We start from the raw sequence: 115,343 nt of genomic DNA, 5'->3' as shown, positions 1-115,343 counted from the left end.
CAAGTCAGGTGCCGTGGTCGCGCAGTTCATGCGTGACCTGAGCCGCTCGAGTGCGCTGGTCGGTCTGGAGCTCAAGCGCATCAGGAGCCTGCCAGGCGGCGATGAATTCCTGCTGGGGGCGCGCGTTTCGGCGTTCTGGTCGTGAATGCTGCGCAGGTGCTCGGCTGGCTGGCCATGGCCGAGAGCTCCAGCCGCTTCAGGCAGCTGGCGCCAGTGCTGGTGGCCTTGGCGTTGTTCGGCCTGGGCTGTGCCATACGTCTGCCTGCAGCGCTGCAACAGCAGGCGCAGGAGGAGGCCCGGCACGCCGAGTTGCACGAACAACATTCAGCCGGCGCGGTGCAGCTGGCCGAGTTGGAGCAACTCCACGCGTCGGTAACCATCGCCGAGCAACGCTTGCGCGAGGCGCACTGGCACCTGGCGGCCGGTGAGGGCATGAGTGACCTTCTCGAACGTCTGGCGGCTTCGGGGCACGCGCATGGCTTGCTGATCGAGCGCTTCGACGTTCATGAAGACGAACAGCAGGCCGGTTTCCGCCAGGTGCCGCTGGAGCTACAGGTGGTGGGGCGATACGCGGCATTGCGCCAGTGGCTGGGTGACTGGTTGGGCCAGGCGCGTGTTTTGCGTAGTGGTGACCTGCAACTGGCTCCAGCAGATGGCAAGCCTGGGCTGCTGCGCCTGCAGTTGCGGGTTGATGCCTATCAGGCGCTGGCGCCTGTGTCGCAGCCTGCGATGCTTGCGCGCATGCCTGCCAGGAGTGGGACGGCAGCGCCCGCAGTCGACCCGTTTGCGTCTGGAGCGACGCGCTTGGCGGGCGACGGGTTGGCCGGCGTGCCTTTGGCGCAACTGGAGATGGTCGGCAGCCTGTCACGTGGAGCGGAACACGAAGCACTGCTGATGGCGGCGGGCAGGCTCTATCGCGTACGCCCTGGGGACCGGGTCGGGCGTGACCAGGGGGTGGTGGCGAGAGTTGATCAATCCCAGGTCGAAGTACGCGAACGGCTGTTCATGGCAGGGGGGTGGCATGAACGCACGGCGTTCATCACGCTGGCAAAGCACCTGGGCAAGGAGGCCCCGGATGACGATGAAAAGATTGATGAAATGGATGCTGGCAGCCCTGCTGCCGTTCCCGCTGGCGTCGGCAATGCCTTATCAGGGTGAACCACTGTCGCTGAACTTCCAGGATGTGGAAGTGCGCTCGGTGCTGCAGGTGCTGGCTGACTATGCCGGTGTCAACCTGGTTGCCAGCGATGCCGTGCAGGGTAGCGTCACCTTGCGCCTTGAGGATGTTCCATGGGACCAGGCGCTGGATCTGGTGCTGCGCAGCAAGGGCTTGGCCCGGCGACAGGAGGGCAATGTGCTGTTGGTGGCGCCCGCGGCGGAGTTTGCCGCGCAGTCTGTCGATGCCCATGTGGGCCAGGCGCTGGATGCACAGTTGCAGCCGTTGCGTCGGGAGCTGTTACCCATTCATCACGCCAAGGCCGCCGAGCTGGCAGAGCTGCTGCTGGCGAGCCTGGCGGATGACGGCATCCTCACAGGTCGGGGCAGCCTCGGTGTCGATGAGCGCACCAATACGCTGGTGGTGCACCAGCCGGCAGACCGCCTTGCCGAACTGAGGCAACTGGTGGCGCAGCTGGATGTGCCGGTGCGTCAGGTGGCGATCGAGGCACGTATCGTCGAGGCCAACGTCGATTACGAGAAAAGCCTGGGGGTGCGCTGGGGTGGGCCGCTGTATGTCGAGAGCCCGCGCCCGGGCAAGGATCTGTTCGTCGATCTCGGGGTGGAGCGGGTGGGCGGCAGCATCGGCCTGGGCCTGCTGCGTGGCGATGTGCTGCTCGACCTGGAACTCAGTGCCATGGAAAAGAGCGGCAACGGCGAAATCATCTCGCAGCCCAAGGTGGTCACGGCCGACAAGGAAACGGCCAGGATCCTCAAAGGTACCGAGGTGCCGTACCAGGAAACCAGCAAGAGCGGCGCCACCTCGGTAGCGTTCCGCGAAGCCTCGTTGTCGCTGGAAGTGACCCCGCAGATCACCCCGGACAACAAGGTGATCATGACCGTCAGGGTGACCAAGGACGAGCCGGATTACGTCAATGCCTTGAACAACGTACCGCCGATCCGCAAGAACGAGGTCAATGCCAAGGTTCGCGTGACGGACGGAGAAACGATCGTGATCGGTGGCGTGTACTCGACTTCGCAAAACAATGTGGTCGACAAGGTGCCATTTTTCGGCGATCTGCCGTATGTTGGGCGGCTGTTTCGACGCGATGCATTACAAGAGAAAAAATCCGAGCTGCTGGTCTTCCTGACTCCGCGTATCATGAGTGACCAGGCGATTGCTGTGAGTCGTTGATTCTGTGCGAAATTTGATACTTGTGGGGCCCATGGGAGCTGGTAAAAGCACCATCGGACGCCTATTGGCCAAAGAGCTGCGCCTGCTGTTCAAGGATTCCGACAAGGAAATCGAACTGCGATGCGGCGCCAACATCCCGTGGATTTTCGACAAGGAAGGCGAGCCGGGTTTCCGTGACCGCGAGCAGGCGATGATCGCCGAGCTGTGCGCACTCGACGGCGTGGTCCTGGCGACCGGCGGTGGCGCGGTAATGCGTGAAGCCAACCGCAAGGCCCTGCACCAGGGTGGCCGGGTGATCTATCTGCATGCTTCGGTCGAACAGCAGGTTGGTCGCACCGCGCGTGATCGCAATCGCCCCCTGTTGCGCACCGCCAATCCCGAGGCGACCTTGCGCGCCCTGCTGGAAGCCCGCGACCCGCTCTACCGCGAGATCGCCGACCTGGTGGTAGAAACCGACGAGCGGCCGCCACGCATGGTGGTGATCGATATTCTCGAGCGCTTGCAGCAGTTGCCGCCCCGTTAGCCCGGGACTATTCTCGGCCACCAGCGCCGAGGCGAGGTTCAACGTAACCGCGTAGGTGCCCGAGCGGCGCCGCGCACAAGTACATTGTGGGGATACATGCAGACACTAAAGGTCGACCTGGGCGAGCGTAGCTACCCGATCTACATTGGCGAAGGCCTGCTGGACCAGCCTGAGTTGCTGGCGCCGCACATTGCCGGGCGGCAGGTTGCCATTGTTTCCAACGAGACCGTCGCGCCCCTGTATCTCGAACGCCTGAGCAAGACCCTGGGGGCCTATTCGGTGCTGCCAGTGGTATTGCCCGATGGCGAAGCCCACAAGAACTGGGAAACCCTGCAGCTGATCTTCGATGGCCTGTTGACTGCACGGCACGACCGCCGCACCACCGTGGTTGCCCTGGGTGGCGGCGTGATCGGTGACATGGCCGGCTTCGCTGCCGCCTGCTACCAGCGCGGCGTCGACTTCATCCAGGTGCCGACCACTTTGCTGTCCCAGGTCGACTCCTCGGTCGGCGGCAAGACCGGCATCAACCACCCGTTGGGCAAGAACATGGTCGGTGCCTTCTACCAGCCCAATGCGGTGCTGATCGACACCACCAGCCTCAAGACCCTGCCGTCGCGCGAGCTGTCCGCAGGCCTGGCCGAAGTGATCAAGTACGGACTGATCTGCGACAAACCGTTCCTCGCCTGGCTCGAGGACAATATGCAGGCACTGCGTGCCCTCGACCCGGTGGCGCTGACCGAAGCCATCCGCCGCTCCTGCGCGGCCAAGGCCGCGGTGGTGGGTGCCGACGAGCGCGAGTCTGGCGTGCGCGCCACGCTGAACCTGGGGCACACCTTCGGGCATGCTATCGAGACCCACATGGGTTACGGCGTGTGGCTGCACGGCGAAGCCGTGGCGGCGGGCACGGTGATGGCTCTGGAGATGTCCATGCGCCTTGGCTGGATCGACCAGGCCGAGCGCGATCGCGGAATCCGCCTGTTGCAGGACGCAGGCTTGCCGGTGGTGCCACCACAGGAGATGACCCCGGCGCATTTCATGGAGCACATGGCGGTCGACAAGAAAGTGCTCGACGGCCGACTGCGTCTGGTGCTGCTGCGCCAGATGGGCGAGGCCGTGGTGACCGACGACTATCCGAAAGAGATTCTACAGGCCACGTTGTCGGCGGATTACCGCGCGATCGTGGCCCAGCTTTGAGGTTGTGACAGCGCAATGACCAGTTTGCATGCCGATGAGGCCTTTCTCGACCATTACCAGTTGAGCCATGATCCGTTCGCGCCCCGCGTGCCCGGCTTCAAGTTCTTCCCGGCCCAGCGCAAACCCGTGCTCGGCCAGCTGCATCACCTGGCGCGCTACAGCCAGCTGATGCTGGTTGTCACCGGCCCGCTGGGCAGTGGCAAGACCCTGCTGCGCCAGGCCCTGGTGGCCAGTACCAACAAGCAGGCGGTGCAGAGCGTGGTGGTGTCCGCCCGTGGCGCCAGCGATGCCGCCAGCGTACTCGGCCAGGTTGCACAGAACCTGGATGTGGCCGAGGCCGAAATGCAGGCGATCCTGGCCAAGGTGGTGCAACTGGCACTGACCGGCCAGGAAGTGTATTTGCTGGTGGACGATGCGGAACAACTCGACGAGTCGGCACTCCAAGCGTTGCTGGAATTGGCGGCGGGTGTACCGGAAGGGCGCCCGCACGTGTTCCTGTTCGGTGAGCCGTCGCTGATTGCCGGGCTGGACGAGATCAATATCGAGGAAGAACGCTTCCACATCATCGAACTCGCCCCCTACAGTGAAGAAGAAACCCGCGAGTACCTGGAGCAGCGCCTGGAAGGTGCTGGCCGGGGCATCGAGGTGTTCAGTCGTGAACAGATCGTCGATATCCATGAAAACTCCGACGGCTGGCCTGGCAACATCAACCAGGTCGCCCGTGACACTTTGATCGAAGCCATGATCGCCAGCCGCTCGACGGCCAAGCGACCATCCATGGGGTTCAAGATGCCTAAAAAACATGTGCTCGCGCTGTCCGCTGTGGTTGTGGTCGCCGTTGCGGCCGCGGTGTTGATGCCGAAGAAAGGTGACAAGGCGCCTGCCGAAGCGCCGGCCGCCCAGGCCCAGCTACCGCTAGGCGAGGGCCAGGCCAATGGTGGCAATCCCGCCATCGAGTTCTCGGGTTCGTCCCAGCCGATGCCGCTGCCGCTGGTTGGCCAGTCGCAGCCGGTGATGCGCGAGCCACTGGCCCAGGCCGCGGGCATGGGCGAGGGTGAAGAGGGCAGCCCGGCCGGTGATACCGCCCTGCAGCCAGGCAACCCACCGCCAACCGTGACCACCATCGCGCCGCCGCAAGGTGTGCCAGCGGGCCCGGCACCGGTACCTGCCCAGCCAGTAGCCGCGGCGCCAGCCCAGCCAGTACAGCCGCCACCGCAGCCGGTTGCGCCTACGCCAAAACCTGTCGCAACCCAACCTGCCAAGCCGGTTGCGCCTGCCAAGCCTGCACCAGCACCGACCCAGGTCGCCGTGGCCAAGCCGGCCGCCAAGCCTGTCGAGAAGCCGGCAGCCGGTGGCAGCGGCAACAGCGGCTGGTACGCCGGGCAGAAACCGGGCAATTACGTGGTGCAGATCCTGGGTACCAGCTCCGAGGCTTCGGCTCAGGCGTTCGTGAAGGCTCAAGGTGGCGACTATCGCTACTTCAAGAAAAACCTGCAGGGCAAGCCGCTGTACGTAGTCACTTACGGCAACTTCGCCAACCGCGACGCAGCGGTTGCGGCAATCAAGAACTTGCCAGCGAAGGTCCAGGCTGGTAAACCTTGGCCACGTACCGTCGCCAGCGTCCAACAAGAGCTGGCCTCGGCCCGCTGATACCTTCCGGGCGGCACCACCCCGCCGCCCAGTTGCTGAGCGATTACTGACTTTCGACTAGCCTGCTGCGTTGTCACGCGGCAGGCTTTTCTGTCCCAGACTGCCGGCCACAAGCCTTACTTGCAGTCATGGCTGAAACGCTTCAGACTCGAGCCAAGCCGCTATCACGGCGCATGGCGCAAAAACATTCAAAATTGCGACATAAATTTTCAATGGTGAGACATGAAAATTTGTGAGCATCGCTGTCGCTGTGCAACAATGGTTTTCCATGGCCACCGCAAAAAAGCTGGCGTTTGATCGGCGTGGATGGTAAGTGGTTGTTAAAAAAGAGATTTACCTCCGTTGAGAGGTGAACCTGGTGAGAATGTGTCTATGAAAACAGGTCTGTACCATCCCGAAGAATTCAAGGACAACTGTGGTTTTGGCCTGATCGCCCATATGACGGGCGAACCGAGCCACCACCTTCTGCAAACCGCCATGCAGGCACTGACCTGCATGACCCACCGAGGCGGTATCAACGCCGACGGCAAGACCGGTGACGGTTGCGGTCTGCTCATGCAGAAGCCCGATCAATTCCTGCGTGCCGTGGCCCAGGAGCACTTCGCCGTCGAACTGCCCAAGCAGTACGCCGTCGGCATGGTGTTCTTCAACCAGGACCCGGTCAAAGCGGAAGCCGCCCGCGCCAACATGGACCGCGAAATCCTCGCTGCTGGCCTGAAACTGGTCGGCTGGCGCAAGGTGCCGATCGATACCAGCGTGCTCGGCCGCCTGGCCCTTGAGCGCCTGCCACAGATCGAGCAGGTGTTCATCGGCGGTGAAGGCCTGAGCGACCAGGAATTCGCCATCAAGCTGTTCAGTGCCCGTCGCCGTTCGTCCGTGGCCAACGCCCACGACGCCGACCACTACATCTGCAGCTTCTCGCACAAGACCATCATCTACAAAGGCCTGATGATGCCGCGCGATCTCGCGGCCTTCTACCCGGACCTGGGTGACGAGCGCCTGCAAACCGCGATCTGCGTGTTCCACCAGCGCTTCTCCACCAACACCCTGCCGAAATGGCCGCTGGCGCAGCCGTTCCGCTTCCTCGCCCACAACGGCGAGATCAACACCATCACCGGTAACCGCAACTGGGCCATGGCCCGTCGCACCAAATTCGCCAACGACCTGATCCCCGACCTCGAAGAGCTCGGCCCGCTGGTCAACCGCGTCGGCTCCGACTCCTCTAGCATGGACAACATGCTGGAGCTGATGGTCACTGGCGGCATCGACCTGTTCCGTGGCGTGCGCATGCTGGTACCGCCAGCCTGGCAGAACGTCGAGACCATGGACGCCGACCTGCGTGCCTTCTACGAATACAACTCCATGCACATGGAGCCGTGGGATGGCCCGGCCGGTATCGTCATGACCGAAGGCCGCCATGCGGTGTGCCTGCTCGACCGTAACGGCCTGCGCCCGGCGCGCTGGGTGACCACCAAGAACGGCTACATCACCCTGGCGTCGGAAATCGGCGTATGGGACTACAAGCCCGAGGACGTCATCGCCAAGGGCCGCGTTGGCCCAGGCCAGATCTTCGCCGTGGACACCGAAACCGGCCAGATCCTCGACACCGACGCCATCGACAACCGCCTGAAGTCGCGCCACCCGTACAAGCGCTGGCTGCGTCAGCACGCCACGCGCATCCAGGCGACACTGACCGATGACCAGGGCGTGGCCAGCTACGACGCCGACCAGCTCAAGCAGTACATGAAGATGTTCCAGGTCACCTTCGAAGAGCGTGACCAGGTGCTGCGCCCGCTCGGCGAGCAGGGCCAGGAAGCAGTCGGCTCGATGGGTGACGACACGCCGATGGCCGTTCTGTCGCAGCGCGTGCGTTCGCCGTACGACTTCTTCCGTCAGCAGTTCGCCCAGGTGACCAACCCGCCGATCGACCCGCTGCGCGAAGCGATCGTCATGTCCCTGGAAATCTGCCTGGGCGCCGAACGCAACATCTTCCAGGAATCCCCCGAGCACGCTTCGCGTGTAATCCTGAGCTCGCCGGTCATCTCGCCCGCCAAGTGGCGTTCGCTGATGAACCTGGAGCGCGAAGGTTTCGACCGCCAGCTGATCGACCTCAACTATGAAGAGAGCGTCGGCCTGGAAGCGGCCATCCGCAACATCGCCGACCAGGCTGAAGAAGCCGTGCGCGCTGGCAAGACCCAGCTGGTGCTGAGCGACCGCTACATTGCACCTGGCAAGCTGCCGGTGCACGCCTCGCTGGCCGTTGGTGCGGTACACCACCGCCTGACCGAACAGGGCCTGCGTTGCGACAGCAACATCCTGGTGGAAACCGCTACCGCCCGCGACCCGCACCACTTCGCCGTGCTGCTGGGCTTCGGTGCCTCGGCCGTTTACCCGTACCTGGCCTATGAAGTGCTGGCTGACCTGATTCGTACCGGCGAAGTGCTGGGCGACCTGGACGAAGTCTTCAAGTACTACCGCAAGGGCATCTCCAAGGGCCTGCTGAAGATCCTGTCGAAGATGGGTATCTCCACCATTGCCTCGTACCGTGGTGCGCAGTTGTTCGAAGCCATCGGCCTGTCCGAGGAAGTGGTCGGCCTGAGCTTCAAGGGCGTTTCCAGCCGCATCAAGGGTGCGCGTTTCGCAGACCTGGAAAGCGACCAGAAGCTGCTGGCAGCCGAGGCCTGGAGCGCGCGCAAGCCGATCCAGCAAGGCGGCCTGTTGAAGTTCGTTCACGGTGGCGAGTACCACGCCTACAACCCGGATGTGGTCAACACCCTGCAGGCTGCCGTGCAGCAGGGCGACTATGCCAAGTTCAAGGAATACACCACGCTGGTCGACCAGCGTCCGGTGTCGATGATCCGCGACCTGCTGAAGGTGAAAGTGGCTGACCAGCCGCTGCCGCTGGAGCAGATCGAGCCGCTGGAGGCGATCCTCAAACGCTTCGACTCCGCCGGTATTTCGCTGGGTGCACTGTCGCCGGAGGCTCACGAAGCGTTGGCCGAGGCGATGAACCGCCTGGGCGCGCGTTCCAACTCTGGCGAGGGCGGTGAAGACCCGGCGCGCTACGGCACCATCAAGAGCTCGAAGATCAAGCAGGTGGCCACCGGCCGCTTTGGCGTGACCCCGGAGTACCTGGTCAACGCCGAAGTGCTGCAGATCAAGGTTGCCCAGGGCGCCAAGCCCGGTGAAGGCGGCCAGCTGCCAGGCGGCAAGGTCAACGGCCTGATCGCCAAGCTGCGTTACGCGGTACCGGGCGTAACCCTGATCTCGCCACCGCCGCACCACGACATCTACTCGATCGAAGACCTGGCCCAGCTGATCTACGACCTCAAGCAGGTCAACCCGCAGGCCCTGGTTTCGGTCAAGCTGGTGGCAGAAGCCGGCGTCGGCACCATCGCCGCCGGTGTGGCCAAGGCCTATGCCGACCTGATCACCATCTCCGGCTACGACGGTGGTACCGGTGCTTCGCCGCTGACCTCGATCAAGTACGCCGGCGCCCCATGGGAGCTGGGCCTGGCCGAGACCCACCAGACCCTGCGCGGCAACGACCTGCGCGGCAAGGTACGGGTACAGACCGACGGCGGCCTGAAGACTGGCCTGGACGTGATCAAGGCAGCCATCCTCGGCGCCGAAAGCTTCGGCTTCGGTACCGCGCCGATGATCGCACTGGGCTGCAAGTACCTGCGCATCTGCCACCTGAACAACTGCGCTACCGGCGTGGCCACCCAGAACGACAAGCTGCGCAAGGATCACTACATCGGCACCGTCGACATGGTGATCAACTTCTTCACCTTCGTCGCCGAAGAAACCCGTGAGTGGCTGGCCAAGCTGGGCGTACGCAGCCTCGGCGAGCTGATCGGCCGTACCGACCTGCTCGACGTGCTGCCAGGCGACACCGAGCGCCAGCAGTACCTGGACCTGACGCCGCTGCTGGGCAGCTCGCACATCCCGGCTGACAAGCCGCAGTTCTGCGAAGTCGACAAGAACCCGCCGTTCGACCAGGGCGAGCTGGCCGAGAAGATGGTGGAAATGGCCATGCCGGCCATCCGCGACCAGGCCGGTGGCGAGTTCAGCCTCGACATCTGCAACTGCGACCGCTCGATCGGTGCGCGGGTCTCGGGTGAAATCGCCCGCCTGCACGGCAACCAGGGCATGGCTGCGGCGCCGATCACCTTCCGCTTCAAAGGTACTGCGGGCCAGAGCTTCGGCGTGTGGAACGCCGGTGGCCTGAACCTGCACCTGGAAGGCGACGCCAACGACTACGTCGGCAAGGGCATGACCGGTGGCAAGGTCACCATCGTGCCGCCAGCCGGCAGCCCGTTCGAAACCCAGCACAGCGCCATCGTCGGCAACACCTGCCTGTACGGCGCCACTGGCGGCAAGCTGTTCGCCGCCGGTACTGCTGGCGAGCGCTTCGCTGTACGTAACTCCGGCGCCCACGCTGTTGTCGAGGGCACTGGCGATCACTGCTGTGAGTACATGACCGGCGGCTTTGTCTGCGTGCTGGGCAAGACCGGTTACAACTTCGGTTCTGGCATGACTGGCGGCTTCGCCTACGTGCTCGACATGGACAATACCTTCGTTGACAAGCTCAACCATGAGCTGGTGGAAATCCAGCGTATCAGTGGTGAAGCGATGGAGGCCTACCGCAGCCACCTGGCGCGGGTCCTTGCCGAGTACGTGGAAGAGACCGGCAGCGAGTGGGGGCGTGAGCTCTCGGAGAACCTGGACGACTACGTGCGGCGCTTCTGGCTGGTCAAGCCGAAGGCAGCCAACCTGAAGCAACTGCTGTCCAGCACCCGTGCCAACCCGCAGTAACAACAGCTGCAAGTGACGGCCCCGTGCGCGGGGCCCGTCGTGCTCAAGTGATCGTCTTGCAGCTTGCAGCCTGAGGCTGGCAACTGCGGTAAAGAGGTTTTGAAAAATGGCTGAACGTCTGAACAACGACTTCCAGTTCATCGAAGTGGGCCGCAAGGACCCGAAGAAAAAGCTGCTGCGCCAGCGCAAGAAGGAGTTCGTGGAAATCTACGAGCCGTTCAAGCCGCAGCAGTCCGTGGAGCAGGCGCACCGCTGCCTGGGCTGCGGTAACCCGTATTGCGAATGGAAGTGCCCGGTACATAACTTCATCCCCAACTGGCTGAAGCTGGTTTCCGAAGGCAACATCCTGGCTGCGGCGGAGCTGTCGCACCAGACCAATACCCTGCCGGAAGTGTGCGGCCGCGTATGCCCGCAGGACCGCCTGTGCGAGGGTGCCTGCACCCTGAACGACGGCTTCGGTGCGGTGACCATCGGCTCGGTGGAGAAGTACATCACCGACACCGCCTTCGCCATGGGCTGGCGCCCGGACATGTCCAAGGTCAAGCCAACCGGCAAGCGCGTTGCCATCATCGGTGCCGGCCCGGCCGGCCTGGGCTGTGCCGACGTATTGGTACGTGCCGGCGTGACCCCGGTGGTGTTCGACCGCAACCCGGAAATCGGCGGCCTGCTGACCTTCGGTATTCCCGAGTTCAAGCTGGAAAAGACCGTGCTCAGCAACCGCCGTGAAGTGTTCACCGGCATGGGCATCGAGTTCCGCCTGAACACCGAGGTGGGCAAGGACGTGACCATGGAGCAGCTGCTCGCCGAGTACGACGCGGTATTCATGGGCATGGGTACCTACACCTACATGAAGGGCGGCTTCCCGGGCGAGGACCTGCCGGGCGTGCATGACGCGCTCGACTTCCTGATCGCCAACGTCAACCGCAACCTGGGCTTCGAGAAGTCGCCGGAAGACTTCGTCGACATGCAGGGCAAGAAGGTGGTGGTACTGGGCGGTGGTGACACCGCGATGGACTGCAACCGCACCTCGATCCGCCAGGGCGCCAAGTCGGTGACCTGCGCCTATCGCCGTGACGAGGCCAACATGCCGGGTTCGCGTCGTGAGGTGAAGAACGCCAAGGAAGAGGGCGTGAAGTTCCTCTACAACCGCCAGCCTATCGCCATTGTCGGCGAGGACAAGGTCGAAGGCGTGAAGGTGGTCGAGACCCGTCTCGGCGAACCGGACGCCCGTGGCCGCCGCAGCCCGGAGCCGATCCCGGGGTCTGAAGAGATTCTGCCGGCCGATGCCGTGGTCATCGCCTTCGGCTTCCGCCCAAGCCCGGCGCCTTGGTTCGAGCAGCATGGCATCCAGCTGGACAGCCAGGGCCGCGTGGTTGCACCAGAGAAGGGCAAGTTCAAGCATCAGACCAGCAACCCGAAAGTGTTTGCCGGCGGCGACATGGTGCGTGGGTCGGACCTGGTGGTGACGGCTATCTTCGAAGGGCGTACTGCTGCTGAAGGTATCCTGGACTACCTGGAAGTCTGATTGATTGTCGGGGCCGCTTCGCGGCCCATCGCGACACAAGGCCGCTCCTACAGGGATCGCGTACTTCCTGTAGGAGCGGCCTTGTGTCGCGATGGGCTGCAAAGCAGCCCCAACGGCATTTTTGTATACAAAAATCCTTGATCCATGGCATCCAATAGACAAAACGCATGGCCTTGACCGTGCCTTTTGCGCTGGCGTCTGAGAAAATGCCCGCACTATTTTTCCGGATGCCGACATGACTGCCCTGAAGAACGATCGTTTCCTGCGTGCACTGCTCAAGCAACCCGTAGACGTCACCCCGGTGTGGATGATGCGCCAGGCCGGCCGCTACCTGCCGGAGTACCGCGCCAGCCGCGCCAAGGCCGGTGACTTCATGAGCCTGTGCATGAACCCGCAGTTCGCCTGCGAGGTCACCCTGCAGCCGCTGGACCGCTACCCGCTGGACGCGGCGATCCTGTTCTCGGACATCCTGACCATCCCCGATGCCATGGGCCTGGGCCTGTACTTCGAAAGCGGCGAAGGCCCGCGCTTCAAGAAAGTCGTCAGCACCCCGGCCGACATCGAGGCGCTGCCAATCCCCGATCCGCAGAAAGACCTCGGCTACGTGATGGACGCGGTCAGCACCATCCGCCGTGAGCTCAACGGCCGCGTGCCGCTGATCGGCTTCTCCGGCAGCCCGTGGACCCTGGCCACCTACATGGTCGAAGGCGGCTCGTCGAAGGACTTCCGCAAGACCAAGGCCATGGCCTACGACAACCCGCAGGCCCTGCACCTGCTGCTGGACAAGCTGGCCCAGTCGGTCACCAGCTACCTCAACGGCCAGATCCTCGCTGGTGCCCAGGCCGTGCAGATTTTCGACACCTGGGGCGGCAACCTGTCGGCGGCGGCTTACCAGGAGTTCTCCCTGGCCTACTTGCGCAAGATCGTCAGCGGGCTGATCCGCGAGCACGAGGGGCGCAAGGTGCCGGTGATCCTGTTCACCAAGAACGGCGGCCTGTGGCTGGAAAGCATCGCCGAAGCCGGCGCCGACGCGCTGGGCCTGGACTGGACCTGCGAGATCGGCGACGCCCGCCGCCGCGTGGGTGACAAGGTTGCGCTGCAGGGCAACATGGACCCGACCGTGCTGTACGCCAAGCCCGAGGCAATCCGCAAGGAAGTGGCGCGCATCCTGGCCAGCTATGGCCACGGCACAGGCCATGTGTTCAACCTCGGCCACGGCATCACACCGGAAGTCGACCCGGAGCACGCCGGCGTGTTCATCAACGCCGTGCATGAGCTGTCGGCGCAGTACCATCAGTGAATTGATCTCTGAACACGAAAGCCCGGCCATGAGCCGGGCTTTTTGTTGCATTAAGTTTTAATTCAGCGATCGTCGTTAATCTGGTCCCATCGAAACCGAAACAGGACCTGATCCTTATGAAAGCACGTTATCTTGCGTTGATCCTCGCCCCCTTGTTCAGCACAGCTGCCTTGGCTGCCGGTTATACCGGCCCCGGTGCCCAGTCCGTCACCACCGTAGCTGCGGCCAACGATGCTGCCGACGACACCCCAGTGGTGCTGCAAGGCTTCGTGACCAAGAAGATCAACAACGACGACAAGTACGAGTTCAAGGACAACACCGGCACCATCACCGTGGAAATCGATGATGAAGACCTGCCGCCGACGCCGTTCAACGACAAGACCAAGGTCAAGCTGACCGGTGAGGTGGAGAAGCACCTGATGAGCCGGGAGGTGGATGTGGATATGGTCGAGATCATCAACTGATCCGAGATTTCGGGGCTGCTTTGCAGCCCATCGCGACACAAGGCCGCTCCTACAGGGAATTGCGTTCTGCTGTAGGAGCGGCCTTGTGTCGCGATGGGGTTCAGCCCGATTTCGGTGGCAATTTGCTCAGGTGCAGCGCCACCAGCAACGCCACCGCCAGCAGGCTGCCAATGAACAGCCCGATGCCATTCCAGCCCCACTGGTGCCAGAACACCCCGCCCGCCGTACCGGCCACACTCGACCCTGCGTAATAGCTGAACAGGTACAACGACGACGCCTGTCCCTTGGCCTTCAAAGCCCTGCGGCCGATCCAGCTGCTGGCCACCGAGTGCGCGCCAAAAAAGCCGAAGGTGAATACCAGCATACCGACGATCACCATCACCAGCGGGCTGGCCAGGGTCATCAGCAAACCGCCCGCCATCACCACGATACTGGCCCAGAACACCTTGCGCCGGCCCAGTTTGTCAGCCAGCGCGCCGACCTGCGCCGAGCTGTAGATGCCCGACAGATAAACCACCGACAGCAAGCCGACCAGCGCCTGGTTCATGTGATAGGGCTCGGCCAGCAGGCGGTAGCCGATGTAGTTGAACAGGGTGACGAATGCGCCCATCAGCAGGAAGGCTTCGAGGAACAACCAGGGTAGTCCGGCATCCTTGAAGTGCATGACGAAGCCATCCAGCAGGCTGCGTGGGTTCATCGCCTGCGGGCGGAAATTGCGCGATTCGGGCAGCACCTTCCAGAACACCAGCGCCGCCACCAGGGCCAGGCCGCCGATGGTCAGCATCGCCGTGTGCCAGCTGACGAAGTCGATCAGCACGCCGGTGATCAGGCGCCCGCTCATGCCGCCAATGGCGTTGCCGCCGATGTACAGGCCCATGGCCAGGCCAATGTGCTGCGGGTGGATCTCTTCGCTCAGGTAGGTCATCGCCACCGCCGCCAGGCCGCTCAGCGACAGGCCGACCAGGGCGCGGGTGGCCAGTACCAGCTCCCAGCTCGGCATCACCGCGCTGGCCAGGGTGGAAAGGGCGGCGCATACCAGGGCAAACACCATCACCGGCTTGCGCCCGATGCGGTCAGAGATAGGGCCGGTGATCAGCAGGCCGAACGCCAGCATGGCTGTGGAGACCGACAGCACCAGGCTGCTCTGCGCCGCATTGATGGCAAATTCCTTCGACAGCAACGGCATCATCGGCTGCACGCAGTACAGCAGGGCGAAGGTGGCGAAGCCGCCGCTGAATAGCGCCAGCACGGTCTTCATGAAGGCGGGGGTGCCTTTTTCGATCCACATTTCGTTCAGCGGTGCAGGTTCTGGCTCGGCGGGAAGGGCAGCTGCAGCAGTTTTCACGGGCGGGTACCTCTGGCGCAATGAAAAAAAGCATATAGCTGGCTAATGATTATATCCAATATATTGTTCGACCTATTTGAGATGTTTTGCGACCTGTTCGGAGCTGATCATGGAACTGCGCCATTTGCGTTACTTCATCGCCGTGGCCGAAGAGCTGCATTTTGGCCGCGCTGCCCAGCAACTGGGTATTTCGCAGCCGCCCTTGAGCCAGCAGATCCAGGCGCTGGAGCAGGAACTGGGTGCCCGGCTGTTCGAGCGCACCAACCGTCGGGTGGAGCTGAGCGAGGCGGGTCGATTGTTCCTCGAGGAGGCCCGTCAGGTGTTGGCGCAGGTGGAAAAGGCTGCCGATGTCGCCCGGCGTGCGCAGTTGGGGGAGTTGGGGGAGATGAAGATCGGCTTTACCTCCTCGGCCCCGTTCACCTCGAAGATCCCCATGGCCATCCACGCGTTTCGCCAGCGCTTCCCGGCGGTGCACCTGAACCTCAAGGAAATGAGCAGCCGCGATGTGGCGGAAGGGGTGTTCGACGAGTCCATCGAGGTCGGGCTGATGCGGCCGATGCCGCTGCCGGAAGGGCTGATGGCCACCGAACTGTTTCGCGAGCCGCTGGTGGCGGTGATCAACGCCTCGCATCCACTTGCCGAAGGTACGGAGCATGGCGTGCACATGACCGCCCTGGCCAATGAGCCGTTCGTGTTCTTCCCGCGCAGCTATGGCAGCGGGTTGCATGCACAGTTGCTGAGCCTGGCGCGCCAGGCGGGTTTCAGCCCGCATTTTGCCCAGGAGGCGGGGGAGGCGATGACCATCATCGGGCTGGTATCGGCAGGGCTTGGGGTATCGGTGCTGCCGGCGTCGTTCCAGCGCATGCGCATCGAGGGGGTGGTCTATCGTACGCTGCTGGATGAAGGGGCGATGTCGGCTGTGTGGCTGGTGCAGCGCGAGCATGGTGGGTCGGCGATGGCACGGGCATTTGCCGAGTTGCTCACGGGGCAGGTGGTTGGCGGGGCAGTGTAGTTGTTCCGGGCAAATGGCACTGGTCATTGCCGCAGCGGCGCCACATACTCGGGCATTCGTTGATACACGGAGGTCAATCATGCGGCGCGTGGTGTTCAATCAGAAAGGTGGTGTGGGCAAGTCGAGCATCGCTTGCAACCTGGCGGCTGTGAGCGCCAGCGAAGGTTATCGGACCCTGCTGATCGACCTGGATGCCCAGGCCAACTCGACCCAGTACCTGACTGGCCTGACCGGCGACGATATCCCCATGGGCATCGCCGACTTCTTCAAGCAAAGCCTGTCCAGCGGGCCGTTCAGCAAGAAGAACCAGGTCGATATCTACGAAACCCCGTTCGACAACCTCCATGTGGTCACCGCCACGGCCGAGCTGGCCGATCTGCAGCCGAAGCTTGAGGCGAAGCACAAGATCAACAAGCTGCGTAAGTTGCTCGACGAACTGGACGAGGACTACGAGCGCATTTACATCGATACCCCGCCAGCGCTGAACTTCTATGCGGTTTCCGCACTGATCGCCGCCGATCGCGTGCTGATTCCTTTCGACTGCGACAGCTTCTCGCGCCAGGCCCTGTATGGCCTGCTGGCCGAGATCGAAGAACTCAAGGAAGACCACAACGAAGACCTGGTGGTCGAAGGCATCGTGGTCAACCAGTTCCAGTCCCGCGCCAGCCTGCCACAGCAGATGCTCGACGAGCTGCTGGCCGAAGGGCTCCCGGTGCTACCGGTGTACCTGGGCAGCTCGGTGAAGATGCGTGAGTCGCACCATGCCAGCCTTCCGCTGATTCACCTGGAGCCCAGGCACAAGCTGACCCAGCAGTTTGTCGAGTTGCATTCGCTGCTCGAAGAGAACGCTTAGACCCCCTGGTTACGCAACCACTCCAGCAACGACTGGAGTGGTAACGCCCCGGCCTGACGGCTGACTTCACGGCCATTCTTGAACAGCAGCAGGCTGGGGATAGAGCGGATGCCCAGTTGCCCGGCCAGGTTGCGGTTGGCTTCGCTGTCGAGCTTGGCCAGGCGGCAGCGGCCGGCCAGTTGGCGGGCGGCCTGTTCGAAGGTGGGGGCGAAGGATTTGCACGGGCCGCACCAGTCGGCCCAGATGTCGACCAGCAGTGGCAGGTCGCCTTTGATCTGGCTGGCGTAGCTGGCTTCGGTGAGTTCGAAGGGGGTGCTCAGCAGCACGTCCTGTTTGCAGCGGCCGCATTTCGGCGCGTCGCCCAGGCGCTCGGCGGGCAGGCGGTTGAGGCCGTTACAGTGGGGGCAGGGGATTACCAGTGGGTCGGACATGTCGTTTCCTTGTGTTGTTTGTTCGGGCCCTATCGCCGGCAAGCCAGCTCCCACAGGGTTCGGAGTTGGTCAGGAGGAGCAGCTGATTTCCAGGTGCTTGCCCCATTCCGGCGGGCGTTCGGCATAGCGCTGCATCCCGGCCTGCTCCTCGAACGGTTTGCTCAACACCTGATGCAGCCGTCGCACTTCACTGTAGTCCCCCGCTTCGGCCGCTTCGATAGCTTTCTGTGCCAGGTAGTTGCGCAGCACATACAGCGGGTTCACCGCATGCATGCGCTCACGCCGCCCTTCGGCATTATCCGCTTCGCGCTCGCAGCGGGCCAGGTAGTCCGCCCCCCAGGCATCGAAACCGGCCAGGTCGATGAAGTCGTCACGCACCACCTTCAGCGCCTCGGCCACGGCCTGATCGCCCAGCTTGCGGAAGAACAGGTTGTAGTCCACTCCACCGCTCTGCATGCGCTGCAACAGGCGTTCGACCAACGCCATGTCGTCCTCTTCCGCGGTGGTCAGGCCCAGGCGGCGGCGCATCAGGTCCAGGTAGTGTGCCTGGTACAGCGGCAGGAACAGGCCCAGCGCCTCTTTGAGTGGTTCGACTTCGATCACCGTGGTCAGCGCCTGGGCCAGCGCACTGAGGTTCCAGTGGGCGATCGGTACCTGGTTGGCGTAGCTGTAGCGGCCACGGTCGTCGGAGTGGTTGCAGATGAAGTTGGCGTCGAAGTCGTCGAGGAAGGCATACGGGCCGAAGTCGAAGGTGATACCGAGGATCGACATGTTGTCGGTGTTCATCACCCCGTGACAGAAACCATAGGCTTGCCAGCGGGCGATCAGTTCGGCATTGCGCTCGACGATGGTGCGGAACATGGCCAGGTAGGGCTGTTCGGCGTCGCGGCATTCCGGATAGTGCTGCTCCAGCACATGGTCGATCAGCACTCGCTGCTGTTCTGGTTGCCTGGTGTAGTAGAAGTATTCGAAATGCCCGAAGCGCACATGGCTTTGCGCCAGGCGGGTGAGCATGGCCGCGCTTTCGCGGGTTTCGCGCCAAACCGGGGTGCTCGAGCCGATCACGCACAGTGCCCGGCTGCTGGGAATGCCCAGGGCGTGCAGGGCCTCGGAGGCGAGGAACTCGCGGATCGAGGAACGCAGCACGGCGCGGCCGTCGCCCATGCGCGAGTAGGGCGTCTGGCCGGCGCCCTTGAGGTGCAGGTCCCAGTGCTCGCCCTGATCATTCAGCACTTCGGCCAGCAGCAGGCCGCGGCCATCACCCAGGCGCGGGTTGTAGGAACCGAACTGATGGCCGGAATAGACCATCGCCCGCGGGTCGGCCTCTTCCCATAGCTTGTGGCCGCTGAACAGCTCGGCGAAAACCGGCAGCTCTGCCTGGGCCGGGTCGAGGTCGAGCAGCGCCATGGCCGACTCGCTCGCTACCACCAGGCGTGGGTCTGCGATGGGTTCGGGCAGGACCTGGGTGGAGAACGCGTCGCCCAGGCGGGCGAAGCGATTGTCGAAGGTGAGTTGGTCGAGGGCTTTCACGGGGCCGGCTCCAGAAATTGATGGACGGGGCCGCTTTGCGGCCCTTCGCGGGCAAGCCCGCTCCCACAGGTATTGCGCAGTGCCTGAGAGCGGCGCGGCCCTTGTGGGAGCAGGCGCGCCCGCGAACGAGGGCGAAGCCCTCGCAGGGGTTCTGCACAGAATAAAGTATTAGAGCTCACTCAGGCCGAAGCAGTGCCATCCGGTTTCGGCTGCTCCACCGGAATCAGCTGCTGTTTGCCGCCCTTCGGATCCATCAGAAACACCTCGACCTGGCGCACCGAGATCTTGATGTTGTGGGCCTTGAACTCGCGGTTGATGTAGCGGTTGATCTCGTCCAGCGTCGGGTTGCGGTCGCCAAGGTCGCGTACGTGCATGCGCAGCTCGTGGTCCAGCGAGCTCTCACCGAAGTTGAGGAAGTACACGATCGGCTCCGGGTCCTTGAGCACGCGTGGGTTTTCGTGGGCGCCCTTGAGCAGCAGGTCGCGCACCAGGTCCAGGTCCGAGCCATAGTCGATGCCCAGCTTCAGCGTTACCCGGGTGACCGTGTCGGTCAGCGACCAGTTGATCAGCTGGCCGGTGATGAAGGTCTTGTTGGGGACGATGATGTCCTTGCGGTCGAAGTCGGTAATCGTGGTGGCGCGGATGCGGATTTTGCTCACCGTGCCCGACAGGTTGCCGATGGTGATGGTGTCGCCAATCCGTACCGGGCGCTCGAACAGGATCATGATGCCGGAGATGAAGTTGGCGAAGATTTCCTGCATGCCGAAGCCCAGGCCCACCGACAGCGCGGCCACCAGCCATTGCAGCTTGTCCCAGCTGACCCCGAGGGTCGACAGGGTGCTGACGATACCGACGCCGACGATGACATAGGACAGCAAGGTAGTAGTGGCATACGCACTGCCCTGGGCCAGGTTGAGCCGCGACAGCACCAGGACTTCCAGCAGGCCGGGCAAGTTCCGTGCGAGGGCGAAGGTGATGCCGATGATGACCAGCGCACCGAGGAAGTCGCCCAGGCTGATCGGCACCATGCTGGCGGTGGCACCGGTGCCGCTGGAGTACTCGTACAGGGTGAAATTGTTGAGGTAGGCGAACACCGAGATCAGGTCCGACCACACCCAGTACAGGCCGGCGATGAAGCCGCCGAGCAGGGCCAGGCGGATCAGGCGCAGCGACTGCTGGTTGACCTGTTCGATATCCAGCGTTGGTTCTTCGGTGATGACTTCGCCATCCAGCCCTTCCTTGGCCGCCGCCCGCTTGCTCAGCGCGCGCTGGTAGGCCAGGCGCCGTGCCGCCACCGACAGGCCGCGCATGAACGCGGCTTCGATCACCAGCCAGAACAGCAGCAGGTACAGGGTATAGATCAGCCGGTCGGTAAGTTTCAGCGCGGTGTAGTAGTAGCCGAAGCATACGGCCACGAACAGGGCGATGGGCAGGGCGGTGAAGGCCACGCCCACGGCCTTGCGGAATAGCGAGGTGTCGCGGTGTGCCGGGCTGCTGAGCAGCAGGCGGCTGAGCAGCCAGGCCATCAGTGCGTAGCAGGTCAGTACCACGCCGATACCCAGCACATCATCGGCCAGCGCCGAAGGCTGATGTTCGGCCACCGCCACCACACCGACCAGTGCCAGTACCACGGTGCCCAGGCGCCGCACCCAGCCGCGCAGGAACTCGACCTGCGGCTTGTGCCAGCGGAAGTGGATTTCCGCCACGCCGCCCGGGGCGAGGATGCGGTAGGCGGTGTAGAACACCAGCCAGGCCTGGGCCAGTTGCCAGAGGGCGGCGCCGAGGTTGGCATTCTGCCCGCGGGCGTCGATCTGCAGGGCGTAGCTGCACAGGGCCAGGCCCAGGCTGACCGGCATTGCCAGCAGGATGTTGATGAGGATCGCCTGGGGCGTGTGCCACTGGCTGTCACGGCGGAAGTGGCCGATGTCCTGGTGCACCTTGCCCAGCCGTTGGTACAGGTATTTGCGCCGCCACAGCAGGCCGCCGATCACCAGCAGCAAGGGCAGGAACAGCAGCGGGCGCTGGCCCAGCCCATCGGCCAGTTCCTTGAGGCCCGAACCCCAGGGCAGGCTGGCTACCTGGTCGGCAAAGCGTGCCGGCACCAGGCTCAGCCATTCCCAGTCCAGTGGCTTGTTGCTGGGAATCCAGAACATCTGCTCTTCGAGCGTGGTGCGCAAGCCCTGGGCGGTGCCGAGCAGCTGCTTCTGGTTGAGCTGCAAGGTGATCGATTCGTTGAGCAGTGCCGACAGCTCCCGGCTGAGGCGTTCGAGCAGGTCGACGCGGGTAATCATCACCTCCAGCAGCGCCTTGCGCAGCTGAGGGGTAACCTGCTCCTGCGGCTGGCCGAGCAGCAGGTTGTCGACGTACGCGGCGGGGCTGCTCATCTGCTCGCGTTGCTGGTTCACTTCGAACTGGTAAAGACGGATATCGGCGATCTGGTCAGCCAGGTCGCGGTCCACTTTCAGGTGCGGCAGGGCCTGTTTCTGTTTGTAGAGGATCTTGGACAGCAGCAGGCTGCCCTTGAGCACGCTGATCTGTTCGTCGAGGGCCTGGTCGGCCTGGGTCAGGCTGTCTAGCTGCTGCTTGCTGCGCAGGTTCTGCTGGGTCAGCTCGTTGAGGCGGTCGGTGCTCTTGAGCAGGTAGTCGGACAGTTTCAGGTTGGCAGCGCTTTCGTTGGCCAGCAGGGTGCTGCCGCCGGCTTTCTGCGCTTCGATCGATTGCTGGGTGACCGCCTGCTGCGACTGGGCCAGGCGCTTTTCGTTGATCAGCGATTGCAGGTCCTGGATTTCCTGCTCCATTCGTGTGGCGCGCTCGATCAGCAGGTCGTGACGGGCATTGCCCAGGTCCTGCAGCAGGCCGTTGCCGGCCAGTTCCTGGCGGCGCAACGAGGTCAGGGCATTGAGCGACGCCAGCTCGGCATTGAGCTTGTTGCGTTGGTCGCTGTTGAGTGGCTTGCCGTTCTCCTTGCCGCTCTTGAGGCTGAGGTTGATCTGCTGGGTACGTGTCTGGTTGTTGCTGATTTCTGCCTGAGCCCGCTCTGGGCGGGTCTGCGAGTTGATGATCAGGCTGTTGGCATCCGACAGTGCCTTTTGCAGTTCGCCTTGTTGCGTACTGCGCTCGCTGAGCATCTGCTCCAGCTGTGGCACGTTCAGGGTGGCGTAGCGTTGGGCCACCGGCAGGGGCTTGCTGGCCTTGAGCTTGATCAGCTCGCGCTGGCTGTCGGCGGTTTCCTTGGGCGCGCCAGCCAATTGCTGCTTGAGTGCCTCAAGCTTCTTTTCGCTGTCTTCCTTGCTGAGCAGCAGTGCCAGGGTCTGTTCCAGCACCTGTTGCTGGGCCTTCTGCTCCGGTGTCTGTTGCGCAGCCTTGGGGTCGGCCTCGGCACCCTTGGGCTGGGAAATCTTGTTCAGGCTGCTCTGGATGCTAGTCGTGGTGGGAAGCTCGGCCGCGCCAGCGGCGAACGAGAGAGACAGGCACAGCCCGAACAGGGCTGTGCGGAGGTACACGCGCAGGGACATAGGCAGACTACTTGTGGATCCGGCAGAAACGAAGTTTAGAGGAACAATCCTGGTCCGGGTCGCGTTCCTTCGGGGAATCTGACGCCTACTTTCTGAATCTTGTTCCCGTCCATGGTGGCCACGGTCCAGATCGTGCCATGCCATTCGACCTGGTCACCTACTACTGGAGCGCCTCCGACCTTTTGTCGGATGAACTGGGCCAGTGGCATTTTCGCGTCCAGGCCGTCGAGTTTCAGACCGTACAACGCTGCCACCGCACCCAGTTCGGCATCGCCTTCGAGCACGAAGTCGCCGAAGAAACGCAGGTCGAGGCCACGTTGTGGCGCCTGGCTGAACAGTTTGCCCAGGGCCGGCAGGTTGTGCTCGTGGCCGATCACGCAGAGCATGTCGCCTACTTCCAGTACCGTACTGCCGGACGGGTGCAGCAGTTGCTCGCCCCGAAACAGCGCGGCGATTCGCGTGCCTTCGGGCATCTTCAGCTCGCGCAGGGCGGCGCCGATGCACCATTTTTCGGCACCCAGGCGGTAGACGAACATTTCCCACTCGCTGGTGATGTGCACTTCCAGCGCCGAACGGGAGATCGGCGCCGGGTCTGGCGGTACCGTCACTTTCAGCAGCTTGGCCATCCACGGCAGGCTGGTGCCTTGCACCAGCAGCGACACCAGCACGATGAAGAAGGCCAGGTTGAAGAACAGCTGGGCGTCCGGGAGGCCGGCCATCAGCGGGAACACCGCGAGGATGATCGGTACCGCACCGCGCAGGCCGACCCAGGAAATGAAGGCCTTTTCACGGCCGTGGAAGGCCTTGAACGGCAACAGGCTGGCGACCACCGACAGCGGGCGCGCCACCAGGATCATCCACAGCGCCAGGCCCAGCGCCGGCAGGGCGATGGGCAGCAGGTCGTGGGGCGTGACCAGCAGCCCCAGCACCAGGAACATGCCGATCTGCGCCAGCCATGCCATGCCGTCGAGCATGTGCAGGATGCCGTGGCGGCTGCGGATGGGCTTGTTGCCCAGCACCAGGCCGCACAGGTACACGGCAAGGAATCCGCTGCCGTGCAGGGCGTTGGTCAGCGAGAACACCACCAGGCCGCCAGCGATCACCAGGATGGGGTACAGGCCGCCAGCCAGCTTGATGCGGTTGACCAGTTGCAGCATCAGCCAGCCGCCGCCCAGGCCCACCAGCCCGCCGATGCCGAATTCGCGCAGCAGGTGGGTGAGCAGGCTCCAGTGCAGGCCGGTCTGGCCGCTGGCGATCATGTCGATCAGGGTGACGGTGAGGAAAACTGCCATCGGGTCGTTGCTGCCCGACTCGATCTCCAGGGTGGCGGTAACACGCTCATTCAGGCCTTTGCCGCCGAGCAGCGAGAACACCGCTGCGGCGTCGGTGGAGCCGACGATGGCGCCGATCAGCAGGCCCTGGATCAGGCTCAGGTCGAACAGCCAGGCGGCGACCAGGCCCGTGAGGGCGGTGGTGATCATTACGCCGATGGTGGCCAGCGACAGCGCCGGCCACAGCGCCACGCGGAAGCTCGCCACCCGTGTGCGCAGGCCACCGTCGAGCAGGATCACGGCCAGCGCCAGGTTGCCCACCAGGTAGGCGGTCGGATAGTTGTTGAAGATGATGCCGCCACCATCGACGCCGGCGATCATGCCGACCGCAAGGATGATGACCAGGATAGGGATGCCCAGGCGCGACGACAGCGAACTGACCAGGATACTTGCGCCCACCAGCAATGCGCCGATCAGGAACAGGCTGTTGATGGTGCTTGCATCCAAAGGCAGGTACTCCGGGGACCGCGGGGGAGGGGACTTGATAGCATGACGCTAGCAGGTCGCGTGCCAAATGATTCTAACCTGATGAATTGGCAGGCTGTAAAGCGTTTCTGCAGATGAAAAAAAGGCACCGCGGTGGGTGCCTTTTCGGGTATTGCCTGGGTGGGCCCTTTCGCGGGTGAACCCGCTCCCACAGGTACTGCACAGTTTTCAAAACCTGTGTGAGCCCTGTGGGAGCGGCTTTAGCCGCGAAGAGGCCGGTGCAGGCTTACGCCTGCTTGACCTCGCGCATGGGCTTGCCCTTCACCGGTGCATCGCCCGCCACGTAGTACTTGGCAGTGCTGCGCGGCAGCGGCTTGCGGCCACGGATCTTGTCCGAGATTTTCTCGGCGATCATGATCGTGGTGGCGTTGAGGTTACCGGTGATGATCAGCGGCATGATCGACGCATCGACCACACGCAGGCCCTTCATGCCATGCACACGGCCTTCGCCGTCGACCACCGCCATGTCGTCGGTGCCCATCTTGCACGAGCAGGACGGGTGGAAGGCGGTTTCGGCGTGCTCGCGGATGAACTTGTCCAGCTCTTCATCGGTTTGCACGTGGGCGCCGGGGCTGATCTCACGTCCACGGTACGGGTCCAGTGCCGGCTGGGCCATGATTTCACGGGTCAGGCGGATGCCGTCACGGAATTCCTGCCAGTCCTGCTCGGTGGACATGTAGTTGAACAGAATGCTCGGGTGTTGGCGCGGGTCCTTCGACTTGGCCTGGATGCGGCCGCGGGCAGGCGAGCGCATGGAACCCATGTGTGCCTGGAAGCCGTGTTCCTTCACGCCATTGGAGCCGTTGTAGTTAATGGCCACTGGCAGGAAGTGGTATTGAATGTTCGGCCATTTGAATTCAGGGCGGGTACGAATGAAACCACCGGCCTCGAACTGGTTGCTGGCGCCGATGCCGGTGCCGTTGAACATCCACTCGGCACCGATGGCCGGCTGGTTCCACCACAGCAACGACGGGTACAGCGACACCGGTTGGGTGCAGGCGTACTGCAGGTACAGCTCCAGGTGGTCCTGCAGGTTTTCGCCAACGCCTGGCAGATCGTGCACCACCGGGATGTCGAGGCTTTCCAGCAGGGCGCGCGGACCAACGCCGGAGCGCTGCAACAGCTGCGGCGAAGCGATGGCGCCGGAGCTGACGATGACTTCCTTGCGGGCACGGGCTTCAACGCGCTCTTCGCTGTCACCGACCAGGTAGGTCACGCCGATGGCGCGCTTGCCGTCGAACAGCACGCGGTCAGTCAGGGCGTGAGTGACGATGGTCAGGTTCGGGCGCTTCTTGGCCTGGTCCAGGTAACCACGGGCGGTGCTGGAGCGGCGGCCTTGCTTGGTAACTGTGCGGTCCATCGGACCGAAGCCTTCCTGCTGGTAGCCGTTGAGGTCTTCGGTGCGCGGGTAACCGGCCTGCACGCCGGCTTCTACCATGGCGTGGAACAGCGGGTTGTTGCCGGCTTTCGGCGTGGTCACGCTGACCGGGCCTTCGCCACCGTGGTAGTCGTTCGGGCCGATGTCGCGGGTTTCGGCCTTGCGGAAGTACGGCAGGCAGTCCAGATAGGTCCAGTCTTCCAGGCCTGGCAGTTCTGCCCAGCCATCGAAGTCCAGGGCATTACCGCGGATGTAGCACATGCCGTTGATCAGCGACGAGCCACCCAGGCCTTTGCCGCGACCGCATTCCATGCGGCGGCCGTCCATGTACGGCTCCGGATCGGTCTCGTAGGCCCAGTTGTAGCGGCGGCCCTGCAGCGGGAAGGCCAGGGCTGCTGGCATCTGGGTGCGGAAGTCGAAGCGGTAGTCGGGGCCACCGGCTTCCAGCAGCAATACGGTGACGCCTGCGTCTTCGGTCAGGCGGGTCGCCAGGGTGTTACCGGCCGAACCGGCACCGACGATGATGTAATCGAATTCTTGGGACATGAAAGTACCCTCGTGTTGGCGGTGTTCAGGGAGCAGGAACGCCCGTGCGCTGAGGCACGGGCGTGGCTGGACAGGGCCTTAGAAGACCGAGTTGTAGCCGCCCAGCTCGACCTGGACCGACTTGATGCGAGTGTATTGAGCCAGCGAGCTGACGCCGTTCTCACGGCCGACGCCCGACTGCTTGTAGCCACCGACCGGCATTTCGGCCGGCGATTCGCCCCAGGCGTTGATCCAGCAGATACCGGCTTCCAGCTTGTGGATGATGCGGTGAGCGCGGGTGATGTCGTTGGTGCACACACCGGCGGCCAGGCCGTACTCGGTGTCGTTGGCGCGGCGGATGACTTCTTCTTCGGTTTCGTAGGTGAGGATGCTCATCACCGGGCCGAAGATCTCTTCCTTGACGATGGTCATGTCGTCGGTGCAGTCGGTGAACACGGTCGGGGCCACGAATGCACCCTTGGCGAAATCACCGGCGGTCAGACGCTCGCCACCGCACAGCACGCGTGCGCCTTCTTCCTTGCCCTTGGCGATGTAGCCAAGCACGCTTTCCATGTGCTGGAAGCTGACCAGCGGGCCGAAGTTGGTGTTTTCGTCTTCCGGGTTGCCAGCGCGGATGCGGGCAACGCGCTCGACGATCTTGGCCTCGAAGGCAGCTTTCATTTCAGCCGGGATGAACACGCGGGTGCCGTTGGTGCAAACCTGGCCCGAGCTGTAGAAGTTGGCCATCATGGCGATGTCGGCGGCCTTGTCCAGGTCGGCGTCGGCGCAGATGATCAGTGGCGACTTGCCGCCCAGCTCCATGGTGACTTCCTTGAGCGACGAGCTCGAGGCGCTGGCCATGACCTTCTTGCCGGTGGTGGTGCCGCCGGTGAAGGAGACTTTTTCGATGCGTGGGTGTTCGGTCAGCCAGGTGCCGACTTCACGGCCGCTGCCGGTCAGGACGTTGAACACGCCGTTCGGCAAGCCGGCTTCGGTGTAGATCTCGGCCAGTTTCAGGGTGGTCAGCGAGGTGACTTCCGACGGCTTGAAGATCATCGCGTTGCCGGCGGCCAGGGCCGGAGCGGATTTCCACAGGGCGATCTGGATCGGGTAGTTCCAGGCGCCGATACCGGCGGTCACGCCCAGCGGCTCGCGGCGGGTGTAGACGAAGGACGATTCACGCAGCGGGATCTGCTCGCCTTCGATGGCCGGAACCAGGCCTGCATAGTACTCCAGCACGTCGGCGCCGGTGACGATGTCGACGTAGCGGGTTTCCGAGTACGACTTGCCGGTGTCCAGAGTTTCCAGCATGGCCAGCTCGTCGTTGCGCTCGCGCAGGATCTCGACGGCGCGGCGCAGGATGCGCGAACGCTGCATGGCGGTCATCGCGGCCCAGACTTTCTGGCCACGCTCGGCGCTTTCGACGGCCTTCTCGACGTCAGCCTCGGTGGCACGTTGCACGTGGGCGAGGACTTCGCCGGTAGCCGGGTTGATGGCTTCGAAGGTGGCATCGCTGCCAGCGTCGACGTAAGCGCCATCAATGTAGAGTTTTTGCGTTCCGAAACGGGCCATAGTGTCCTCGCAAGTGCAGTGTGTGGTTTGGCTTGCGCGTCACGCTCCTGCTGGGTTGGCAAGGGCCGTGCGCGGTTGTTCAGTGGCCTGGTCGTTTGTACCCAGGGTGTGCTGTTTAGCCAGTTGTAGATCCATGTATTCGTAAGCAATCCGTATCGCCTGGTCGGTGTCGAATGCATCACCCGACAGGGCGCCACGCAGCCACAAGCCGTCGATCAAAGCTGCCAGGCCGCGGGCTGCCTTGCGCGCATGGTAGAGCGGCAGGGCGCGGCGGAACTGGCAGCACAGGTTGGAATACAAGCGGTGGTCGTTGATCCGCTGCAACCTGTGCAAATCGGGCTGGTGCATGCTGGAAGCCCAGAAGGCCAACCAGGTTTTCATCGCCGGGCCGTTTACCTGGCTGGCATCGAAGTTGCCCTCGATGATCACTTTCAGGTGGGCGCGCGGGCTGTCGTCCGTCAGGGCCTGGCGACGTGCTCTGACACCTTCGTTGAGCATGTTCATGATGTAACCCATCGTCGCTGCTATCAGGCCGTTCTTGTCCCGAAAGTAGTGACTGATGATGCCGTTCGACACACCGGCCAAACGGGCAATCAGCGCAATGCTGGCGTCACCCAGTCCGACCTGATCGACCGCCTGCAACGTGGCTTCGATCAACTGCTGGCGGCGGATGGGTTGCATACCGACCTTGGGCATCTTGCGTTCTCCTCAGGCCTGCGAGCAGACGACGGGCGGCTGACTCGGCGAAGGCCAGTCTATTTTGTTTTGATTGAACGTTCAATCAATAAAGAATAAGCTCTGCGACAATTTGTGCCATTGACAGTTTTTAAGGCGGTCGAGAAAGCACGGATTGACACCCCAGGAAATCGCGTAACCCCCTGAATACAAGGCGTTGACGGGCATGAGCGATGCGAAATGCAGATTCTGCCGTGCGGTCATGGACCCTGCGGCGGGCCCTTGGAGCGGGCGGGGTGATCTGTGACGAATGCGCGCACCTCAGCTGAGGCGTGGCATTTGCAGCAGGCCACCTGTCTGTTTTTTGCAACGTATCGATTCGGGATCACGGTTTCCAAGGGTGCTTTTATAACACCTGATGCAGTGGGGATATTCCACCAATTGCTCGGGAAAGACTGATTAGCCTCCACAGCCGCACTGCCCGGAGCATTCGTGCAATGAGTTCTGCCTCACTTACCAACCCTCCGGCCGAGAGGGTACGGGTCAACCGCGTGGTGTTCTTCACCTCCGCGCTGATGATTCTCGTTTTGACTGCCTTGCTTATCGCTGTACCCGAAACCGCCGGCCAAGTGCTGGGCGTAGCCCAGAAATGGCTGACGCGCACCTTCGGCTGGTATTACATGCTGGTAATCGGCGGTTACCTGCTGTTCGTCATCTACCTGGCCTTCTCCGACTACGGCAAGCTCAAGCTTGGCGGCAAGGATGACCAGCCCGACTTCAGCTATGGCGCCTGGGCCGGCATGCTGTTCTCCTCCGGTATCGGCATTTCGCTGTTGTACTTCGGCGCCTCCGAGCCGCTGGACCACTACTTCAACCCACCGGAAGGCACTTCTGCCAGCCTCGACGCAGCGCGCCAGGGCCTGCAGCTGACCTTCCTGCACTGGGGCCTGCATGGCTGGGCGATCTACGCCCTGGTCGGCCTGGCCGTGGGTTACTTCGCCTACCGCCACAACCAGCCGCTGGCGCTGCGCTCGGCGCTGTACCCGCTGGTGGGTGAGCGTTGGGTCAAGGGTGCTGCCGGCAATGCCGTGGACATCTTCGGCATGTTCGTCACACTGCTGGGCCTGGTGACCAACCTGGGCATCGGTTCGATGCAGGTGGCCTCCGGGCTGGAATACCTGTTCGGCATGGACCACAGCAAGACCAACCTGCTGGTGGTGATCCTGGTCATGGCCGGCGTTGCCACCGTGGCGGCGGTCTCGGGTGTGGAAAACGGCATTCGCCGCCTGTCCAACCTGAACATCGTGCTGTTCAGCGGCCTGTTGATCTTCGTCCTGCTGGGCGGTGAAACCCTGCACCTGCTCAACGGCTTCGTGCAGAACATCGGCGACTATCTCAACGGCATCGTGCTGAAAACCTTCGACCTCTATGTGTATGAAGGCGAAGCCGGCAAGTCCGAGCGCTGGCTGGGCCTGTGGACCGTGTTCTACTGGGCCTGGTGGATCTCCTGGGGCCCGTTCGTCGGCATGTTCATTGCCCGTATCTCCAAGGGCCGCACCGTGCGCCAACTGGTCAGCGGCGTGTTGCTGATCCCGCTGGGCTTCACCCTGGCCTGGCTGTCGATCTTCGGCAACACCGCGCTGGACCTGGTGATCAACCAGGGCGCCGTGGAGCTGGGCAAGACCGCCCTGGAACAGCCGTCGATGTCGATCTACCAGCTGCTGGAATACTTCCCGGCTGCCAAGATCGTGATCGGTGTAGCGGTGTTCGTCGGCTTCGTGCTGTTCCTCACACCGGCCGACTCCGGCGCGGTGATGATGGCCAACCTTTCGTGCAAAGGTGGCAAGGTTGACGAAGACGCCCCGCACTGGATGGTGGTGTTCTGGTCGGTGGTCATCACCCTGGTCACCATTGGCCTGCTGTTCGCCGGTAACTTCGAGGCCATGCAGACCATGGTGGTGCTGGCGGGCCTGCCGTTCTCGGTGGTGCTGGTGCTGTTCATGTTCGGCCTGTACAAGGCCATGAAGCAGGACGTGGTGGTGGAGCAGGAGCGTGCCGAGCTTGCCGCACGTGGCCGTCGTGGCTTCAGCGAGCGCCTGACCCAGCTGGAACTGCAGCCGACCCAGGCCGTGGTGCAGCGTTTCATGGACAAGCAGGTCAGCCCGGCGCTGAAAGAAGCCGCCGCGCAGTTGCAGACCCTGGGCTTCGAGGTGGAAACCCGGGTTGGCCAGTCGCGCAACATGATGGGCCTGCGGGTGTTGATGGAAGAGGGCAACCCGTTCGTCTATGAAGTAAGCCTGGATGGCTACCTGGCCGCGCCGAGCGAAGCGCCGGTGGAAGGTGAGCCGGAAGTGCGCCAGCGCTTCTACCGCGCCGAGGTGTACCTGCACGATGGCAGCCAGGAGTACGACCTGATGGGCTTTGCGCCGGAGCAGATCGTGCGTGATGTGCTGGACCAGTTCGAAAGCCACCGCCAGTTGCTGGGGCGTGTGTACAGCTGATCGCTGTTGAGGCAAAAGAAAACCCGCTCGCATGAGCGGGTTTTTTATGACCTGAAGCCAATGTGGTCTCTGTGGGAGATTTCCCAGCCCTTTGGGTTGTGCTGTCGCACAGGGAACAATGTTCGAGAGCCTGTCACCGTCTCTTGTGGGAGCGGGCGTGTCGAGGCGTCGAACCGCCGCGAAGCAGACGACGCGGTGTATGGCACCGGCTTCGCCGGTGTTCGCGGGCACGCCCGCTCCCACAGGGTCCCTGCTAATTCAATGAGTTATGTGTTGTTCTGGCGGCGGGGTCGACACCAATATCAGTGATTGGTGTAGCGGCCATTCCGGCCATGCCCCGGCATCGCCTGATTGCTGCGCACGGCGATCATCTGCTTGAGCCTGATCAGCTCGATGCCCTGGCTCCTTAACCTTGGCAACTCCCGCTCCAGTACTTCCAGGGTCTGTGGATAAGGGTGCCCGATCAGCACCGCCGAGCCCTGCTTGTGCGCCAGGGCGATGCCCTGCTGCAACTGCCCGGTAATCGCTTCAGCGGTGCGCACATCATCGAGGAATACATCCCGAGAAACATGCGCCAGCCCCTGCGCCTGGGCTTCGGCCGCTGCCACGGTGGCGGCGCTGGTGCGGCTGTCGACGAAGAACAGGTGTCGGCGCTGCAGTTCCCCCATCAGCCAGGCCATCGGCTCACGCTGGGCGGTCATGCGGCTGCCCATGTGGTTGTTGATGCCGGCGGCATACGGAACCTTGGCCAGGGCTGCGTCAAAGCGTTTGGCCAGTTCATCGATCGGCGTGCCAGGGTGCCAGGCGTAAGGGCCGGTGGCTGGGTCCATGGGCATGTGCAGGATCACCGTCTTGCCAGCCTTGTGCGCCTGGCGGGCAAAGTCGGTGGCATGCGGGGTGTCGGGCATGATCGCCATGGTCACAGGGCCGGGCAGGGCCAAGGTCCGGCTGTCGCGCTCGCTGCTCTGGCCCAGGTCGTCGATGATGATGCTCATGTAGGCCTTGCCGGCCGGCGCCGCTTGCGCGACCCCGGCCATCAGGCAGAACAGCAGACACAGCAGATAACGCATGGGGTGGATCAGTCGCCCTTGGTGATGTTCAGGCCTTTGAGCAGGCTCAGGGCCTGGCTCAGCTGGAAGTCGTCATCCTGCGGGCGCTCCTTGCGCTTGCCGCTGCCGGTCGGGCGGTCGGCACCGCCGTTGCCGTTGCCCAGGTGGCCCTGCAGGTCGGCTTCCTTGAAGTTGTCGGTGTCGGCTTCGGCGGTGAGCTTGGCCGGGCGCACTTCGATGTCGGGGACGATGCCCTGGGCCTGGATCGAGCGGCCGTTGGGGGTGAAGTACAGCGCGGTGGTGAGCTTCAGCGCACGGTCGTTGGCCAGTGGCAGCACGGTCTGCACCGAGCCTTTGCCGAAGCTGTCGGTGCCCATCAGCACGGCGCGTTTCTGGTCTTGCAGGGCGCCGGCGACAATTTCCGAGGCCGAGGCACTGCCGCCGTTGATCAGCACCACCAGTGGCACGCCGTCGCTGGCGTCGGCCGGGTCGGCCGAGAAGCGCAGCTCGGAGTTGGCGATGCGGCCCTTGGTGTAGACGATCAGGCCCTTGGTCAGGAAGTGGTCGGCCACTTCCACCGCCGACTGCAGCACGCCGCCCGGGTTGTTGCGCAGGTCCAGCACCACGCCGCGCAGCTTCTTGCCGTTGTCCTTGCGCAGTTTGGCCAGGGCCTTGCCTACTTCGTCGCCGGTCTTGACCTGGAACTGGGTGATACGGATGTAGCCGTAGTCGTTCTCCAGCAGCTGGCTCTTCACGCTCTTGACCTGGATGACCGCGCGGGCCAGGGTCACGTCGAAGGGATTGCCGCCGTCGCGCACCAGGGTCAGGGTGATTTTCTCGCCCACCTTGCCGCGCATCTTGTCGACCGCTTCGGTCATGGTCTGGCCACGAGTCGGGGCGCCGTTGATCTTGACGATCAGGTCGCCGGCCTGCACGCCGGCACGCGAGGCCGGGGTGTCGTCGATCGGCGACACCACCTTGATGAAGCCGTCTTCCTGGCCTACTTCGATGCCCAGCCCGCCGAACTCGCCGCTGGTGCTTTCCTGCAGCTCCTGGAAGTCCTCTGGGCCGAGGTAGGCCGAGTGCGGGTCGAGGTTGCTGAGCATGCCCTTGATGGCATTTTCCAGCAGGGTCTTGTCATCCACCGGCTCCACATAGGCCGCCTTGATGCGGTCCATGACCTCGGCGAAGGTGCGCAGCTCTTCAAGCGGCAGTGGCGCCTTGGCGGTCACCTCGGTGGCCGGTACTGCAGCCGGCTTGGCCGGTTCCGCGGCAGTGGCCAGGGGCGCGCCGACCGCCAGGGCGATGGACAGGGCCAGCTGGGTGAGACGAGGCGAGTGCAGCATGTCGAACGAACTCCTGATCCTGTAAGCGCTCCCTGGGGAGCATCGGTGCAGCCCGTGGCTACCCCGTAGAAAATTGACTAGCCCCGGCACCATTGCGAAGGGTCGGTAGGCCGACCCTGCTGGCGGATGGCGAAGTACAAGCCGGCAGCGTCCTGGCCGCCGCTGTCGCCAACGGTGGAAATGGCCTCGCCGGCCTTGACGATATCACCGGCGCTCTTGAGCAGGCTCTGGTTATGGCCGTACAGGCTCAGGTAACCGTTGCCATGGTCGAGAATGACCAGCAGCCCGGCACCGCGCAACCAGTCGGCGAACACCACGCGCCCGCCGTGCACGGCACGTACCTGGGTGCCCGGGTTGGCGCTGATCATCACCCCGTCCCACTTGGCACGGGCATCGCTGCCGCGGGCATCACCGAAACGTGCCAGCAATCGACCATTGACTGGCCAGGGAAGTTTTCCCCGGGCGGCAGAAAATGCGCCGCCGTAGCTTGCGCCGTCGCTGGAAACCATCGGGCCCAGGGTGGTGCGGGCCTTTTTCGGTGGTTCCACCGGTTCGCGGGCCTGTTCGCGGGCGGCAGCGGCAGCGAGGGCTTCCTGCTGGCGGCGCTTTTCCGCTTCCTGCTGGGCCAGCAAGGCCTTCTTGCGCGCTTCTTCGGCTTCGCGGGCCTGGCGGGCGAGGGTTTCCTCGATGGTCTTGAGTACCTTGGACAGGTCGGCCTGATCCTGCTCGCGCGATTGCAGCTTCTGGTCGCGGTCCTTCATGTCGCTGTTGAGCTTGGCCAGCACTTGCTGGCGCTTGCCACGCTCGGTTTCCAGAGCCTGGCGGCGGCTGTCGAGGTCGGCGCGCTGGGCCAGCAGCTGTTGCTGCTGGGTAGCGATTTCCTGTTCGACGTTGGCCAGTTGGCGCAGGGTCTCGTTGAAGGTGCGCAGTTGCTCCAGGCGCGCCTTGCTCAGGTAGTCGTAGTAGGTGAGGGTGCGGGCAAACTTCTCGGGGTTCTGCTGGTTGAGCAGCAGCTTGAAGTATTCCTCGCGGCCGTTCTGATAGGCCGAACGGGCCTGGATGGCGATCAGTCGCTGTTGTTCAACGCGGGCGCTCTGGAGTTTTTTTTTCTCGGTATCAAGGCGCTCCAGCTCGCCCTCGGTCTTTTTTAGTTCTTGCTGCAGGGCCTCCACCTGCTTTTCGAGGTTGCCGATATCGGTCTCGGTGGCTTTGAGGTCCTTTTGCACACCGGCCTTTTCTTCCTGGAGCTTGCCCAGCGTCTTCTTGAGCTCGGCAATGTCCTGGCGGGTGGCGTCCAGTTGCTGCTGGGTCTGCGCACGCTCATCGGCAAAGGCCGGGCTGAGCAGGCAAGACAGGGCTAGGAGGATCAGGGCGCGAAGCATGGGGTTTGGCGTACCAAGGATGGAGACTGGCCTAGTATGCCCGCGCGGGCGGGCAAAAAAAACGCCTCGCTGCGGGTGCAGAGGGGCGTTTGTCTGGAATTCATGTGTTATTGGGGCTGCTGTGCAGCCCATTCGCAGCTCAAGGCTGCTCCTACAGGCATTGCATGAGCCCTTTGTAGGAGCAGCCTTGTGCTGCGAATGGGCCGCAAAGCGGCCCCCTTTGGCACCGAGTCAGGCGTCGACCAGGATCGAGGTGCCGGTCATTTCTACCGGCTTTTCCAGCCCCAGCAGCTTCAGCATGGTCGGCGCCACATCGGCCAGCACGCCGCCGTCACGCACCTTGACGTTGCGCTTGCCCACATAGATGAACGGTACCGGCTCGGTGGTATGCGCGGTGTGCGCCTGGCCGGTGCACTCGTCTTCCATTTGCTCGACGTTGCCATGGTCGGCGGTGATCAGCGCTTCGCCGCCGACCGTGTCCAGAGCTTCGACGATGCGCCCGACGCAGCCATCCAAGGCCTCGACGGCTTTCACCGCAGCCTCGAACACGCCGGTATGGCCGACCATGTCACCGTTGGCGTAGTTGACCACGATCACGTCATAACGCTGCTGCTCGATGGCCTCGACGATGCGGTCGGTAACTTCCGGTGCGCTCATTTCCGGCTGCAGGTCGTAGGTGGCGACCTTCGGCGACGGGATCAGGATGCGTTCTTCGCCTTCGAACGGCTCTTCGCGGCCACCGGAGAAGAAGAAGGTGACGTGGGCGTATTTCTCGGTCTCGGCGATGCGCAGCTGGGTCTTGCCGTTCTTCGCCAGGTACTCGCCCAGCACGTTGTTCAGGCTGGCCGGGGCGAAGGCGGCGGGGGCCGGGATTTTCGCCGAGTACTGAGTCAGGCCGATGTAGGCGGCCAGTTTTGGCAGGCGGGCACGCGGGAATTCGTTGAAGTCGGCTTCGACGAACACGCGCGACAGTTCGCGAGCGCGGTCGGCGCGGAAGTTCATGAAGATCACCGCATCGCCGTCTTCGACCTTGACGGCTTCACCGATGCGCGTGGCCTTGACGAACTCGTCGCTCTCGTCGCGGGCGTAGGCCGCTTCCAGGCCGGCCAAGGCGGTGTCGGCGGTGTATTCGGCAGCGCTGTCGACGATCAGGTTGTAGGCGGCGCTGACGCGGTCCCAGCGGTTGTCGCGGTCCATGGCGTAGTAGCGGCCAATCAGGCTGGCGATGCGGCCCTTGCCCAGCTTGGCGAAGGTGGCGTCGAGCAGTTCGATGGACGACTGCGCGCTGCGTGGTGGCGTGTCGCGACCATCGAGGAAGGCGTGCAGGTAGATCTTTTCCGCACCGCGCTGCGCGGCCAGTTCGGCCATGGCTACCAGGTGGTCCTGGTGGCTGTGTACGCCGCCGTCCGACAGCAGGCCGAGGATGTGCACGGCCTTGCCGGCACTGGCTGCCTTGTCCACGGCGCCGGTCAGAACCGGGTTCTCGAAGAACTCGCCGTCGCGGATGGCCTTGGTCACTCGGGTGAAGTCCTGGTACACCACGCGGCCGGCGCCGAGGTTCATGTGACCGACTTCGGAGTTGCCCATCTGCCCGTCCGGCAGGCCGACATCCATGCCCGAGCCGGAAATGAGGCCATGCGGCTGGCTGGCGCGCAGGCGGTCATAGACCGGTGTGTTGGCGGCGTAGATGGCGTTGTATTCGGGGCTTTCGCTGTGGCCGAAGCCATCCAGGATGATCAGGACCAGGGGTTTGGGCGTACTCGTCATCAATCAAACTCACGGTTGTTCAAAGATGATAAAGACACGCATTTTAGGGCAAATGCGCCACCGGCGGCGAATATTCGTCCTGTTCCCTGACCAGCGTGGCCAATGTGGCAACATGAAGGTACCTTTCCGGCCGGCCCGTCGGGCTTTGGTGGCAATAAGGGCCTGTGTATACTGGCCGGCATTTTCAATCGCGTGGAACACCCCAGATGGTTGCTAACCTGATTCAATTTGCGACAAACCACTACATCCTGGTGGCGATCTTCGTTGTTTTGCTGGTCGCGCTGCTGGTCAACGAAATCCGTCGCGGCGGCCAGAGCCTGAGCAACGGCCAGCTGACTGCCCTGGTCAATGCCGAGAAAGCCCTGGTCATCGACATCCGCCCGACCAAGGAATACTCCGCCGGTCACATCGTCGGTGCGGTGAACATCCCGCAGGACAAGCTGGTCAACCGCATGAGCGAGCTGGACAAGCACAAAGAGAAGACCCTGATCGTCGTCGACTCGATGGGCCAGCAGTCCGGCACCATCTGCCGCGAGCTGCTCAAGGCTGGTTACAACGCCGCCAAACTGAGCGGTGGCGTTTCCAGCTGGAAAGCCGATAACCTGCCCCTGGTGAAGTGATATGAAGCCCGTCATCGTCTATTCCAGCGACTACTGCCCCTACTGCATGCGCGCCAAGTACCTGCTCGAGAGCAAGGGCGTGGCCTTCGAGGAAATCAAGGTCGACGGCAAGCCACAGGTTCGTGCCGAGATGAGCCAGAAGGCCGGCCGTACATCTGTGCCGCAGATCTGGATCGGCAGCACCCATGTCGGTGGATGCGATGACCTTTATGCCCTGGAGCGCGCCGGCAAGCTCGACGCGCTGCTGGCGGCCTGATTTGCACTGCATTCAAAAACATTAGGATAAGGATCTGCCATGACTGACCAACAGACCAACGGCGCTGCTGCAGAAGACAACAGCCCTCAGTTCTCCATGCAGCGCATCTATGTGCGCGACCTGTCGTTCGAAGCCCCGAAAAGCCCGCAGATCTTCCGCCAGACCTGGGAGCCGAGCGTTGCCCTGGACCTGAACACCAAGCAGAAAGCCCTGGAAGGCGACTTCCACGAGGTGGTACTGACCCTGTCGGTTACCGTCAAGAACGGTGACGAAGTGGCCTTCATCGCGGAAGTGCAGCAGGCCGGTATCTTCCTCATCAAGAACCTGGACGCGGCTTCGATGAGCCACACCCTGGGTGCATTCTGCCCGAACATCCTGTTCCCGTACGCCCGCGAGACCCTGGACAGCCTGGTGACCCGCGGTTCGTTCCCGGCCCTGATGCTGTCGCCGGTCAACTTCGACGCCCTGTACGCGCAAGAAATGCAGCGCATGCAGGAAGCCGGCGAAGCGCCGACTGTGCAGTAATAGCTGCGTTTGAAAAAAGGCGACTTCGGTCGCCTTTTTTGTTGGCCTGTTCCGGCCCTATCGCCGGCAGCGCATCAACTGCCGGCAAACCCATTTTGCCGCCACGCCTCATACACTGTCACAGCCACGGTATTGGACAGATTCAGGCTGCGGCACCCCGGCCGCATCGGCAGGCGCAGGCGTTGTTCGGCCGGCAGGCTGTCCAGTACTTCGGCCGGCAGGCCGCGGCTTTCTGGCCCGAACAGGAAGGCATCACCCGGCTGGTAAGCCACTTCGTGGAACGGGTGCGAGCCCTTGGTGGTGAAGGCGAACAGCCGTGGGTTGCCCAGGCTTTCCAGGCATCCGGCCAGGCTCTCGTGGCGCTTGAGCGTGGCATACTCGTGGTAATCCAGCCCCGCGCGCCGCAGGCGCTTGTCGTCCAGTTCGAAGCTGATGGGCTCGATCAGGTGCAGGTCGCAGCCGCTGTTGGCGCAGAGGCGAATGATGTTGCCGGTATTCGGCGGAATTTCTGGTTGAAAAAGGATGACGTGAAACATGCACGGCTCCAAGCGTGAAGATGACGGGCATTCTACCCCCGAACCGGACGTGCGTTCGAAGGCGTTCCCGCGGGTGATGCTGTCGCTGGCGATCGTCGGCTTGATGGTAGGGCTGATGATCGGCCGCCTGACTACACCCGACGAGCGCGAGTTGCAGCAGGTGGAGGTGGTGCAGGATGGCCTGGAGCTGTGGTTCAACGAAGAGCCTCAGCTGCATGGCGAGAATGTGGACGGTACCGTAGCACTGTTGTTCCAGGCCCAAGGCAAGGCCCGGCAAGGGCAACTGAGCCTGCAGGGCAAGCCTGTGAGTTGGCGGGTGCAGAATAGCAAGGAAGGGCTGTTGCTGACGGTGGTGGCCGCGCGCCCCCTGCACGGCGAGTGGGCCGGTGCAGAGGACGCTGGGCGCTGGCGGTTGCAGGTGAAACTGCACGAATAAAAGAGGGGATATCCCGGCCTGCCTGTACCAGGGTCCCCGAAAGGGGTACTGCGTATAAAGGGGGGATGGCCCGGCCTGCCTGTACCGAGGTCCCCAAAACTGGCGATGTTGCGAATAAAAGAGGGGTTCACCCGGCCTGCCTGTACCAGGGCCCCCGAAACTGGATATGTATTGTTTATTGCAGGGGGCGTGCCAGTTTTGAAAAGCCCGTGAATCTGGGCTTTCAGGGTGAATTGGCCGTTTTTTGAGGGGATTTGTGCCTTAGTGAGGTGCATCGGGCACAGGATCGGTGCATCGAAGGGCTGAAATGTTTGGGGCCGCTTTGCGGCCCATCGCGACACAAGGCCGCTCCTACAGGGGATCGCGTTCTCCTGTAGGAGCGGCCTTGTGTCGCGATGGGCTGCGCAGCAGCCCCAGAGAACTATGGGTTTACCTGGAACTCAGTGCTCGTCACCTTCCTCATCATCGCCCCCCGCCACATTCATCCCCAGCTCCTTGATCTTGCGCGTCAGGGTGTTGCGTCCCCAACCCAGCAACAGTGCCGCATCGCGCCGACGGCCAGCGGTGTGCTTGAGCGCCGTCTCGATCATGATCCGCTCGAAGCTCGGCACTGCGCTGTCCAGCAGGCTGGTCTGCCCACGCGCCAACGCCTGGTCGGCCCACTGGCGCAGGGCCTGCTCCCAGTTGGTTACTGGTGCGGCGTCCTGTGGCAGGTTCAGCAGCTCCGGCGGCAGGTCGCCGATCAGCACTTCGCGGCTGGAGGCCATCACGGTGATCCAGCGGCAAGTGTTCTCCATCTGCCGTACGTTGCCCGGCCACGGCAGATTGCGAATGAATTCCTCGGTTTCCGGCTTGAGGATCTTCGGCTCGACCGCCAGTTCCTGGGCGGCGCGGGCGAGGAAGTGGCGGGCGAGGGCGGGGATATCCTCGCGGCGGTCGGCCAGCCGTGGAATGTGGATGCGGATCACGTTCAGGCGGTGGAACAAGTCCTCGCGGAACTTGCCGGCCTGCACCAGCGACTCTAGGTTCTGGTGAGTGGCGGCGATGATGCGCACATCGACCTTGACCGGTACGTGGCCGCCCACGCGGTAGAACTCGCCATCGGCCAGCACTCGCAGCAGGCGGGTCTGTGTGTCGGCGGGCATGTCGCCGATCTCGTCGAGGAACAGGGTGCCGCCGTCGGCCTGCTCGAAGCGCCCTCGGCGCAGGTTGGCGGCGCCGGTGAAGGCGCCCTTTTCATGGCCGAACAGCTCGGACTCCATCAGGTCCTTGGGGATGGCTGCCATGTTCAGGGCGATGAACGGTGAGGCCGCACGCGGGCTGTGGCGGTGCAGGGCGTGGGCCACCAGCTCCTTGCCGGTACCGGACTCACCGTTGATCAGCACGGTGATGTTGGAGTGGCTGAGGCGGCCGATGGCGCGGAACACCTCCTGCATTGCCGGTGCTTCACCGATGATTTCCGGGGTGCGCGCCAGGCTCTGCGGCACATCCAGCCCTTGTTGCTCCTGGGCGTGCTGGTTGGCGCGCTTGACCAGCGAGACCGCCTCGTCCACATCGAATGGCTTGGGCAGGTACTCGAATGCACCGCCCTGGTACGACGCAACGGCGCTGTCCAGGTCGGAGTGGGCGGTCATGATGATGACCGGCAGGCGCGGGTGCTGCTCACGGATCTGTGCCAGCAGGTCGAGGCCGCTGGTACCCGGCATGCGGATGTCGGAAATGATCACGTCAGGTTGCTGGCGTGCCAGGCGGCCCATCACGCCATCGGCGCTATCGAAGCTCTGGGTGGTCATGCCTTCCTGTTGCAGGGCTTTTTCCAGGACCCAGCGGATGGAGCGATCATCGTCGACGATCCATACGGTTTCACTTCGGCTCATGAGGCGGTGGCTCCTTGTTCCAGGGGCAGGTAGATCGAGAATGCGGTGTGGCCTGCATGGCTTTCACACTCGATCAGGCCCTGGTGCTGGCTGATGATGTTCTGGGTAATGGCCAGGCCCAGCCCGGTACCGTCCGGGCGACCGCTGACCATGGGATAGAAAAGGGTGTCCTGCAGTTCCGGCGGGATGCCCGGGCCGTTGTCGATGATCTCCACCCTCGCCACAAGGCGATGGCGCACATGGCCGATGGTGAACTGGCGCAGGGCACGGCTGCGCAGGGTGATGCGGCCCAGGCGCAGTTCGTTCTGCGAACTGATCGCCTGCATGGCATTGCGCACGATGTTGAGTACGGCCTGGATCATCTGCTCGCGGTCGACCAATACGTCAGGCAGGCTGGGGTCATAATCGCGCACCAAAGTGATGCAACCCTGGCTTTCGGCCTCGACCAGGCTGCAAACCCGCTCAAGCACTTCGTGGATGTTGGTCATGGCCAGCGACGGCAGCTTGTTCGAGCCGAGCATGCGGTCGACCAGGTTACGCAGGCGGTCGGCTTCCTCGATGATCACGTTGGTGTAGTCGCGCAGGCCTTCTTCAGGCAGCTCGCGGGCCAGCAGCTGGGCTGCGCCGCGGATGCCGCCAAGGGGGTTCTTGATTTCGTGGGCCAGGCCGCGCACCAGCATCTTTGTGGTTTCCTGCTTGCTCAGCTGGGCTTCTTCCTTGGTGATGCGCAGCAGCCGGTCGCGCGGGTGCACCTCGAGCAGCAGCAGGGTCTGGCCCTGGTGCAGGATCGGCGTAACCGCGTAGTCGACGGTGATGGTCTGCCCGGTCAGCGAGGTGAGCTGCGCTTCGCGCTTGGTAAACGGGTGCGCCTGCTCGACCGCCTGGCGCAGCGAGCTGAGCGCTTCGGTCGACTCGGTGAACAGCTCGCTGATGAACTGCCCATGGCTGCGCTGGCCACTCACTGCCAGAAGCATTTCCGCGGCCGGGTTCATGTACTCCAGGCGCAGCTCGGCGTTGAGCAGCAGCGTGGCGGTGGTCAGGTTGTCCAGAAGTAGACGGTGCTGGGCATCGCTGATGGTCATAGGGCGTCGTCGACCTCTTTTGGCGCGTGTCGGGCATGGGCGCGGCCATGGTCGGGCGCGCGGTGGATCCGCTGATTCCAGTCTTTGGGCAAAAAATGCAAGAACCAAACCAAGGCTCCGAAAAGAAGCGGAATTTGCCGATAAAGCCCTGGAAACGGGAAAAATCGCACCAGAATGAACTGATTAAACGGTTCATGTGATCGCTTTTGGGATGCATTCGGGGGCGTTAGTCCACAGCATGCACCAATATGGAGCATAGGTGGTTTCAGGGTTTATCGCACAGTTGGCGGGCATTCGGCTTCTGGCGTTGAAAACCCCAGGTCTTCATTGCTTGCGTGGAACACCATGACAGTGGCGGGTTGCGCAGTGGTGTGCCCGCGGTGCACTTCCCCTTGAAGTTCGGCCAGCGTCTGGCCTGCAACCAGGCTTGTGCGCTTGCCGTCACGGGTTTCCACCTCGAGTCGCCCCTCGGTCAGATAGCCTAGATTGAGTGCCTGGTGACAGTGCCAGCCAAGGGTGGTGTGGGCAGGAATGCTGACTTTCACAAGCGACAGCACTGGTCGTCCTTCGGGGTAATCGAGATAGGGAGTACCGTCCCAACTGCCGGTGGCGCGGTGAAGCACCTGTGACGTTGCCTGGCCTGGCGCGGTGCCATTGCTGGCGCAGCCGGTGAGGAGGGCGGATACGGTAATCATTGCAGGTAGAAGTTTGCGCATGGCGTGATGTCCTTTGACTGAAGGGACGCCTACCCTGCGTGCTGAGGGGGCGGCGAAATGTCAGCGGCATCTGCCGGTTCTGTATGAAATCGATGAGGCAGCCACGGAAACGAAAACGGCCTCCCGAAGGAGGCCGTTCGTGATCATGTCATCGGCGTGAGGCGCCGATCAGATCAGCAGCTGTAGTACAGCTCGTATTCCAGCGGGTGAACGAAGGTGCGGACCTTGATTTCTTCTTCGCTCTTCAGCTCGATGAAGGCATCGATGAAGTCGTCGGAGAACACGCCGCCCTTGGTCAGGAACGCACGGCCCTTGTCCAGCTCTTCCAGAGCTTCCTTCAGGCTGCCGCAAACCTGCGGGATGTCCTTGGCCTCTTCAGGCGGCAGGTCGTACAGGTTCTTGTCGGCAGCATCGCCTGGGTGGATCTTGTTCTGGATACCGTCCAGGCCGGCCATCAGCAGGGCCGCGAAGGCCAGGTATGGGTTGGCCGATGGGTCCGGGAAGCGAGCTTCGATACGGCGGGCTTTCGGGCTGCCGACGTAAGGAATACGGATCGAGGCGGAACGGTTGCGAGCCGAGTAGGCCAGCATTACCGGGGCTTCGAAGCCTGGGACCAGACGCTTGTAGGAGTTGGTCGACGGGTTGGTGAAGCCGTTCAGGGCCTTACCGTGCTTGATGATACCGCCGATGAAGTACAGGGCGGTGTCGGACAGGCCGGCATAGCCTTCACCCGAGAAGGTGTTCTTGCCGTCTTTCCAGATCGACATGTGCACGTGCATGCCCGAGCCGTTGTCGCCGTACAGTGGCTTCGGCATGAAGGTGGCGGTGCGGCCGTAGGCGTCGGCAACGTTGTGCACGACGTACTTCAGCGCCTGTACTTCGTCAGCCTTCTTCACCAGGGTGTTGAACTTGACGCCGATTTCGTTCTGGCCGGCAGTCGCCACTTCGTGGTGGTGAACTTCGACGGTCTGGCCCATTTCTTCCAGTGCGTTGCACATGGCAGTACGGATTTCGTGGTCGTGGTCGAACGGCGGAACCGGGAAGTAGCCGCCCTTCACGCCTGGACGGTGGCCTTTGTTGCCGCCTTCCACGTCAGCGCCGGTCATCCACGAGCCTTGCTCGGAGAAGATCTTGAACATCGAGCCGGAGATGTCCGACTGGAACTTCACTTCGTCGAAGATGAAGAACTCTGGCTCCGGGCCTGCGAATACGGTGTCACCGATGCCGGTGCTCTTCAGGTACTCTTCGGCGCGCTTGGCAATGGCGCGAGGGTCACGATCGTAGCCTTGCATGCTCGACGGGTCGACGATGTCGCAGGTGAGGATCAGGGTCGGCTCTTCGGTGAACGGGTCCAGTACGGCAGTTTCGTCGACCGGCATCAGGATCATGTCGGAGGCTTCGATGCCTTTCCAGCCAGCGATGGAGGAACCGTCGAACATCTTGCCGACTTCGAAGAAGTCGTCTTCCAGTGCATCACGCGCCGGCATGGTCACGTGGTGCTGAGTGCCTTTGGTGTCCGTGAAACGCAGATCAATCCACTTGACGTCATGATCTTTGATGAGTTGAACCGACTTCGACATGTTGTCCTCCGGATGGTCTAGAGCGCGGTGGGCCGCTGCCCTGGAAAAAGGGTGTTGCCGGGCGCGGATAGTCGGCCAAGCTTACCTGCCTCACAAGGGAGCAAATTGCATGCCAGTGCCCGAAAATGGCGAGGGCGGGATAAAAGGGGGCGTTTGCGGGCATCTGGGAGTGGGGTGCTGGGGAAAAGTGCACTTTTAAGATGCGAATTTTGGTAGCAGTGCACCAATAGTGTGCATTGCTTGAGTTGTGTGCTTTCTTTGGGGGCCTCATCGCCGGCAAGCCAGCTCCCACAGGTAGGGCGCAGGTCTTGAGGACTGTGGATAGCCTGTGGGAGCTGGCTTGCCGGCGATGAGGCCGGTGCAGGCAATATAAATCCGACCTTCTGTACAAAAGTTGGTCAAATCCTGAGCAATTTCCGCTATAATTCGCGCCCCTCATTTTCGGCAGGCCCTGCGCGCGCTGTTAACCAATGAAACTTATCGTCAAAGTCTTCCCAGAAATCACCATCAAGAGCCGGCCGGTGCGCAAGCGCTTCATCCGCCAGCTCGGCAAGAACATCCGCAACGTGCTCAAGGACCTCGATCCTGAGCTCGTGGTCGATGGTGTCTGGGACAATCTCGAAGTGGTCACCCGCGTCGAAGACGAAAAGGTCCAGCGCGAGATGATCGAGCGCCTCACCTGCACCCCGGGTATCACCCACTTCCTGCAGGTAGAGGAATACCCGCTCGGCGACTTCGATGACATCGTCGCCAAGTGCAAGCAGCACTTCGGCCACCTGCTGGCCGGCAAGCACTTCGCCGTGCGCTGCAAGCGCGGTGGTCACCACGACTTCACCTCGATGGACGTCGACCGTTACGTCGGCAGCCAGCTGCGCCAGCAGTGCGGCGCCGCCGGCATCGAGCTGAAAAACCCGGAAGTCCTGGTGCGCATCGAAATCCGTGACCAGCGCCTGTACGTGATCCATAACCAGCACCAGGGCATCGGCGGCTACCCGCTGGGCGCCCTGGAGCAGACACTGGTACTGATGTCCGGTGGCTTCGACTCCACCGTGGCGGCTTATCAGATGATGCGCCGCGGCCTGATGACCCACTTCTGCTTCTTCAACCTCGGTGGCCGTGCCCACGAGCTGGGCGTGATGGAAGTGGCTCACTACCTGTGGAAGAAGTTCGGCAGCAGCCAGCGCGTGCTGTTCATCAGCGTGCCGTTCGAGGAAGTGGTCGGCGAGATTCTGAACAAGGTCGACAACAGCTACATGGGCGTGACCCTCAAACGCATGATGCTGCGTGGTGCCGCGCACATGGCCGACCGCCTGGAGATCGATGCCCTGGTCACCGGCGAAGCGATTTCCCAGGTGTCCAGCCAGACCTTGCCGAACCTGTCGATCATCGACTCGGCCACCGACAAGCTGGTGCTGCGCCCCCTGCTGGCCAGCCACAAGCAGGACATCATCGACCAGGCCTACGCGATCGGCACTGCCGACTTCGCCAAGCACATGCCAGAATACTGCGGCGTGATCTCGGTAAACCCGACCACCCACGCCAAGCGCCACCGCATGGAGCATGAAGAGAAGCAGTTCGACATGGCCGTGCTGGAGCGCGCCCTGGAACGCGCCCGGTTGATCTCCATCGACCATGTGATCGACGAACTGGGCAAGGACATCGAAATCGAGGAAGTGACCGAGGCGCTGCCCGGCCAGATCGTCATCGACATTCGTCACCCCGATGCCCAGGAAGACGAACCTCTGGTGCTGGACGGTATCGAAGTCCAGGCCATGCCGTTCTATGCCATCAACAGCAAGTTCAAGCAGCTGGATGCCAACCGCCAGTACTTGCTGTATTGCGACAAAGGTGTGATGAGCCGTCTGCACGCACACCACCTGCTCAGTGAGGGACATGCCAATGTGCGTGTTTATCGTCCGGCATAAGACGCCAGGGCTGTATGGCGGCAGCATCCGCCATCGCCCTCCCGACCACCGGGCCCGCTGAGCCTCAAACCGTACATATTCGCCGCCTACACTGGCGGCAACCGAATCCTCTGATCGAGATACAGTTGTGATCGAAAATCTGCGTAACATCGCCATCATCGCCCACGTTGACCATGGTAAAACCACCCTGGTCGACAAACTCCTGCGCCAGTCCGGCACCCTGGAGCGTAACGAGCTCAACGACGAGCGCGTGATGGACTCCAACGACCAGGAAAAAGAGCGCGGCATTACCATCCTGGCGAAAAACACCGCCATCAACTGGAACGGCTACCACATCAACATCGTCGACACCCCCGGCCACGCCGACTTCGGTGGCGAGGTTGAGCGTGTAATGTCGATGGTCGACTCCGTGCTGCTGCTGGTCGATGCCCAGGACGGCCCGATGCCGCAAACCCGCTTCGTGACCAAGAAGGCTTTCGAAGCTGGCCTGAAGCCGATCGTCGTGATCAACAAGGTTGACCGCCCGGGTGCGCGTCCTGACTGGGTTCTGGACCAGATCTTCGACCTGTTCGACAACCTCGGTGCCACCGATGATCAGCTGGACTTCCAGGTTGTCTACGCCTCGGCCCTGAACGGCATCGCCGGTCTGGACCACACCGACATGGCCGAAGACATGACCCCGCTGTACCAGTCGATCGTCGACAACGTACCGGCGCCGAACGTTGACGTCGATGGCCCGTTCCAGATGCAGATCTCCGCTCTGGACTACAACAGCTTCCTCGGTGTTATCGGCGTTGGCCGTATCGCCCGTGGTCGTATCAAGCCGAACACCCCGGTTGTTGCCATCGACACCGAAGGCAAGAAGCGTAACGGCCGTATCCTCAAGCTGATGGGCCACCACGGCCTGCACCGCGTCGACGTTGAAGAAGCCCAGGCTGGCGACATCGTCTGCATCAGCGGTTTCGACGAGCTGTTCATCTCCGACACTCTGTGCGACATGAACAACGTCGAGGCGATGAAGCCACTGACCGTTGACGAGCCGACCGTTTCGATGACCTTCCAGGTCAACGACTCGCCGTTCTGCGGCAAGGAAGGCAAGTTCGTCACCAGCCGTAACATCAAGGAACGTCTGGACAAAGAGCTGCTGTACAACGTTGCACTGCGCGTTGAAGAAGGCGACTCGGCTGACAAGTTCAAGGTTTCCGGCCGTGGTGAGCTGCACCTGTCGGTTCTGATCGAAACCATGCGTCGTGAAGGCTTCGAGATGGCTGTAGGCCGCCCTGAAGTGATCATCCGCGAAGTCAACGGCGTGAAGCAGGAGCCGTTCGAGAACGTCACCATCGACATCCCTGAAGAATCCCAGGGCAAGGTCATGGAAGAAATGGGCCTGCGTAAGGGCGACCTGACCAACATGGCGCCGGATGGCAAAGGCCGTGTACGTCTGGAGTACAACGTACCTGCTCGTGGTCTGATCGGTTTCCGTAACCAGTTCCTGACCCTGACCAACGGTGCTGGCATCCTGACCTCGATCTTCGATCGCTACGACACCATGAAAGCCGGCCAGATGTCCGGTCGTCTGAACGGTGTACTGGTTTCGATCGAGACCGGCAAGGCGCTGACCTACTCGCTGGAAACCCTGCAGGCTCGCGGCAAGCTGTTCATCGAGCACGGCCAGGACATCTACAACGGTCAGATCATCGGCCTGAACAGCCGTGACAACGACCTGGGCGTGAACCCGACCAAAGGCAAGAAGCTCGACAACATGCGTGCTTCGGGCAAAGACGAAGTCATCGCCCTGGTACCGCCGGTTCGCCACACCCTGGAACAGGCCCTGGAATTCATCCAGGACGACGAGCTGTGCGAAGTGACTCCGAAGTCGATCCGCCTGCGCAAGAAGATCCTGGACGAAGGCGAGCGTACCCGCGCTGCCAAGAAAGCCAAAGCTTGATCGTCTAGCTTGAGCTGAAACGAAAACGCCCCCGGTCGAAAGGCCGGGGGCGTTTTTGTTTGTCTGACGCAGGTTTTTGTAGGTGATATCTCAAGCTGATGTAGGTGGCATCTTTCACGGCCTTTTGCGACTTGTGCGCGCTTGTTGTGATGCATAGCGTGAAGTGCTTTCTCGAAGCAGGAAGCATGCACATGAATTACCGTTTAGCGCTGGCCATCCCCTGCCTGATGGCTGGCTTGCAGGCTTGCACCCTGCAGGATTGTGCCAGCCTGCGTCCGCAGGATGTTGTCCAGTGCCATATTGGCAAGGTGCGTCAGGCACCCTTGGAAGCCGTATTGCTCGAGCAAGCCTCCGAGCCTGGGTATGCGTTCCGTCGCTTGCAGATGGTTTCGCAGGTTTGGGAACCAGCGCCGGTGGTTGAGCCGCGCCGCTGGGAGCATGATGTCGAGCTGCATATCCCGCACAATGCCGTGCCCGGCAAAGCCTTGCTGGTGGTGAACAACGGTGTACGGTTCGGACCGGCGCAAACCCCGGACTATACCCGCGAGGCATTGCGCGAAGTCGCCCTCAAGGCACGGATGGCCGTGGTCATGATCAGCGATGTGCCCAATCAGTACGTGACCTTCAACGATAACGAGAAGCCCTTGCGCGAGGATGACGCCGTGGCCCATACCTGGGCTCATGCGCTTCGCGGCGCCGCGCCGGAATTGCCACTGCACGTGCCGATGGCCGCGGCGGCAAGCCGGGCGATGGATCTGGCCGAGCAAGAGCTGGCAGGGCAAGGGCTCACGGTGGACCGCTTCATTATCACGGGTGCCTCCAAGCGCGGCTGGAGCGCATGGCTCACGGCATTGGCCGATGAGCGGGTGATGGCCATCGTGCCCAGTGTGATCGACGTCGCGGATACTTCGGACATGCTGGCCGGATTGCGCAAGCGCTATGGTGGTCACTGGCCCCTGGCGCTGGGTTCCTACCAGCAGGCTGGTGTCCTGCAACAGCTGGGCACCCCGGCTTTCGAGCAGCTGATGGCGATGATGGACCCGATGCAGTACCTGAACGAGAAAAGGCAGCGTCTGGCCATTCCCAAGTACTTGGTGTCCGCCAGTGGTGACGATTTCTTCGCCCCTGACCCGGTCACCGATTATCAGCAGCGCCTGCCGGGTCAGACCAGCCTCAGGGTATTGCCGAACTCCGACCATGGCGGGGTGCGTCAAGCGGTAGTCAGTACCTTGGTACCTGCGGTGTCGCGCTTGCGCGATGGGGCCCCTCTGCCAAGCGTGCAGGTGTCGCCGAACGGGCAAGGCGGGCAGATGAGCGTCGAATTCTCCGAGCCGCCAGTGGCGGTTAAGGTCTGGACGGCGAGTAACAGCCAGGACCGCGACTTCCGTTTTGCCTGCGGGGTGCGCTACCAATCCGAGACGCTCGCTCCCATGCAGAGTTTCACCCTGCAGCGCACGCCGCCGGCGGTGGGATGGCAGGCGCAGTTCGTCGAAGCGAAGTTTGCTGATGGCTTTATCGCGACCAGCCCGGTCAGCGTGCTGCCGCAGACCTATCCCGAACATCCACCGGCGGAGCAGGGTGGTGCGTGCAGGAGCTTTCCCTCTGGCGGAAAGTAGAAATCTGGCTTGGCACATAATTGGCCAGCAGTGGCCGCTTTGCGGCCCTTCGCGGGCTTGCCCGCTCCCACAGGTGTGTCGCTGAACCCATGATTTGCGCGCCCCTTGTGGGAGCGGGCAAGCCCGCGAAGAGGCCCTTGAAGGCTAGCGATCAGCGCCCGACCACCTTGGGCTTGTACGCACAATAACCTGGCCGCGGCCCGACCTTGGGGTGGTTGCGGCAAGTATCCGGCCGCTTGTCATAAATGGTGCACAGCCGGCTTTTACGATCCAGATACAGGCAGTCATCATTGCTCATCCGGGTCAGGGTGAAGATCCCCGACTTCTGGTTGAAGCGTTCGATGATGCCGTCCTTCTGCAGGCGCTTGGCGATGTTCTTCGGCGGTTCGTCTTTCTCGAACTCGTCGACCACACCGATACGGATCAGATCCTTGATCTTCACCTCCACCGGCAGGGTGCAGCAGGTCGAATGGCAGCCATGGCACATGTTGCTGGTGTAGCGCTGCCAGGTCTCCAGGCGGTCGACTTCGGCTGCGGCGATCAGGGTCGTTTTCATCTTTATGGGGTGTATCACGGTCTTGGGGCGCGCGATGATACCGGAATTGTTCAATTTATGAACAACCTTTTGCCGGAATCGCAAAGTGGGCATGAAAACTGCGAACGCTAACTGTCACTCCCTGTCGAAGGGTCTAGGCTCAACAGTCTCCCTCCGTTTTCGTCAACTTGCCCGAGGATGCCGCATGTCCCAGGAACCCAAAGCTCGTGACGCCGAGGTGGCCGAATTTCGCGCCGCTGTACTGGACAAGCTGACCTACGCGGTTGGCAAGGACCCAGAGCACGCCTTCGACCACGACTGGTTCGAGGCCATCGCCCTGGCCGCGCGCGATCACATGGTCGATCACTGGATGGACCACACCCGCCAGGCGTATCGCCGCAGCCAGAAGCGGGTCTATTACCTTTCTCTCGAATTCCTCATCGGCCGGCTGCTGTATGACAGCCTGAGCAACCTGGGCCTGCTCGACATTGCCCGCGACGCATTGGAAGGGCTGAACGTGGACCTGGAGCGCATTCGCCTGCTCGAGCCCGATGCTGCGCTGGGCAACGGTGGCCTGGGCCGCCTGGCGGCGTGCTTCATGGAGAGCATGTCGACCCTGGGCATCGCTGCTCACGGTTATGGCATCCGCTATGAGCACGGGCTGTTCCGTCAGGCCATGGTCGATGGCTGGCAGCAGGAGCAGACCGAGAACTGGCTCGACTTCGGCAACCCCTGGGAGTTCGAGCGCGCCGAGGTGATCTACCCCATCAGCTTTGGCGGCAGCGTCGAAACGGTGCACGACACCCACGGCCAGCAGCGTCAGGTGTGGTGGCCGGGCGAGACCGTGCGGGCGGTGGCCTACGATACCCCGGTGGTCGGTTGGCGCGGGGCCAGCGTCAATACCCTGCGCCTGTGGCGTGCGCGGGCGCTGGAAGAGCTGCACCTGGAACGCTTCAATGCCGGCGACCACCTGGGCGCGGTGGCCGAGGTGGCACGGGCCGAAAGCATTTCGCGGGTGCTGTACCCGGCCGACAGCACCGAGGCGGGCCAGGAACTGCGCCTGCGCCAGGAATACTTCTTCGTCTCGGCTTCGTTGCAGGACCTGCTGCGCCGCCATCTGAACATGCACGACAACCTGCTCAACCTGCCGGATGCGGCGGCCATCCAGCTCAACGACACCCACCCGTCGATCGCCGTGGCCGAGCTGATGCGCCTGCTGGTCGACCAGCATGAGATCCCTTGGGATACCGCCTGGGAGCTGACCGTCGGCACCCTGGCCTACACCAACCACACCTTGCTGCCCGAAGCCCTGGAAACCTGGCCGGTGGCGCTGATGGAACGCATGCTGCCGCGGCACATGCAGATCATCTACCTGATCAACGCCTACCACATCGACGCGCTGCGGGCGAAAGGCCTGCACGACTTCGACGTGTTGCGGGCTGTGTCGTTGATCGAGGAAGACAATGGCCGCCGGGTGCGCATGGGCAACCTGGCGTTCCTCGGCTCGCACAGCGTCAACGGTGTGTCGGCGCTGCACAGCAAGCTGATGAAAAGCACGGTGTTCGCCGAGCTGCACAAGCTCTACCCGCAACGGATCAACAACAAGACCAATGGCATTACTTTCCGCCGCTGGCTGTACCAGTCCAACCCGCAGCTGACCGCGATGCTGATCGAGGCGCTGGGCCCTGAGCTGCTGGACGACCCCGAAGGACGCCTGGCCAATCTGGTACCGTTCGCCGACAAGAGCGGTTTCCGCAAGCAGTTCGCCGCGCAGCGCCTGCACAGCAAGCGTGCCCTGGCCAGCATCATCCAGGACCGCCTGGGCGTTACGGTGAACCCCGAGGCGTTGTTCGACGTGCAGGTCAAGCGCATCCACGAATACAAGCGCCAGTTGCTCAACCTGCTGCACACCGTGGCGTTGTACCAGGCCATGCGCAACGACCCCGGTACCGACTGGGTGCCGCGGGTGAAGATCTTCGCCGGCAAGGCCGCGGCCAGCTATCACCAGGCCAAGCTGATCATCAAGCTGGCCAACGACATCGCCCGGGTGGTGAACAACGACCCCACCGTGCGCGGCCTGCTGAAGGTGGTGTTCCTGCCCAACTACAACGTCAGTCTGGCTGAAAGCATCATCCCGGCGGCGGACCTTTCCGAGCAGATTTCCACCGCCGGTTACGAAGCGTCCGGCACCAGCAACATGAAGTTCGGCCTGAACGGCGCGTTGACCATCGGTACCCTGGATGGTGCCAATGTCGAGATGAGCGAGCAGGTGGGTACCGAAAACATGTTCATCTTCGGCCTTACCGCGCAGCAGGTGGAGGCCAGGCGGCGCGACGGTGACTTTGGCGCCAGTGCGGCGATTGCCGCGTCCAGCCGCCTGAACGATGTGTTGCAGGCTGTTCGCAGCGGGGTGTTCTCACCGGACGACCCGTCGCGCTACAGCGCGCTGATCGACGGGCTGGTGGCTCATGACCGCTTCCTGGTGTGTGCCGATTTCGATGCCTACTGGGATGCCCAGCGACGGGTCGAGGAGCTGTGGCACACGCCGCAGGAATGGTGGCGCATGGCGGTGCTGAATACCGCGCGGATGGGCTGGTTCTCCTCGGACCGGACCATTCGGGAATATGCCAGCGAGATCTGGAAGGCTCTGGATTGAGGTAAGCCTGTGCCGGCCTTTTCGTGGGCACGCCCGCTCCCCCAGGATTTGCACAACCTTGGAAATCTTGTGCAGTCCCTGTGGGAGCGGGCGTGCCCGCGAATGGGCCCACAACCAGACCACCGGCCTGGCGCGCGCTGAACTACCGACCTATTGTGCCGTCTGAGAGCCGTTGCGAGTCTCATCACTCGCTAGCCTGCAACTCTCCCTGTAAACTGCGGGGGTTTTTCTCCCCCAATCCTTTCGGAGCCATACATGTCCCGCGTTACCCTTAGTCGCTATCTGATTGAGCAGACCCGCAGCAACAATACCCCTGCCGATCTGCGCTTCCTGATCGAAGTGGTGGCGCGTGCGTGCAAGGAAATCAGCCATCACGTGTCCAAAGGCGCCCTCGGTGGCGTGCTGGGCAGCATGGGCACTGAAAACGTGCAGGGCGAAGTCCAGAAGAAACTGGACGTGATTTCCAACGATATCCTGCTGGAAGCCAACGAGTGGGGCGGCCACCTGGCCGGCATGGCTTCCGAAGAAATGGACAACGCCTACCAGATCCCGGGCAAGTACCCGAAAGGCGCCTACCTGCTGGTATTCGACCCGCTGGACGGCTCGTCCAACATTGACGTCAACGTTTCGGTCGGCACCATCTTCTCGGTACTGCGTTGCCCTAACGAATACCTGAGCCAGAACGAAACCCTGAACGAAAAAGCCTTCCTGCAACCAGGCACCCAGCAGGTCGCCGCCGGTTACGCCATCTACGGCCCGCAGACCATGCTGATCCTGACCCTGGGCAACGGCGTCAAGGGCTTCACCCTGGACCGCGAACTGGGCAGCTTCGTCCTCACCCACGAAAACATTCGCGTGCCGGAAACTACCGCAGAATTCGCCATCAACATGTCCAACCAGCGCCACTGGGAAGCCCCGGTTCAGCGTTACGTGGGCGAACTGCTGGCAGGCGAGACCGGCCCGCTGAAGAAAAACTACAACATGCGCTGGATCGCCTCGATGGTGGCCGACGTACACCGCATCCTGACCCGTGGCGGCCTGTTCATGTACCCACGTGACGCCCGCGAACCGAGCAAGCCGGGCAAGCTGCGCCTGATGTACGAAGCCAACCCGATGTCCTTCATCATCGAACAGGCCGGCGGCGCCTCCACCAACGGTTACGATCGCATCCTCGACATCCAGCCAGAAAGCCTGCACCAGCGTGTGTCGGTAATCCTCGGCTCGAAGGAAGAGGTCGAGCGCGTCACCGCCTACCACAAGGAGTAAGTCATGCTCGCACCTTGGCAGCCGTTGCTGGAGTGGTGGTTCGGTTGGGGCACCAGTCCCCAGGCCGTGGCTGACGAGAAGAGCACGCTGTGGTTCGGCAAGCATCATGATGCCGACGCCCATGCGCTGTTTGGCGACCTGGTCGAGCATGCCCTGGCGGGTGGGCTCGACGAGTGGCAGCAAAGCCCGCAGGGCTGGCTGGGCCTGCTGATCCTGCTGGACCAGTTGCCGCGCATGATCTACCGCGACACGCCGCGTGCCTTCGAGGGCGACCGGCGTGCCCAGGTGGTGGCGATGCAGGGTTTGCAGAAGAACTGGGATTACCAGCTGCTGCCGATACAGCGGGTGTTCGTGCTGCTGGTTCTGGAACATGCCGAAGTGCTGGACTGGCAGAACCTGTGCGTCGAGCGCTACCAGGTGCTGCTGGACGAGCAACCCGAAGCCAACCGCCGGTTGTTCGAAGGCTTTCTCGACTATGCCGAGCAGCACCAGCGGGTAATTGCCCGTTTCGGGCGCTTCCCGCACCGCAATCTGGTGCTGGAGCGGCCGAGTACCAGCGAAGAGATGGACTTTTTGCTGGAGCCTGGGTCCAGGTTCTGATTCCAGGGTTGTCGGGATCGTTGTAGGAGCAGCCTTGTGCTGCGAAGTGTCCCTCGCTGCCCATGCATCCCTGTTGGCCTTACCGGCCCTTTCGCAGCACAAGGCTGCTCCTACAGTACGTAGGGGCGGCCTTTTTGTTTGGGCGGGATAATTCTTTGTGATTAATCGCACAGTAGTGGCCATCCGACCAATGGCGTAGGGGTAGAGGAGGGGGAGCAGGGAACCTGGGAGGGTTTTTACCGTCGAAGGTCACTGCAGGCCACTCGCCTGTATCCCCTCTCCAGGAGTGTCCTTCATGTCGTTGCGTTCCCTCGCCCTGTTGTCGCTGTGCGTCGTCCTGACTGCCTGCAGCAAGATCAATCAGGAAAACTATTCCAAGATCAAGGCCGGTATGAACAAGGCCGAGGTCGAGCAGCTGCTCGGCACGCCGACCGAGTGCTCTGGCGCGCTGGGGATGAGCAGCTGCACCTGGGGGGACGAGAAGAGCTTCATCAGTGTGCAGTACGCGGCTGACAAGGTGCTCATGTATTCAGGGCAGGGTCTCAAATGAGGCGCGTGTATCTGCTGATGGGGGTATGCCTGGCGTTGCTGCTGGGCGGTTGTGCCGGCTCCGTACACGACCCGCTGGCGCCGAAGACCGCGGGCAACATCGACCTCAAGCGCTACCAGGGCAAGTGGTACGAACTGGCGCGCCTGCCAATGCGCTACCAGACCGGCTGTGAGCAGTCCGAAGCGCACTACAACCTCAGGCTCGATGGTAGCCTCGGCGTGCTCAACCGCTGCCGCACCATGGGTGACGAATGGCTGCGCGCCGAAGGGCATGCGAACATCCAGGAGCCAGGGCACACCGACAAGTTGTGGGTCGAGTTCGACAACTGGTTCACCAAACTGGTGCCAGGGGTGGCGAGGGGCGAGTACTGGATTCTGTATGTGGATGATCGCTATCGCACGGCGGTGGTCGGCAGCCCGGACCGCAAGCACTTGTGGCTGCTGTCGCGTACGCCGACGCTACCAGCCTGGGAGCGCGAGAACCTGATGTCCAAGGCCCGGCAGCAGGGTTATGACACCAGCCGGCTGATCTGGCGCGCGTCGGACCAGCAAATCGTCAAGATGCACTGAGGTTCAGAGTAGTTGTGGGTGTGAGCCTACTCGCAACCGCGATGTATGGCACCGGCTTCGCCGGTGTTCGCGGGTAAACCCGCTCCCACAGGTACTGCACCGCATCTGATTTCAGCGCCTGACCTGTGGGAGCGGGTTCACCCGCGAATGCGATAGAACTGCCGGCAGATCAGCCCAAAAGCTGCCGCAGTACTTTGGCAAACGCCAGCGCGCTTTGCTCTTCCTGCGCATGCCGCCCCTGGCGCACCACCCACTGCCCATTCACCATCACATCCCGCACCTGGCGATCGCCGCCGGCAAACAGCCAGCGGTTGAGAATCGCATCCCCAACGGCCATGGCGATGTAAGGGTCCTGCCCATCGAGCACCAGCCAGTCGGCGCGCTTGCCCACGGCCAGTTCCCCGACCGCCTGGCCCAGCGCCTGCGCACCGCCCGCCAGAGCCGCGTCATACAACGTCCGCCCGACCATCGGCTGGTCGCCGCGATACAGGCGGTTACGCCGCTGGTCGCGCAGCCGCTGGCCGTATTCCAGCCAGCGCAGTTCTTCCACCACGCTCAGCGACACATGGCTGTCCGAACCAATGCCCATGCGCCCACCCTGTGCCAGATAGTCCACTGCCGGGAAAATCCCGTCGCCCAGGTTGGCCTCGGTGGTCAGGCAAAGCCCGGCTACCGCGCCGCTACGGGCCATGGCGGTGACTTCATCCGGCTCTGCGTGGGTTGCGTGCACCAGGCACCAGCGCGGGTCCACATCCACATGTTCGTACAACCAGTGCAACGGGCGCAGGCCGCTCCAGGCCAGGCAGTCGTCGACTTCCTTCTGCTGCTCGGCGATATGGATATGCACCGGGCACTGTTTGTCGCTGGCTGCCAGCACTTCGGCGATCTGCCCGGGCGTCACCGCGCGCAGCGAATGGAAGCACAGACCCAGTTGCTGCGCGGGTTGCGCGGCCAGCAGCGGGGCCAGCTGCGCTTGCAGTTGCAGGTACTGTTCAGTGGAATTTATGAAGCGCCGTTGCCCGTCATTCGGGGCTTGGCCGCCGAAGCCTGCGTGGCTGTATAGCACCGGCAGCAAGGTCAGGCCAATGCCGCTGTCGGCTGCAGCCGCACTGATGCGGTGAGACAGTTCGGCCGGGTCGGCGTAGGCCCTGCCGGCCTGGTCATGGTGCACGTAGTGGAACTCGGCGACCGAGGTATAGCCGGCCTTGAGCATTTCGATGTACAGCTGGCGGGCGATGACCTGAAGCTGCTCCGGACTGATCTGGCCGACCAGGCGGTACATCAGGTCGCGCCAGGTCCAGAAACTGTCGTTGGGGTTGCCGGCGACTTCCGCCAGCCCTGCCATTGCGCGCTGGAAAGCATGCGAGTGCAGATTGGGCATGCCGGGCAGCAGCGGGCCGGCCAGCCGCTCGGCGCCTTTGGCCGAGGCGCCCGACTCGATGCGGGCCACATGGCCATCGCTGGTGACCTCGATGCGGACATGGCTGGCCCAGCCCGTGGGCAGCAGGGCGCGTTCGGCGAAGTAGGCGGACATCGGTAAAAATCCTGTTATTGTTAACTTGTATATACATATACAGGCGTTTGCCTGCCGGGTAAACTGCGGCAAGCTACCGCTCATTCCATTTGCACAAGGATCCAACGCCGTGCCGACACCTCCTGTCTCCGCGCTGGTTGCCCAGATGGGCGAGGGCCCGGCTCCGCTGTACGCCCGGGTCAAACAGATGATCATCCAGCAGATCGACAACGGCAGCTGGCCACCGCATCACCGGGTACCCTCGGAGAGCGAACTGGTCAGCGAGCTGGGCTTCAGCCGCATGACCATCAATCGCGCCCTGCGCGAGCTCACTGCCGAAGGCCTGCTGGTGCGCATGCAAGGGGTCGGTACCTTCGTGGCCGAGCCCAAGGGGCGTTCGGCGCTGTTCGAGGTCAACAACATTGCCGACGAAATTGCCGCGCGAGGCCACCAGCATAGCTGCCAGGTGATCACCCTCACCGAGGAAACGGCCGGTTCCGAGCGGGCCCTGGCCCTGGACATGCGCGAAGGCCAGCGAGTGTTCCACTCGCTGATCGTGCATTTCGAGAACGGCCTGCCGGTGCAGATCGAGGACCGCTACGTCAATGCGGCGATTGCCCCCGACTACCTCAAGCAGGACTTCACCCGGCAGACGCCATACGCCTACCTGTCGCAGGTGGCGCCGCTGACCGAGGGTGAGCACGTGGTAGAGGCAATCCTGGCCGAGCCGGAAGAATGCCGCCTGTTGCAGATCGAGCGGGGCGAGCCCTGCCTGCTGATCCGCCGTCGCACCTGGTCCGGCCGCCAGCCGGTGACCGCCGCGCGGCTGATCCACCCCGGTTCCCGTCATCGCCTGGAAGGACGTTTCAGTAAATGAGTCAGCTGCAGTTGTTGCGTGCGCAGGGCTACCCGCGCATGCCGTGGAAGAACGGTGGCGGTTTCACCGAAGAGATCACCCGCGACAGTGGCGAAGGCCTGGACGGCTTTGGCTGGCGCTTGTCGATTGCCGATATCGAGGAGTCCGGTGGCTTTTCCGCCTTCGCCGGCTACCAGCGAATCATCACCGTGTTGCAGGGCGACGGCATGCGCCTGCTGGTCGACGGCCAGGCCAGCCGGCCGTTGCTGCCTTTCGATGCCTTTGCCTTCAGTGGCGAGAGCCAGGTCAGCTGCAAGCTGCTGGGCGGGGCGATCCGCGATTTCAACCTGATCTACGCACCGCAGCGCTACCGGGCACGGTTGCAGTGGTTCGATGGCACCAGCCGTTTGTACAGTTCAGCGACGACGGTGTTGCTGTTCGCTGCCAGCAGCCAGGTCGAGGTGGGTATTGCCGGGCGTGAGACGCAGCGGTTGGGGTTGTATGACTGCTTGCGGCTGGAGGGCAATGACCAGTTGTTGGGGTTGGATGTGCAGGGGCGGTTCTGCCTGATCGAACTCGTTTCACGTTGAAATAGCCGGGGGCTGCTGCGCAGCCCTTCGCGGGCTTGCCCGCTCCCACAGGTACAGCGCACGCCTTGAAGGCAGTGGAGCTCTCTGTGGGAGCGGGCAAGCCCGCGAAGGGCCGCGCAGCGGCCCCATTTCTTTTGCCATTCAGCGGAAAAGTCCAATTATTTTGGTTGTCCATGCTTGTACATACAAGTAAAGGTGTGTTTGTATATCTACCACGACATACCCGCCCGCGGACGACCGCAGAGGACCTTTCCCGTGACCGACAACAACAAATACCGTGACGTTGAAATCCGTGCCCCACGTGGCAACAAGCTGACTGCCAAAAGCTGGCTGACCGAAGCGCCACTGCGCATGCTGATGAACAACCTCGATCCACAGGTCGCGGAAAACCCGAAAGAACTGGTGGTGTACGGCGGTATCGGCCGCGCTGCCCGTAACTGGGCGTGCTACGACAAGATCGTCGAGACCCTGACCCGCCTGGAAGACGACGAAACCCTGCTGGTGCAGTCGGGCAAGCCGGTCGGCGTGTTCAAGACCCACAGCAACGCCCCGCGCGTACTGATCGCCAACTCCAACCTGGTGCCGCACTGGGCCAACTGGGAACACTTCAACGAACTGGACGCCAAGGGCCTGGCCATGTACGGCCAGATGACCGCCGGCAGCTGGATCTACATCGGTAGCCAGGGCATCGTCCAGGGCACCTACGAAACCTTCGTCGAAGCCGGTCGCCAGCATTACGGCGGCAGCCTGAAAGGCAAGTGGGTACTGACCGCCGGCCTGGGCGGCATGGGCGGCGCCCAGCCACTGGCCGCCACCCTGGCCGGTGCCTGCTCGCTGAACATCGAATGCCAGCAGAGCCGTATCGACTTCCGCCTGGAAACCCGTTACGTCGACGAGCAGGCCACTGACCTCGACGACGCTCTGGCACGTATCGCCAAGTACACCGCCGAAGGCAAGGCCATCTCCATCGCCCTGCACGGCAACGCTGCCGAAATCCTGCCAGAGCTGGTCAAGCGTGGCGTGCGCCCGGACATGGTCACCGACCAGACCAGCGCCCACGACCCGCTGAACGGTTACCTGCCAGCCGGCTGGACCTGGGAACAGTACCGCGACCGCGCGCAGACCGAGCCGGCTGCAGTGGTCAAGGCCGCCAAGCAGTCGATGGCCGTGCACGTGCAAGCCATGCTCGATTTCCAGAAGCAGGGTGTTCCGACCTTCGACTACGGCAACAACATCCGCCAGATGGCCAAGGAAGAAGGCGTGGCCAATGCCTTCGACTTCCCTGGCTTCGTGCCGGCCTACATCCGCCCGCTGTTCTGCCGTGGCATCGGCCCGTTCCGCTGGGCGGCGCTGTCCGGTGATGCCGAAGACATCTACAAGACCGACGCCAAGGTCAAGGAACTGATCCCCGACGACGCCCACCTGCACCGCTGGCTGGACATGGCTCGCGAGCGCATCAGCTTCCAGGGCCTGCCAGCACGTATCTGCTGGGTTGGTCTGGGCCTGCGCGCCAAGCTGGGCCTGGCGTTCAACGAAATGGTACGCAGCGGCGAGCTGTCGGCACCGATCGTGATCGGTCGTGACCACCTGGACTCCGGTTCGGTGTCCAGCCCCAACCGTGAAACCGAAGCCATGCGCGACGGTTCCGACGCTGTCTCCGACTGGCCGCTGCTCAACGCCCTGCTGAACACCGCCGGCGGTGCTACCTGGGTTTCGCTGCACCACGGTGGTGGCGTAGGCATGGGCTTCTCCCAGCACTCTGGCATGGTCATCGTCTGCGACGGTACCGATGAAGCCGCCGCGCGTATCGCTCGCGTGCTGACCAACGACCCAGGGACCGGTGTGATGCGTCATGCCGATGCCGGTTACGACATCGCCATCGAGTGCGCCAAGGAGCAGGGCCTGGACCTGCCGATGATCACTGGCTGATCGCCACGCTTTGGATCGCACCCCACGAGGGGTGATACTGAACAACAAGAAGGAGCACGCAGGCACTCACAAACGGGCCTGCGGCTCCACGCGATTGGAGTAGTGAAGTGACCGAATTGACCCTCAAGCCCGGCACCCTGACCCTGGCCCAGCTGCGCGCCATCCATGCCGCGCCCGTGCGCCTGCAACTGGACGCCAGCGCCGCGCCGGCCATCGACGCCAGCGTTGCCTGCGTCGAGCAGATCATTGCCGAAGACCGTACCGCCTACGGCATCAACACCGGTTTCGGCCTGCTGGCCTCGACCCGCATCGCCAGCCACGACCTGGAAAACCTGCAGCGCTCGCTGGTGCTGTCCCACGCCGCCGGTGTCGGCGCGCCGCTGGATGACGACCTGGTGCGGCTGATCATGGTGCTGAAGATCAACAGCCTCAGCCGTGGTTTCTCCGGCATCCGTCGCAAAGTCATCGACGCGCTGATTGCCCTGGTCAACGCCGAAGTCTATCCGCACATCCCGCTGAAGGGTTCGGTGGGCGCCTCCGGCGACCTCGCCCCGCTGGCGCACATGTCGCTGGTGCTGCTGGGTGAAGGCAAGGCCCGCTACAAGGGCCAGTGGCTGCCAGCCACCGAAGCCCTGGCCGTGGCCGGCCTCGAGCCGCTGACCCTGGCTGCCAAGGAGGGCCTGGCCCTGCTCAACGGCACCCAGGCGTCCACCGCCTATGCCCTGCGTGGCCTGTTCCAGGGCGAGGACCTGTACGCCGCTGCCATCGCCTGCGGCGGCCTGAGCGTCGAAGCCGCACTGGGCTCGCGCTCGCCATTCGATGCGCGCATTCACGAAGTGCGTGGCCAGCGCGGCCAGATCGACACCGCTGCCTGCTTCCGTGACCTGCTGGGCGACTCCAGCGAAGTGTCGCTGTCGCACAAGAACTGCGACAAGGTCCAGGACCCTTACTCGCTGCGCTGCCAGCCACAGGTCATGGGCGCCTGCCTGACCCAGCTGCGCCAGGCCGCCGAGGTACTGGGCATCGAAGCCAACGCCGTGTCGGACAACCCGCTGGTGTTCGCTGCCGAAGGTGACGTGATTTCCGGCGGTAACTTCCACGCCGAGCCGGTGGCCATGGCCGCCGACAACATCGCCCTGGCCATCGCTGAAATCGGCTCGCTCAGCGAGCGCCGTATCTCGCTGATGATGGACAAGCACATGTCCCAGCTGCCGCCGTTCCTGGTGGAAAACGGCGGGGTCAACTCGGGCTTCATGATCGCCCAGGTCACCGCTGCTGCCCTGGCCAGCGAGAACAAGGCCCTGTCTCACCCGCACAGTGTCGACAGCCTGCCGACCTCGGCCAACCAGGAAGACCACGTGTCGATGGCCCCGGCTGCCGGCAAGCGCCTGTGGGAAATGGCCGAAAACACCCGTGGCGTGCTGGCCATCGAATGGCTGGGCGCCTGCCAGGGCCTGGACCTGCGCAAGGGCCTGAAAACTTCGGCCAAGCTGGAGCAGGCGCGCCAGGCGCTGCGCAGCGAGGTGCCGCACTACGACCGTGACCGCTTCTTCGCGCCCGACATCGAAAAGGCCGTGGAACTGTTGGCCAAGGGTCGCCTGACCGGCCTGCTGCCGGCTGGTGTGCTGCCAAGCCTGTAATGCCCCCAGGGGCCGCTGTGCGGCCCATTCGCAGCGCAAGGCTGCTCCTGCAAAGGCGACGCGCTCCCTTGTAGGAGCAGCCTTGTGCTGCGAAAGGGCTGCAAGGCAGCCCCCCTCGATCTCACGACCACAAAAACAATTTAAGGACGTGACATGCAACAAGCTCAAGGTCTAAAACGCGGGCTAAGTGCCCGCCACATCCGCTTCATGGCCCTCGGTTCTGCCATCGGCACCGGCCTGTTCTACGGCTCCGCCTCGGCCATCCAGATGGCCGGCCCGGCGGTGCTGCTGGCCTACCTGATCGGCGGCGCTGCCGTGTTCATGGTCATGCGCGCCCTCGGCGAAATGGCTGTGCACAACCCGGTCGCCGGTTCGTTCGGCCACTACGCCAGCACCTACCTCGGCCCCATGGCCGGCTTCATCCTCGGCTGGACCTACGCTTTCGAGATGGTCATCGTCGCCATCGCCGACGTCACCGCCTTCGGTATCTACATGGGCTTCTGGTTCCCGGAAGTGGCCCGCTGGATCTGGGTGCTGGGCATCGTCTTCCTGATCGGCGGCCTCAACCTGTGCAACGTCAAGGTCTTTGGCGAAATGGAATTCTGGCTGTCGCTGCTCAAGGTCGGCGCCATCGTGGCGATGATCCTGGCCGGCCTCGGCATCATGGCCTTCGGCTTCAGCCAGGTAGGCACCGGGCAGGCAGTGGGTGTCAGCAACCTGTTCGACCACGGCGGCTTCATGCCCAATGGCGTGGGTGGCCTGATCGCTTCCTTTGCCGTGGTGATGTTCGCGTTCGGCGGCATCGAGATCATCGGCGTCACCGCCGGTGAGGCCAAGGACCCGCAGCGGGTCATCCCCAAGGCGATCAACGCCGTGCCGCTGCGCATCCTGCTGTTCTACGTGCTTACCCTGTTCGTGCTGATGTGCCTGTTCCCATGGCCGCAGATCGGCAGCCAGGGCAGCCCGTTCGTGCAGATCTTCAGTAACCTGGGCATCGGCTCTGCCGCCGCGCTGCTGAACATCGTGGTGATTTCTGCCGCGATCTCGGCCATCAACAGCGACATCTTCGGCGCCGGCCGCATGATGTACGGCCTGGCCCAGCAAGGCCACGCACCGCGAGGCTTCAGCAAGCTGTCGAAGCACGGCGTGCCGTGGATGACCGTGGTGGTGATGGGTGCTGCGCTGCTGATCGGCGTGCTGCTCAACTACCTGATTCCGGAGAACGTGTTCCTGCTGATCGCCTCGATCGCCACCTTCGCCACCGTGTGGGTGTGGCTGATGATCCTGCTCACCCAAGTTGCCATGCGCCGCAGCATGAGCCGTGAACAAGTGGCCCAGCTGCAGTTCCCGGTACCATTCTGGCCTTACGGCCCGGCCATGGCCATTGCGTTCATGGTGTTCATCTTTGGCGTGCTCGGTTACTTCCCGGATACCCAGGCGGCACTGCTCGTCGGCGTGGTCTGGGTGGTGTTCCTGGTGGCGTCCTACCTGCTGTGGTGCAAGCCGCGCGCAGGGCAGGGCAAGCCAGTAGCGGAACCGGCCGAGCTGCACCGCTAAGTAAAGGAGTCGATGTATGAGAACCGTCTGGCAGCACTGCCATGTGGCAACCATGGCCGAGGGCCGTTACTCGGCCATTGAGGACGCGGCCATTGTCACCAACGCCGGGCTGATCGAGTGGATCGGCCCACGCGTCGAGCTGGCGTCGGTCGAGGCCGAACGTACGGTGGACCTGGGCGGCGCCTGGGTTACCCCGGGGCTGATCGACTGCCACACCCATGCGGTGTTCGGTGGCAACCGCAGCGGCGAGTTCGAGCAGCGCCTGCAGGGTGTGAGCTATGCCGAAATCGCCGCACAGGGCGGTGGCATCGCCAGCACTGTGCGGGCCACCCGCGCGGCCAGCGAGGACGAGCTGTTCGCCAGTGCTCGCCAGCGGGTCCAGGCGCTGATGCGCGATGGCGTGACCACCATCGAGATCAAGTCCGGCTACGGCCTGGACCTGGCCAACGAGCGCAAGATGCTGCGTGTGGCCCGGCGCCTGGCCGACGAGTTGCCGCTGGCGGTGCGCGCCACCTGTCTGGCAGCCCATGCCTTGCCGCCGGAATACGTCGGCCGGGCTGATGACTATATCGCGCACATCTGCGATGAAATGCTGCCGGCCCTGGCCGCCGAAGGCCTGGTGGACGCAGTGGATGCCTTCTGCGAACACCTGGCGTTCTCCCCGGTCCAGGTCGAGCGGCTGTTCATCAAGGCGCGCGAACTGGGCCTGCCGGTCAAGCTGCACGCCGAACAGTTGTCGTCGCTGCACGGTTCCAGCCTGGCGGCGCGCTACCAGGCGCTGTCGGCTGACCACCTGGAGTTCATGACCGAGGACGACGCCATTGCCATGGCAAAAGCCGGCACGGTCGCCGTGCTGCTGCCGGGCGCGTTCTACTTCCTGCGCGAAACCCAGCTGCCGCCGATGGACGCCCTGCGCCGCCACGGCGTGAAGATCGCCCTGGCCAGCGACCTCAATCCCGGCACCTCGCCAGGGTTGTCGCTTCGGCTGATGCTGAACATGGGCTGCACATGCTTCCGCATGACGCCGGAAGAGGCACTGGCCGGTGTCACCGTGCACGCTGCAACGGCGCTGGGCCTGGGCGACAGCCATGGCTCGCTGGAAGTGGGCAAGGTCGCCGACTTCGTCGCCTGGCAGATCGAACGCCCCGCCGACCTGGCCTACTGGCTGGGCGGCGACCTGCCCAAGCGCGTGGTGCGCAAGGGCCACGAGATTTCCAACTGAGTGAGGCACGATGGACAAGGTACTGAGTTTTCACCAGGGGCGCCTGCCGCTGCTGATCAGCATGCCCCACGCTGGCCTGAAACTGTCGCCGGCTGTTCGAGACGGCCTGGTCGAGCAGGCGCGCAGCCTGCCGGACACCGACTGGCATATTCCGCGGTTGTATGACTTTGCCCGCGAGATGGGCGCCAGTGTCGTAGCCGCGGAGTATTCGCGTTTCGTCATCGACCTGAACCGGCCGGATGACGACAAACCACTTTACGTCGGCGCCACTACTGGCCTGTACCCGGCCACACTGTTCGATGGCGAGCCATTGTTCAAGGACGGGCTGGTGCCGACAGGCGAGGAGCGCAAGCAGTATCTGGAGCAGATCTGGCGCCCCTACCACGACACGATTCGTCGTGAGCTGGCGCGGCTGCGCGAGGAATTCGGCTACGCCCTGCTGTGGGACGCCCATTCGATCCGTTCGCTGATCCCGCACCTGTTCGACGGCAAGCTGCCGGATTTCAACCTGGGTACCTTCAACGGCGCCAGCTGCGACCCGGCTCTGGCCGAACAGCTGAAAGAGGTCTGTGCCCAGGCCCAAGGCTACAGCCACGTGCTCAATGGCCGCTTCAAGGGCGGGCATATCACCCGGTATTACGGTGATCCGGCCAACCACATCCATGCGGTGCAGCTGGAACTGGCGCAGAGCACCTATATGGAAGAAGCCGAGCCGTTCGAGTACCGCGAAAACCTGGCACGCCCGACACAGGAGGTGTTGAAGCAGCTTCTGCAGGCGCTGCTGGACTGGGGTGAGGCGCGTTACGGGCGGTGAAGTTCACCGGTGAGAATGGCGACGCGATGCAGGTTGTTCGCGTCGCCAGTCACTACTGCTCAGTTGTTGTTGATTTGCTTGATGGTGAGTTCGCGCAGTAGCTCCCTCTCTTCCTGATCCTTGTCATCTTGCAGGCCTTGCTGCAAGTTCAACTCGTCCTGAAGCGAGTGGTCCTTGCTTGCCAGCTCAAGCACCCGCAGGCGGAAACGTGCTTCTATTTCGGCGAAGCGGTCGGCAAATTCGGCTCGCAGACGCGTGGTCCAATCCGTATTCGCCAGCATGTATTCGACCAGTGCATCGCTCAGTTCACTTTTCCGGACCTTCTCCAGCACGCTGGATAGCTCATCGCGCGCCAGGTTCGCAGCACCTCGAAAACGCATGCTGTCGGCGATCGGCAGGTCCAGTTCCTTGGCCAGTTCCCGTCGGTAGGCGAGGCGTACCGATACCCGGTCACCCGTGCCAGTCCGTTGGTTGGCCATCAGCTCCAGCTGTTCGATCCGGAAAAGTTGCAACAGGCGACGACGCAGTGCTTGCAGGGAATCGCCGGCGTCGATCAACAGGCGTTGGCTCATCAAATACAGTTCAATATTGTTGAACTCCTGCAGCGCTCCATCGTGGCAGGTCTGCGAGCCGGTTGCCGGGTCGGGCAATGCCGCAGCAGCGATGCTCTCCATGATCGGGCGTTCGGTTTCGTTGCTTGCAGCCACCACCAGCATCAAGCGCACCCGTTCGCAGAAGGTGGCTCGCGTATTCGGGTCAACGTATGGGGCGGCATTGTGCAAACGGCCCGCCAGACGCAACAGATCACTGCCTTCGAGTCGCTCCCAGCAGTCCTGCAATGCGGCATTCTGTGCTTCGCTACCCAGCATCCAGTCCTCCAGCCTGGGCGTATCATCGCCCAGCAGTGGGAAGTGAGGATGGTCGAGAGATCCTTCGCTGGAAGTATCGAAGAACATCAGGTCGTCGGGGATATCCAGGGCAAAGGAATAGCTGTGCTGGCTGTCCGAGAACGTGCGTACCCGCAGGATGGTTTCAAGAGGCAACGGGTTGTCGAACAAGGCGATCGACGAGATCGGCATGGGATTGTTCAGGTTCGACAGGATGTGCTCGGGCAACTGGGTGATGTTGTTCGAGCTCAGGTCGAGAAGTTCCAGTGGCAGCAAACTGTCACACCAGCTGGGCCAGGCTTGCAGGTTCATGTTGGTCAATGCGAGTGACTGCAGGTTGCTGGCCAGCGATGCGGGCACCCGGTCGATGCTGCCCATGCGGTTGCCCGACAGGTCCAGCGACGTCAGGTTTCGCAGCCCTGCGAAAATGTCGAGCATGGCCTGATCGACCTCAAGGCCCATGTTGCGAAACTCCAGGAAGGTGAGCTGGGGAAGGCGAGCCAGAGCGGATGCCAGCGAGGGCATGGCGGCCTGGTGTTCATCGATGGTCAACCGGCTGATGTTAGGGAACCGGCTGAGTAGTTCATCGAGCTGTGAGGCGCTGCCTCGCAACCGCGTCAGGCTGAGTGCGCGTACGCGGGCGCCGAAGAACGCTGGAAGCCGCCTGGGGAAATGTTCTATGGCCACGTCCTCGAGTTGCAGGCGCAGGTAGGACTGGCCCTGCTCCTGTTGTTCCCAGAATTGACCGATCGCTGACGCGATACGTTGCCTGTCCGCTAGCGCGGCTTGGGTCAATGGGTTGCTCGAACTGGATGCCTGGGCCCAGCCATCGATCGCATCGCGCATCTGTCGTCGCTCATCGCGAATGCGTGCAAGTTGTTCGGACAGTGCCTCTGGCTGGTCCGTGGTGATGCCCGAGGTGTCGACGCGCTCGTTCAGCAACAATCGCTGCAGGTGAGATTCATTGATGCTGTTGCCTTCCAGCGAGATCACCGGTGGGGTGGTCAGCATGTCCGCTTCATGAAGCAGGAACGAGGGCAACGACCTGAGATTGTTGTGGCGCAACGACAGATGGGAAATGCGCGCCAGGGCGTCGCTGCCAATCCCGATCGGCCATTGGACCAGCTGCATCTGGTCCAGGCCCAGGTAGTCCAGGGTCAATTCATGGAAACTTGGCCTGTTGCCCTGCGCCAGCCGGTTACCACTCAGGTCCAGGTATCTCAATTGGCGAAGCCCTGACAGCAGGTTCAGGTCGCTTTCGGAAAGCGTCATGTTCTGGTTGGTGAGCACCAGCCGTTGCAACGCTGGCAGGCACTCGGTGATGGTGGGCACGCTGAACAGGAAGGGCGAGGGCGTTGCCCTGGGGTCAAACGGACGGCTGATTTCCAGCGACTCGATCTGCGGCATCTGCCTGAGCAAGCGCTGCAGCAGGCGCTCGTTTTGCGCCCAGCCCGCCAGCGATCCTGACGGTAAGTCGATCAGGCTCAAGCTGCGCACGCGTGTGTTGAAAAAAGCGGGCAAGGTGAGGGGTACGTCGGCAAGTGGGACGCGGGCGATACGCAGTTCGGTCGTGGGCTCTGCGCTCTCCTCCAGCGCAGTCTCGTACCAATGTTGCATGATCGAGTCACGCAGGCTGTCGTAGTCGTGGGCTGCCTGGTCGCTTGCCGGCGAAATGGCTTCGCTCCAATCGTCCAGGCTGCTTTGCAGCTCGTTGCGTTGCTCCACCAGCGTCTGCAAATGCTCGAATATCTGCAGCTGTGTACGGCCGCGGCTGGCAAGTGCCAGCAGAATCTGATCTGCCGAGCGGCCGGTGCGTGTGGCGAGCCCTGTGGCTTCGATAGCTTCGAGCAGGCGCTGACGGGTGATGCCGTGGGTGGCCGGGCCGCCGCCACTGAGCGGGTAGCCCAGGCGGCCATCGGCCAGGCGCATGGGAGAACGGTAGCCGGGGCGTACGGGCTGCATGCCCAGCAGCACCCTCAGCGCCGGGCGGGGTAGTAACGGGCTTTCCTGTACAAGGCGCTGCAGCGCTTGCTGATCGGTGACGTCCATGCTCGCCATCGCCGCGGGCAGTGCCTCGTACAATGCAGCGTAAAGGCTTGGGTACACCTTGACCGCCGCACTGGGCAGGCTTTCGTCGTGGACGATGTACCCTGCCGAAGCATGGGTGATGGTCGTGTATGGGCGAGTGCCCGGCGTGCCTATGGCATGATCCTGGGTCGGCCAGGACATGCGCTGGAGCAGCCGGAGCCTGGTCTGTGCAGGCCAGCCTGGCAAGCGTTCGAGCGTATGCATGATCAACAGGTCGCCATCCCAGCTCGGCACGCTGGACAGGTACAGCCCTTCGCAGGCGCGGGCGAGGCGAATTTGTTGCTGGTAGACGCGGGCCTCCTCGCCAAGGCGCAGTGGTACCTTGCCACTGTCGAGCATCTGCAGTTCGAGGGCACTGGCCTCGCGCGCCAGCTCATCGGCGACTGCTGACGGCAATTTCGGATACGCCCTCTGGATGGCCTCGGCACCCGGCGCCAGGTCGCGCGAAAGGCTGGCGTAGGCCCTGGCGAACTCAGCGGGCCGAGTGCTCTCGTCCGCCAGCCGGCGGACCGTTTCGTCCAGCTTGAAGCGTTGCAGGGTGTCTTCCAGCAAGGCCGGCAGCCGCTGGCTTTCGGCCAGGGCCCGGCGCAGCTCGTCTTCGTGTACGCCGCTGACGGCGATAATCCGTTGCAGCGTCGGCTCGTCGAAGTGCCCACTCAAGTGGCCGATGCGGCGCAGGAGTGTCATGCCCGACCAACTCAGTGGCTTATCCGTAACGTGCAACCATGCTCCGGCACCATTGTGCCGCACTGGCGGCTGGTAACGGCGAGGACTTGCAGGGTGTTGCAAACGATATTCGCCAGTCGTTGGCGTTTGGCTGACGATGTACTGATTGTCTTGCAGTACCAGCCAGCGTTTGCCTTGGTGATGCCGTAGGCCCAGTTCGTCCGGTACCAGGTCATGGGGCAGCGTCTCGTGACTCTGGTAGGGCGTGAGGTCGGGTTTCCACAACCGCGTCTGACCATCGGATGTTTCCACGTCTTCCAGTTCTTCGATGAATGAAGGCGTTTCTACCGGAATACGGGTTATCCCTGGCTCCTCATCCTCTGGCTCTTCAATCTCCAGCCCTTCCAGCGACGTGCCGGTTTCGCTGCCGTGCAAGCCTCTCAAAGCTTTGGCTGCTGCGCTGAGGGCGGCCATGATGGCCACGTTTTCGATCACATCGACCAGATAGCCATAGGCAGTATCACGCTCGTCGTTTTCCCAGGCGTCGATCCCTTCATACACCTCATGGGCCAGCTGGGCCAGGCAAACAGCAAGCATTGCCTCGCCAAGCCCTGGCACGAAGAAGCCGGCGATGTTCAAGGCCGTGAGCACACGGCCGGCAATCAGCTCGCGGTGGGCTTGGGCGGTGCGCCGATCGACGATTTCGGTTGGCGTGGCGTGGAACAGCACATCCTTCTCATGACGCTGGGTCTTCTGGAACGTCATCACGCCCTGAAAGGCGTGGCTGAAAGGCTTTTTGACCGGATACAGGGTGGCGTGCGGGTCCGGAACACGCTCATGCAGGCCGCGGACACTCCAGGCCAGGGGCATTAGCCGGTCCTTCAGACGGGTGGTTATCAGCGCTTTGTCACGGTCGGCGAGGTGCCTGTCCAGGTAGCCGATATCGGCCTGGAGCCTGTCGCGCAACTCTTCGTTCATGGCTTCCTGGCTGGCGAATTCCTTGAGGGGCGTGGTGCTGTCTTCGGGGATGTACAGCGCCACTGCCTGATGCTCTTCAGCTTGCAGGGTGATGAGCACAACGCCGGTCAGCTCGGCTTCCCACAAGTCGAGCAGGCTGAACGTCACCGGCGAAGAGGGCGATGGCGCCTGGTCAAGTGGCGTGGCAAGAGCGGCGGAATATAGCGCCTCGCTGATATCCCCCTTGAGGCGGGCAAAATGCAGTGATTGCCGGAATGCCGAGACCTCTGCACGCCCCAGTGTTTCATAAACGGCCAGTGCGGCTTCATCCGCGCCGAGTGGCGGCGTGGCCGCTGGATAGTAGATGGCATGTACCTGTTGATGGTATTTGCCGCCGATATCCAGCGTACGACACAAATCGGCGAAATCTTCGGCGGCGATATCCAGTGCATTGTTGATCGGCACGGTGCCCATGAAGCGCCGGTGATCGACTATGACCGACCTCTTGAGCAGGGAGGCGGGCGCGTCCATGCCATGTTCGGCAGCGGCATCCTGGTCGAAGTTGTGCAAGGCGCAGTGCAGCAGCGAGCGTGTAGCCCGGTCGACGGCCTGGCGGCTGTCGATGGCATTGGTCGTTTCGATCTGGCGGGCATCGACGAGGTAGGTGTTGCGCACGTCCAGGTCAAGCCTGAATCGCTGCTTGATGGCTTCGGTGAGTGTCTTGGTGGTGTACGCTTCCAGGGTTGGAAGCTTTTCGAACAGCTTGTGCACCTGCACCTGGTGCTCGCGGTGACGTGCGTGCTCTTCCTGCCATGCCTTGGCGACTTCCGGTTGTTGCTGGATTGCCGTCGCCAGCCAGGCAGGGGCTTGATGCCAGTTGCGCATCGCGCTCTGGGTTTCTGGCGGAGCCTGCTTGAGCCAGGTGGGGATTCTGCGCTCGATGGTGGCGTAATGAACACTAGGTACGGCAGTGACTGCAGTTGGCATGGCGAAGCCCTTGCTTGATTTGGGGCGAGGGACTATCGCGGGCCTGTCTGAGCTGCTGGAGGTAGATATATGTGCCCTCGAGGTGTGGCGGCATCAGCGCGGGCAGTGCTCAAAGCGCAATTCAGGTTTATGATGGCCCACGGCCGAATAATCCTCACACGGAGTGCGCAATGCAGACCCTGTACCCGCAGATCAAACCCTACGCCCGGCACGATCTGGCCGTGGAAGCGCCGCATGTGCTGTATGTCGACGAAAGCGGCTCGCCAGAAGGTCTGCCGGTGGTATTCATCCACGGCGGCCCGGGCGCCGGTTGCGACGCCCAGAGCCGCTGCTACTTCGACCCGACCCTGTACCGCATCATCACCTTCGACCAGCGCGGCTGTGGCCGTTCCACGCCGCACGCGAGCCTGGAGAACAACACCACCTGGCACCTGGTCGAGGACCTCGAGCGCATCCGCGAGCACCTTGGCATCGACAAGTGGGTGCTGTTCGGCGGCTCGTGGGGCTCCACCCTGGCCCTGGCCTACGCCCAGACCCACCCCGAGCGGGTGCATGGCCTGATCCTGCGCGGCATCTTCCTGTGCAGGCCCCAGGAAATCCAGTGGTTCTACCAGGAAGGCGCCAGCCGCCTGTTCCCCGATTACTGGCAGGACTACATCGCGCCGATCCCGCCGGAGGAGCGCGGTGACCTGGTCACGGCCTTCCACAAGCGCCTGACCGGCAACGACCAGATCGCCCAGATGCACGCGGCCAAGGCCTGGTCCACCTGGGAAGGCCGTACCGCCACCCTGCGCCCCAACCCGCTGGTGGTCGACCGCTTCTCCGAGCCGCAGCGTGCACTGTCGATCGCCCGTATCGAATGCCACTACTTCATGAACAACGCCTTCCTCGAGCCGGACCAGCTGATCCGCGACCTGCCGAAGATCGCCCACCTGCCGGCCGTGATCGTGCATGGCCGCTATGATGTGATCTGCCCGCTGGACAACGCCTGGGCGCTGCACCAGGCCTGGCCGAACAGCGAACTGAAGGTGATCCGTGACGCTGGCCACGCGGCTTCCGAGCCGGGCATCACCGATGCCCTGGTGCGTGCCGCCGACCAGATGGCCCGGCGCCTGCTCGACCTGCCCCTGGAAGAAGCATGAGGGGCCTGCTGCAGCGCGTGCGTGGTGCGCGGGTGGAAGTAGCGGGGGAGGTAGTGGGTGCCATCGACCAGGGTTTGCTGGTGCTGGTGGCCGTCGAGCCTGAAGATTCCCGTGAGCAGGCCGACAAGCTGTTGCACAAGTTGTTGAACTACCGGGTGTTCAGCGACGAGCAGGGCAAGATGAACCTGTCGCTCAAGGATGTCGGGGGAGGTTTGTTGCTGGTGTCGCAATTCACCCTGGCGGCAGACACCCGCAACGGCATGCGCCCGAGCTTTTCGACGGCAGCGCCACCGGCCCTCGGCGCCGAGTTGTTCGACTATCTTTTGCAGCAGGCGAAGGCCCGGCACACCGATGTGGCAAGCGGGCAATTCGGTGCGGACATGCAGGTGCACCTGGTCAATGATGGCCCCGTAACATTTATGTTACAAATGTGAGTGTAAAAAACCCCTTGTTCACAGGAAAACAAGGGGTTTTGTACGATAAATAGTTGTTCCAGCCTGATGCGTTGTCACGCGACCTGCTGGATAATCGCGCGCTGCATGGACCTGCGTTCGCAGGTTCGTTTCACTCTGACTCGAGTATTGTCTGGATCCGTTTGGGGAATCATTACGCCCTCACGGGGTCCGAACAGTGCTCGCCAACCCGGCATTTGTCGCTGGCCGTTGGTTTCATGATCTGTTTTCGGCGAGGGTTGCTCGTGATTGTTAGTCCCCAAAAAGCATCAAGAATCCCCGGTACCGGGCTGCGCAAGGCCCTGATGGCCAGTGTTGCACTGGTCGGCCTGATGAGCGCGGGCCAGCTGTGGGCATTCAATCTTGACGATGTTGCAGCCAAGGCAAAGGATCTGGCCGGCCAGAAGTACGAAGCACCGAAAAGCAACCTGCCGGCCGTATTCCGCGACATGAAGTTCGCGGACTACCAGAAGATTCATTTCCTGCAGGAAAAGGCCGAGTGGGCCAAGGACAAGACCCCGTTCAAGCTGTCGTTCTATCACCAGGGCATGCACTTCGACACTCCGGTGAAGATCAACCAGGTTACCGCCACCAAGGTCGAGGAAATCAAGTACGACCCGAGCCGTTTCGAGTTCGGTGACGTGCCACACGACCCGGAAACCACCAAGAACCTGGGTTACGCCGGTTTCCGCGTGTTGTACCCGATCAACAAGGCCGACAAGCAGGACGAGATCATGACCCTGCTTGGCGCCAGCTACTTCCGCGTGGTCGGCAAGGGCCATGTGTATGGCCTGTCGGCCCGTGGCCTGGCCATCGACACCGCACTGCCGTCGGGCGAGGAGTTCCCGCGCTTTACCGAGTTCTGGGTCGAGAAGCCCAAGCCGGCCGACAAGCACCTGGTCATCTACGCCCTGCTGGACTCGCCGCGTTCCACCGGCGCCTACAAGCTGACCCTGCGCCCAGGCAACGATACCGTGGTCGACGTGCAGTCCCGCGTGTTCCTGCGTGACCATGTCAGCCGCCTGGGCATTGCCCCGCTGACCAGCATGTACCTGTTCGGCCCCAACCAGCCGTCCAAGGTCCTCAACTACCGCCCGGCCCTGCACGACTCCGAAGGCCTGTCGATCCATGCCGGCAACGGTGAATGGCTGTGGCGTCCGTTGAACAACCCGAAACACCTGGCCGTGAGCAACTTCAGCGTCGAGAACCCGCGTGGTTTCGGCCTGATGCAGCGCCAGCGCGCCTTCAGCGACTACGAAGACCTCGACGACAACTACCAGAAGCGCCCGAGCGCCTGGATCGAGCCGAAGGGGGACTGGGGCAAGGGCACCGTCGACCTGGTCGAAATCCCGACTGCCGACGAGACCAATGACAACATCGTGGCCTTCTGGAGCCCGGAAAAGCTGCCTGAGCCAGGCAAGCCATTCGAGTACGCCTACCGCCTGCACTGGACCATCGACGAGCCGAAGTTCCAGGCTCCCGAGCTGGGCTGGGTCAAGCAGACCCTGCGTTCCACCGGCGACGTCAAGCAATCCAACCTGATCCGCCAGCCAGACGGCAGCGTGGCCTTCCTGGTCGACTTCGCCGGCCCGGCGCTGGCCGCCCTGCCGGAAGACACCGCCGTGCGCAGCCAGATCAGCGTGGGCGACAATGCCGAGGTGGTCGAGAACAACCTGCGCTATAACCCTGAGACCAAGGGCTGGCGCCTGACCCTGCGTTTGAAGGTCAAGGAAGCCAACAAATCGACCGAAATGCGTGCCGCGCTGGTGCGTGACGTGCCGGTCGAAGCCGCCAAGCCTGCCAAGGACGCCAAGCAGGACAAGGCTGCAGCCAAGCAAGCCAAGGCCGAGAAAGCCGCCAAGGCCGAACAACCTGCCGCCGATGCGGCGCCCACCAACGGGACCCCGGCCACCACCGAGAAGGTGCTGACCGAGACCTGGAGCTATCAGTTGCCTGCCGATGAGTAACTCAAGCGCAAGGCCGGAATCGCTTCGCGAGTACCTGGCCCACCTACCACTGAGCGACGAGCAACGGGCGGAACTCGCCAGCTGCACGTCATTCAGTGAGCTGCACCAACGCCTGGCGGCCAACCCGGCCGCCAGCTCTGCCGAGGCCGTGCAGGCCTCGGTGGGCCCGCGCCTGACCGTAGGCAGCGCCGCCGAGCTGGAAGACGCCGAAATGCTTGGTGTCGACGGCAGCGGCCGCCTGTGCCTGAAGATCGCCCCGCCGATCAAGCGCACCAAGGTCGTGCCCGAGCCATGGCGTACCAACGTGCTGATCCGCATGTGGCGGCGCATGACTGGCCGCACCAACGCCCCGCAGCCGCCCAAGCGCGAGCTGCCGCCAGCCCGCTGGCGTACGGTCGGTTCGATCCGCCGTTACATCCTGCTGGCGCTGATGATCGGCCAGACCATCGTTGCCGGCTGGTACATGAAGGGCATCCTGCCGTACCAGGGCTGGTCGTTCGTGGACTTTGACGAAGTCGTCAACCAGCCGCTGTGGGACACCGTGGTGCAGGTTTGGCCGTATGCCTTGCAGACGTCCATCCTGGTTCTCTTCGGCATCCTGTTCTGCTGGGTATCGGCGGGCTTCTGGACTGCGCTGATGGGCTTCCTCGAGCTGCTCACCGGGCGCGACAAGTACAAGATTTCGGGTAGCAGTGCAGGCAACGAGCCGATCGCGCCCGAGGCGCGTACCGCGCTGGTGATGCCGATCTGCAACGAAGACGTGCCGCGCGTGTTCGCCGGCCTGCGCGCAACGTTCGAGTCGGTGGCCGCCAGCGGCAACCTCGATCGCTTCGACTTCTTTGTGCTCAGCGACACCAACGACACCGACATCGCCGTTGCCGAGCAACAGGCCTGGCTGGACGTGTGCCGCGAAACCAAAGGCTTCGGCCGCATCTTCTACCGCCGTCGTCGGCGCCGGGTGAAGCGCAAGAGTGGCAACCTCGACGACTTCTGCCGTCGTTGGGGCGGCGAATACAAGTACATGGTCGTACTCGACGCCGACAGCGTCATGAGCGGCGAGTGCCTGAGCAGCCTGGTGCGCCTGATGGAGGCCAACCCGGACGCCGGCATCATCCAGACCGGGCCGAAGGCCTCGGGCATGGACACCCTGTATGCGCGCCTGCAGCAGTTCGCCACCCGCGTGTACGGCCCGCTGTTCACCGCCGGCCTGCACTTCTGGCAGCTGGGCGAGTCGCACTACTGGGGCCACAACGCGATCATCCGCATGAAGCCGTTCATCGAGCACTGCGCCCTGGCGCCATTGCCGGGCAAGGGTGCGTTCGCCGGTGCAATCCTCTCCCACGACTTCGTCGAAGCCGCGCTGATGCGCCGTGCCGGCTGGGGCGTGTGGATTGCCTACGACCTGCCGGGCAGCTACGAAGAACTGCCGCCGAACCTGCTCGATGAGCTCAAGCGCGACCGCCGCTGGTGCCACGGCAACCTGATGAACTTCCGCCTGTTCCTGGTCAAGGGCATGCACCCGGTGCACCGTGCGGTGTTCCTCACCGGTGTGATGTCGTACCTGTCGGCACCGCTGTGGTTCCTGTTCCTGGTGCTGTCGACCGCGCTGCTGGCGACCAACACGCTGATGGAGCCGCAGTACTTCATCGAGCCGTACCAGCTCTACCCGCTGTGGCCGCAGTGGCACCCGGAGAAGGCCGTGGCGCTGTTCTCCACCACCATCGTGCTGCTATTCCTGCCCAAGCTGCTCAGCGTCATCCTGATCTGGGCCAAGGGCGCGACCGAGTTTGGCGGGCGCATCAAGGTCACCCTGTCGATGCTGATGGAGATGCTGTTCTCCATGCTGCTGGCGCCGGTGCGCATGATCTTCCACACCCGCTTCGTGCTGGCCGCGTTCCTCGGCTGGGCCGCGACCTGGAACTCGCCGCAGCGTGACGACGACTCCACGCCGTGGAGTGAAGCGGTGCGCCGCCACGGCCCGCAGACCCTGCTGGGTATTGCCTGGGCGGCGCTGGTCGCCTGGCTGAACCCGAGCTTCCTGTGGTGGCTGGCGCCAATCGTTGGTTCGCTGGTGCTGTCGATCCCGGTTTCGGTGATCTCCAGCCGTACCCGCCTGGGCCTTGCCGCCAAAGACGAGAAGCTGTTCCTCATCCCCGAGGAATATGCCACCCCACAAGAACTGCTGGCCACCGACCAGTACACCCACGAAAACCGCTGGCATGCCCTGCATGACGGCTTCGTGCGGGCTGTGGTCGACCCGCGGCAGAACGCCCTGGCCTGTGCCATGGCCACTGCCCGTCATGGTCAGGCAGCGCCGATCGAGGCACTGCGCGCCGAGCGTGTGGCCAAGGCGATGGAGGTAGGGCCGAAGGGGCTGGACCTCAATACCCGCCTGGCCCTGCTCAGCGACCCGGTGGCGCTGACCCGCCTGCACGAGCAGGTCTGGGCCGAGCACAATGCGGCGTGGATCGACGTGTGGCGTGCGTCGATCAAGAATGACCCGCATTCGCCGCTGTTGCCGTTGCATCCGGAGAATGAAGGCCAACCGGCACTCGTCGGCGCCTGACAGGGCCTATTCGCGGGCACGCCCGCTCCCACAGGGTACTTCACAGCCTTTGAGGCATGCGCTGTACCTGTGGGAGCGGGCGTGCCCGCGAAGCTTTTCAGGGCTCCCACCGATTTTGGCCAACAAAGTCCCCCCCGGCTCTAGGTCCCCGAGCCGCCATGCGTTAGCATCCCTCTCCGATATGACGCATTGGCCACGACGGCCATGCCAACAATAAGATTCGCTACTTTTCTTGCTAGGGGACTTGGTGATGATCAAGAAATACCTTTCGCGACTGCTGGTCGGTGTCACCGCCCTGGTCGCCGTGACGGCCGCCCAGGCGGGCGCGATCGATGATGCGGTCAAGCGCGGCACCCTGCGGGTGGGCATGGACCCGACCTACATGCCGTTCCAGATGACCAACAAGCGTGGCGAGATCATCGGCTTCGAAGTCGATATCCTCAAAGCCATGGCCAAGTCCATGGGCGTCAAGTTCGAGCCGGTATCCACGGCCTATGACGGCATCATCCCGGCCCTGCTGACCGACAAGTTCGACATGATCGGCAGCGGCATGACCCTGACCCAGGAACGCAACCTGCGCCTGAACTTCAGCGAACCCTTCATCGTGGTCGGCCAGACCCTGCTGATCCGCAAGGAACTGGCGGGCGAGATCAAGTCGTACAAGGACCTGAACAACGAGAAGTACCGCATCACCTCCAAGCTCGGCACCACCGGCGAAATGGTTTCCAAGAAGCTGATCGCCAAGGCCAAGTACCACGGCTACGACAACGAGCAGGAAGCGGTGATGGACGTGGTCAACGGCAAGGCTGACGCCTTCGTCTACGACGCGCCGTACAACGTGGTGGCAGTGGACAAGGCCGGTGCCGGCAAGCTGCTGTTCCTCGACGAACCCTTCACCTACGAGCCGCTGGCCTTCGGCCTGAAGAAAGGCGACTACGACAGCATCAACTTCATCAACAACTTCCTGCACCAGATCAAGCATGACGGGACCTACGATCGTATTCACGACAAGTGGTTCAAGAACAAGGACTGGCTGAAGGAAATGGAATAAGGCCCAGGCCACAAGCCGGCTTTATGACCCCGACGCGCAGGCAAACCCTGCGCGTTCGCATTTACGGAAGTACCCCACGTGATCAAACACAAGAAAGCCCAGTGGCCCTGGCACGGTTTGACTGCCCTGGTCCTGGTGGGCCTGGCGTTCAGCCTGTACATGGCCACCTCGATGATTTCCTACGAGTGGCGCTGGAACCGCGTCCCGCAGTACTTCGCCTACAAGGCCGAGGAAGCACAGCGCGCCGCCGGTTACGGCACCGTGCAGGACATCGTCATCTCTGGCGACAATGCCCGTGTCACGCTGAAAGATGAGAGCGGTGCCGAGCAGGTGCTCGATGTAGACAAGGACAGCCTGCAGCTGGCCCGTGGCGACGATGTTTCCGAAGGCGACCAGATTGGCGTTACCCGCCACTGGGCGGCCGGCCCGCTGGCCTGGGGCCTGTGGACCACGCTTTGGATTTCGGTGGTATCCGGTGCCCTGGGCCTGTTGATCGGCCTGTTCGCCGGCCTCTGCCGCCTGTCCAGCAACCCTACGCTGCGGGACCTGTCGACGGTGTACGTCGAGCTGGTGCGCGGTACACCGCTGCTGGTACAGATCTTCATCTTCTACTTCTTCATCGGTACCGTGCTCAACCTGTCCCGTGAGTTTGCCGGGGTGGCTGCACTGGCGCTGTTCACTGGCGCCTACGTGGCCGAAATCGTTCGTGCCGGCGTGCAGTCCATTGCCAAGGGCCAGAACGAAGCGGCCCGCTCGCTGGGCCTGAACGCAGGCCAGTCGATGCGCCACGTCATCCTGCCGCAGGCCTTCAAGCGCGTGCTGCCGCCTTTGGCTGGCCAGTTCATCAGCCTGGTCAAGGACACCTCGCTGGTGTCGGTGATTGCCATCACCGAACTGACCAAGAGCGGCCGCGAGGCCATTACCACCTCGTTCTCGACCTTCGAGATCTGGTTCTGCGTGGCAGGCCTGTACCTGCTGATCAACCTGCCGCTGTCGCACCTGGCCAGCCGGCTCGAGCGGAGGCTTGCGCAAAGTGATTGAAGTCCGTGACCTGCTGAAAGTCTTCGACACCCGTGGCCACGTGGTACGGGCTGTGGATAACGTCACCACCCAGGTCGCCAAGGGCGAGGTGGTGGTGGTGCTCGGCCCGTCGGGCTCGGGCAAATCGACCTTCCTGCGCTGCCTCAACGGCCTGGAGCATTTCGACGAAGGCCATGTGGCCATCGACGGCCTGCAACTGGCCGACCCGAAGACCGACATCAACGCCTACCGCCGCGAAGTCGGCATGGTGTTCCAGCACTTCAACCTGTTCCCGCACATGACCGTGCTGGAGAACCTGTGCCTGGCACAGAAGGTGGTGCGCAAGCGCAACAAGGCCGACCGCGAAGCCAAGGCCAGGGCGCTGCTGGAGAAGGTAGGCATTGCGCAGAAAGCCAACGAATACCCGTCGCGCCTGTCCGGTGGCCAGCAGCAGCGGGTGGCGATCGCCCGGGCCCTGGCCATGGACCCGAAAGTGATGCTGTTCGACGAGCCAACCTCGGCGCTTGACCCGGAAATGGTCGGCGAGGTGCTGGACGTGATGAAGACCTTGGCCCAGGAAGGCATGACCATGGTCTGCGTTACCCACGAAATGGGCTTTGCCCGTGAAGTGGCGGACCGGGTGCTGTTCTTCGACCATGGCAAGTTGCTGGAAGATTCGGCTCCGGCCGCGTTCTTCGCCTCGCCGAAAGACCCGCGCGCGCAGGCGTTCCTGCGCCAGGTGCTTTAACCCGCACCGGCCGCTTCGCGGGCACGCCCGCGAAGAGGGCGACTCGGTTTCAGATGTTGAATCGCCCCACCATCCCCCGCAACTGCTGCCCCAACTGCTCCAGTTCCCCGTTCGAAGCCGCCGTTTGCTCACTGGCCGCACTGGTCTGATCCGACACATCGCGCACATTCAGCACACTGCGATTGATCTGCTCGGCGACCACGCTCTGCTCTTCGCTGGCCGTGGCGATCTGCTGGTTCATGCCCTGGATGTTCGACACGGTGTCAGTTATCTGACTCAGGGCCTGGCCTGCCTTGCGACTCAGTTCCACGCTCTGCTCGGTCAGGCTCTTGCTGTTGTCCAGCAGGCGGGTCACTTCGTCGGTGCCGTTGTGCAGGCTGTCGATCAGTTGGCCGATTTCCTCGGTCGCCGTCGAGGTGCGCTGGGCCAAACCGCGCACTTCATCGGCCACCACGGCAAAACCACGCCCGGCTTCACCCGCCCGTGCCGCTTCGATCGCCGCGTTCAGGGCCAGCAGGTTGGTCTGCTCGGACACTGACTTGATCACATCGAGGATGCTGCCAATGCGCTGGCTCTCGCCCGCCAGGTGCTGCATGGCCGCCAGGCAATGGTCCATCTGCCCGGCCAGCTGTTCGATACGGCCAATAGCTTCGGCCACCACTTGGTCGCCGATCTGCGCCTGCTGGTCGGCGTTGGTCGCCGCCAGCGAGGCCTGTTCGGCGTTCTGCGCCACTTCCTGCACGGTGGCGCTCATCTGGTTCATGGCCGTGGCGACCTGATCTGTTTCCTCGCGCTGCTGGTTGATACGCAGCTTGGTATCTTCGCTGCTGGCCGCCAGCTGTGTGGCGGCCTGTGACAGGTGGCTGACGCCCTGGTCGATGCCACCGATCAGCTCGCGCAGGCTCAAGGTCATTTCGCGCATGCTGGTTTGCAACTGGCCCATCTCGTCGCGGCGTTGCACCGGTTCGACCTGGCTCAGGTCGCCCTTGGCGATGCGCCCGGCCACGGCCAGGGTCTGGCGCAGCGGCTGGGTGATTTGCAAAGTGATCAGCCAGCCCGACAGGACGCCTACGGCCAACGCCAGCAGGGCTACAGTGGTCAGCAGTGAGCGGGCCTCAAGGGCCTCCCTGTCGCGCTGCTCGATCTTGCGTTTGCCAAGTTCCAGGCTTACCGCACGCAGCTCGTTGCCCATGTTCTCCATATTGTTTTGCAGCTGTTCGACACGCACCGCAGCCCGACGATACTCATCCAGGCTGGCGCGGTACTTGGCCAGCTGCTCCCCAGGCTGCTGGGTGAGCGCAAGCGGCAAGCCAAGTGGAGCAAGGCCTTTGAGCAGTTGCGCAAGGCTGCTGGCGGCGGCATCCAGGGAGCTGTCGCCGACCTTGGCGAAGCTTTCCACAGGGGAGAAGGTGTAGGCCGGAACCAGGCTCTGCTGGTTGGCACCGTCGATATGTCGGCTAAGTGTGTCCATCAGCCCCAGCACACCGCTTTGCTGGCTGTCGGCAGGCATCCTCAGCAAGGCCTGGGTCTGGAGATCGTCGATTACTTCGGTGAGCTTCTGCTCATGGGCCTGCATGGCCTGACGCAGGGCGATACGCTTGGCGACAGTATTCTCCAGCTCGCTGAAATCGCCGCGCAGGCGCTGCAGCAACGCCAGCTTTTCGGTCAGCATCTGCCGGGATTCATCCACGCTGCTACGTTGTTGCAAGGTACTCAGCATGCTGTTGAGCTGTTCGAGAATGTTGGCTATCCGCGTTCTGCTGGCGTTGTCGTTGAGTACGCGGTAAGTGATGCGCTCTGCGCGCAAGTCTTTGGTCAGGTCGTTGATCAGGCCGATTTCGCTGAGTTGCTGCGAGCGCACAATGGCGTCATCCAGTGCACGCCAGCCACTGACGGTAGTGGCCAGGGTAAGCAGCAGGACTACGGCAAAGCCGAGGGCGAGCTTGGCGGCGACACTGATGTTGCCGAGCTTGCGGTTGAGGTAGCCGAGCATGAGGAATCTCCGTGCGATTGGGGGCGAGGATGCAGGCGTATTGCTGGCATCACACCTTTGCCAATCGGCAGCGGAGCTGTAGGACTTGACCTGATAATCAGGTAGGAAATTTCACTTCAACAGGTAGGAATATTCCACCTGCGCCGGCCTCTTCGCGGGTGAACCCGCTCCCACAGGTACTGCACAGATTTTGAGAACTGTGCGGTACCTGTGGGAGCGGGTTTACCCGCGAAGAGGCCAGTACAGGCGACCTACACATCAGCCTAGAGCCTGAACCGCCCCACCAACCCTTGCAGGTGGGTACCCAACCGCGCCAGCTCCACGCTGGAACTGGCCGTCTCTTCACTGGCCGCCGAGGTCTGGTCAGAAATATCCCGCACGTTCATCACGCTGCGGTTGATCTCTTCTGCCACGGCCGTCTGTTCTTCCGCTGCCGTGGCAATCTGCTGGTTCATGGCCTGGATCGACGATACCGTCCGGGTGATGGTTTCCAGCGAGCTGCCGGCGCGGCGGGTCAGTTCGACGCTGCTGTCGGTCAACTGGCGGCTGCTGTCCATCACGCTGGCCACACGCTGGGTGCCGCTCTGCAGGCCGGCAATCAGCTCTTCGATCTCTTCGGTCGATTGCTGGGTGCGCTGCGCCAGGCTGCGCACCTCATCGGCCACCACGGCAAAGCCACGCCCGGCCTCGCCGGCCCGGGCCGCCTCGATCGCCGCGTTGAGGGCCAGCAGGTTGGTCTGCTGGGCCACCGACTTGATCACGTCGAGCACGCTGCCGATCTTGTCGCTTTCGGCCTTGAGCTGGTTCATCGCTTCGCTGGAATTGACCACTTCGCCGGCCAGGCGCTCGATCTGCGCCACCGCCTCGCCCACCACACGGTCGCCTTCGCGGGCTTGCTGGTCGGCCATCAACGCAGCTTCCGAGGCCTGCTCGGCATTGCGCGCCACCTCATGCACGGTGGCGGTCATCTGGTTCATGGCGGTTGCTACCTGATCGGTCTCGACCTTCTGGTTGTTGACTCCGGCACTGGTCTGCTCGGTCACCGCCGACAGCTCCTCGGCAGCACTGGCGATCTGCGTGACACCATCACCGATACCGCTGATCAGTTCGCGCAGGCCCTGGGTCATGCGCTGCATGCTGGCCTGCAACTGGCCCAGTTCATCGCGACGTTGTACCTGCAGGCTCAGGGTCAGGTCGCCACTGGCCACGCGCTCGGCGGCGTGCAAGGTCTGGCGCAGCGGGACGATAATCTGCCGGGTGATGGCCCAGGCCGCCAGCAGGCCGAGAGCCAGCGCCAGCACGGTGGCCACGGCGAGCACGGTCTTGGCCTGGGCCGCCCCGGCGTCGCGCACAGCGGTTTGTGAGGTGGTCATCGCCTGGCTGGTCTGCAGCAGTACCGTGCCGTGCTCGACCATGCTCTGCAGGGCCTGCTCACTGGCGACCTGGGCACTGCCGAACTGGGTGACCGCGTCGCGGTAGCCTGCCAGGGCGGTGGTGGCATCGTCCAGGCTGGCAGCATGCTCCGCCGGCACTTTGGCCGGTAGCGCGCGCAGTTCGGCCAAGGCCTGGTCGATAGCTTTCAGCGCCGTTTGCTGATAGTCGGCGTTGCCGCTGTAGGTGTAGCCGCGTACCTGGAAGCGCGCCTGCTGCAAAAGGGCGCTGACTTCCACTGCGTGCTGGTACTGGCTGATATCGCCTCCCTGCAGCAGGCCGCGTTGCACCCGGCCAATCAGCTCCGCGGCCTTATCGGCAGTGTCGCCAAGTACGGCGCGGCTGGCCTCGCGGCGCTGGCCGGCCTGTTTCAGGTCGTTGAATGCCTGCTGGTAGCCGCGCACGGCCTCGCGCTGCTGCTCAAGGCGCTGTCTGTCAACGGGCTGCTCGATCTGCCCGAGCATAAACTGCACTTGGCGTTCGAGGTTGCCCAGTGCCTTTTCCAACTCTGCCACCGAGGCTTCGTCAGGCTGGCGCTGGTAATGCTGGCGGGCGATGCGCAGTTCCTGGGTGTACTGCAGGATGACAGAGATGTTTCCCAGCTTGTCGCCACGGTTGATGATGCTGTCCATGCCGTGCCAGCCGGCCAGGGTGATGGCCAGGGTCAACAGCAGTACCAGGCCGAAGCCTAGCCCCAGTTTGCGATTGACACTCACATTGCCCAATGAGTGGGCGAACCATTGATACATGTACGACTCCCCGGCGGCTTGGCACCACGATTAATTGTTGTGTTGCCAAGACAATCGGCCTGGGGGAGGGAAACTTTATGGCTGAAAGTTGACTTATGTGTCAGAAAATTCGTGATAGCAGTGCTGTCACCGCAGTCTCGACCCGCAAAATGCGGTCTCCCAGCTGCACGGGTGCCAGGCCAGCCTTGCCCAGCAGATCGACTTCGTAAGGGATCCAGCCGCCCTCCGGGCCGATGGCCAGGGTCACGGGCTGTTCCACGGCGCGCGGGCAGGCGGGGTAGGGGCCGGGGTGCCCGACCAGGCCCAGGGTGCCTGCGGCGATGGCCGGCAGGCGGTCTTCGACGAACGGTTTGAAGCGCTTCTCGATGATCACTTCGGGCAGCACGGTGTCGCGGGCTTGTTCCAGGCCCAGGATGAGGTTCTCGCGAACGCTGTCCGGGTGCAGGAACGGTGTTTGCCAGAAGCTTTTCTCGACCTTGTAGCTGTTCAGCAGGATCAATCGCGGCACGCCAAGGGTGGCCACGGTCTGGAAAAGCCGGCGCAGCATTTTTGGCCGAGGTACGGCCAGCACCAGGGTCAGCGGCAGCTTGGCCGGTGGCTGCTGGTCAAAGGCGACTTCCAGTTCGGCTTCGTGCTTTTCCAGGCGCAGCACCGTGGCCTTGCCCATCAGGCCGTTGATACGGCCAACGCGCAGGTTGTCGCCCACCGCCACACGGTGGATATCCTGCATGTGGGTGAAGCGCCGATCTGCGAGGACGACGCGGACGGCCGAGACGAAGTCGGCCTCTTCAAGGAGCAACAGGTTCACGGTTGGGTCGCTGGTGGCTGGTCGTTGTGGTCGTTGGCGGTTTCGTCGTGGGCGCTGCGCTTGCGGATCAGGCTGCCGCACAGCACGCCGATCTCGAACAGCAGCCACATGGGTACGGCCAGCAGGGTCTGGGAGAAGATGTCCGGCGGGGTAAGGACCATGCCGACCACGAAGCAGCCGATGATCACGTAGGGGCGAATCTTCTTCAGGTACTTCACGTCGACCACGCCGATCCATACCAGCAGCACCACCGCCACCGGGATTTCGAAGGCTACGCCAAAGGCGAAGAACAGCGTCATCACGAAGTCGAGGTAGCTGGCGATGTCGGTCATCATCGACACGCCTTCCGGCGTGGCGCTGGCGAAGAAGCCGAAGATCAGCGGGAACACCAGGAAATAGGCGAAGGCCATGCCGGCGTAGAACAGGAAGATGCTCGACACCAACAGCGGAATGGCGATGCGCTTTTCATGGCGGTACAGCCCGGGTGCGATGAAGCCCCAGATCTGCTGGAGGATGAACGGAATCGCCAGGAACAGCGAGACGATCATGGTCAGCTTGAACGGCGTGAGGAACGGCGAGGCCACGTCGGTGGCGATCATCGTCGCATTGGCCGGCAAGTGCTCGCGCAGCGGTGCGGAGACCAGGGTGTAGATCTGCTGGGCGAAGGAGAACAGCCCGGCAAAGATCAGGAAAATGACGGCAACGCAGCGCAACAGGCGGGTGCGCAGTTCGGTCAGGTGCGAAACCAGCGGCATTGGCTGGTCGTGTTCCGGATTTTCGCTCATGGGGCTCGCGGCGGTTGAGGCGGTTCAGAAGGCGTGGCCGGGGCGGCAGCGGTCTCGACCGGCCTGGCTTCGAGCCCGGCGGGGGGCTGAACGGTTGCGGTGGTGACAGGCGGCTGCGCCGGTGGCGTCATCGGGTTGAGGATGCGCTTGGCTTCCTCTTCCATCTGCAGGATGTGCTCGTTGTGCAGCTGGCGGCGGATTTCGTCGGCGCCGATTTCGCGCTCCACTTCCATCTTGATGCTGTTGAAACTGCGCTTGAGCCGGCCGATCCACAGGCCTGCCGTGCGCGCGGCACCGGGCAGGCGCTCGGGGCCGAGCACCAGCAGGGCGACCAGGCCGACGAGCAGCAGCTCGCTGAAACTGATGCCGAACATGGGTCAATCTTTCCGCTGCGGCTCTTGGACCGGCTGGGCCTGGCCTTCGATGGTGTGGCCCTGGTTCTGCTGGGCAGTGTTCTGCACCGGCGGAACGGGTTGGGCAGGCGGCGGGGTCTGCTCGGCCGGCTTGTTCTCTTCGTCGCTCATGGCCTTGCGGAAGCCCTTGATCGACTCACCCAGGTCACTGCCGAAGTTCTTCAGCTTCTTGGTGCCAAACACCAGGACCACGACCACCAGCAGGACGATCCAGTGTTTCCAGTCAAAGATACCCATTTCGTACTCCTGAAATTTACAGGTAAAGCGAATTGTTCTGGCAACGCGGCCCCTGTGGGAGCGGGTTCACCCGCGAACACCGGCTTAGCCGGTGCCATACACCGCGTCGCATTCTTCGCGGGTGAACCCGCTCCCACAAAAAAGAGAGGGGGCCCCGCGCACTTGAATTACATCAGGCAGAAGGCGTTCGTGCTGCCTTCTCATCATGCCCGGAAAGCCCGAAGCGGCGTTCCAGCTCATCGAGCACGGCTTGCGGATGCTGGCCCAGCGCGCTGAGCATTACCAGGCTATGAAACCACAGGTCGGCGGTTTCGTAGATGACATCGCTGTAATCCTTGCTGACCGCGGCATCCTTGGCGGCAATGATCGTCTCGACCGACTCTTCGCCGAGCTTTTCGAGGATCTTGTTCAGGCCCTTGTGGTACAGGCTGGCCACGTAGGAGCTGTCGGGGGCCGCTTGCTTGCGTTCTTCAAGCACTTCGGCCAGGCGGTTCAGGGTGTCGCTCATGTCAGTGTCCTGCGCTGTAGATGGCATCCGGGTCTTTCAGGACCGGGTCGACGGTTTTCCACTGGCCGTCTTCGAAGACGCGGTAGAAGCAGCTTTCACGGCCGGTATGGCAGGCGATATGGCCCAGTTGCTCGACCATCAGGATGATCACGTCGGCATCGCAGTCCAGGCGCATTTCATGCAGCTTCTGCACATGCCCGGATTCCTCGCCCTTGCGCCACAGCTTGCCACGCGAACGCGACCAGTAGATGGCGCGTTGCTCGGCGGCGGTCAGGGCCAGCGATTCGCGGTTCATCCAGGCCATCATCAGCACGCGTCCGGTCTTGTGGTCCTGGGCGATCGCCGGTACCAGGCCCTCGCTGTTCCACTTGATCTCGTCCAGCCAGTCTTTCATCGTCGACTCCAAAGCGGGCCCGCTCCTGTGCCGGGCCCTTTGCGCTAGTGTGCCAGCCATGGGCGCGGCTGGCTATTGGCGCACGATCAGGTAAAGGCCGGCGGCCAGCATCAGCCAGGCCGGCCAGGCGGCAGGGGCGGCCAGGCTGGCGGCCGCGGCGGCACCAGCGGCCAGTACCGCGCCGCCGCCGAGCAGGCCGGCGCCGAGCAGGCGCAGCGCCCAGCGGTCGCCGTGGCGGCGCCGCTCCGGCAGTTGCGGATCGTGCAGGTGCGGTTGCGACAGGCGCTCGAGCAGGTCGCGGGCCATGTCGGCCAGGTGCGGCAGTTGCTCGACCTGGCTGTGGATGTTGCCGAGCACGGCCTTTGGGCTCATGCGGTCGCGCATCCAGCGCTCGAGGAACGGCTTGGCGGTGCTCCACAGGTCCAGGTCTGGGTACAACTGGCGGCCCAGGCCTTCGATGTTGAGCAGGGTTTTCTGCAGCAATACCAGCTGCGGCTGCACTTCCATGTTGAAGCGCCTGGCGGTCTGGAACAGGCGCATCAGCACCTGGCCGAAGGAAATATCCTTTAACGGTTTTTCGAAGATCGGCTCGCACACGGTACGGATCGCCGCTTCGAACTCGTTGACCTTGGTGTGCGCCGGCACCCAGCCCGAGTCGATGTGCAACTGGGCGACGCGGCGGTAGTCACGCTTGAAGAAAGCGATCAGGTTGCGCGCCAGGTAGTCCTGGTCCTCGGCGGTCAGGCTGCCGACGATGCCGCAGTCGATGGCGATGTACTGCGGGCTCCATGGTTTGACCGTGCTGACGAAAATGTTGCCCGGGTGCATGTCGGCATGGAAGAAGCTGTCGCGGAACACCTGGGTGAAGAACACCTCCACACCCCGTTCGGCCAGCAGCTTCATGTCGGTGCGCTGGTCGGCCAAGGTGGCCATGTCGGTCACCGGCACGCCGTAGATGCGCTCCATCACCAGCACCTTGGGGCGGCACAGGTCCCAGTACACCTGGGGCACGTACATCAGCTCGGAGCCTTCGAAATTGCGCCGCAACTGGCTGGCGTTGGCCGCTTCGCGCAGCAGGTCGAGCTCGTCGTAGATGGTTTTTTCGTAGTCGCCGACGATTTCCACCGGGTGCAGGCGGCGGGCGTCGGCCGAAGCGCGCTCGGCGGCCTTGGCGATCAGGAACAGCCAGGCCAGGTCCTGGGCGATCACCGGCTTCAGGCCCGGGCGCACCACCTTGACCACTACTTCCTCGCCACTTTTCAGGCGCGCAGCATGCACCTGGGCCACCGAGGCCGAGGCCAGTGGTTCGACGTCGAAGCGGCTGAACAGTTGCGTTACCGGGGCGCCCAGCTGCGCCTCGATCAGTGCCACGGCCTGCTTGGGGTCGAACGGCGGCACACGGTCCTGCAGCAGCATCAGCTCATCGGCAATGTCGTTGGGCAGCAGGTCGCGGCGGGTGGACAACAACTGGCCGAACTTGATGAAGATCGGCCCCAGGTCCTGCAGTGCCAGGCGCAGGCGCGCGCCTCGGTTGAGCTCGGACGGCTTGCGCGGCAGCCAGCGCCACGGCATCAGCAGGCGCAGGCTCATCAGCCACCAGGGCAGCGGCAGGTCGAACAGCAGGTCATCGAGACGGTAGCGGATCACCACACGCTGGATGCGAAAAAGACGGCGGACGGCGAGCAGCTTCATGCGTTATCGCTGGTATCAAGGGATCGGGAGAGGCGCTTGAGGCGCGCCTCGAGGCGTTCTGTATCGAGCTTCAGGGTGTCGAGCTCGCTGAAGGCGGCTTCGGCTTCGCGCTTGCCGACCAGGGTGCGGGACTCTTCGGCCAGGTACTCGGAAAGGTTCTGGCTGAAGCGCGCCAGGCCCTGGCGGGTCCAGCGTGCGCGCAGGCGGATGTGGCCGGCCAGCAGCGCCGTGGCGACCGGGCCAAGCCAGCGTTGCAGTTCGTGTTCCCAGTCCAGCTCCAGGTCCTGCAGCACACCGAACAGGTCGAGCAACACGGCGCTGTCGCCATGCAGTTCGACTTGCGGGCTGTGCAGCACGGCGGTCTTGTCCCTGGCCAGGGCCAGTTGCGTCAGGCTGCCGGCCGGGGCGCGCAGGCTGCAGTCGACCTCGCCTTGCCAGTGGGCGGCGAGCATCAGGCCCTCTTCATCGGGCAGGATGAACACCTGCAAGGCTGGCTGGCGGCAGTCGATCTCGATGACCTTGCCCTCCAGCGCGGCCAGCCGCGGCAGGGCCGTGCTGTCCATGCGCAGGACGCGGTTCAGGCCATGTTCGGCGCTGGCGAGCAGCCCGGCCAGCAGCATCAGGGCTTGATCCCCCGATGCACGGCAACGATGCCGCTGGTCATGTTGTGGTAGGTGACCCGGTCGAAACCGGCCTCGACCATCATGGCCTTCAGGGTTTCCTGATCGGGGTGCATGCGGATCGACTCGGCGAGGTAACGGTAGCTCTCCGAGTCGTTGGTGATCAGCTTGCCGGCCAGCGGCATGAAGGCGAACGAGTAGGCGTCGTAGGCCTTGGACATCAGCTTGTTGGTCGGCTTGGAGAACTCCAGCACCAGCAGGCGACCGCCTGGCTTGAGCACGCGCAGCATCGAGCGGATGGCTTCGTCCTTGTGGGTGACGTTGCGCAGGCCGAAGGCGATGGTCACGCAGTCGAAGTGGTTGTCCGGGAATGGCAGCTTCTCGGCGTCGGCCTGAACGAATTCGATGTTGCCGGCCACGCCACGGTCGAGCAGGCGGTCACGGCCGACCTTGAGCATCGATTCGTTGATGTCGGCCAGCACTACCTGACCGGTCGGGCCGACCAGCCGCGAGAACTTGGCGGCCAGGTCGCCGGTACCGCCGGCGATGTCCAGTACACGATTGCCGGCGCGTACGCCCGACAGCTCGATGGTGAAGCGCTTCCACAGGCGGTGCATGCCGCCGGAAAGCACGTCGTTCATCAGGTCGTACTTGGCTGCTACCGAGTGGAACACCTCGGCGACTTTCTTCGCCTTCTGGCTTTCAGGGACGTCCTGGTAACCGAAATGGGTGGTGGGTTCGGCGTGGTCGCCTTTGCGCTGGTCGTTCATATCGCTTCACCGGGAAAAATTACCGCCATTCTAGGGCGAACGGGCGGATTTGTCTTGGCGGGGTGTGCCAGTGGGCAGGGGCGGGCATAATGCTCATTATGTCTTCATCTTCAGGAACACCCGCATGACCCAGATCAGCGTCGAACGCAAACATTCCCTCGGCCGCGATGCCGCCCGTGCCAAGGCTGAAGCGCTGGTCGACAAACTGACCCGCGAATACGACCTCAAGGCCACCTGGAACGGCGACAGGGTCGACGTGGCGCGCAGCGGTGCCAACGGCAGCGTGCACATCTTCGATGACCGCATCCGCGTCGAATTGAAGCTGGGCATGATGCTGTCGATGATGAGCGGCACCATCAAGGGCGAGATCGAGCGGGCGCTGGACAAAGCCCTGGCCTGACCCCTTCCCGGGGCCATGCTCGTTCACCTTAGGGTGAAGATTCTAATTTCCCTCTCTACCTTGTGCTCAAGCCCAACCTCCATGGGCGGTTTCTCCTCCACTCATGAGCATGAGGTACAGAGCATGGCCAAAGTGACTGTGAAGAAAAAGGACGACGCCCCGGGCACGCTGGGCGAGGTGCGCGGCTACGCGCGCAAGATCTGGCTGGCGGGCATCGGCGCCTATGCGCGTGTGGGCCAGGAAGGCTCCGACTACTTCAATGAGCTGGTCAAGGCCGGCGAAGGCGTCGAGAAGCGTGGCAAGAAGCGCATCGACAAGGAGCTCGATGCTGCCAACAACCAGCTCGACGAAGCGACTCAGGAAGTCAGTCGCGTACGCGGCAAGGTCGAAGTTCAACTGGACAAGATCGAAAAAGCTTTCGACGCGCGGGTAGGTCGCGCCTTGAATCGCCTTGGCATTCCGTCTAAACATGACGTTGAGGCGTTGTCCATCAAGCTTGAACAGCTGCACGAGCTGCTCGAGCGCGTCGCGCACAAACCATAAGGAGAGCAGGATGGCTGGCAAGAAGAATTCCGAGAAAGAAGGCAGCTCCTGGGTCGGCGGGATCGAGAAGTACTCCCGCAAGATCTGGCTGGCGGGGCTTGGTATCTATTCGAAGATCGACCAGGACGGCCCGAAGCTGTTCGACTCGCTGGTGAAGGATGGCGAGAAGGCCGAGAAGCAGGCGAAGAAGACCGCCGAAGATGTTGCTGAAACTGCCAAGTCGTCGACCACTTCGCGTGTGTCGGGCGTGAAGGACCGTGCGCTGGGCAAGTGGAGCGAACTCGAAGAGGCCTTCGACAAGCGCCTGAACAGCGCCATCTCGCGCCTCGGCGTGCCGAGCCGCAACGAGATCAAGGCCCTGCACCAGCAGGTGGACAGCCTGACCAAGCAGATCGAGAAACTCACCGGCGCTTCGGTTACCCCGATTTCGTCGCGCACTGCAGCCAAACCGGCTGCGAGCAAGGCGGCGGCCAAGCCACTGGCCAAGACGGCAGCGGCCAAGCCTGCGGCGAAAACCGCGGCGGCCAAGCCGGCGGCCAAGGCCGCAGCGGCTAAACCTGCTGCCAAGACTGCGGCGGCCAAGCCTGCGGCGAAACCGGCAGCGGCCAAGCCGGCTGTGGCGAAGAAGCCTGCAGTGAAGAAAGCACCGGCCAAGCCAGCAGCCGCCAAGCCGGCAGCTCCAGCGGCCAGCGCCGCTCCGGCCGCTAGCGCAGCTCCTGCACCAACCGCGGCTCCGGCCACCAATCCGCCTTCGGCACCGACAGGCACCGGTACCCTGATCTGATACCGCGTCGCCTTCTTCGCGGGTAAACCCGCTCCCACAGGTGCTGCGCCGCTTGTAAGCTCTGCACCGTACCTGTGGGAGCGGGTTCACCCGCGAATGCGTCGGCTGCTGCAATACATTTCTGTCAGGCTTACCCCTCCAGATACCTCACCGCCAACTGCTCCGCCGCCCCCCGCGCCTGGGCCTGCAGATGCGGCGCCACCAGCATCATCACCTGGTACACCACAATCCCCACATCCCCCTCGCGCCCCAGTACCCGCTGGTAATCCAGCGAGAACATCAGTGTCAGGGTGATCTGCTCCACCAGTTGCCCCAGCGCCTGGGTCTCGCTCTCTACCAACCCTTGGCCCTTGAGGCTGGCCAGCAACGCCGCCAGCGTGCGCTTGAGCGCGTTGATCAGGCTGCGCATGCCGCGAGCCAGTTTGGGCAGGCGCCCGGTCAGGTTCGACAGGTCCTGGAACAGGAAGCGGTACTGCGCCATGCGTTCGACGATCAGGTGCAGGAACAGCCAGTAATCCTCGGCATCCAGGCGTACCTCCAGCGGCGGGTCGAGCAAGGGCATCAGCGCTTCTTCAAAGCGCTCGAACAGCCCCAGCACCAACGGCTCCTTGCCGTGGAAGTGGTAGTAGAGGTTGCCGGGGCTGATGCCCAGTTCGTTGGCAATTTCCAGGGTGGATACGTTCGGTTCGCCCTGCTGGTTGAACAGCTGCAGGGCACATTCGAGGATACGGTCGCGAGTCTTCATCCAGTCGGCATGCTCATCGGGTCAGCACGTAGGTGCCCGGCGCAGGGCCCAGCGGTGGGTAGGTGGCATTGCCCAGTTCACTGCGCGGTGCCTTGAGCGGGCCGGAGCGCGGGGTGATCCACTCCAGCCACAACGGCCACCAGCTGCCTTCGCTGCGCTTGGCATCGTGGAACCAGGCACGCGGGTCGCTGGACAGCTTGGGGTTGGCCAGGTAATAGGCCTTGGGGTTGCCGGGCGGGTTGATGATGCTCTGGATGTGCCCGCTGTTGGCCAGCACGAAGCGACGGTCGCCGCCCAGCAGCAAGGCCGAGCGGTACACCGCATCCCACGGGGTGATGTGGTCGTTGCTGCCGGCCACGGTGAAACTGTCCAGATCGACCTTCTGCAGGTCGATGGGGGTGCCGCATACCTCCAGGCCGGCTGGGTGAGTCAGCGGGTTGAGTTTGAAGAAGTCCAGCAGGTCGCCATGCAGCGCGGCGGGCAGGCGTGTGCTGTCGGCGTTCCAGTACAGGATGTCGAAGGCTGGTGGTGTCTTGCCGAGCAGGTAGTTGTTGACCCAGTAGTTCCAGATCAGGTCGTTGGGCCGCATCCAGGCGAAGATCCGCGCCACCTCGGCGCCATCCAGCACGCCGCGCTGATAGGAGCGGCGCTTGGCGGCCTCGATGGTCTGCTCGTCGGCGAACAGGCTGGCGGGGCTTTCGAACTTGCTGTCCAGAAGGCTGACCAGGTAGGTGGCGCTGCGCACCCGACGCAGTTGGTGCTTGGCCTGCAGGTGACCCTGCAGCGCGGCCATGGTCAGGCCGCCGGCGCAGGCACCCATCAGGTTGGGGTCGCGGTTGCCGCTGATGCTGCGGCAGGCGTTGAGCGCTTCTTCCAGGGCCTGCACGTAGCTGGACAGGCCCCATTCGCGGTGGCGCGGGTCGGGGTTGCGCCAGCTCACCATGAACACCTGCAGGCCGCTCTTGAGCATGTACTGGACAAAGCTGTTGGTCGGGCTGAGGTCGAAGATGTAGAACTTGTTGATCTGCGGCGGCACCACCAGCAGTGGCCTGGCATGCTGCCTTTCGCTCATCGGCTTGTACTGGATCAGCTCCAGCAGCTCGTTGCGAAACACCACGGCGCCGGCGGTTGCGGCCAGGTTGCCGCCCACTTCGAAGGCGCGCTCGTCGACCTGGCGTGGCAGGCCATCGTTGTGGCGCAGGTCATCGAGCAGGTGGGCCACGCCGCGTACCAGGCTCTGGCCACCGCTGTTGAACAGTTCCTTGACCGCCAGCGGGTTGAGCAGCGAGTTGCTCGGCGCCAGTGCATCGTTGATCAGGTTGAACAGGAAGTGCGCACGGGCCCGGTCATCGTCGTCCAGGTGGCTTTCCTCGATCCACAGGCGGGTCTGCTTCTGCCAGGCCAGGTAGGCTTGCAGGCCGCGCCGGTAGAACGGGTTCTGGCTCCATGTCGGGTCGCTGAAGCGCGGATCGCGCGGGTTCGGCTGAAACGGTGTGTCACCCAGCATCACCCTGCCCAGCTGACCACCCAGGGCCAACAGGTGATGCGCGGTGTGCAGCGGATGACGCAGGCTTTGGCGGCTGACATTGCGCAGCGTGGAAATCAGGTCACGGCCGCGCAGGCCGAGGATGGCGTTCTGCACGTTCATGCTGGTGGCGGGAAGCGTTGTCGTTCCTTTGGCCGTTTTGTCTTTCATGGCAACACTCCCTCGTCCTGACCTGGTGCCTCATGACTAAACATATTCACTGATTTAGCAGGGTCTCTGTGGGAGCGGGTTCACCCGCGAACACCGGCGAAGCCGGTGCCATACACCGAGTTGGATTCTTCGCGGGTGAACCCGCTCCCACAGGGTCCCAAATCGCCTTCACACACCCGAAACCGGGCGAGGGTGCATGACAGCGCGCTGACGCTCTTGCTGAAGGAACTTCATGATGATCGGGGCGACGGCCTCGGCCCGGGTGATCAGGAACAGATGGCCGTCGTCGATAATGTGTAGCTGGGCATTGGGAATTCGCCAGGCCAGCAGGCGCATGTTGATCAGCGGGATCAACGGGTCGTCGTCGCCTGCCAGCACCAGGGTCGGCTGCTGGATCTTGTGCAGCCAATGGATGCTGGTCCAGCCAAGCCCGGCGAACAGCTGCCAGTAGTAGCCCATCTTGCCGCCGGAGCGCACCTTGGCGGCGTGCTGCATGGCCAGGTCCGGGTCACGCCGGAAGCCGCCGCCATAGATCGTCGGCGCAATGCGGATGACATGCGACGGCTGCACGTAGCGCCGCGGGCTGGCCATCATCCACAGCACCTTGGGCTTACCCGGCACCATCACCGCACCGGCGGCAGTGGCGGCCAGCACCAGCTTCTTGCAGCGCTCGGGGTAGTCGTGGGCGAACTGCTGGGCCAGGGCGCCGCCCCACGACACACCGATGACATTGACCTGGCCGTAGTCGAGGTAGTCGAGCATGCGTGCCGTCAGCTTGGCCAACCCGGGGAAGCGGTAAGGGTGGCGCGGCGTGGACGAGCCGCCGACCCCGGGCACGTCAAAGGCGATGACTTCCAGGTCCGGGTCCAGCGCCTCGATGAACGGAAACACCAGCTCCAGGTTGGCGCCGATGCCGTTGAAGATCAGCAGCGGCGTCAGATGCGACTTGCCCGGGCGGACGGCGGTGCGGATGGACTGGTTGTCTAGCTCGACGGTCCTGAAGATATAGGGTTGCGGCATGCGCGTGACTCATGGGGTGAAATGAACACCGTGGCGCCCCGCAGGGGCCACGGCGCTGCAGCTCAACGCTCGTGAACGTAGGTGCCCGGGGATGCCTCGCCAGCGGCATAGGCACGGTTGCCCAGACGGGTCGGTGCCTTTTTCAGCTCGCCGGCACGTTCGCCCAGCCAGCTTTGCCAGTGCAGCCACCAGGAGTCCGCATGCTTGGTAGCGTTTTCTTGCCAGGCCACCGGGTCACCTGGGCGATCGGCACCGGTCATGAAGCGCGCCTTGGGGTTGCCTGGCGGGTTGAGGATGCTCTGGATATGGCCGCTGTTGGACAGCACGAATTCGATCTTGCCGCCGAACAGGTGCGCCGAGCGGTAGCACGACTGCCAAGGGGTAATGTGGTCATTGGTGCCGGCGAGGCTGTAGATGTCGCATTTGACCTGTTTCAGATCGATCGGAGTGCCGCACACTTCCAGGGCGTCCGGGCGCGTCAGCGGGTTGCTCTTGAACATCTCGATCAGGTCGCCATGGAAGGCGGCCGGGAGGCGCGTGGTGTCGTTGTTCCAGAACAGGATGTCGAACACCGGCGGCTCGTTGCCGAGCAGGTAGTTGTTGACCCAGTAGTTCCAGATCAGGTCGTTGGGGCGCATCCAGGCGAACACCTTGGCCATCTCGCTGCCTTCGAGCACGCCGGCCTGGTAGGAGTGGCGCTTGGCGGCCTCCAGGGTCTGCTCGTCGACGAACAGGGCGACCTGGTTGTCCATGGTGGTGTCCAGCACGCTGACCAGCAGGGTCAGGGCATTGACCTTGTTCTCGCCTAGCGCGGCATAGTGGCCGACCAATGCCGTGCAGGTGATGCCGCCGGAGCAGGCACCGAGCATGTTCAGGTCCTTGCTGCCGGTAATCGCCAGCACCGCGTCGACCGCCTCCTTGAGCGCATCGATATAGGTGGACAGGCCCCATTCGCGCTGGGCTTTGGTCGGGTTGCGCCAGCTGATGATGAAGGTCTGCTGCTGCGAGCGCAGGCAGTAGCGCGCCAGGCTCTTTTCCGGGCTCAGGTCGAATACGTAGAACTTGTTGATTTGCGGCGGCACCACCAGCAGCGGGCGGGCATGCACCTGCTCGGTGATGGGGCTGTACTGGATCAGCTCCAGCACATCGTTGCGGTACACCACGGCGCCTTCACTGGTGCCCAGGTTCTTGCCCACCTCGAAGGCGTCCATGTTCACCTGGCTGGGCATGCCGCCGTTGTTGACCAGGTCCTTGGCCAGGTTGGAAAGGCCATCGAGCAGGCTCTTGCCGCCTGTTTCGAAAAAGCGTTTGACCGCTGCCGGGTTGGACAGGGTGTTGGTCGGCGCCATGGCTTCGGTCATCAGGTTGATGACGAACTGGCCACGGCTGATGTCCTGGGGCGAAAGGTCACTGCTGCCGATCCAGTCCTGCAGCTCCTTGCGCCAGGCCAGATAGGTTTGCAGGTAGCGGCGGTAAAGTGGGTTGTTGCTCCATGCCGGGTCATTGAAGCGACGGTCGTCGCTTTCCGGGGCAAGGCTGGACTTGCCCAGCAGCACGTTCTTCAGCTCCAGGCCAAAGTGGGCCACATGCTTGGCGCTGTGCAGCGGTTGGCGCACGGCCTGGCGCAGCACGGTGCGTGCCGAGCTCAACAGGTCCTTGCGACGGATACCGATGACCGGGTTCAGCCCCAGGGTGTTTTCCGAGGCCTGCCGCTGCAGCTCATCGTTGTTCTTGTTACTCATCTACGACGCTCCGTTGTCCTGAGACGAGTACCGGTTGCTGTGGCGGGTGCACAGTTCTGAGCCCGGTACTGCTACTCGGGTGACCAGTGATAAGGAACAGCGGTGCTGCGAGGGTTCTGGCTACCTGCAATTTGATGCAGGGAACTTGCCACCCCCCATTGGTTACCCGACTTTCATGTAATGCGCAAGACAGCCCTTCACTGGGCTGTCTGTAAGGTATTCAAACAAATGAATTTAGAAAATGCGCTCTAAATCCTGAAGGCCTTGCGCTAGAGCATGAGTTTGACCACCGACTCGGCGGGGTCGCGGGATTTCCCGGCCTTGTGCAGTTCGTCGAGGTACTCGGCCCACAGCTGTTCCTGGCGCAGGCACAGTTGCTCGAGGTACTCCCAGGTGAACAGGCCGCTGTCATGGCCGTCGTCGAAGGTCAGTTTCAGTGCGTATTGCCCGGCAGGTTCCAGCCCGCTGAGGCCGACGTTGATCTTGCCGAACTGCAGGATGGGGTTGCCGTGGCCCTGGACCTCGGCGGAGGGGGAGTGCACGCGCAGGAATTCGGCGGGCAGGTGGTAGACCTCGCCGGGGGCGTAGGTGAGGCTGAGGGTTTTCGAGGCTTTGTGCAGGTTGATGGCGGTGGGCAGGCGGGCCATGGGCGGAATCTCTCGGGAGCTGATGAAGCAAGCTTCCAGCTTATGTTCGAGGGATTCAAGGGCCTCTTCGCGGGCACGCCCGCTCCCACAGGATCACCACATGCTTTGGGTCTGTGGTGATCCTGTGGGAGCGGGCGTGCCCGCGAAGCAGTCGATGCCCTTTTTACAGGATGTAACGCGATAGGTCTTCGTTCTGCGCCAGCTCACCCAGGTGGCTGTTCACGTACGCCGCGTCGATCTGGATCGGCGCTTCGTCATGGGTGCTGGCCAGGTCGCCAGCGCTGAACGACACCTCTTCGAGCAAACGCTCGAGCAGGGTGTGCAGGCGGCGGGCACCGATGTTCTCGGTCTTCTCGTTCACCTGGTAGGCAATCTCGGCCAGGCGCTTGATACCGTCGGCGAGGAACTCGATATTCAGGCCTTCGGTCTTGAGCAGGGCCTGGTACTGTTCGGTCAGCGACGCGTGCGGCTCCTGCAGGATGCGCTCGAAGTCTTCCGGGGTCAGGGCCTTGAGCTCCACGCGGATCGGCAGGCGGCCTTGCAGTTCGGGCACCAGGTCGCTCGGCTTGCTCAGGTGGAACGCACCCGAGGCAATGAACAGGATGTGGTCGGTCTTGACCATGCCCAGCTTGGTGTTGACGGTGCAGCCTTCGATCAGCGGCAGCAGGTCGCGCTGCACGCCTTCACGGGACACGTCGGCGCCGCCAACGTTGCCGCGCTTGGCAACCTTGTCGATTTCGTCGATGAACACGATGCCGTGCTGCTCGACAGCTTCCAGGGCCTTGGCCTTGAGTTCTTCCTCGTTGACCAGGCGGCTCGCTTCTTCATCGCGAACCATCTTCAGCGCCTCTTTGACCTTCAGCTTGCGCGCCTTGCGCTTGCCTTTGCCCATGTTGGCGAACAGGCTCTGCAGCTGGTTGGTCATTTCTTCCATGCCGGGCGGCGCGGCAATTTCGACGCCCACGGCATCGGCCACTTCGATCTCGATTTCCTTGTCGTCCAGCTGGCCTTCGCGCAGGCGCTTGCGGAACAGCTGGCGGGTGTTGGAATCGGTGCTGGTCTGCGCGGCTTCTTCGGCGAAGCTGCTGACCCGCGCCTGCGGCAGCAGGGCGTCGAGGATGCGGTCTTCGGCGGCGTCTTCGGCGCGGTGGCGCACGCGGATGATCTCTTGCTCACGCAGCATCTTCAGCGCGGCATCGGCCAGGTCACGGATGATCGACTCGACGTCGCGGCCCACGTAGCCCACTTCGGTGAACTTGGTGGCTTCGACCTTGAGGAACGGCGCGTTGGCCAGCTTGGCCAGGCGGCGGGCGATTTCGGTCTTGCCGACGCCGGTTGGGCCGATCATCAGGATGTTCTTCGGGGTCACTTCGGCGCGCAGCTCGGCGGGGAGCTGCATGCGCCGCCAGCGGTTGCGCAGGGCGATTGCCACGGCGCGCTTGGCGTCGTCCTGGCCGATGATGTGGCGGTTGAGTTCGTGGACGATCTCGCGGGGGGTCATGGACATGATCAATAGGGTCCTCGGGCAGAATGATTCAGCGTGGAAAAGCCCCATCACCGGGATGGAGCGCCAGAACAGCTGATCAGTCGGCCAGGTCCTGCTCCTCGATGGTCAGGTTGTGGTTGGTGAACACGCAGATGTCGCCGGCGATGTTCAGGGCAGTCTCGGCGATTTCACGGGCCGAGAGGTCAGTCTTGTTCAGCAGGGCGCGTGCTGCGGCCTGGGCGTAGGCACCGCCGGAACCCATGGCGATCAGACCGTCTTCAGGTTCGACCACATCGCCGTTGCCGGTGATGATCAGGGAGGCGTCCTTGTTGGCCACGGCCAGCATGGCTTCCAGGCGGCTCAGGGAACGGTCGGTACGCCATTCCTTGGCCAGCTCGACGGCGGCGCGGACCAGGTGGCCCTGATGTTTTTCAAGCTGGCCTTCAAAGCGCTCGAAAAGGGTGAACGCATCGGCGGTGGCGCCGGCGAAGCCCGCGATGACCTGGCCGTGGTACAGGCGGCGCACCTTCTTGGCGTTGCCTTTCATCACGGTGTTGCCGAGGGATACCTGGCCGTCGCCGCCCATGACGACTTTGCCGTTACGGCGGACAGAAACGATGGTGGTCAAGGGGAGAGTCTCCACGCAGCGGGGCGAAAGTGCCTGATGCAGACTCATATGGGGGTGGGGGGAAGGATTTCAACCGTGGGGGATGAATGGTAGGTGTTCCCCTGTACTGGCCTCATCGCCGGCAAGCCAGCTCCAACACGGATATCACAGGCATTGAGGGCAGTGATTTCCTGTGGGAGCTGGCTTGCCGGCGATGAGGCCAGTGAGGGTTACTCAGGCCTCGTGGCAGACATGCCCATCGACCAAGGTATAACGCACCGCACCCGGCAGGCAGTGGCCGATGAACGGGCAGTTCTCACCGCGGGAGAACCACTGCTCGCCGGCCACGGTCGAGGCTTGCGGGTCGAACAGCACCAGGTCGGCCGCGCCTCCCACTTTCAGCTCGCCGGCCGGCAGGCGCAGGGCCGCCGCCGGGCCGCTGCTCAGGCGGGCCAGCAAGGTTGGCAGGTCGAGCAGGCCGTCCTGCACCAGGGTCATGGCCAGCGGCAACAGCAGTTCGACACTGCTGATGCCCGGCTCGGTGGCGCCGAACGGGGCCAGCTTGGCGTCGCGCTCGTGTGGCTGGTGATGGCTGGAGATCGCCTGGATCACGCCCGACTTCACCGCCGCACGCAGGCCGTCACGGTCGGCGGCGGTGCGCAGCGGTGGCTGCACGTGGTACAGGCTGGAGAACTCACGCAGCGACTCGTCGGTAAGGATCAGTTGGTACAGCGCCACATCGGCGGTCACCGGCAGGCCAAGCTGCTGGGCCTGCTCGATCAGCCGTGCGCCACGGGCGCTGGTGATCTGGGTGAAGTGCGCACGCACGCCGGTCTGTTCCACCAGCAGCAGATTGCGCGCCAGGGCCACGGTCTCGGCGGTTTCCGGAATGCCCGGCAGGCCGAGGAAGCTGGCCATGGCACCTTCGTGAGCCAGGCCGCCTTGGGCCAGGTCGCGGTCCTGGGAATGGAACACCACGGTCAGGTCGAAGGTGGCGGCGTATTCCAGGGCGCGGGCCAGGGTACGGTTGTTGGGGATTTCCTTCAGGCCATTGCCGAAGGCCACGCAGCCGGTGTCGCGCAGTGCCACCAGCTCGGCCAGTTGCTCGCCTTCCAGGCCCTTGGTCAGGGCGCCGATCGGGTAGACCTTGCTGTTGGCGGCCTCGCGGGCGCGGTCAAGGATAAGCTCGGCCACGGCCGAGGTGTCCAACACCGGCTTGGTCTGCGGCGGGCAGCACAGACTGGTGACACCGCCGGCGACGGCGGCGCGGGTTTCACTGGCGATGTTGCCTTTGCGGCTGTAGCCCGGCTCGCGCAGGGACACGCCGAGGTCGACCAGGCCGGGTGCGGCGACCAGGCCATCAGCCTGGATCCTGCGGCTGGCGCTGAAGCCGGCCGGGGCTGCACCGATGGCGGCAATACGGCCGCCGTCCAGGTGCAGGTCGGTGACCTGGTCCAGGCCGCTGTTCGGGTCGATGACCCGGGCGCCGAGAATACTGATGGTCACTGGGCGTTCTCCTGGTCGAATTGACGTTGCGCGTTCTGCCCGCTCATGGCCATGGACAGCACGGCCATGCGCACGGCGATGCCGTAGGTGACCTGGTTGAGGATCACCGAGTGCTTGCCGTCGGCCACCGCCGACTCGATTTCCACGCCACGGTTGATCGGGCCCGGGTGCATGACGATGGCGTCGGGCTTGGCGCCGGCCAGGCGCGCGGTGGTCAGGCCGAACAGGCGGTAGAACTCGCCTTCGCTGGGCAGCAGGCCGCCGGCCATGCGCTCACGCTGCAGGCGCAGCATGATCACCACGTCGACGTCCTTCAGGCCTTCGGCGAGGTCCGTGTAGACCTTCACGCCGTACTGCTCGATACCGATCGGGATCAGGGTTTTCGGGCCGATCACGCGGATGTCCGGGCAGCCCAGCGCTTTGAGCGCCAGCATGTCGGAGCGGGCCACGCGCGAGTGCAGGATGTCGCCGACGATGGCCACCGACAGGTTCTCGAAGCTGCCCTTGTGGCGGCGGATGGTGAGCATGTCGAGCATGCCCTGGGTCGGGTGCGCGTGGCGGCCGTCACCGCCGTTGATCACGGCAACTTCCGGGCACACATGCTCGGCGATGAAGTGCGCCGCCCCGGAATCGGAGTGGCGCACCACGAACATGTCGGCGGCCATGGCTTCGAGGTTGCGCAGGGTATCGAACAGGGTTTCGCCCTTGCTGGTCGAGGAGGTCGACACGTTCAGGCTGATCACGTCGGCCGACAGGCGTTGGGCCGCCAGTTCGAACGTGGTACGGGTACGGGTGGAGTTCTCGAAGAACACGTTGCACACAGTCTTGCCGCGCAGCAACGGGACCTTCTTCACGGCCCGGGCACCGACTTCCAGGAAGGAGTCGGCGGTGTCGAGGATCTCGGTGAGCAGTTCGCGGGGCAAACCGTCGAGCGAGAGGAAGTGGCGCAGCTGGCCCTGATCATTGAGCTGCAGCGGGCGCTTGGCGTCGATTGGCGTCATCGCGGGGGACTCTTAAAGGGCGGAAGCGGAGGCGAGGTCCTGGCGCTCGAGGGCGAGCGGTGCGGGTCCGGTCAATTTTACCCGTTCATGGGGGGGCAGCGACAGGGTGGCGCCGAGTACATTCGGGCGGATTGGCAGTTCGCCAGCATCCAGGTCCAGCAGGCAGACCAGGGTGACGCTGGCCGGGCGGCCATAATCGAACAGTTCGTTGAGCGCGGCGCGTACCGTGCGGCCGCTCATCAGCACGTCATCCACCAGCACCAGGTGCTGGCCCTCGACCTCGAACGGCAGCTCGGACGGGCGCACTTGCGGGTGCAGGCCGTTCTGGCTGAAGTCGTCGCGATAGAACGAGACGTCCAGAGTGCCCATGGGGCTGGTGTCGCCCATGGCTTCCTGCAGGGCCTGGGCAACCCAGACGCCGCCGGTGCGGATACCGATGTAGCGCGGTTCGGTAATTGCCCGGCGCGCCAGGTGGGCACGAAGGTCGACAGCCATCTGCCGAATCAGGTCGGCGGGATTGGGTAGGCTCATTGCGGGCTCCTCGGAAGGGTGCGCCGGGCGGGGCCGGCGGCAAAGATGATCAGGTATTGGCCTCCAGCCAGCCTTGCAGCAACAGGGCGGCGGCGATGGCATCGACCGGGTTGTCGCGGTAGCTGCCGCGCTGGCCGCCACGGGCCATGCGCTCGCCCTTGGCCTCGAAGGTGGTCAGGCGTTCGTCGTGGGTGTACACGGGCAGGTTGAAGCGGCCGTTCAGGCGGCGGGCGAACTTTTCTGCGCGGGCGCTCATTTCGCTGGGGGTGCCGTCCATGTTCAGCGGCAGGCCGACGACGATGGCGTCGGGCTTCCATTCGGCAATCAGCTTTTCCACCTGGGCCCAATCCGGCACGCCGTTCTGTGCCTTCAGGGTGCAAAGCTCGCGGGCCTGGCCGGTGACCACCTGGCCGACGGCTACGCCGATCTGTTTGCTGCCGTAGTCGAAGCCCAGCAGCAGACGCAGTTCAGGGTGCAGTTCGGCCATCAGGCGTGGCCCGCCTGGCTGGTCAGCAGGTTCAGGTTGATCCCCAGGCTGGCGGCGGCGGCTTCCAGGCGCAGGTCGCTGGTCAGGCCGAAGATGATTTCCGGGTCGAACGGGCAGTTGAGCCAGGCGTTGTCGGCAAGCTCCGCTTCCAGTTGGCCCGCTTCCCAGCCGGCATAGCCCAGGGTGATCAGGCTCTGTTTCGGGCCTACCCCGGCGGCGATGGCAAGCAATATATCCTGCGAGGTGGTCAGCGACAGCCCTTCCAGCGCCACGGTGGCCTGGAAACTGCATTCGCTGCTGTGCAGCACGAAGCCACGGTCGGTCTGTACCGGGCCACCTTGGTAGATCGGCACCTGCAAGGTGCTGGCCGGTGGCATTTCGTCCGGGCGCAGCTGCTCGAGGATGTCGGCCAGGTTCAGCTCCTGCGGCCGGTTGACCACCAGGCCCATGGCGCCATGGGCGTTGTGCTCGACGATGTACGTGAGGGTCTGGGCGAAGTTCGGATCGGCCATGTGCGGCATGGCGATCAGGAACTGATGCTTGAGGTAGCTCGGCGTGAGGGTTTTCATGGGGGATAGTGTGGCGCCAGGTGGCGAGGCTGACAAGGTGCGTAACGAGGCTTGCGCGTTCCCTGTGGGAGCGGGTTTACCCGCGAATGCGCCAGATCAGGCAATGATGTCGCTTAGTCGGACGCTTTCGCGGGTAAACCCGCTCCCACAGGGACCGCGTAATGCCGCAGGTCAGTTACTGGACAAACGGTCCCCACGGGCAAAGCGCCAGGTGCGGATGATCTCCAGCCGGTCAAACTCGGCCAGGTCCCCGGTAAACGGCGCAAACGGCGCCGCCAGCCGCACGATGCGCTGCGCCGCCTGGTCAAGCACCGGTTGCCCGGACGACTCCAGCACCAGTACCTCGTACAGCGAGCCATCGCGGTTGATCGACACCATCATGCGCAGGTTGCCGTAGATCTGTTGCCGGCGCGCTTCATCGGGGTAGTTCAGGTTGCCCACCCGCTCGACCTTCTTGCGCCACTCCTCCTTGTACCAGGCACCCTTGTCGCGCATGGTCGAGGCGGCGTTGAGCCGATGGATGCGCGGGCGCTTGGCGTACATCTGCTGTTCGTTGGACAGTTCCGCCTCCAGGCTGGCGATCTGGCTGGACAACTGTGAGCTGTCGAAGTCCGGTGCCGGAGCTGCCGGCTTGGGCTGCGGTTTGCTTTCCCTGGGTTTGGGCTCGACCTTCTGCGGCTTGGGCGCCGTGGTCACTACCGCCGACTTCTGCGGGACAGGGGGCGGTACCACCTCGGGCTTCGCGGCGGGTGGCGGGGTGATCTTGTTGATCTTGCTGTCCTGGAACGGTGCCAGTTCGGTGGTCTTGGGCACCGCTTTCTTGTCCAGGGTGCCGCTGCCCTGCTGGTTGTCCTGGGCCTGGAAATCGGCCTTCTCCGGCGGTTTCTCGCTCTTGAAGGTGGCCAGGGTGATGTCCATGGTGTGGCGGATTTCGGCAGGCTTGACCACGCTGAAGCCGACGCCGAGGATCAGCGCCAGGTGCACGAGGGCAGCCAGGAACAGGGTAAAGCCGAGCCGGTCCACCGGGCGAACACGGGGGGGCAGCAGGTCGGCGGGGATGTCAGCGGGCAGCGTCATCGGGTTTCCAGCAACCGCAGGGCGGGGTAGCAGGCCAGGCCAAAAGGACCCGCATCATACCCCACTCTGGGTTGTTGCCGTGCGTCGGCGGTCAGCGCGCCTTCAGCTGGCGATCAATGGCATCCATCAATTGCCCGCCGATGTCGGTGTTGTAGGCGGCATCGATCTCGCGGATGCAGGTGGGGCTGGTGACGTTGATTTCGGTGAGGTAGTCGCCGATCACGTCCAGGCCTACGAACATCAGGCCCTTCTCGCGCAGGGTCGGGCCGACCTGGGCGGCGATCCAGCGGTCGCGGTCGGTCAACGGGCGTGCCTCGCCACGGCCACCGGCGGCCAGGTTGCCACGGGTCTCGCCGCTGGCCGGGATGCGCGCCAGGCAGTAGTCCACCGGCTCGCCGTCGATCATCAGGATGCGTTTGTCGCCGTCCTTGATCTCTGGCAGGTAGGCCTGCGCCATGATCTGCTGGCCGCCGTGCTGGGTCAGGGTCTCGAGGATCACCGACAGGTTAGGGTCGTCCTTGCGGTGACGGAACACCGAGGCGCCGCCCATGCCGTCCAGCGGCTTGAGGATTACGTCACCACGGCTGTCGGCGAACTCGCGCAGGATGTCGACACGGCGGCTGACCAGGGTAGGCGCCATGCACTGCGGGAACTGGGTGGCGAACAGTTTTTCGTTGCAGTCGCGCAGGCTCTGCGGGCGGTTGACCACCAGTACCCCCTCGCGCTCGGCCTGCTCCAGCAGGTAGGTGCTGTAGACGAACTCCATGTCGAAGGGCGGGTCCTTGCGCATCAGGATCACGTCCAGCTCGGCCAGCGCGCTATCCTGCTCCTCGCCCAGCTCGAACCAGCGGGCCGGGTCGGCGAACACTTTCAGCGGGCGCATCTGCGCACGGGCCTGGCCGGCGCCCAGGTACATATCGCGCTGTTCCATGTAGAACAGGCTCCAGCCGCGCGCCTGGGCGGCCAGCAGCATGGCCAGCGAGCTGTCCTTCTTGTAGGAGATGGACGCGATGGGGTCCATGACAATGCCGAGGCGAACGCTCATGGGGTGGTTCCTCTTGGCGGCACGTGGCCGCGATGGATCGAAAGAAAAGTGGCTCAGGGTGGCGCCGTGAACGCCGCCGGTCAAGGGGCGCCGCAGATGGAACGGCCACCCGGAGTGTGCTAAAAATGCCAGTCATAGCGCTATACAACAGGCCTTTGGGGCTGCGCAGCAGCTCCAGGAATTCGGCATAAGCAGCGACGGTAGCCCAAGTGATGGAACAACCCCTGAAGGTGATGGTGATCGACGACTCGCGCACGATCCGCCGCACCGCACAGATGTTGCTCGGTGAAGCGGGCTGCGAGGTGATCACCGCCAGCGATGGCTTCGATGCCCTGGCCAAGATCGTCGACCACCAGCCCAGCATCATCTTCGTCGATGTGTTGATGCCGCGCCTGGACGGCTACCAGACCTGCGCGGTGATCAAGCACAACAGTGCCTTCAAGGACACCCCGGTCATTCTGCTTTCGTCACGTGACGGCCTGTTCGACAAGGCCCGCGGCCGGGTGGTCGGCTCCGACCAGTTCCTGACCAAACCGTTCAGCAAGGAAGAACTGCTCGACGCGATCCGCGCCCACGTGCCCGGTTTTGCCGCAGCCCAACAACACGCACCCTGACCGCGCCCCGCCATGGCACGGTCTTTCTTTCCTGATGGGGAACCAGCATGGCCCGAGTTCTGATTGTCGACGACTCGCCGACAGAGATGTACCGATTGACCGAATGGCTGGAAAAGCACGGCTACCAGGTGCTCAAGGCCAACAACGGTGCCGATGGCGTGGCCTTGGCACGGCAGGACAAGCCCGACGCGGTGTTGATGGACATCGTGATGCCCGGCATGAACGGCTTCCAGGCAACCCGTCAGCTCAGCAAGGACCCGGAAACCAGCACCATCCCGGTGATCGTGGTCACCACCAAGGACCAGGAAACCGACCGTATCTGGGCCACGCGCCAGGGCGCCCGTGACTTCCTGACCAAGCCGGTGGAAGAGGACGCGCTGATCGCCAAGCTCAAAGAAGTGCTCGGGGCTTGACCACCCGCCCGCAGGGCGCGTCGCTGACCGCCTTCGAGTTGTTGCTGGACATCGACCGGCGCTGCCGCCTGCTGGTCGCCGACCAGCCGCCGCAGGACAACCGCCTGCAACAGTGGAGCGGCATCGGCTTCCGCATAGCCGGGCAATGGTTCGTCGCGCCCATGGGCGAGGTTGCCGAGGTGCTGCGCGAACCGCGCAGCAGCCGCGTCCCCGGCGTGCAGCCGTGGGTTTGCGGGGTAGCCAACCTGCGCGGCCGGCTGCTACCGGTGATGGACCTGAGCAGTTTCTTCGGCCTGGGCCACGCCGCCCCGGGCAAGCAGCGGCGGGTGCTGGTGCTGGACCACGAGGACCTGTTCGTCGGCCTGCTGGTGGACGAGGTGCTGGGCCTGCAGCACTTTGCCCTCGACAGCCTGCAACTGTCGCCGCCACAGCCCCTGATCCGCGCCGCTGCACCTTTCGTGCAGGGGCATTTCCCGCGTGAACGCAACTGGGCGATCTTCAGCCCCTTCGCCCTGGCCCAGGCGCCGGGCTTTCTCGATGTGGCGTTATAGGACCTGCGAACGTGAACAAGCCTGCCACCCCCGTCACCACCGTGACCCCACGTACCCGCAGCATCGCGCAGATCACCGTGCTGTTCCTGATCCTGATCCTGTCGATCATCCTGCTGTTCGCCAACTTTGCCTACCTGAACACCCAGTCCAACTACGACAAGCAGTACATCGGCCACGCCGGCGAACTGCGGGTGCTGTCGCAGCGCATCGCCAAGAACGCCACCGAAGCCGCCACCGGCAAGGCCCTGGCCTTCAAGCTGCTGTCGGACGCGCGCAACGATTTCGAACGGCGCTGGGGCTACTTGCGTGAGGGTGACAAGTCCACCGGCCTGCCACCTGCGCCGCCCATGGTGCGTGACGAGATGGAAGCGGTACGCCGCGACTGGGAAAACCTGCGCAAGAACACCGACACCATCCTGGCCAGCGAGCAGACCGTGCTGTCGCTGCACCAGGTGGCGGCGACCCTGGCCGAGACCGTGCCGCAGTTGCAGGTGGAATACGAGAAAGTGGTCGAAATCCTGCTGCAGAGTGGCGCCCCGGCCAGCCAGGTGGCGGTGGCCCAGCGCCAGTTGCTGCTGGCCGAACGCATTCTCGGCTCGGTCAACACCGTGCTGGCCGGTGACGACGCCGCGGCCCAGGCGGCGGATGCCTTCGGCCGCGATGCCGGGCGCTTCGGCCAGGTGCTCGAGGGCATGCTCAGTGGCAACGCGGCGATCCAGGTGACCCGTGTCGAGGACGCCGACGCCCGTGCGCGCCTGGCTGAAATTGCCGAGCTGTTCCAGTTCGTTGCCGGCTCGGTGGATGAAATCCTCGAAACCTCGCCGGAACTCTTCCGCGTGCGCGAGGCTGCGGGCAACATCTTCAGCCTGTCGCAAACCCTGCTCGACGAGGCCTCGCACCTGGCCAACGGTTTCGAGAACCTGGCTGGCGGGCGCACGCTCGACACCGTCGGCGGCTATGTCCTGGGCCTTCTGGCGCTGGCTTCGATCATCCTCATCGGCCTGGTCATGGTACGCACCACCAACCGCCAGCTGCGTGAGACGGCGGAAAAGAACGAACGCAACCAGCAGGCGATCATGCGCCTGCTCGACGAAATCGAAGAGCTGGCTGACGGCGACCTGACCGTGACCGTATCGGTGACCGAAGACTTCACCGGCGCGATTGCCGACTCGATCAACTATTCCGTGGACCAATTGCGCGACCTGGTCGCCACCATCAACCACAGTGCCGTGCAGGTCGCTGCCGCCGTGCAGGACACACAGAACACCGCACGCCAGCTGGCCAAGGCCTCGGAGCACCAGGCCGAGCAGATCAGCGAGGCTTCCGAGGCGGTTGGCGACATGGTCGAATCGATCGACCGGGTTTCGGCGCATGCCTACGAGTCGGCCAAGGTGGCCGAGCGCTCGGTGGCGATCGCCAACAAGGGCAACGAGGTGGTGCACAACACCATCAACGGCATGGACAACATTCGCGAACAGATCCAGGACACCGCCAAACGGATCAAGCGCCTCGGTGAGTCTTCCCAGGAAATCGGCGATATTGTCAGCCTGATCGACGACATTGCCGACCAGACCAACATCCTCGCCCTCAACGCGGCGATCCAGGCCTCGCTGGCCGGCGAGGCCGGCCGTGGGTTCGCCGTGGTCGCCGACGAAGTGCAGCGCCTGGCCGAACGCTCGTCGTCGGCCACCCGGCAGATCGAAGCGCTGGTGCGCACCATCCAGGCCGACACCAACGAGGCGGTGATATCCATGGAGCAGACCACCGCCGAGGTGGTGCGCGGTGCCCGCCTGGCCCAGGATGCCGGGGTGGCGCTGGCCGAGATCGAAGGCGTATCGCAGAACCTTGCCGACCTTATCCACAGCATCTCCGATGCCGCCCAGCTGCAGACTTCGTCTGCCGGGCAGATCTCCCACACCATGGCGGTCATCCAGCAGATTACCGCGCAGACCTCCGCCGGCTCCGGCGCCACTGCCGACAGCATCCGCCACCTGGCACGCATGGCCAGCGAGATGCGCCGTTCGGTGTCCGGGTTCACCCTGCCACCACCAGCAGAGCCCAAGTGAAGAGCCCTACTGATGAGCTCTACTGAAAAGCCGCGCCGAGGAATGCCCATGGCTGTAGCAGCTGTAAGCCCCGAGCGCCACGACACCGTGGCGCTGGCCTGGACCAAAGCCGCCATCCTCGACTGCCTGGGCCAGGCGCGCCAGGCGCTGGAGCGCTTTGCCGGCGAGCCTGGCGACCTGTCGATGCTGGCATTCGTGGTCGACAACCTGCACCAGGTGCACGGTTGCCTGCGCATGCTCGAACTGCGCGGTGCCACGCGCCTGGCTGAAGAACTGGAGCTGTTCGCCAAGGCCCTGGCCGATGGTCAGGTCAGCCCCCGCGGTGATTGCCTGGGCGCGTTGTTCCGCGGCCTGGAGCAATTGCCATCGTATCTGGAGCGCCTGCGCGGCGCCCGCCACGACCTGCCACTGGTGATGCTGCCGCTGCTCAACCAGCTGCGTGCCTGCCGTGGCGAGGAGCCGTTGGCCCAGGCCAGCCTGATCAGCGGCGCCACCCAACGCTTTGCCGGTGCCGACGACCTGGCCAACCTCGACCTGTCGCTGGGCAACTGGCGCGAGCAGCTGCAGGCAGGGCCGGGCCGCGATGCCCTGCGCTCGGTGGTGACCGCGCTGTGCGACGACCTGATGCGCATCAAGGAGCGCCTGGACCAGTTCGTGCGTGGCGACCGCCAGCACAGCGAGCAGCTCGATGCCCTGCTGGCACCGCTGCGCCACGTGGCCGACACCCTGGCGGTGCTTGGCTTCCAACAGCCACGCCGGGTGATCATCGACCAGGTGCTGGCGTTGCAGGCCCTGGCCCAGGGCGAGCGGGCCGTGGACGACGCGGTGTTGATGGATGTAGCGGGGGCCCTGCTGTACGTGGAGGCCACGCTCAATGGCATGGTCGGCCCGCTGGAGGAAAACGGCCAGGGCGGCCTGCCGGGCTCGGACCTGGCCGAAATCCGCCAGCTGGTGTTGAACGAGTCGCTGAACGTGCTGCAGCAGGCCAAGGACCTGATCGGCGATTGCCTGGAATCCGGCTGGCCTCGGCAACGCCTGCAACCCTTGCCAGGGCTGTTGCAGCAGATTCGTGGTGCGCTGGCGATGTTGATGCTGCCGACCGTGGCCGAGCTGTTTGCCGGTTGCGCCAGCTATGTGCAGCGGTGGCTGCAGCACCTGGAGGTGGAGCCGCCAGCCGATGAGCTGACGCACTTGGCCGAGGCCCTGAGCGCCGCCGAATGCTACCTGCAATGGCGGGTGGCGGACCCATTGGCGGATGGCCAGCCCTTCATCGACATGGCGCGCGCCAGTTTGGCGACACTGGGTGTGCACTGCGCGATGGTCGAGGCCACCGCAGGCCAGGATGGTAGCGCTGATGGCATCGATGACGAGCTGCGTGAAGTGTTTCTCGACGAGGCCGGTGAACTGCTGCCGGAAATCGAGCGCCACTGGTTGCGCTGGCGTGCCGACAACCAGCAGCGCGAGGCACTGGGAGAAGTACGCCGCGCCTTGCATACGCTCAAGGGCAGTGGCCGCATGGTGCATGCCGAGGCGGTGGCCGAGCTGGCCTGGGGCGCAGAACACCTGCTGAACCGGGTACTCGAGGGCCGCAGCGTGCTCAGCCCGGAAGGCGTGGTGGCCCTGCAGCAGGTATTCGTCTACCTGCCCGACCTGTTGGCCGACTTCGCCGCAGGCCAGTTGCCGCAATTGACGGAAATTGAGCAACTGGCCGGGCACCTGCATGCCCTGGCCGAAAACGATGCCCCGGTGGCGGCCGACATCGACGGCCTCGATCCGCAACTGCTCGACATTTTCCGCAGCGAGGCGCAGGGCCACCTGGCCAGCCTGGATGCTTTCCTGCAGGGCGCCGACGGCCACGATACGCAGGTCAGCGATGGCCTGCAGCGCGCCCTGCACACGCTCAAGGGCAGTGCCGCCATGGCCGGGGTGATGCCGGTCGCCGAACTGGCCACCGCCTTCGACCGCCTGGCACGTGAATACAAGGGCCACCAACTGCCCCTGCAAATGGCCGAGATCGAATGGCTGGAAGCTGCGCGCTCGCTGTTCCACCTGGGCCTGGCGCAACTCGACAGCACGCCGTTGGCAGCCATCCCCGGCGCCGCGGAACTGATCGAGCAGGTCGGCCAGGCGGTTGACGGGCACCTGGCCAGCTTGCATGACGACCCGCAGCATGGGCGGCGCAGCAAGCGCGACCCGCAATCGATTGCCAGTTTCCTGGCCCAGGCCATGGATATCCTGCTGGATGCCGAGTCGTTGCTGTCGCGCTGGCAGGAACAGCCCGGCCAGCGCGATGCGCTGGACACCCTGCTCGACGAACTGACTACCCTGGGCCACGCTGCGCATCTGGCCGACCTGTGGCAGATGGATGACGTGTGCGAGGCCTTGCTCGACTTGTACGGCGCCGTGGAGGAGGGCAGCCTGCCCGCCGATGCACGGTTCTTCGCCCACGTGCAGCGGGCCCATGAAGCACTGCTGGACATGCTCGACGAAGTGGCGGCCGGGCAGGACATCCCGCCAAGGCCAGAGCTGGTCGACAGCCTGCGCCACCTGCTTGGCCAGGCCCTGGCACCGGAGGCCACTGGCCTGGTGGGCATCGACACGGTCACGCCGTTGCATCCGGACATGGACCTGGCCGATACCCTTGGCCTCGGGCCTGCGCACAACCCTTTGCTGCCAGCTGTGGCCGAGCCGCTGGTCGAAGAGCCGGAAAGCCCAGGCGAAGAGCTGCTGGAAGTCTTCCTCGAAGAAAGCTCGGACATCGTCGAGAGTGCCGCCGCTGCCCTGGCGCGCTGGCAGGCCGACCCGCGCAGCAGTGTCGAGGTGGACAACCTGATGCGCGACCTGCACACCCTGAAGGGTGTGGCGCGCATGGTCGAAATTGCGCCGATCGGCGACCTGGCCCACGAGCTGGAGTTTCTCTACGAACTGCTGGCCGCAGGCCGTATGCCACCGAGCGCGCCACTGTTCGCCTTGCTGCAGAACTGCCATGACCGCCTGGCGCATATGCTCGATGCCGTGCGCCTGGGGCAACCGCTGCATGCTGCCACCGCGCTGATCGACTACATCCGCAACTTCAGCTTCTCGGCCCTGGCCGACAGCGCTGCCGGCCAAGGGCCGGTCGAGGCCGCGACCAGTGAGGCGCCGGCGGTGGCTCCGGAGCGGGCACCAGGCGACATGGTCAAGGTCGATGCCGAGCTGCTCGACGACCTGGGCAACCTGGCCGGTGAGCACTCGATCATCCGTGGGCGCATCGAGCAGCAGGTGAACGATGCGCAATTCACCCTCAACGAGATGGAAACCACCCTCGAGCGCATGCGCGACCAGTTGCTGCGCCTGGATATCGAGACCCAAGGGCGGATGTCCAGCCGGCAGCAGTTCGAAGGCGATGCCTATGACGACTTCGACCCGCTGGAAATGGACCGCCACTCGCAACTGCAGCAACTGTCGCGGGCCTTGTTCGAGTCCGCCTCGGACTTGCTTGACCTCAAGGAAACCCTGGCACAGCGCGCCCAGGAAGCCCACAGCCTGCTGCAGCAGCAAGCGCGGGTTAACAGCCAGTTGCAGGAAGGCCTGACCGCTACCCTGATGGTACCCTTCGAGCGTCTGGTGCCGCGCTTGCAGCGTGTGGTACGGCAGGTGGCCAGCGAGCTGGGCAAGCAGGTTGAGCTGGTGGTCGGCAATGCCGAGGGTGAGCTCGACCGCAGCGTGCTCGAACGTATGGTGGCGCCGCTGGAGCACATGCTGCGCAACGCCGTCGACCATGGCCTGGAAAGCCGCGAAATACGCCTGGCCGCCGGCAAGCCGGAGCAGGGCACCATTCACCTGAATCTGCTGCACGAAGGCGCGGACATCGTTATCGAAATGACCGACGACGGTGCCGGCGTGCCACTGGAAGCGGTGCGCCGCAAGGCCATCAAGCGCGGCCTGCTGGACCCGCAGGCGCAATTGAGCGATCACGAGATCCTCCAGTTCATCCTGCGACCGGGCTTTTCCACTGCCGAGAAGATCACCCAGATTTCCGGGCGTGGCCTGGGCATGGACGTGGTGCACGAAGAGGTCAAGCAACTGGGTGGCTCGATGAGTATCGAGTCGGCCCAAGGCAAGGGGGCGCGCTTCCTGATCCGCCTGCCGTTCACCGTGTCGGTCAACCGTGCGCTGATGGTGCACCTGGGCGAAGAGCAGTACGCCATTCCGCTGAACACCATCGAGGGCATCGTCCGCGTGCCGCCGGCCGAACTGGCGGCGTGCTACCAACTGGACGCCCCGCGTTATGTGTACGCCGGCCACGAATACGAGCTGCGCTACCTGGGTGAGCTGCTGCAGGGCATGCCGCGCCCGGCATTGCTCGGGCAGAGCGTGCCGCTGCCGGTGCTGCTGGTGCATTCCCAGGAGCAGTCGTTCGCCATCCAGGCCGACAGCCTGTCGCCCAGCCGCGAGATCGTGGTGAAGAGCCTGGGGCCGCAGTTTGCCGCAGTTGCCGGGTTGTCGGGGGCAACGCTGCTGGGCGATGGTCGGGTGGTTCTGATTCTCGACCTGCTGGGCCAGTTGCGTGGCCAGCAGCGGCGCCTGGCGCGCCTGCCGGGCGGCGGTGCGGCCCGGCGCCAGGTGTTCGGCCCGGCGCCACGGCGGGCGTTGCTGGTAATGGTGGTGGACGATTCGGTGACTGTGCGCAAGGTCACCAGCCGCCTGTTGGAACGCCACGGCATGAGTGTGCTGACGGCCAAGGACGGGGTCGATGCAATGGCCCTGCTGGAAGAACACCGCCCCGATGTGTTGCTGCTGGACATCGAGATGCCGCGCATGGACGGCTTCGAGGTGGCCACACGTATCCGCCGTGACGAACGTCTGAAAGACTTGCCGATCATAATGATTACTTCGCGCACCGGGCAGAAGCACCGCGACCGCGCCATGGCCATCGGCGTCAACGAATACCTGGGCAAGCCGTA

The 115,343-nt window shown here is 63.5% G+C and carries 91 protein-coding genes and 4 pseudogenes (2 of these 95 running past the window's edge); 48 read left to right on the top strand and 47 right to left on the bottom strand.

Annotation, left to right across the window (positions count from 1 at the left end):
* The 10 genes from M1D87_RS24640 to M1D87_RS24595 all read left to right on the top strand — a co-directional run.
* On the top strand, positions 1-145 hold the end of the coding sequence (locus M1D87_RS24640; protein WP_123085561.1) for a PilN domain-containing protein. The gene continues 392 nt to the left of window position 1, outside the view; 145 of the gene's 537 nt are visible here — the last part of the coding sequence; its start codon lies off the left edge, out of view; its stop codon occupies positions 143-145.
* An 11-nt stretch (positions 146-156) separates the two neighbouring features.
* Positions 157-1,158 (top strand): pilus assembly protein PilP, encoded by a 1,002-nt coding sequence (locus M1D87_RS24635; RefSeq protein ID WP_123085587.1) that lies wholly within the window; start codon positions 157-159, stop codon positions 1,156-1,158.
* On the top strand, positions 1,082-2,350 hold the full coding sequence (locus M1D87_RS24630; RefSeq protein ID WP_123085562.1) for a type IV pilus secretin PilQ: 1,269 nt from the start codon (positions 1,082-1,084) through the stop codon (positions 2,348-2,350). The genes M1D87_RS24635 and M1D87_RS24630 overlap by 77 nt, the downstream gene beginning before the upstream one ends.
* Before the next feature lie 4 nt (positions 2,351-2,354).
* Positions 2,355-2,873, top strand: coding sequence for a shikimate kinase AroK (gene aroK / locus M1D87_RS24625; protein WP_015272136.1), 519 nt, complete (start codon positions 2,355-2,357; stop codon positions 2,871-2,873).
* A gap of 96 nt (positions 2,874-2,969) precedes the next feature.
* The gene (aroB, locus tag M1D87_RS24620) at positions 2,970-4,067 is read left to right on the top strand and encodes a 3-dehydroquinate synthase (RefSeq protein WP_013974602.1); all 1,098 of its coding nucleotides are present in this window, start codon (positions 2,970-2,972) and stop codon (positions 4,065-4,067) included.
* 15 nt (positions 4,068-4,082) lie between these two features.
* The gene (locus M1D87_RS24615; protein WP_039612524.1) at positions 4,083-5,717 is read left to right on the top strand and encodes an SPOR domain-containing protein; all 1,635 of its coding nucleotides are present in this window, start codon (positions 4,083-4,085) and stop codon (positions 5,715-5,717) included.
* Between the two features lie 372 nt (positions 5,718-6,089).
* On the top strand, positions 6,090-10,535 hold the full coding sequence (gltB, locus tag M1D87_RS24610; protein ID WP_013974600.1) for a glutamate synthase large subunit: 4,446 nt from the start codon (positions 6,090-6,092) through the stop codon (positions 10,533-10,535).
* Between the two features lie 106 nt (positions 10,536-10,641).
* The gene (locus M1D87_RS24605) at positions 10,642-12,060 is read left to right on the top strand and encodes an FAD-dependent oxidoreductase (protein ID WP_013974599.1); all 1,419 of its coding nucleotides are present in this window, start codon (positions 10,642-10,644) and stop codon (positions 12,058-12,060) included.
* A gap of 235 nt (positions 12,061-12,295) precedes the next feature.
* The gene (gene hemE / locus M1D87_RS24600; protein WP_123085563.1) at positions 12,296-13,360 is read left to right on the top strand and encodes a uroporphyrinogen decarboxylase; all 1,065 of its coding nucleotides are present in this window, start codon (positions 12,296-12,298) and stop codon (positions 13,358-13,360) included.
* 116 nt (positions 13,361-13,476) lie between these two features.
* Positions 13,477-13,824, top strand: coding sequence for a NirD/YgiW/YdeI family stress tolerance protein (locus M1D87_RS24595; RefSeq protein ID WP_039612521.1), 348 nt, complete (start codon positions 13,477-13,479; stop codon positions 13,822-13,824).
* A gap of 100 nt (positions 13,825-13,924) precedes the next feature.
* On the opposite strand, the gene M1D87_RS24590 is transcribed toward M1D87_RS24595, so the two are convergent.
* On the bottom strand, positions 13,925-15,112 hold the full coding sequence (locus M1D87_RS24590) for an MFS transporter (RefSeq protein WP_232880818.1): 1,188 nt from the start codon (positions 15,110-15,112) through the stop codon (positions 13,925-13,927).
* 166 nt (positions 15,113-15,278) lie between these two features.
* Here M1D87_RS24590 and M1D87_RS24585 point away from each other — a divergent pair, with 166 nt between their 5' ends.
* Both M1D87_RS24585 and M1D87_RS24580 read left to right on the top strand, forming a co-directional pair.
* The gene (locus M1D87_RS24585) at positions 15,279-16,181 is read left to right on the top strand and encodes a LysR family transcriptional regulator (protein WP_421091508.1); all 903 of its coding nucleotides are present in this window, start codon (positions 15,279-15,281) and stop codon (positions 16,179-16,181) included.
* Positions 16,182-16,260: 79 nt separating this feature from the next.
* Positions 16,261-17,034 (top strand): ParA family protein, encoded by a 774-nt coding sequence (locus tag M1D87_RS24580; protein ID WP_025340949.1) that lies wholly within the window; start codon positions 16,261-16,263, stop codon positions 17,032-17,034.
* Here the strand turns inward: M1D87_RS24580 and trxC are convergent.
* The 7 genes from trxC to betI all read right to left on the bottom strand — a co-directional run bounded on the left by trxC (position 17,031) and on the right by betI (position 28,498).
* On the bottom strand, positions 17,031-17,465 hold the full coding sequence (gene trxC / locus M1D87_RS24575; protein WP_039612518.1) for a thioredoxin TrxC: 435 nt from the start codon (positions 17,463-17,465) through the stop codon (positions 17,031-17,033). The genes M1D87_RS24580 and trxC overlap by 4 nt on opposite strands.
* A 69-nt stretch (positions 17,466-17,534) precedes the next feature.
* Positions 17,535-18,995 (bottom strand): protein adenylyltransferase SelO, encoded by a 1,461-nt coding sequence (gene selO / locus M1D87_RS24570; protein WP_123085566.1) that lies wholly within the window; start codon positions 18,993-18,995, stop codon positions 17,535-17,537.
* Positions 18,996-19,174: 179 nt separating this feature from the next.
* Complete coding sequence (mscK, locus tag M1D87_RS24565; protein WP_123085567.1) at positions 19,175-22,510, bottom strand: mechanosensitive channel MscK; 3,336 nt, start codon at positions 22,508-22,510, stop codon at positions 19,175-19,177.
* A gap of 35 nt (positions 22,511-22,545) precedes the next feature.
* Positions 22,546-24,288, bottom strand: a complete 1,743-nt coding sequence (locus tag M1D87_RS24560) for a potassium/proton antiporter (protein WP_013974590.1) — start codon at positions 24,286-24,288, stop codon at positions 22,546-22,548.
* Between the two features lie 265 nt (positions 24,289-24,553).
* A complete protein-coding gene (gene betA / locus M1D87_RS24555) occupies positions 24,554-26,251 on the bottom strand; it encodes a choline dehydrogenase (protein WP_123085568.1) in 1,698 nt (565 codons plus the stop codon).
* Between the two features lie 78 nt (positions 26,252-26,329).
* Entirely contained in the window at positions 26,330-27,802 is a 1,473-nt protein-coding gene (gene betB / locus M1D87_RS24550; RefSeq protein WP_025340943.1) for a betaine-aldehyde dehydrogenase, read from the bottom strand.
* A gap of 39 nt (positions 27,803-27,841) precedes the next feature.
* Complete coding sequence (gene betI / locus M1D87_RS24545; RefSeq protein ID WP_123085569.1) at positions 27,842-28,498, bottom strand: transcriptional regulator BetI; 657 nt, start codon at positions 28,496-28,498, stop codon at positions 27,842-27,844.
* A 533-nt stretch (positions 28,499-29,031) separates the two neighbouring features.
* Between betI and M1D87_RS24540 the strand changes: the two genes are divergently transcribed.
* Positions 29,032-30,978, top strand: coding sequence for a BCCT family transporter (locus tag M1D87_RS24540; RefSeq protein ID WP_230684671.1), 1,947 nt, complete (start codon positions 29,032-29,034; stop codon positions 30,976-30,978).
* 302 nt (positions 30,979-31,280) lie between these two features.
* Here M1D87_RS24540 and M1D87_RS24535 read toward each other — a convergent pair whose 3' ends face one another.
* From M1D87_RS24535 to gpmI, 4 genes are all read right to left on the bottom strand, one after another.
* Positions 31,281-32,048 carry a divergent polysaccharide deacetylase family protein gene (locus M1D87_RS24535; protein WP_123085572.1) on the bottom strand — a complete coding sequence of 256 codons (768 nt, stop codon included), beginning with the start codon at positions 32,046-32,048 and terminating at the stop codon, positions 31,281-31,283.
* A gap of 8 nt (positions 32,049-32,056) precedes the next feature.
* Positions 32,057-33,373 carry a S41 family peptidase gene (locus M1D87_RS24530; protein ID WP_023660970.1) on the bottom strand — a complete coding sequence of 439 codons (1,317 nt, stop codon included), beginning with the start codon at positions 33,371-33,373 and terminating at the stop codon, positions 32,057-32,059.
* 77 nt (positions 33,374-33,450) lie between these two features.
* Positions 33,451-34,755, bottom strand: coding sequence for a murein hydrolase activator EnvC family protein (locus M1D87_RS24525; RefSeq protein WP_421091507.1), 1,305 nt, complete (start codon positions 34,753-34,755; stop codon positions 33,451-33,453).
* Between the two features lie 231 nt (positions 34,756-34,986).
* Positions 34,987-36,522 (bottom strand): 2,3-bisphosphoglycerate-independent phosphoglycerate mutase, encoded by a 1,536-nt coding sequence (gene gpmI / locus M1D87_RS24520; RefSeq protein WP_123085574.1) that lies wholly within the window; start codon positions 36,520-36,522, stop codon positions 34,987-34,989.
* A gap of 206 nt (positions 36,523-36,728) precedes the next feature.
* Between gpmI and M1D87_RS24515 the strand changes: the two genes are divergently transcribed.
* Genes M1D87_RS24515 through secB form a run of 3 tightly spaced genes read left to right on the top strand, consistent with a single transcriptional unit; the run spans position 36,729 to position 37,923 of the window.
* Complete coding sequence (locus M1D87_RS24515) at positions 36,729-37,142, top strand: rhodanese-like domain-containing protein (protein ID WP_003259887.1); 414 nt, start codon at positions 36,729-36,731, stop codon at positions 37,140-37,142.
* A 1-nt stretch (position 37,143) separates the two neighbouring features.
* Complete coding sequence (gene grxC, locus M1D87_RS24510; protein ID WP_003249204.1) at positions 37,144-37,398, top strand: glutaredoxin 3; 255 nt, start codon at positions 37,144-37,146, stop codon at positions 37,396-37,398.
* A gap of 39 nt (positions 37,399-37,437) precedes the next feature.
* A complete protein-coding gene (gene secB, locus M1D87_RS24505) occupies positions 37,438-37,923 on the top strand; it encodes a protein-export chaperone SecB (protein ID WP_013974581.1) in 486 nt (161 codons plus the stop codon).
* Positions 37,924-37,997: 74 nt separating this feature from the next.
* Here secB and trmL read toward each other — a convergent pair whose 3' ends face one another.
* On the bottom strand, positions 37,998-38,459 hold the full coding sequence (gene trmL, locus M1D87_RS24500) for a tRNA (uridine(34)/cytosine(34)/5-carboxymethylaminomethyluridine(34)-2'-O)-methyltransferase TrmL (protein ID WP_013974580.1): 462 nt from the start codon (positions 38,457-38,459) through the stop codon (positions 37,998-38,000).
* On the opposite strand from trmL, the gene M1D87_RS24495 reads away from it, so the two are divergent.
* Positions 38,458-38,895, top strand: coding sequence for a hypothetical protein (locus M1D87_RS24495; protein ID WP_015272117.1), 438 nt, complete (start codon positions 38,458-38,460; stop codon positions 38,893-38,895). The two genes, trmL and M1D87_RS24495, sit on opposite strands and share 2 nt — an antisense overlap.
* A gap of 440 nt (positions 38,896-39,335) precedes the next feature.
* On the opposite strand, the gene ntrC is transcribed toward M1D87_RS24495, so the two are convergent.
* The 4 genes from ntrC to glnA form a co-directional block, all read right to left on the bottom strand.
* On the bottom strand, positions 39,336-40,772 hold the full coding sequence (ntrC, locus tag M1D87_RS24490; protein ID WP_013974578.1) for a nitrogen regulation protein NR(I): 1,437 nt from the start codon (positions 40,770-40,772) through the stop codon (positions 39,336-39,338).
* The gene (gene glnL / locus M1D87_RS24485) at positions 40,769-41,854 is read right to left on the bottom strand and encodes a nitrogen regulation protein NR(II) (RefSeq protein ID WP_013974577.1); all 1,086 of its coding nucleotides are present in this window, start codon (positions 41,852-41,854) and stop codon (positions 40,769-40,771) included. Before glnL ends, ntrC begins: the two co-directional genes overlap by 4 nt.
* A 272-nt stretch (positions 41,855-42,126) precedes the next feature.
* A complete protein-coding gene (locus tag M1D87_RS24480; protein ID WP_052261023.1) occupies positions 42,127-42,570 on the bottom strand; it encodes a cupin domain-containing protein in 444 nt (147 codons plus the stop codon).
* Between the two features lie 173 nt (positions 42,571-42,743).
* Positions 42,744-44,150, bottom strand: coding sequence for a type I glutamate--ammonia ligase (gene glnA, locus M1D87_RS24475; protein ID WP_013974575.1), 1,407 nt, complete (start codon positions 44,148-44,150; stop codon positions 42,744-42,746).
* Positions 44,151-44,620: 470 nt separating this feature from the next.
* On the opposite strand from glnA, the gene thiI reads away from it, so the two are divergent.
* From thiI to M1D87_RS24460, 3 genes are all read left to right on the top strand, one after another.
* On the top strand, positions 44,621-46,075 hold the full coding sequence (gene thiI, locus M1D87_RS24470; RefSeq protein WP_013974574.1) for a tRNA uracil 4-sulfurtransferase ThiI: 1,455 nt from the start codon (positions 44,621-44,623) through the stop codon (positions 46,073-46,075).
* A gap of 127 nt (positions 46,076-46,202) precedes the next feature.
* Positions 46,203-48,023, top strand: a complete 1,821-nt coding sequence (gene typA, locus M1D87_RS24465) for a translational GTPase TypA (RefSeq protein WP_003259874.1) — start codon at positions 46,203-46,205, stop codon at positions 48,021-48,023.
* Between the two features lie 191 nt (positions 48,024-48,214).
* Complete coding sequence (locus M1D87_RS24460) at positions 48,215-49,639, top strand: PhoPQ-activated pathogenicity-related family protein (RefSeq protein ID WP_123085575.1); 1,425 nt, start codon at positions 48,215-48,217, stop codon at positions 49,637-49,639.
* Positions 49,640-49,790: 151 nt separating this feature from the next.
* Here M1D87_RS24460 and M1D87_RS24455 read toward each other — a convergent pair whose 3' ends face one another.
* Complete coding sequence (locus M1D87_RS24455; RefSeq protein WP_003259873.1) at positions 49,791-50,195, bottom strand: YkgJ family cysteine cluster protein; 405 nt, start codon at positions 50,193-50,195, stop codon at positions 49,791-49,793.
* A 184-nt stretch (positions 50,196-50,379) separates the two neighbouring features.
* On the opposite strand from M1D87_RS24455, the gene M1D87_RS24450 reads away from it, so the two are divergent.
* From M1D87_RS24450 to M1D87_RS24430, 5 genes are all read left to right on the top strand, one after another.
* Positions 50,380-52,830 (top strand): glycogen/starch/alpha-glucan phosphorylase, encoded by a 2,451-nt coding sequence (locus tag M1D87_RS24450; protein WP_038410198.1) that lies wholly within the window; start codon positions 50,380-50,382, stop codon positions 52,828-52,830.
* Between the two features lie 255 nt (positions 52,831-53,085).
* Positions 53,086-54,096, top strand: a complete 1,011-nt coding sequence (locus M1D87_RS24445; RefSeq protein ID WP_013974568.1) for a class 1 fructose-bisphosphatase — start codon at positions 53,086-53,088, stop codon at positions 54,094-54,096.
* A gap of 3 nt (positions 54,097-54,099) precedes the next feature.
* Positions 54,100-54,696, top strand: a complete 597-nt coding sequence (locus tag M1D87_RS24440; protein WP_013974567.1) for a DUF924 family protein — start codon at positions 54,100-54,102, stop codon at positions 54,694-54,696.
* A gap of 295 nt (positions 54,697-54,991) precedes the next feature.
* Entirely contained in the window at positions 54,992-55,246 is a 255-nt protein-coding gene (bamE, locus tag M1D87_RS24435; protein WP_003249234.1) for an outer membrane protein assembly factor BamE domain-containing protein, read from the top strand.
* Positions 55,243-55,815 (top strand): lipocalin family protein, encoded by a 573-nt coding sequence (locus M1D87_RS24430; protein ID WP_003259870.1) that lies wholly within the window; start codon positions 55,243-55,245, stop codon positions 55,813-55,815. The genes bamE and M1D87_RS24430 overlap by 4 nt, the downstream gene beginning before the upstream one ends.
* A 169-nt stretch (positions 55,816-55,984) precedes the next feature.
* On the opposite strand, the gene M1D87_RS24425 is transcribed toward M1D87_RS24430, so the two are convergent.
* Positions 55,985-57,349 (bottom strand): formimidoylglutamate deiminase, encoded by a 1,365-nt coding sequence (locus M1D87_RS24425; protein WP_421091506.1) that lies wholly within the window; start codon positions 57,347-57,349, stop codon positions 55,985-55,987.
* A 145-nt stretch (positions 57,350-57,494) separates the two neighbouring features.
* Here M1D87_RS24425 and hutC point away from each other — a divergent pair, with 145 nt between their 5' ends.
* The 7 genes from hutC (at position 57,495) to hutG (ending at position 65,936) form a co-directional block, all read left to right on the top strand.
* Positions 57,495-58,205 (top strand): histidine utilization repressor, encoded by a 711-nt coding sequence (gene hutC / locus M1D87_RS24420; protein WP_177328633.1) that lies wholly within the window; start codon positions 57,495-57,497, stop codon positions 58,203-58,205.
* Positions 58,202-58,774 carry a HutD/Ves family protein gene (locus M1D87_RS24415; RefSeq protein ID WP_123085577.1) on the top strand — a complete coding sequence of 191 codons (573 nt, stop codon included), beginning with the start codon at positions 58,202-58,204 and terminating at the stop codon, positions 58,772-58,774. The genes hutC and M1D87_RS24415 overlap by 4 nt, the downstream gene beginning before the upstream one ends.
* A 255-nt stretch (positions 58,775-59,029) precedes the next feature.
* Complete coding sequence (gene hutU / locus M1D87_RS24410; protein WP_039612503.1) at positions 59,030-60,703, top strand: urocanate hydratase; 1,674 nt, start codon at positions 59,030-59,032, stop codon at positions 60,701-60,703.
* A 107-nt stretch (positions 60,704-60,810) separates the two neighbouring features.
* Positions 60,811-62,343: a histidine ammonia-lyase gene (gene hutH, locus M1D87_RS24405; protein ID WP_003259868.1), complete on the top strand. Its 1,533-nt coding sequence runs from the start codon at positions 60,811-60,813 to the stop codon at positions 62,341-62,343.
* A gap of 153 nt (positions 62,344-62,496) precedes the next feature.
* Positions 62,497-63,900: an amino acid permease gene (locus M1D87_RS24400; RefSeq protein WP_123085579.1), complete on the top strand. Its 1,404-nt coding sequence runs from the start codon at positions 62,497-62,499 to the stop codon at positions 63,898-63,900.
* Between the two features lie 16 nt (positions 63,901-63,916).
* On the top strand, positions 63,917-65,122 hold the full coding sequence (gene hutI / locus M1D87_RS24395) for an imidazolonepropionase (protein ID WP_371033821.1): 1,206 nt from the start codon (positions 63,917-63,919) through the stop codon (positions 65,120-65,122).
* A gap of 10 nt (positions 65,123-65,132) precedes the next feature.
* Complete coding sequence (gene hutG / locus M1D87_RS24390; protein ID WP_123085581.1) at positions 65,133-65,936, top strand: N-formylglutamate deformylase; 804 nt, start codon at positions 65,133-65,135, stop codon at positions 65,934-65,936.
* A 59-nt stretch (positions 65,937-65,995) separates the two neighbouring features.
* Here the strand turns inward: hutG and M1D87_RS24385 are convergent, their stop codons facing one another.
* Positions 65,996-71,521, bottom strand: a complete 5,526-nt coding sequence (locus M1D87_RS24385) for a dermonecrotic toxin domain-containing protein (RefSeq protein ID WP_259677126.1) — start codon at positions 71,519-71,521, stop codon at positions 65,996-65,998.
* A gap of 170 nt (positions 71,522-71,691) precedes the next feature.
* Between M1D87_RS24385 and pip the strand changes: the two genes are divergently transcribed.
* The 7 genes from pip (at position 71,692) to M1D87_RS24350 (ending at position 80,467) form a co-directional block, all read left to right on the top strand.
* The gene (pip, locus tag M1D87_RS24380) at positions 71,692-72,663 is read left to right on the top strand and encodes a prolyl aminopeptidase (protein ID WP_013974556.1); all 972 of its coding nucleotides are present in this window, start codon (positions 71,692-71,694) and stop codon (positions 72,661-72,663) included.
* Complete coding sequence (gene dtd / locus M1D87_RS24375) at positions 72,660-73,097, top strand: D-aminoacyl-tRNA deacylase (protein ID WP_039612499.1); 438 nt, start codon at positions 72,660-72,662, stop codon at positions 73,095-73,097. The genes pip and dtd overlap by 4 nt, the downstream gene beginning before the upstream one ends.
* A 263-nt stretch (positions 73,098-73,360) precedes the next feature.
* The gene (locus M1D87_RS24370; protein ID WP_221177163.1) at positions 73,361-75,082 is read left to right on the top strand and encodes a glucan biosynthesis protein G; all 1,722 of its coding nucleotides are present in this window, start codon (positions 73,361-73,363) and stop codon (positions 75,080-75,082) included.
* Positions 75,075-77,648, top strand: coding sequence for a glucans biosynthesis glucosyltransferase MdoH (gene mdoH, locus M1D87_RS24365; RefSeq protein WP_013974553.1), 2,574 nt, complete (start codon positions 75,075-75,077; stop codon positions 77,646-77,648). The genes M1D87_RS24370 and mdoH overlap by 8 nt, the downstream gene beginning before the upstream one ends.
* Positions 77,649-77,901: 253 nt before the next feature.
* Complete coding sequence (locus M1D87_RS24360) at positions 77,902-78,699, top strand: transporter substrate-binding domain-containing protein (RefSeq protein ID WP_054572209.1); 798 nt, start codon at positions 77,902-77,904, stop codon at positions 78,697-78,699.
* 78 nt (positions 78,700-78,777) lie between these two features.
* On the top strand, positions 78,778-79,740 hold the full coding sequence (locus M1D87_RS24355; protein WP_015272097.1) for an amino acid ABC transporter permease: 963 nt from the start codon (positions 78,778-78,780) through the stop codon (positions 79,738-79,740).
* Positions 79,733-80,467 carry an amino acid ABC transporter ATP-binding protein gene (locus M1D87_RS24350; RefSeq protein WP_013974550.1) on the top strand — a complete coding sequence of 245 codons (735 nt, stop codon included), beginning with the start codon at positions 79,733-79,735 and terminating at the stop codon, positions 80,465-80,467. The genes M1D87_RS24355 and M1D87_RS24350 overlap by 8 nt, the downstream gene beginning before the upstream one ends.
* Positions 80,468-80,516: 49 nt before the next feature.
* Here M1D87_RS24350 and M1D87_RS24345 read toward each other — a convergent pair whose 3' ends face one another.
* The 13 genes and pseudogenes from M1D87_RS24345 to ubiE form a co-directional block, all read right to left on the bottom strand.
* Positions 80,517-81,221: a methyl-accepting chemotaxis protein gene (locus M1D87_RS24345; RefSeq protein WP_421091519.1), complete on the bottom strand. Its 705-nt coding sequence runs from the start codon at positions 81,219-81,221 to the stop codon at positions 80,517-80,519.
* 198 nt (positions 81,222-81,419) lie between these two features.
* Positions 81,420-82,460, bottom strand: a pseudogene (locus tag M1D87_RS24340) (methyl-accepting chemotaxis protein); the annotation flags it as partial.
* Positions 82,461-82,723: 263 nt separating this feature from the next.
* Positions 82,724-83,428 carry a methyl-accepting chemotaxis protein gene (locus tag M1D87_RS24335; protein ID WP_406822301.1) on the bottom strand — a complete coding sequence of 235 codons (705 nt, stop codon included), beginning with the start codon at positions 83,426-83,428 and terminating at the stop codon, positions 82,724-82,726.
* A 198-nt stretch (positions 83,429-83,626) separates the two neighbouring features.
* A pseudogene (locus M1D87_RS24330) lies at positions 83,627-84,523 on the bottom strand (methyl-accepting chemotaxis protein); the annotation flags it as partial.
* A gap of 217 nt (positions 84,524-84,740) precedes the next feature.
* Entirely contained in the window at positions 84,741-85,448 is a 708-nt protein-coding gene (locus M1D87_RS24325) for a 16S rRNA (uracil(1498)-N(3))-methyltransferase (protein WP_123085586.1), read from the bottom strand.
* Positions 85,445-86,233, bottom strand: a complete 789-nt coding sequence (gene tatC / locus M1D87_RS24320) for a twin-arginine translocase subunit TatC (protein ID WP_013974546.1) — start codon at positions 86,231-86,233, stop codon at positions 85,445-85,447. The genes M1D87_RS24325 and tatC overlap by 4 nt, the downstream gene beginning before the upstream one ends.
* Complete coding sequence (gene tatB / locus M1D87_RS24315) at positions 86,230-86,607, bottom strand: Sec-independent protein translocase protein TatB (protein ID WP_003259854.1); 378 nt, start codon at positions 86,605-86,607, stop codon at positions 86,230-86,232. Before tatB ends, tatC begins: the two co-directional genes overlap by 4 nt.
* 3 nt (positions 86,608-86,610) lie before the next feature.
* Positions 86,611-86,883, bottom strand: coding sequence for a twin-arginine translocase TatA/TatE family subunit (locus tag M1D87_RS24310; protein ID WP_003259853.1), 273 nt, complete (start codon positions 86,881-86,883; stop codon positions 86,611-86,613).
* A 172-nt stretch (positions 86,884-87,055) separates the two neighbouring features.
* On the bottom strand, positions 87,056-87,391 hold the full coding sequence (locus tag M1D87_RS24305) for a phosphoribosyl-ATP diphosphatase (protein ID WP_046613456.1): 336 nt from the start codon (positions 87,389-87,391) through the stop codon (positions 87,056-87,058).
* A 1-nt stretch (position 87,392) separates the two neighbouring features.
* Positions 87,393-87,785 (bottom strand): phosphoribosyl-AMP cyclohydrolase, encoded by a 393-nt coding sequence (hisI, locus tag M1D87_RS24300; protein WP_013974544.1) that lies wholly within the window; start codon positions 87,783-87,785, stop codon positions 87,393-87,395.
* Between the two features lie 72 nt (positions 87,786-87,857).
* Positions 87,858-89,477: a ubiquinone biosynthesis regulatory protein kinase UbiB gene (gene ubiB, locus M1D87_RS24295; protein ID WP_061550445.1), complete on the bottom strand. Its 1,620-nt coding sequence runs from the start codon at positions 89,475-89,477 to the stop codon at positions 87,858-87,860.
* Positions 89,474-90,097, bottom strand: a complete 624-nt coding sequence (locus tag M1D87_RS24290) for a ubiquinone biosynthesis accessory factor UbiJ (RefSeq protein WP_039612493.1) — start codon at positions 90,095-90,097, stop codon at positions 89,474-89,476. The genes ubiB and M1D87_RS24290 overlap by 4 nt, the downstream gene beginning before the upstream one ends.
* Positions 90,097-90,867 carry a bifunctional demethylmenaquinone methyltransferase/2-methoxy-6-polyprenyl-1,4-benzoquinol methylase UbiE gene (ubiE, locus tag M1D87_RS24285; protein WP_013974541.1) on the bottom strand — a complete coding sequence of 257 codons (771 nt, stop codon included), beginning with the start codon at positions 90,865-90,867 and terminating at the stop codon, positions 90,097-90,099. Before ubiE ends, M1D87_RS24290 begins: the two co-directional genes overlap by 1 nt.
* 124 nt (positions 90,868-90,991) lie before the next feature.
* Between ubiE and M1D87_RS24280 the strand changes: the two genes are divergently transcribed.
* From M1D87_RS24280 to M1D87_RS24265, 4 genes and pseudogenes are all read left to right on the top strand, one after another.
* Positions 90,992-91,267: a polyhydroxyalkanoic acid system family protein gene (locus M1D87_RS24280; RefSeq protein WP_015272091.1), complete on the top strand. Its 276-nt coding sequence runs from the start codon at positions 90,992-90,994 to the stop codon at positions 91,265-91,267.
* A gap of 123 nt (positions 91,268-91,390) precedes the next feature.
* Entirely contained in the window at positions 91,391-91,810 is a 420-nt protein-coding gene (locus M1D87_RS24275) for a phasin family protein (protein WP_061550444.1), read from the top strand.
* A pseudogene (locus M1D87_RS24270) lies at positions 91,737-92,159 on the top strand (phasin family protein); the annotation flags it as partial. The gene M1D87_RS24275 and the pseudogene M1D87_RS24270, both read left to right, overlap by 74 nt.
* Before the next feature lie 87 nt (positions 92,160-92,246).
* Positions 92,247-92,558 (top strand): annotated as a pseudogene (locus M1D87_RS24265) (hypothetical protein); the annotation flags it as partial.
* Between the two features lie 166 nt (positions 92,559-92,724).
* On the opposite strand, the gene M1D87_RS24260 reads toward M1D87_RS24265, so the two are convergent.
* The 14 genes from M1D87_RS24260 to gshB form a co-directional block, all read right to left on the bottom strand.
* Positions 92,725-93,339 carry a TetR/AcrR family transcriptional regulator gene (locus tag M1D87_RS24260; protein WP_025340913.1) on the bottom strand — a complete coding sequence of 205 codons (615 nt, stop codon included), beginning with the start codon at positions 93,337-93,339 and terminating at the stop codon, positions 92,725-92,727.
* Positions 93,340-93,352: 13 nt separating this feature from the next.
* Positions 93,353-95,035 carry a class II poly(R)-hydroxyalkanoic acid synthase gene (phaC, locus tag M1D87_RS24255; protein WP_039612490.1) on the bottom strand — a complete coding sequence of 561 codons (1,683 nt, stop codon included), beginning with the start codon at positions 95,033-95,035 and terminating at the stop codon, positions 93,353-93,355.
* Positions 95,036-95,203: 168 nt separating this feature from the next.
* A complete protein-coding gene (gene phaZ, locus M1D87_RS24250) occupies positions 95,204-96,055 on the bottom strand; it encodes a poly(3-hydroxyalkanoate) depolymerase (protein ID WP_015272086.1) in 852 nt (283 codons plus the stop codon).
* Between the two features lie 62 nt (positions 96,056-96,117).
* A complete protein-coding gene (gene phaC, locus M1D87_RS24245) occupies positions 96,118-97,797 on the bottom strand; it encodes a class II poly(R)-hydroxyalkanoic acid synthase (protein WP_015272085.1) in 1,680 nt (559 codons plus the stop codon).
* Between the two features lie 269 nt (positions 97,798-98,066).
* Positions 98,067-98,444, bottom strand: a complete 378-nt coding sequence (locus M1D87_RS24240; RefSeq protein WP_003249306.1) for a gamma-butyrobetaine hydroxylase family protein — start codon at positions 98,442-98,444, stop codon at positions 98,067-98,069.
* Positions 98,445-98,607: 163 nt separating this feature from the next.
* A complete protein-coding gene (gene hslU, locus M1D87_RS24235) occupies positions 98,608-99,951 on the bottom strand; it encodes an ATP-dependent protease ATPase subunit HslU (RefSeq protein ID WP_015272084.1) in 1,344 nt (447 codons plus the stop codon).
* Between the two features lie 76 nt (positions 99,952-100,027).
* A complete protein-coding gene (gene hslV, locus M1D87_RS24230; protein WP_003249309.1) occupies positions 100,028-100,558 on the bottom strand; it encodes an ATP-dependent protease subunit HslV in 531 nt (176 codons plus the stop codon).
* Between the two features lie 213 nt (positions 100,559-100,771).
* Complete coding sequence (locus tag M1D87_RS24225) at positions 100,772-102,043, bottom strand: dihydroorotase (RefSeq protein ID WP_123084788.1); 1,272 nt, start codon at positions 102,041-102,043, stop codon at positions 100,772-100,774.
* A complete protein-coding gene (locus M1D87_RS24220) occupies positions 102,040-103,044 on the bottom strand; it encodes an aspartate carbamoyltransferase catalytic subunit (protein WP_003257774.1) in 1,005 nt (334 codons plus the stop codon). The genes M1D87_RS24225 and M1D87_RS24220 overlap by 4 nt, the downstream gene beginning before the upstream one ends.
* A gap of 12 nt (positions 103,045-103,056) precedes the next feature.
* Positions 103,057-103,575 (bottom strand): bifunctional pyr operon transcriptional regulator/uracil phosphoribosyltransferase PyrR, encoded by a 519-nt coding sequence (pyrR, locus tag M1D87_RS24215; protein ID WP_015272082.1) that lies wholly within the window; start codon positions 103,573-103,575, stop codon positions 103,057-103,059.
* Positions 103,576-103,624: 49 nt separating this feature from the next.
* Complete coding sequence (gene ruvX / locus M1D87_RS24210; protein WP_123084787.1) at positions 103,625-104,062, bottom strand: Holliday junction resolvase RuvX; 438 nt, start codon at positions 104,060-104,062, stop codon at positions 103,625-103,627.
* Positions 104,062-104,631, bottom strand: coding sequence for a YqgE/AlgH family protein (locus tag M1D87_RS24205; protein ID WP_015272081.1), 570 nt, complete (start codon positions 104,629-104,631; stop codon positions 104,062-104,064). The genes ruvX and M1D87_RS24205 overlap by 1 nt, the downstream gene beginning before the upstream one ends.
* A gap of 171 nt (positions 104,632-104,802) precedes the next feature.
* The gene (locus M1D87_RS24200) at positions 104,803-105,708 is read right to left on the bottom strand and encodes an energy transducer TonB (protein WP_013974528.1); all 906 of its coding nucleotides are present in this window, start codon (positions 105,706-105,708) and stop codon (positions 104,803-104,805) included.
* A gap of 91 nt (positions 105,709-105,799) precedes the next feature.
* Positions 105,800-106,753 carry a glutathione synthase gene (gshB, locus tag M1D87_RS24195; protein WP_039612489.1) on the bottom strand — a complete coding sequence of 318 codons (954 nt, stop codon included), beginning with the start codon at positions 106,751-106,753 and terminating at the stop codon, positions 105,800-105,802.
* 212 nt (positions 106,754-106,965) lie between these two features.
* Here gshB and M1D87_RS24190 point away from each other — a divergent pair, with 212 nt between their 5' ends.
* The 5 genes in view from M1D87_RS24190 to M1D87_RS24170 are tightly spaced (at most 48 nt apart) and all read left to right on the top strand, a layout consistent with a single transcriptional unit that may run on beyond the window.
* Positions 106,966-107,367, top strand: coding sequence for a response regulator (locus M1D87_RS24190; RefSeq protein WP_003257770.1), 402 nt, complete (start codon positions 106,966-106,968; stop codon positions 107,365-107,367).
* Positions 107,368-107,414: 47 nt separating this feature from the next.
* Entirely contained in the window at positions 107,415-107,780 is a 366-nt protein-coding gene (pilH, locus tag M1D87_RS24185) for a twitching motility response regulator PilH (RefSeq protein WP_003257768.1), read from the top strand.
* Positions 107,777-108,331 carry a chemotaxis protein CheW gene (locus M1D87_RS24180; protein WP_003257767.1) on the top strand — a complete coding sequence of 185 codons (555 nt, stop codon included), beginning with the start codon at positions 107,777-107,779 and terminating at the stop codon, positions 108,329-108,331. The genes pilH and M1D87_RS24180 overlap by 4 nt, the downstream gene beginning before the upstream one ends.
* A gap of 11 nt (positions 108,332-108,342) precedes the next feature.
* Positions 108,343-110,397 (top strand): methyl-accepting chemotaxis protein, encoded by a 2,055-nt coding sequence (locus M1D87_RS24175; protein ID WP_013974525.1) that lies wholly within the window; start codon positions 108,343-108,345, stop codon positions 110,395-110,397.
* A gap of 48 nt (positions 110,398-110,445) precedes the next feature.
* Positions 110,446-115,343, top strand: partial view of a hybrid sensor histidine kinase/response regulator gene (locus M1D87_RS24170; RefSeq protein WP_123084786.1) — the 5' portion only. Its footprint extends 55 nt past the window's final position; only the first 4,898 of its 4,953 coding nucleotides appear in the window; the start codon lies at positions 110,446-110,448; its stop codon lies beyond the right edge, outside the window.

This window comes from Pseudomonas sp. SA233 (genome assembly GCF_054792385.1).
The sequence above is the reverse complement of the archived record's forward strand: the minus strand, read 5'-3'. Positions and strand labels throughout refer to the sequence as shown.

Excerpts from the sequence above, each read along its gene's own strand:
- M1D87_RS24630 (WP_123085562.1), top strand. The coding sequence starts at position 1,082 with ATGAAAAGATTGATGAAATGGATGCTGGCAGCCCTGCTGCCGTTCCCG.
- aroB (WP_013974602.1), top strand. The coding sequence starts at position 2,970 with ATGCAGACACTAAAGGTCGACCTGGGCGAGCGTAGCTACCCGATCTAC.
- M1D87_RS24615 (WP_039612524.1), top strand. The coding sequence starts at position 4,083 with ATGACCAGTTTGCATGCCGATGAGGCCTTTCTCGACCATTACCAGTTG.
- gltB (WP_013974600.1), top strand. The coding sequence starts at position 6,090 with ATGAAAACAGGTCTGTACCATCCCGAAGAATTCAAGGACAACTGTGGT.
- M1D87_RS24605 (WP_013974599.1), top strand. The coding sequence starts at position 10,642 with ATGGCTGAACGTCTGAACAACGACTTCCAGTTCATCGAAGTGGGCCGC.
- hemE (WP_123085563.1), top strand. The coding sequence starts at position 12,296 with ATGACTGCCCTGAAGAACGATCGTTTCCTGCGTGCACTGCTCAAGCAA.
- M1D87_RS24595 (WP_039612521.1), top strand. The coding sequence starts at position 13,477 with ATGAAAGCACGTTATCTTGCGTTGATCCTCGCCCCCTTGTTCAGCACA.
- M1D87_RS24590 (WP_232880818.1), bottom strand. The coding sequence starts at position 15,112 with ATGTGGATCGAAAAAGGCACCCCCGCCTTCATGAAGACCGTGCTGGCG.
- M1D87_RS24585 (WP_421091508.1), top strand. The coding sequence starts at position 15,279 with ATGGAACTGCGCCATTTGCGTTACTTCATCGCCGTGGCCGAAGAGCTG.
- M1D87_RS24580 (WP_025340949.1), top strand. The coding sequence starts at position 16,261 with ATGCGGCGCGTGGTGTTCAATCAGAAAGGTGGTGTGGGCAAGTCGAGC.
- trxC (WP_039612518.1), bottom strand. The coding sequence starts at position 17,465 with ATGTCCGACCCACTGGTAATCCCCTGCCCCCACTGTAACGGCCTCAAC.
- mscK (WP_123085567.1), bottom strand. The coding sequence starts at position 22,510 with ATGTCCCTGCGCGTGTACCTCCGCACAGCCCTGTTCGGGCTGTGCCTG.
- betA (WP_123085568.1), bottom strand. The coding sequence starts at position 26,251 with ATGTCCCAAGAATTCGATTACATCATCGTCGGTGCCGGTTCGGCCGGT.
- betB (WP_025340943.1), bottom strand. The coding sequence starts at position 27,802 with ATGGCCCGTTTCGGAACGCAAAAACTCTACATTGATGGCGCTTACGTC.
- betI (WP_123085569.1), bottom strand. The coding sequence starts at position 28,498 with ATGCCCAAGGTCGGTATGCAACCCATCCGCCGCCAGCAGTTGATCGAA.
- M1D87_RS24535 (WP_123085572.1), bottom strand. The coding sequence starts at position 32,048 with ATGCGTTATCTGCTGTGTCTGCTGTTCTGCCTGATGGCCGGGGTCGCG.
- M1D87_RS24530 (WP_023660970.1), bottom strand. The coding sequence starts at position 33,373 with ATGCTGCACTCGCCTCGTCTCACCCAGCTGGCCCTGTCCATCGCCCTG.
- M1D87_RS24525 (WP_421091507.1), bottom strand. The coding sequence starts at position 34,755 with ATGCTTCGCGCCCTGATCCTCCTAGCCCTGTCTTGCCTGCTCAGCCCG.
- gpmI (WP_123085574.1), bottom strand. The coding sequence starts at position 36,522 with ATGACGAGTACGCCCAAACCCCTGGTCCTGATCATCCTGGATGGCTTC.
- M1D87_RS24515 (WP_003259887.1), top strand. The coding sequence starts at position 36,729 with ATGGTTGCTAACCTGATTCAATTTGCGACAAACCACTACATCCTGGTG.
- grxC (WP_003249204.1), top strand. The coding sequence starts at position 37,144 with ATGAAGCCCGTCATCGTCTATTCCAGCGACTACTGCCCCTACTGCATG.
- secB (WP_013974581.1), top strand. The coding sequence starts at position 37,438 with ATGACTGACCAACAGACCAACGGCGCTGCTGCAGAAGACAACAGCCCT.
- M1D87_RS24495 (WP_015272117.1), top strand. The coding sequence starts at position 38,458 with ATGCACGGCTCCAAGCGTGAAGATGACGGGCATTCTACCCCCGAACCG.
- trmL (WP_013974580.1), bottom strand. The coding sequence starts at position 38,459 with ATGTTTCACGTCATCCTTTTTCAACCAGAAATTCCGCCGAATACCGGC.
- ntrC (WP_013974578.1), bottom strand. The coding sequence starts at position 40,772 with ATGAGCCGAAGTGAAACCGTATGGATCGTCGACGATGATCGCTCCATC.
- glnL (WP_013974577.1), bottom strand. The coding sequence starts at position 41,854 with ATGACCATCAGCGATGCCCAGCACCGTCTACTTCTGGACAACCTGACC.
- M1D87_RS24480 (WP_052261023.1), bottom strand. The coding sequence starts at position 42,570 with ATGCGCAAACTTCTACCTGCAATGATTACCGTATCCGCCCTCCTCACC.
- glnA (WP_013974575.1), bottom strand. The coding sequence starts at position 44,150 with ATGTCGAAGTCGGTTCAACTCATCAAAGATCATGACGTCAAGTGGATT.
- thiI (WP_013974574.1), top strand. The coding sequence starts at position 44,621 with ATGAAACTTATCGTCAAAGTCTTCCCAGAAATCACCATCAAGAGCCGG.
- M1D87_RS24460 (WP_123085575.1), top strand. The coding sequence starts at position 48,215 with ATGAATTACCGTTTAGCGCTGGCCATCCCCTGCCTGATGGCTGGCTTG.
- M1D87_RS24455 (WP_003259873.1), bottom strand. The coding sequence starts at position 50,195 with ATGAAAACGACCCTGATCGCCGCAGCCGAAGTCGACCGCCTGGAGACC.
- M1D87_RS24450 (WP_038410198.1), top strand. The coding sequence starts at position 50,380 with ATGTCCCAGGAACCCAAAGCTCGTGACGCCGAGGTGGCCGAATTTCGC.
- M1D87_RS24445 (WP_013974568.1), top strand. The coding sequence starts at position 53,086 with ATGTCCCGCGTTACCCTTAGTCGCTATCTGATTGAGCAGACCCGCAGC.
- M1D87_RS24440 (WP_013974567.1), top strand. The coding sequence starts at position 54,100 with ATGCTCGCACCTTGGCAGCCGTTGCTGGAGTGGTGGTTCGGTTGGGGC.
- bamE (WP_003249234.1), top strand. The coding sequence starts at position 54,992 with ATGTCGTTGCGTTCCCTCGCCCTGTTGTCGCTGTGCGTCGTCCTGACT.
- M1D87_RS24430 (WP_003259870.1), top strand. The coding sequence starts at position 55,243 with ATGAGGCGCGTGTATCTGCTGATGGGGGTATGCCTGGCGTTGCTGCTG.
- M1D87_RS24425 (WP_421091506.1), bottom strand. The coding sequence starts at position 57,349 with ATGTCCGCCTACTTCGCCGAACGCGCCCTGCTGCCCACGGGCTGGGCC.
- hutC (WP_177328633.1), top strand. The coding sequence starts at position 57,495 with ATGGGCGAGGGCCCGGCTCCGCTGTACGCCCGGGTCAAACAGATGATC.
- M1D87_RS24415 (WP_123085577.1), top strand. The coding sequence starts at position 58,202 with ATGAGTCAGCTGCAGTTGTTGCGTGCGCAGGGCTACCCGCGCATGCCG.
- M1D87_RS24400 (WP_123085579.1), top strand. The coding sequence starts at position 62,497 with ATGCAACAAGCTCAAGGTCTAAAACGCGGGCTAAGTGCCCGCCACATC.
- hutI (WP_371033821.1), top strand. The coding sequence starts at position 63,917 with ATGAGAACCGTCTGGCAGCACTGCCATGTGGCAACCATGGCCGAGGGC.
- hutG (WP_123085581.1), top strand. The coding sequence starts at position 65,133 with ATGGACAAGGTACTGAGTTTTCACCAGGGGCGCCTGCCGCTGCTGATC.
- M1D87_RS24385 (WP_259677126.1), bottom strand. The coding sequence starts at position 71,521 with ATGCCAACTGCAGTCACTGCCGTACCTAGTGTTCATTACGCCACCATC.
- pip (WP_013974556.1), top strand. The coding sequence starts at position 71,692 with ATGCAGACCCTGTACCCGCAGATCAAACCCTACGCCCGGCACGATCTG.
- dtd (WP_039612499.1), top strand. The coding sequence starts at position 72,660 with ATGAGGGGCCTGCTGCAGCGCGTGCGTGGTGCGCGGGTGGAAGTAGCG.
- mdoH (WP_013974553.1), top strand. The coding sequence starts at position 75,075 with ATGAGTAACTCAAGCGCAAGGCCGGAATCGCTTCGCGAGTACCTGGCC.
- M1D87_RS24345 (WP_421091519.1), bottom strand. The coding sequence starts at position 81,221 with ATGAGCGCCACCGTGCAGGAAGTGGCGCAGAACGCCGAACAGGCCTCG.
- M1D87_RS24335 (WP_406822301.1), bottom strand. The coding sequence starts at position 83,428 with ATGACCGCCACCGTGCATGAGGTGGCGCGCAATGCCGAGCAGGCCTCG.
- tatC (WP_013974546.1), bottom strand. The coding sequence starts at position 86,233 with ATGAGCGAAAATCCGGAACACGACCAGCCAATGCCGCTGGTTTCGCAC.
- tatB (WP_003259854.1), bottom strand. The coding sequence starts at position 86,607 with ATGTTCGGCATCAGTTTCAGCGAGCTGCTGCTCGTCGGCCTGGTCGCC.
- M1D87_RS24310 (WP_003259853.1), bottom strand. The coding sequence starts at position 86,883 with ATGGGTATCTTTGACTGGAAACACTGGATCGTCCTGCTGGTGGTCGTG.
- M1D87_RS24305 (WP_046613456.1), bottom strand. The coding sequence starts at position 87,391 with ATGAGCGACACCCTGAACCGCCTGGCCGAAGTGCTTGAAGAACGCAAG.
- hisI (WP_013974544.1), bottom strand. The coding sequence starts at position 87,785 with ATGAAAGACTGGCTGGACGAGATCAAGTGGAACAGCGAGGGCCTGGTA.
- ubiB (WP_061550445.1), bottom strand. The coding sequence starts at position 89,477 with ATGAAGCTGCTCGCCGTCCGCCGTCTTTTTCGCATCCAGCGTGTGGTG.
- M1D87_RS24290 (WP_039612493.1), bottom strand. The coding sequence starts at position 90,097 with ATGCTGCTGGCCGGGCTGCTCGCCAGCGCCGAACATGGCCTGAACCGC.
- ubiE (WP_013974541.1), bottom strand. The coding sequence starts at position 90,867 with ATGAACGACCAGCGCAAAGGCGACCACGCCGAACCCACCACCCATTTC.
- M1D87_RS24280 (WP_015272091.1), top strand. The coding sequence starts at position 90,992 with ATGACCCAGATCAGCGTCGAACGCAAACATTCCCTCGGCCGCGATGCC.
- M1D87_RS24275 (WP_061550444.1), top strand. The coding sequence starts at position 91,391 with ATGGCCAAAGTGACTGTGAAGAAAAAGGACGACGCCCCGGGCACGCTG.
- M1D87_RS24260 (WP_025340913.1), bottom strand. The coding sequence starts at position 93,339 with ATGAAGACTCGCGACCGTATCCTCGAATGTGCCCTGCAGCTGTTCAAC.
- phaC (WP_039612490.1), bottom strand. The coding sequence starts at position 95,035 with ATGAAAGACAAAACGGCCAAAGGAACGACAACGCTTCCCGCCACCAGC.
- phaZ (WP_015272086.1), bottom strand. The coding sequence starts at position 96,055 with ATGCCGCAACCCTATATCTTCAGGACCGTCGAGCTAGACAACCAGTCC.
- phaC (WP_015272085.1), bottom strand. The coding sequence starts at position 97,797 with ATGAGTAACAAGAACAACGATGAGCTGCAGCGGCAGGCCTCGGAAAAC.
- M1D87_RS24240 (WP_003249306.1), bottom strand. The coding sequence starts at position 98,444 with ATGGCCCGCCTGCCCACCGCCATCAACCTGCACAAAGCCTCGAAAACC.
- hslU (WP_015272084.1), bottom strand. The coding sequence starts at position 99,951 with ATGTCCATGACCCCCCGCGAGATCGTCCACGAACTCAACCGCCACATC.
- M1D87_RS24220 (WP_003257774.1), bottom strand. The coding sequence starts at position 103,044 with ATGACGCCAATCGACGCCAAGCGCCCGCTGCAGCTCAATGATCAGGGC.
- pyrR (WP_015272082.1), bottom strand. The coding sequence starts at position 103,575 with ATGAGCCTACCCAATCCCGCCGACCTGATTCGGCAGATGGCTGTCGAC.
- ruvX (WP_123084787.1), bottom strand. The coding sequence starts at position 104,062 with ATGGCCGAACTGCACCCTGAACTGCGTCTGCTGCTGGGCTTCGACTAC.
- M1D87_RS24205 (WP_015272081.1), bottom strand. The coding sequence starts at position 104,631 with ATGAAAACCCTCACGCCGAGCTACCTCAAGCATCAGTTCCTGATCGCC.
- M1D87_RS24200 (WP_013974528.1), bottom strand. The coding sequence starts at position 105,708 with ATGACGCTGCCCGCTGACATCCCCGCCGACCTGCTGCCCCCCCGTGTT.
- gshB (WP_039612489.1), bottom strand. The coding sequence starts at position 106,753 with ATGAGCGTTCGCCTCGGCATTGTCATGGACCCCATCGCGTCCATCTCC.
- M1D87_RS24190 (WP_003257770.1), top strand. The coding sequence starts at position 106,966 with ATGGAACAACCCCTGAAGGTGATGGTGATCGACGACTCGCGCACGATC.
- pilH (WP_003257768.1), top strand. The coding sequence starts at position 107,415 with ATGGCCCGAGTTCTGATTGTCGACGACTCGCCGACAGAGATGTACCGA.